The sequence below is a fragment of the Cupriavidus sp. 22TCCZM01-5 genome, from assembly GCF_057798915.1.
On sequence record NZ_JBYOJR010000003.1, the window covers coordinates 111,524 to 223,170 of the forward strand.

109 protein-coding genes (2 of these 109 running past the window's edge) are annotated in these 111,647 nt (G+C 66.1%); 39 read left to right on the forward strand and 70 right to left on the reverse strand.

Annotated elements, in window-relative coordinates:
• The 4 genes from AC3FNH_RS04130 to AC3FNH_RS04145 all read right to left on the reverse strand — a co-directional run.
• On the reverse strand, positions 1–1,434 hold the 5' portion of the coding sequence (locus AC3FNH_RS04130; RefSeq protein WP_488719159.1) for a DNA internalization-related competence protein ComEC/Rec2. Its footprint begins 978 nt before the window's first position; only the first 1,434 of its 2,412 coding nucleotides appear in the window; the start codon lies at positions 1,432–1,434; its stop codon lies off the left edge, out of view.
• Positions 1,435–1,504: 70 nt separating this feature from the next.
• On the reverse strand, positions 1,505–2,359 hold the full coding sequence (locus tag AC3FNH_RS04135; protein ID WP_488719160.1) for a TatD family hydrolase: 855 nt from the start codon (positions 2,357–2,359) through the stop codon (positions 1,505–1,507).
• Between the two features lie 14 nt (positions 2,360–2,373).
• Complete coding sequence (locus AC3FNH_RS04140; RefSeq protein WP_488719161.1) at positions 2,374–3,111, reverse strand: ABC transporter ATP-binding protein; 738 nt, start codon at positions 3,109–3,111, stop codon at positions 2,374–2,376.
• Complete coding sequence (locus AC3FNH_RS04145; protein ID WP_488719162.1) at positions 3,104–4,354, reverse strand: lipoprotein-releasing ABC transporter permease subunit; 1,251 nt, start codon at positions 4,352–4,354, stop codon at positions 3,104–3,106. The genes AC3FNH_RS04140 and AC3FNH_RS04145 overlap by 8 nt, the downstream gene beginning before the upstream one ends.
• Before the next feature lie 116 nt (positions 4,355–4,470).
• Between AC3FNH_RS04145 and AC3FNH_RS04150 the strand changes: the two genes are divergently transcribed.
• Entirely contained in the window at positions 4,471–5,571 is a 1,101-nt protein-coding gene (locus tag AC3FNH_RS04150; RefSeq protein ID WP_488719249.1) for a hypothetical protein, read from the forward strand.
• 34 nt (positions 5,572–5,605) lie between these two features.
• The gene (gene recJ, locus AC3FNH_RS04155) at positions 5,606–7,303 is read left to right on the forward strand and encodes a single-stranded-DNA-specific exonuclease RecJ (RefSeq protein WP_488719163.1); all 1,698 of its coding nucleotides are present in this window, start codon (positions 5,606–5,608) and stop codon (positions 7,301–7,303) included.
• A gap of 11 nt (positions 7,304–7,314) precedes the next feature.
• Here recJ and AC3FNH_RS04160 read toward each other — a convergent pair whose 3' ends face one another.
• Positions 7,315–8,052 (reverse strand): peptidoglycan DD-metalloendopeptidase family protein, encoded by a 738-nt coding sequence (locus AC3FNH_RS04160; RefSeq protein WP_488719164.1) that lies wholly within the window; start codon positions 8,050–8,052, stop codon positions 7,315–7,317.
• Between the two features lie 202 nt (positions 8,053–8,254).
• Between AC3FNH_RS04160 and prfB the strand changes: the two genes are divergently transcribed.
• The 4 genes from prfB to AC3FNH_RS04180 all read left to right on the forward strand — a co-directional run bounded on the left by prfB (position 8,255) and on the right by AC3FNH_RS04180 (position 13,003).
• A protein-coding gene (gene prfB, locus AC3FNH_RS04165) for a peptide chain release factor 2 (RefSeq protein WP_276097854.1) occupies positions 8,255–9,359 on the forward strand; the annotation gives its coding sequence in 2 pieces (ribosomal slippage) (positions 8,255–8,335 and positions 8,337–9,359; 1,104 coding nt in all).
• Positions 9,360–9,447: 88 nt separating this feature from the next.
• Complete coding sequence (locus AC3FNH_RS04170) at positions 9,448–10,206, forward strand: SDR family oxidoreductase (RefSeq protein ID WP_276097855.1); 759 nt, start codon at positions 9,448–9,450, stop codon at positions 10,204–10,206.
• A gap of 51 nt (positions 10,207–10,257) precedes the next feature.
• Positions 10,258–11,799 (forward strand): lysine--tRNA ligase, encoded by a 1,542-nt coding sequence (gene lysS, locus AC3FNH_RS04175; protein WP_488719165.1) that lies wholly within the window; start codon positions 10,258–10,260, stop codon positions 11,797–11,799.
• Positions 11,800–11,977: 178 nt separating this feature from the next.
• Positions 11,978–13,003 (forward strand): hypothetical protein, encoded by a 1,026-nt coding sequence (locus AC3FNH_RS04180; protein WP_488719166.1) that lies wholly within the window; start codon positions 11,978–11,980, stop codon positions 13,001–13,003.
• Positions 13,004–13,027: 24 nt separating this feature from the next.
• Here AC3FNH_RS04180 and iscX read toward each other — a convergent pair whose 3' ends face one another.
• The 14 genes from iscX to uvrB form a co-directional block, all read right to left on the reverse strand.
• On the reverse strand, positions 13,028–13,222 hold the full coding sequence (iscX, locus tag AC3FNH_RS04185) for a Fe-S cluster assembly protein IscX (protein WP_276097858.1): 195 nt from the start codon (positions 13,220–13,222) through the stop codon (positions 13,028–13,030).
• 15 nt (positions 13,223–13,237) lie between these two features.
• Positions 13,238–13,576, reverse strand: a complete 339-nt coding sequence (fdx, locus tag AC3FNH_RS04190; protein ID WP_276097859.1) for an ISC system 2Fe-2S type ferredoxin — start codon at positions 13,574–13,576, stop codon at positions 13,238–13,240.
• Between the two features lie 44 nt (positions 13,577–13,620).
• Positions 13,621–15,486, reverse strand: a complete 1,866-nt coding sequence (gene hscA, locus AC3FNH_RS04195; RefSeq protein ID WP_488719167.1) for a Fe-S protein assembly chaperone HscA — start codon at positions 15,484–15,486, stop codon at positions 13,621–13,623.
• A 97-nt stretch (positions 15,487–15,583) separates the two neighbouring features.
• The gene (hscB, locus tag AC3FNH_RS04200; RefSeq protein ID WP_276097861.1) at positions 15,584–16,102 is read right to left on the reverse strand and encodes a Fe-S protein assembly co-chaperone HscB; all 519 of its coding nucleotides are present in this window, start codon (positions 16,100–16,102) and stop codon (positions 15,584–15,586) included.
• 51 nt (positions 16,103–16,153) lie between these two features.
• The gene (locus AC3FNH_RS04205; protein WP_276097862.1) at positions 16,154–16,372 is read right to left on the reverse strand and encodes a DUF3565 domain-containing protein; all 219 of its coding nucleotides are present in this window, start codon (positions 16,370–16,372) and stop codon (positions 16,154–16,156) included.
• 22 nt (positions 16,373–16,394) lie between these two features.
• Positions 16,395–16,715: an iron-sulfur cluster assembly protein IscA gene (gene iscA, locus AC3FNH_RS04210; protein ID WP_276097863.1), complete on the reverse strand. Its 321-nt coding sequence runs from the start codon at positions 16,713–16,715 to the stop codon at positions 16,395–16,397.
• A 37-nt stretch (positions 16,716–16,752) separates the two neighbouring features.
• On the reverse strand, positions 16,753–17,154 hold the full coding sequence (gene iscU, locus AC3FNH_RS04215) for a Fe-S cluster assembly scaffold IscU (RefSeq protein WP_276097864.1): 402 nt from the start codon (positions 17,152–17,154) through the stop codon (positions 16,753–16,755).
• A 52-nt stretch (positions 17,155–17,206) separates the two neighbouring features.
• Positions 17,207–18,430, reverse strand: coding sequence for an IscS subfamily cysteine desulfurase (locus AC3FNH_RS04220; protein WP_488719250.1), 1,224 nt, complete (start codon positions 18,428–18,430; stop codon positions 17,207–17,209).
• A 62-nt stretch (positions 18,431–18,492) separates the two neighbouring features.
• On the reverse strand, positions 18,493–19,053 hold the full coding sequence (iscR, locus tag AC3FNH_RS04225; protein WP_488719168.1) for a Fe-S cluster assembly transcriptional regulator IscR: 561 nt from the start codon (positions 19,051–19,053) through the stop codon (positions 18,493–18,495).
• Positions 19,054–19,170: 117 nt separating this feature from the next.
• Complete coding sequence (locus AC3FNH_RS04230; protein ID WP_488719169.1) at positions 19,171–19,662, reverse strand: low molecular weight protein-tyrosine-phosphatase; 492 nt, start codon at positions 19,660–19,662, stop codon at positions 19,171–19,173.
• 156 nt (positions 19,663–19,818) lie between these two features.
• A complete protein-coding gene (locus tag AC3FNH_RS04235) occupies positions 19,819–20,058 on the reverse strand; it encodes a hypothetical protein (protein WP_276097867.1) in 240 nt (79 codons plus the stop codon).
• Positions 20,059–20,108: 50 nt separating this feature from the next.
• Positions 20,109–20,330 carry a hypothetical protein gene (locus tag AC3FNH_RS04240; protein ID WP_276097868.1) on the reverse strand — a complete coding sequence of 74 codons (222 nt, stop codon included), beginning with the start codon at positions 20,328–20,330 and terminating at the stop codon, positions 20,109–20,111.
• A gap of 17 nt (positions 20,331–20,347) precedes the next feature.
• Positions 20,348–20,647: a putative quinol monooxygenase gene (locus AC3FNH_RS04245; protein WP_488719170.1), complete on the reverse strand. Its 300-nt coding sequence runs from the start codon at positions 20,645–20,647 to the stop codon at positions 20,348–20,350.
• Positions 20,648–20,719: 72 nt separating this feature from the next.
• Complete coding sequence (gene uvrB / locus AC3FNH_RS04250; protein WP_488719171.1) at positions 20,720–22,807, reverse strand: excinuclease ABC subunit UvrB; 2,088 nt, start codon at positions 22,805–22,807, stop codon at positions 20,720–20,722.
• 175 nt (positions 22,808–22,982) lie between these two features.
• Here uvrB and AC3FNH_RS04255 point away from each other — a divergent pair, with 175 nt between their 5' ends.
• Entirely contained in the window at positions 22,983–24,179 is a 1,197-nt protein-coding gene (locus AC3FNH_RS04255; RefSeq protein WP_488719172.1) for an amino acid aminotransferase, read from the forward strand.
• A gap of 277 nt (positions 24,180–24,456) precedes the next feature.
• A complete protein-coding gene (locus AC3FNH_RS04260; protein ID WP_488719173.1) occupies positions 24,457–25,698 on the forward strand; it encodes a polyhydroxyalkanoate depolymerase in 1,242 nt (413 codons plus the stop codon).
• A gap of 77 nt (positions 25,699–25,775) precedes the next feature.
• Here the strand turns inward: AC3FNH_RS04260 and AC3FNH_RS04265 are convergent, their stop codons facing one another.
• Positions 25,776–26,408, reverse strand: coding sequence for a TetR/AcrR family transcriptional regulator (locus tag AC3FNH_RS04265; RefSeq protein ID WP_488719174.1), 633 nt, complete (start codon positions 26,406–26,408; stop codon positions 25,776–25,778).
• 207 nt (positions 26,409–26,615) lie between these two features.
• On the opposite strand from AC3FNH_RS04265, the gene rsxB reads away from it, so the two are divergent.
• Together rsxB and nth are read left to right on the forward strand one after the other, a co-directional pair.
• The gene (gene rsxB, locus AC3FNH_RS04270) at positions 26,616–27,362 is read left to right on the forward strand and encodes an electron transport complex subunit RsxB (RefSeq protein ID WP_488719175.1); all 747 of its coding nucleotides are present in this window, start codon (positions 26,616–26,618) and stop codon (positions 27,360–27,362) included.
• Positions 27,359–28,003, forward strand: a complete 645-nt coding sequence (nth, locus tag AC3FNH_RS04275; RefSeq protein ID WP_488719176.1) for an endonuclease III — start codon at positions 27,359–27,361, stop codon at positions 28,001–28,003. Before rsxB ends, nth begins: the two co-directional genes overlap by 4 nt.
• Positions 28,004–28,073: 70 nt before the next feature.
• Here the strand turns inward: nth and AC3FNH_RS04280 are convergent, their stop codons facing one another.
• Together AC3FNH_RS04280 and AC3FNH_RS04285 are read right to left on the reverse strand one after the other, a co-directional pair.
• Entirely contained in the window at positions 28,074–28,661 is a 588-nt protein-coding gene (locus AC3FNH_RS04280) for a malonic semialdehyde reductase (protein WP_488719177.1), read from the reverse strand.
• 87 nt (positions 28,662–28,748) lie between these two features.
• Positions 28,749–29,675, reverse strand: a complete 927-nt coding sequence (locus AC3FNH_RS04285; protein ID WP_488719178.1) for a DMT family transporter — start codon at positions 29,673–29,675, stop codon at positions 28,749–28,751.
• A gap of 101 nt (positions 29,676–29,776) precedes the next feature.
• On the opposite strand from AC3FNH_RS04285, the gene AC3FNH_RS04290 reads away from it, so the two are divergent.
• Together AC3FNH_RS04290 and AC3FNH_RS04295 are read left to right on the forward strand one after the other, a co-directional pair.
• A complete protein-coding gene (locus AC3FNH_RS04290) occupies positions 29,777–30,208 on the forward strand; it encodes a DUF1841 family protein (protein ID WP_276097878.1) in 432 nt (143 codons plus the stop codon).
• Positions 30,209–30,330: 122 nt separating this feature from the next.
• Positions 30,331–31,620, forward strand: a complete 1,290-nt coding sequence (locus AC3FNH_RS04295; protein WP_488719179.1) for a phospholipase A — start codon at positions 30,331–30,333, stop codon at positions 31,618–31,620.
• Here the strand turns inward: AC3FNH_RS04295 and AC3FNH_RS04300 are convergent.
• Together AC3FNH_RS04300 and grpE are read right to left on the reverse strand one after the other, a co-directional pair.
• Positions 31,617–32,042 (reverse strand): thioredoxin family protein, encoded by a 426-nt coding sequence (locus AC3FNH_RS04300; RefSeq protein WP_488719180.1) that lies wholly within the window; start codon positions 32,040–32,042, stop codon positions 31,617–31,619. The genes AC3FNH_RS04295 and AC3FNH_RS04300 overlap by 4 nt on opposite strands.
• A 104-nt stretch (positions 32,043–32,146) precedes the next feature.
• A complete protein-coding gene (grpE, locus tag AC3FNH_RS04305) occupies positions 32,147–32,701 on the reverse strand; it encodes a nucleotide exchange factor GrpE (RefSeq protein ID WP_488719181.1) in 555 nt (184 codons plus the stop codon).
• Between the two features lie 273 nt (positions 32,702–32,974).
• Here grpE and AC3FNH_RS04310 point away from each other — a divergent pair, with 273 nt between their 5' ends.
• Entirely contained in the window at positions 32,975–33,139 is a 165-nt protein-coding gene (locus AC3FNH_RS04310; protein WP_488719182.1) for a hypothetical protein, read from the forward strand.
• Between the two features lie 74 nt (positions 33,140–33,213).
• On the opposite strand, the gene AC3FNH_RS04315 is transcribed toward AC3FNH_RS04310, so the two are convergent.
• The 3 genes from AC3FNH_RS04315 to hrcA all read right to left on the reverse strand — a co-directional run bounded on the left by AC3FNH_RS04315 (position 33,214) and on the right by hrcA (position 35,855).
• Positions 33,214–33,609: an RNA-binding S4 domain-containing protein gene (locus tag AC3FNH_RS04315; protein ID WP_488719183.1), complete on the reverse strand. Its 396-nt coding sequence runs from the start codon at positions 33,607–33,609 to the stop codon at positions 33,214–33,216.
• On the reverse strand, positions 33,606–34,721 hold the full coding sequence (gene hemH, locus AC3FNH_RS04320; protein WP_488719184.1) for a ferrochelatase: 1,116 nt from the start codon (positions 34,719–34,721) through the stop codon (positions 33,606–33,608). Before hemH ends, AC3FNH_RS04315 begins: the two co-directional genes overlap by 4 nt.
• A gap of 96 nt (positions 34,722–34,817) precedes the next feature.
• Positions 34,818–35,855, reverse strand: coding sequence for a heat-inducible transcriptional repressor HrcA (hrcA, locus tag AC3FNH_RS04325; protein ID WP_276097884.1), 1,038 nt, complete (start codon positions 35,853–35,855; stop codon positions 34,818–34,820).
• Between the two features lie 112 nt (positions 35,856–35,967).
• On the opposite strand from hrcA, the gene AC3FNH_RS04330 reads away from it, so the two are divergent.
• The 4 genes from AC3FNH_RS04330 to mprA all read left to right on the forward strand — a co-directional run bounded on the left by AC3FNH_RS04330 (position 35,968) and on the right by mprA (position 40,935).
• Entirely contained in the window at positions 35,968–36,885 is a 918-nt protein-coding gene (locus AC3FNH_RS04330) for an NAD kinase (RefSeq protein ID WP_276097885.1), read from the forward strand.
• 40 nt (positions 36,886–36,925) lie between these two features.
• Complete coding sequence (recN, locus tag AC3FNH_RS04335; RefSeq protein WP_488719185.1) at positions 36,926–38,656, forward strand: DNA repair protein RecN; 1,731 nt, start codon at positions 36,926–36,928, stop codon at positions 38,654–38,656.
• Between the two features lie 69 nt (positions 38,657–38,725).
• Positions 38,726–39,160, forward strand: a complete 435-nt coding sequence (locus AC3FNH_RS04340; protein ID WP_276097887.1) for a hypothetical protein — start codon at positions 38,726–38,728, stop codon at positions 39,158–39,160.
• A 119-nt stretch (positions 39,161–39,279) separates the two neighbouring features.
• A complete protein-coding gene (gene mprA / locus AC3FNH_RS04345) occupies positions 39,280–40,935 on the forward strand; it encodes an MprA protease, GlyGly-CTERM protein-sorting domain-containing form (protein WP_488719186.1) in 1,656 nt (551 codons plus the stop codon).
• 12 nt (positions 40,936–40,947) lie between these two features.
• Here the strand turns inward: mprA and rrtA are convergent, their stop codons facing one another.
• Together rrtA and glnE are read right to left on the reverse strand one after the other, a co-directional pair.
• Positions 40,948–41,526, reverse strand: a complete 579-nt coding sequence (gene rrtA / locus AC3FNH_RS04350; RefSeq protein WP_276097889.1) for a rhombosortase — start codon at positions 41,524–41,526, stop codon at positions 40,948–40,950.
• 31 nt (positions 41,527–41,557) lie between these two features.
• Positions 41,558–44,410 carry a bifunctional [glutamate--ammonia ligase]-adenylyl-L-tyrosine phosphorylase/[glutamate--ammonia-ligase] adenylyltransferase gene (gene glnE / locus AC3FNH_RS04355; RefSeq protein WP_488719251.1) on the reverse strand — a complete coding sequence of 951 codons (2,853 nt, stop codon included), beginning with the start codon at positions 44,408–44,410 and terminating at the stop codon, positions 41,558–41,560.
• 229 nt (positions 44,411–44,639) lie between these two features.
• Here glnE and AC3FNH_RS04360 point away from each other — a divergent pair, with 229 nt between their 5' ends.
• The 4 genes from AC3FNH_RS04360 (at position 44,640) to aroG (ending at position 52,782) form a co-directional block, all read left to right on the forward strand.
• A complete protein-coding gene (locus AC3FNH_RS04360) occupies positions 44,640–48,896 on the forward strand; it encodes a YhdP family protein (protein ID WP_488719187.1) in 4,257 nt (1,418 codons plus the stop codon).
• 38 nt (positions 48,897–48,934) lie between these two features.
• The gene (locus AC3FNH_RS04365; protein ID WP_276097892.1) at positions 48,935–49,756 is read left to right on the forward strand and encodes a carbon-nitrogen hydrolase family protein; all 822 of its coding nucleotides are present in this window, start codon (positions 48,935–48,937) and stop codon (positions 49,754–49,756) included.
• A gap of 85 nt (positions 49,757–49,841) precedes the next feature.
• Positions 49,842–51,302, forward strand: coding sequence for a metalloprotease TldD (gene tldD, locus AC3FNH_RS04370; RefSeq protein ID WP_276097893.1), 1,461 nt, complete (start codon positions 49,842–49,844; stop codon positions 51,300–51,302).
• 400 nt (positions 51,303–51,702) lie between these two features.
• Positions 51,703–52,782: a 3-deoxy-7-phosphoheptulonate synthase AroG gene (aroG, locus tag AC3FNH_RS04375; RefSeq protein ID WP_488719188.1), complete on the forward strand. Its 1,080-nt coding sequence runs from the start codon at positions 51,703–51,705 to the stop codon at positions 52,780–52,782.
• Between the two features lie 94 nt (positions 52,783–52,876).
• On the opposite strand, the gene AC3FNH_RS04380 is transcribed toward aroG, so the two are convergent.
• Positions 52,877–53,275 carry a c-type cytochrome gene (locus AC3FNH_RS04380; protein WP_276097895.1) on the reverse strand — a complete coding sequence of 133 codons (399 nt, stop codon included), beginning with the start codon at positions 53,273–53,275 and terminating at the stop codon, positions 52,877–52,879.
• 14 nt (positions 53,276–53,289) lie between these two features.
• Complete coding sequence (locus tag AC3FNH_RS04385) at positions 53,290–53,637, reverse strand: c-type cytochrome (protein ID WP_276097896.1); 348 nt, start codon at positions 53,635–53,637, stop codon at positions 53,290–53,292.
• Between the two features lie 501 nt (positions 53,638–54,138).
• Between AC3FNH_RS04385 and AC3FNH_RS04390 the strand changes: the two genes are divergently transcribed.
• The 3 genes from AC3FNH_RS04390 to AC3FNH_RS04400 are packed head-to-tail and all read left to right on the forward strand — an operon-like array spanning position 54,139 to position 56,833.
• The gene (locus tag AC3FNH_RS04390; protein WP_488719189.1) at positions 54,139–55,029 is read left to right on the forward strand and encodes an AAA family ATPase; all 891 of its coding nucleotides are present in this window, start codon (positions 54,139–54,141) and stop codon (positions 55,027–55,029) included.
• Complete coding sequence (locus tag AC3FNH_RS04395; protein ID WP_488719190.1) at positions 55,029–55,622, forward strand: GNAT family N-acetyltransferase; 594 nt, start codon at positions 55,029–55,031, stop codon at positions 55,620–55,622. The genes AC3FNH_RS04390 and AC3FNH_RS04395 overlap by 1 nt, the downstream gene beginning before the upstream one ends.
• Before the next feature lie 35 nt (positions 55,623–55,657).
• On the forward strand, positions 55,658–56,833 hold the full coding sequence (locus AC3FNH_RS04400; protein ID WP_276097899.1) for a vWA domain-containing protein: 1,176 nt from the start codon (positions 55,658–55,660) through the stop codon (positions 56,831–56,833).
• A gap of 135 nt (positions 56,834–56,968) precedes the next feature.
• Here the strand turns inward: AC3FNH_RS04400 and AC3FNH_RS04405 are convergent, their stop codons facing one another.
• The 3 genes from AC3FNH_RS04405 to mdlC form a co-directional block, all read right to left on the reverse strand.
• Complete coding sequence (locus AC3FNH_RS04405) at positions 56,969–57,949, reverse strand: Bug family tripartite tricarboxylate transporter substrate binding protein (RefSeq protein WP_488719191.1); 981 nt, start codon at positions 57,947–57,949, stop codon at positions 56,969–56,971.
• Positions 57,950–58,020: 71 nt separating this feature from the next.
• Entirely contained in the window at positions 58,021–59,472 is a 1,452-nt protein-coding gene (locus AC3FNH_RS04410; RefSeq protein ID WP_488719192.1) for an aldehyde dehydrogenase, read from the reverse strand.
• A gap of 64 nt (positions 59,473–59,536) precedes the next feature.
• Positions 59,537–61,120, reverse strand: a complete 1,584-nt coding sequence (gene mdlC, locus AC3FNH_RS04415; protein ID WP_488719193.1) for a benzoylformate decarboxylase — start codon at positions 61,118–61,120, stop codon at positions 59,537–59,539.
• Positions 61,121–61,239: 119 nt separating this feature from the next.
• Between mdlC and AC3FNH_RS04420 the strand changes: the two genes are divergently transcribed.
• A complete protein-coding gene (locus tag AC3FNH_RS04420; protein WP_488719252.1) occupies positions 61,240–62,160 on the forward strand; it encodes a LysR family transcriptional regulator in 921 nt (306 codons plus the stop codon).
• Here the strand turns inward: AC3FNH_RS04420 and AC3FNH_RS04425 are convergent.
• Positions 62,153–62,290, reverse strand: coding sequence for a hypothetical protein (locus AC3FNH_RS04425; RefSeq protein WP_488719194.1), 138 nt, complete (start codon positions 62,288–62,290; stop codon positions 62,153–62,155). The genes AC3FNH_RS04420 and AC3FNH_RS04425 overlap by 8 nt on opposite strands.
• Before the next feature lie 56 nt (positions 62,291–62,346).
• On the opposite strand from AC3FNH_RS04425, the gene AC3FNH_RS04430 reads away from it, so the two are divergent.
• Positions 62,347–62,628, forward strand: coding sequence for a hypothetical protein (locus AC3FNH_RS04430; protein ID WP_488719195.1), 282 nt, complete (start codon positions 62,347–62,349; stop codon positions 62,626–62,628).
• 461 nt (positions 62,629–63,089) lie between these two features.
• Here the strand turns inward: AC3FNH_RS04430 and AC3FNH_RS04435 are convergent, their stop codons facing one another.
• On the reverse strand, positions 63,090–63,992 hold the full coding sequence (locus AC3FNH_RS04435) for a LysR substrate-binding domain-containing protein (protein ID WP_488719196.1): 903 nt from the start codon (positions 63,990–63,992) through the stop codon (positions 63,090–63,092).
• A 131-nt stretch (positions 63,993–64,123) separates the two neighbouring features.
• Here AC3FNH_RS04435 and AC3FNH_RS04440 point away from each other — a divergent pair, with 131 nt between their 5' ends.
• The 3 genes from AC3FNH_RS04440 (at position 64,124) to AC3FNH_RS04450 (ending at position 67,010) form a co-directional block, all read left to right on the forward strand.
• The gene (locus AC3FNH_RS04440) at positions 64,124–65,110 is read left to right on the forward strand and encodes a tripartite tricarboxylate transporter substrate binding protein BugE (protein WP_488719197.1); all 987 of its coding nucleotides are present in this window, start codon (positions 64,124–64,126) and stop codon (positions 65,108–65,110) included.
• Between the two features lie 13 nt (positions 65,111–65,123).
• The gene (locus tag AC3FNH_RS04445; RefSeq protein ID WP_276097904.1) at positions 65,124–66,014 is read left to right on the forward strand and encodes an N-formylglutamate amidohydrolase; all 891 of its coding nucleotides are present in this window, start codon (positions 65,124–65,126) and stop codon (positions 66,012–66,014) included.
• Positions 66,015–66,218: 204 nt separating this feature from the next.
• Positions 66,219–67,010, forward strand: a complete 792-nt coding sequence (locus tag AC3FNH_RS04450) for a BspC domain-containing protein (protein ID WP_488719198.1) — start codon at positions 66,219–66,221, stop codon at positions 67,008–67,010.
• 70 nt (positions 67,011–67,080) lie between these two features.
• On the opposite strand, the gene AC3FNH_RS04455 is transcribed toward AC3FNH_RS04450, so the two are convergent.
• Together AC3FNH_RS04455 and yaaA are read right to left on the reverse strand one after the other, a co-directional pair.
• Complete coding sequence (locus tag AC3FNH_RS04455; RefSeq protein ID WP_488719199.1) at positions 67,081–68,223, reverse strand: M14 family metallopeptidase; 1,143 nt, start codon at positions 68,221–68,223, stop codon at positions 67,081–67,083.
• A 23-nt stretch (positions 68,224–68,246) separates the two neighbouring features.
• Positions 68,247–69,032 carry a peroxide stress protein YaaA gene (yaaA, locus tag AC3FNH_RS04460; RefSeq protein ID WP_276097906.1) on the reverse strand — a complete coding sequence of 262 codons (786 nt, stop codon included), beginning with the start codon at positions 69,030–69,032 and terminating at the stop codon, positions 68,247–68,249.
• A gap of 39 nt (positions 69,033–69,071) precedes the next feature.
• On the opposite strand from yaaA, the gene AC3FNH_RS04465 reads away from it, so the two are divergent.
• Both AC3FNH_RS04465 and AC3FNH_RS04470 read left to right on the forward strand, forming a co-directional pair.
• Positions 69,072–69,596 carry a putative toxin-antitoxin system toxin component, PIN family gene (locus AC3FNH_RS04465; protein WP_276097907.1) on the forward strand — a complete coding sequence of 175 codons (525 nt, stop codon included), beginning with the start codon at positions 69,072–69,074 and terminating at the stop codon, positions 69,594–69,596.
• Between the two features lie 81 nt (positions 69,597–69,677).
• On the forward strand, positions 69,678–70,850 hold the full coding sequence (locus tag AC3FNH_RS04470; RefSeq protein ID WP_276097908.1) for a pyridoxal phosphate-dependent aminotransferase: 1,173 nt from the start codon (positions 69,678–69,680) through the stop codon (positions 70,848–70,850).
• A gap of 71 nt (positions 70,851–70,921) precedes the next feature.
• Here AC3FNH_RS04470 and AC3FNH_RS04475 read toward each other — a convergent pair whose 3' ends face one another.
• Positions 70,922–71,563 (reverse strand): glutathione S-transferase, encoded by a 642-nt coding sequence (locus AC3FNH_RS04475; protein ID WP_488719200.1) that lies wholly within the window; start codon positions 71,561–71,563, stop codon positions 70,922–70,924.
• A 184-nt stretch (positions 71,564–71,747) separates the two neighbouring features.
• Between AC3FNH_RS04475 and AC3FNH_RS04480 the strand changes: the two genes are divergently transcribed.
• The 5 genes from AC3FNH_RS04480 (at position 71,748) to AC3FNH_RS04500 (ending at position 77,266) form a co-directional block, all read left to right on the forward strand.
• Positions 71,748–73,271 carry a 3-hydroxyacyl-CoA dehydrogenase gene (locus tag AC3FNH_RS04480; RefSeq protein WP_488719201.1) on the forward strand — a complete coding sequence of 508 codons (1,524 nt, stop codon included), beginning with the start codon at positions 71,748–71,750 and terminating at the stop codon, positions 73,269–73,271.
• A gap of 42 nt (positions 73,272–73,313) precedes the next feature.
• Positions 73,314–74,093, forward strand: a complete 780-nt coding sequence (locus AC3FNH_RS04485) for an oxepin-CoA hydrolase, alternative type (RefSeq protein ID WP_276097911.1) — start codon at positions 73,314–73,316, stop codon at positions 74,091–74,093.
• A gap of 85 nt (positions 74,094–74,178) precedes the next feature.
• Positions 74,179–74,904: a histidine phosphatase family protein gene (locus AC3FNH_RS04490; RefSeq protein WP_488719202.1), complete on the forward strand. Its 726-nt coding sequence runs from the start codon at positions 74,179–74,181 to the stop codon at positions 74,902–74,904.
• 62 nt (positions 74,905–74,966) lie between these two features.
• Positions 74,967–76,043, forward strand: coding sequence for a phosphotransferase (locus AC3FNH_RS04495; RefSeq protein WP_276097913.1), 1,077 nt, complete (start codon positions 74,967–74,969; stop codon positions 76,041–76,043).
• 221 nt (positions 76,044–76,264) lie between these two features.
• Entirely contained in the window at positions 76,265–77,266 is a 1,002-nt protein-coding gene (locus AC3FNH_RS04500; protein ID WP_488719203.1) for a Bug family tripartite tricarboxylate transporter substrate binding protein, read from the forward strand.
• Positions 77,267–77,348: 82 nt separating this feature from the next.
• Here the strand turns inward: AC3FNH_RS04500 and AC3FNH_RS04505 are convergent, their stop codons facing one another.
• From AC3FNH_RS04505 to AC3FNH_RS04515, 3 genes are all read right to left on the reverse strand, one after another.
• Positions 77,349–79,232, reverse strand: a complete 1,884-nt coding sequence (locus AC3FNH_RS04505) for a gamma-glutamyltransferase family protein (protein WP_488719204.1) — start codon at positions 79,230–79,232, stop codon at positions 77,349–77,351.
• Positions 79,233–79,356: 124 nt separating this feature from the next.
• A complete protein-coding gene (locus tag AC3FNH_RS04510) occupies positions 79,357–80,517 on the reverse strand; it encodes a CAP domain-containing protein (RefSeq protein WP_488719205.1) in 1,161 nt (386 codons plus the stop codon).
• Positions 80,518–80,726: 209 nt separating this feature from the next.
• Positions 80,727–81,665: a LysR family transcriptional regulator gene (locus tag AC3FNH_RS04515; RefSeq protein ID WP_488719206.1), complete on the reverse strand. Its 939-nt coding sequence runs from the start codon at positions 81,663–81,665 to the stop codon at positions 80,727–80,729.
• Positions 81,666–81,851: 186 nt separating this feature from the next.
• Between AC3FNH_RS04515 and AC3FNH_RS04520 the strand changes: the two genes are divergently transcribed.
• Together AC3FNH_RS04520 and AC3FNH_RS04525 are read left to right on the forward strand one after the other, a co-directional pair.
• Positions 81,852–83,114, forward strand: a complete 1,263-nt coding sequence (locus AC3FNH_RS04520; protein WP_276097918.1) for an acyl-CoA dehydrogenase family protein — start codon at positions 81,852–81,854, stop codon at positions 83,112–83,114.
• 139 nt (positions 83,115–83,253) lie between these two features.
• Positions 83,254–83,946, forward strand: a complete 693-nt coding sequence (locus AC3FNH_RS04525) for a glutathione binding-like protein (RefSeq protein ID WP_488719207.1) — start codon at positions 83,254–83,256, stop codon at positions 83,944–83,946.
• Between the two features lie 49 nt (positions 83,947–83,995).
• Here the strand turns inward: AC3FNH_RS04525 and AC3FNH_RS04530 are convergent, their stop codons facing one another.
• Positions 83,996–84,835, reverse strand: coding sequence for a hypothetical protein (locus AC3FNH_RS04530; protein WP_276097920.1), 840 nt, complete (start codon positions 84,833–84,835; stop codon positions 83,996–83,998).
• 264 nt (positions 84,836–85,099) lie between these two features.
• Here AC3FNH_RS04530 and AC3FNH_RS04535 point away from each other — a divergent pair, with 264 nt between their 5' ends.
• On the forward strand, positions 85,100–85,489 hold the full coding sequence (locus AC3FNH_RS04535) for a helix-turn-helix domain-containing protein (protein WP_276097921.1): 390 nt from the start codon (positions 85,100–85,102) through the stop codon (positions 85,487–85,489).
• 6 nt (positions 85,490–85,495) lie between these two features.
• On the opposite strand, the gene ureG is transcribed toward AC3FNH_RS04535, so the two are convergent.
• From ureG to nuoL, 27 genes are all read right to left on the reverse strand, one after another.
• Entirely contained in the window at positions 85,496–86,125 is a 630-nt protein-coding gene (gene ureG, locus AC3FNH_RS04540; protein ID WP_276097922.1) for an urease accessory protein UreG, read from the reverse strand.
• Between the two features lie 14 nt (positions 86,126–86,139).
• Positions 86,140–86,832, reverse strand: a complete 693-nt coding sequence (locus tag AC3FNH_RS04545; RefSeq protein ID WP_488719208.1) for an urease accessory protein UreF — start codon at positions 86,830–86,832, stop codon at positions 86,140–86,142.
• 21 nt (positions 86,833–86,853) lie between these two features.
• Positions 86,854–87,507: an urease accessory protein UreE gene (ureE, locus tag AC3FNH_RS04550; protein ID WP_488719209.1), complete on the reverse strand. Its 654-nt coding sequence runs from the start codon at positions 87,505–87,507 to the stop codon at positions 86,854–86,856.
• A 19-nt stretch (positions 87,508–87,526) separates the two neighbouring features.
• The gene (ureC, locus tag AC3FNH_RS04555) at positions 87,527–89,245 is read right to left on the reverse strand and encodes an urease subunit alpha (protein WP_488719210.1); all 1,719 of its coding nucleotides are present in this window, start codon (positions 89,243–89,245) and stop codon (positions 87,527–87,529) included.
• Entirely contained in the window at positions 89,242–89,547 is a 306-nt protein-coding gene (locus AC3FNH_RS04560) for an urease subunit beta (protein WP_488719253.1), read from the reverse strand. The genes ureC and AC3FNH_RS04560 overlap by 4 nt, the downstream gene beginning before the upstream one ends.
• A 10-nt stretch (positions 89,548–89,557) precedes the next feature.
• Positions 89,558–90,169 (reverse strand): HupE/UreJ family protein, encoded by a 612-nt coding sequence (locus AC3FNH_RS04565; RefSeq protein ID WP_488719211.1) that lies wholly within the window; start codon positions 90,167–90,169, stop codon positions 89,558–89,560.
• Between the two features lie 50 nt (positions 90,170–90,219).
• Positions 90,220–90,522, reverse strand: a complete 303-nt coding sequence (locus AC3FNH_RS04570) for an urease subunit gamma (protein ID WP_011297175.1) — start codon at positions 90,520–90,522, stop codon at positions 90,220–90,222.
• 45 nt (positions 90,523–90,567) lie between these two features.
• Positions 90,568–91,437: an urease accessory protein UreD gene (locus AC3FNH_RS04575; RefSeq protein WP_488719212.1), complete on the reverse strand. Its 870-nt coding sequence runs from the start codon at positions 91,435–91,437 to the stop codon at positions 90,568–90,570.
• Between the two features lie 134 nt (positions 91,438–91,571).
• Positions 91,572–92,264, reverse strand: a complete 693-nt coding sequence (gene urtE / locus AC3FNH_RS04580; RefSeq protein ID WP_276097928.1) for an urea ABC transporter ATP-binding subunit UrtE — start codon at positions 92,262–92,264, stop codon at positions 91,572–91,574.
• A gap of 2 nt (positions 92,265–92,266) precedes the next feature.
• The gene (gene urtD, locus AC3FNH_RS04585) at positions 92,267–93,115 is read right to left on the reverse strand and encodes an urea ABC transporter ATP-binding protein UrtD (RefSeq protein WP_276097929.1); all 849 of its coding nucleotides are present in this window, start codon (positions 93,113–93,115) and stop codon (positions 92,267–92,269) included.
• Positions 93,112–94,326, reverse strand: coding sequence for an urea ABC transporter permease subunit UrtC (urtC, locus tag AC3FNH_RS04590; RefSeq protein ID WP_488719254.1), 1,215 nt, complete (start codon positions 94,324–94,326; stop codon positions 93,112–93,114). The genes urtD and urtC overlap by 4 nt, the downstream gene beginning before the upstream one ends.
• Complete coding sequence (gene urtB, locus AC3FNH_RS04595) at positions 94,326–95,987, reverse strand: urea ABC transporter permease subunit UrtB (protein ID WP_488719213.1); 1,662 nt, start codon at positions 95,985–95,987, stop codon at positions 94,326–94,328. The genes urtC and urtB overlap by 1 nt, the downstream gene beginning before the upstream one ends.
• A 130-nt stretch (positions 95,988–96,117) precedes the next feature.
• Positions 96,118–97,374 carry an urea ABC transporter substrate-binding protein gene (gene urtA / locus AC3FNH_RS04600; protein WP_276097931.1) on the reverse strand — a complete coding sequence of 419 codons (1,257 nt, stop codon included), beginning with the start codon at positions 97,372–97,374 and terminating at the stop codon, positions 96,118–96,120.
• Between the two features lie 354 nt (positions 97,375–97,728).
• Positions 97,729–98,079 carry a cytochrome o ubiquinol oxidase subunit IV gene (gene cyoD / locus AC3FNH_RS04605; protein ID WP_276097932.1) on the reverse strand — a complete coding sequence of 117 codons (351 nt, stop codon included), beginning with the start codon at positions 98,077–98,079 and terminating at the stop codon, positions 97,729–97,731.
• Positions 98,080–98,727 (reverse strand): cytochrome o ubiquinol oxidase subunit III, encoded by a 648-nt coding sequence (cyoC, locus tag AC3FNH_RS04610; RefSeq protein WP_488719255.1) that lies wholly within the window; start codon positions 98,725–98,727, stop codon positions 98,080–98,082.
• 5 nt (positions 98,728–98,732) lie between these two features.
• Positions 98,733–100,706 carry a cytochrome o ubiquinol oxidase subunit I gene (cyoB, locus tag AC3FNH_RS04615; RefSeq protein WP_276100767.1) on the reverse strand — a complete coding sequence of 658 codons (1,974 nt, stop codon included), beginning with the start codon at positions 100,704–100,706 and terminating at the stop codon, positions 98,733–98,735.
• An 8-nt stretch (positions 100,707–100,714) separates the two neighbouring features.
• Positions 100,715–101,686, reverse strand: a complete 972-nt coding sequence (gene cyoA, locus AC3FNH_RS04620; RefSeq protein WP_276097933.1) for a ubiquinol oxidase subunit II — start codon at positions 101,684–101,686, stop codon at positions 100,715–100,717.
• 569 nt (positions 101,687–102,255) lie between these two features.
• Entirely contained in the window at positions 102,256–102,732 is a 477-nt protein-coding gene (locus AC3FNH_RS04625; protein ID WP_140950133.1) for a MaoC family dehydratase, read from the reverse strand.
• 34 nt (positions 102,733–102,766) lie between these two features.
• Positions 102,767–103,210, reverse strand: coding sequence for a MaoC family dehydratase (locus tag AC3FNH_RS04630; protein ID WP_488719214.1), 444 nt, complete (start codon positions 103,208–103,210; stop codon positions 102,767–102,769).
• A 159-nt stretch (positions 103,211–103,369) separates the two neighbouring features.
• Positions 103,370–104,488, reverse strand: a complete 1,119-nt coding sequence (locus AC3FNH_RS04635) for an acyl-CoA dehydrogenase family protein (RefSeq protein ID WP_488719215.1) — start codon at positions 104,486–104,488, stop codon at positions 103,370–103,372.
• A gap of 13 nt (positions 104,489–104,501) precedes the next feature.
• The gene (locus AC3FNH_RS04640; protein WP_488719216.1) at positions 104,502–105,704 is read right to left on the reverse strand and encodes an acyl-CoA dehydrogenase family protein; all 1,203 of its coding nucleotides are present in this window, start codon (positions 105,702–105,704) and stop codon (positions 104,502–104,504) included.
• An 86-nt stretch (positions 105,705–105,790) separates the two neighbouring features.
• The gene (locus AC3FNH_RS04645; protein WP_276097937.1) at positions 105,791–106,249 is read right to left on the reverse strand and encodes a DUF1178 family protein; all 459 of its coding nucleotides are present in this window, start codon (positions 106,247–106,249) and stop codon (positions 105,791–105,793) included.
• A gap of 142 nt (positions 106,250–106,391) precedes the next feature.
• The gene (locus AC3FNH_RS04650) at positions 106,392–107,006 is read right to left on the reverse strand and encodes an NUDIX domain-containing protein (RefSeq protein ID WP_276097938.1); all 615 of its coding nucleotides are present in this window, start codon (positions 107,004–107,006) and stop codon (positions 106,392–106,394) included.
• Positions 107,007–107,051: 45 nt separating this feature from the next.
• Positions 107,052–107,360: a DUF2818 family protein gene (locus AC3FNH_RS04655; protein ID WP_276097939.1), complete on the reverse strand. Its 309-nt coding sequence runs from the start codon at positions 107,358–107,360 to the stop codon at positions 107,052–107,054.
• A 19-nt stretch (positions 107,361–107,379) separates the two neighbouring features.
• Entirely contained in the window at positions 107,380–108,855 is a 1,476-nt protein-coding gene (gene nuoN / locus AC3FNH_RS04660; RefSeq protein WP_276097940.1) for an NADH-quinone oxidoreductase subunit NuoN, read from the reverse strand.
• An 18-nt stretch (positions 108,856–108,873) separates the two neighbouring features.
• Positions 108,874–110,340 carry an NADH-quinone oxidoreductase subunit M gene (locus tag AC3FNH_RS04665; protein WP_488719217.1) on the reverse strand — a complete coding sequence of 489 codons (1,467 nt, stop codon included), beginning with the start codon at positions 110,338–110,340 and terminating at the stop codon, positions 108,874–108,876.
• Between the two features lie 27 nt (positions 110,341–110,367).
• Positions 110,368–111,647, reverse strand: partial view of an NADH-quinone oxidoreductase subunit L gene (gene nuoL / locus AC3FNH_RS04670; RefSeq protein WP_276097942.1) — the 3' portion only. The gene runs 808 nt beyond the window's last position; the window shows 1,280 of its 2,088 coding nt (coding positions 809–2,088); its start codon lies off the right edge, out of view; it ends in the stop codon at positions 110,368–110,370.

Consider the following 111,647-nt stretch of genomic DNA (forward strand, 5'->3'; position numbering starts at 1 on the left):
AGATGCCAGCCATTGCAGCAGCACCACCAGCCACGCCAGTGCCTGATGCGCAAGCGCCAGCAGCGGCCCGGCCAGGATCGCCGGCAACACCGCGCCCAGCAGTGCCAGCGGCGTGACCAGCATGCTGACGACGGGAATGGCCACGGCATTGGCAAGCGGGGAAATGACGGGAAACTGCCGGAAAAGCAGCAGCGTAAGCGGCACCAGCCCGACCGTGACCGCCCATTGCGTGCGTGCCGCGGCGGCCAGCGAGGCGCGCAAGCGCGGCCAGAAACCGCGCACAGGCGCTTCCGGTCGCGCCGCCGCCAGGAAGATCACGCCGACCGCGCCGAACGACAGCCAGAAGCCCGGCAGCATCACCGCCCACGGGTCCAGCAACAGCGCAGCCAATGCCGCCCACGCAAGCACCATCGACGCCGGCGGCGTGCGCGCGCCCCAGGCCGCGAGCGCGGCCATCGACAACATTGCGACAGTGCGCAGCGCAGGGATCTGCAGCCCGGCAATGAGCCCGTAGCCCAACCCTGCCAGCACAGCCGCCACCAGCGCCGCCTGCCGCGCCGGGCACCGCAACGGCAACGGCCGGCGCAAGCAGCGCCCCAGGCCGAAGGAGTGCCGCCACGCCCAGTGCGCCAGCCCCGCGGCCATGCCGGCGATCATGGTGATGTGCAGCCCTGAAATACTGACCAGGTGACCGACGCCGGTTCGGTTGAACAGCAGCCAGTCTTCGCTGTCGATACCGCGCTGGTCGCCGACCACCAGCGCAACCAGGACCGCGGCAAAACGCGAGTCAGGCGGCAGTGCGGCGCGAATGCGGTCGCGCAGCGCCGCGCGTTGCGCCTCGATGCGCCACGCCAGGCGTTCGCCAGCCGCATCCTTCGGTCCGTCGCGCACGCCGCGCACATAGCCCGTCGCGCCATAGCCTTGCGCCAGCAGCCAGTATGCATAGTCGAAGCCGTGGGGATTCGCCAGCCCGCGCGGACGACGCAAGCGCACCGTGAACGCATAGCGCTGGCCTGGCCGCAATTCGGGGGGCGCTTCGCGCCAGTTCAGGACAATACGGCCCGGCACGCGCTCGCCGCGTGGCGCAGCCTCGACCGTGAAGGCAAAGCGGGCGCCCGGCGCCAGTTCCGCGGGCAAGCCGGAGACCACGCCCCTCACCTCGATGTCGCGCGCCTCGAGCCGCGTCGCCAGCCAGTCATCCATGCGCAACTGTGCGCGCCACGCGGACCAGCAAAAGCCCACGGCAAGCCCAAGCAGCACGGCCACCAGGCGCGCTGGCCAGCTTGCGGGCCGGTGCGGGAGCCGCGCGACCGCCAGCGCGATCAGGGCAGCCAGCAAGAGCGCCACCATGCCCAGCAGGCCCGTTGCCGGCACGGTGCCCTGCCGCTGCAAGGCCCAGCAGCCAGCCACGAAACCCAGCAGGATCAGGCGCACGAGGCTTTCCCGGCAAGTCCAGAGGGCCTTCGTTGTACCCTCTCGCTATCGGGAAAAGCTTGTCAGCGCGTCAGGAGTTGTTTTCGGACGGGTTGCTGCCCGCTGGCGCCATCGTGTCCGCGAATGCGCCCAGGCGCGGCAGCGCCGCGACCGAATTGCGCCACATGGCCTGCGCCAGCGCGGGCGGCTCGAGCCCGCGCAATTCGCCCAGCACGCGGGCGACGCCGGCCACTTCGGCCGGCGTATTGCGGGCCTTGTGCTGCTCGCCGAACTGGTCATCGGACAGCCAGGCCGGGGCGATGTCCGGCGCATCGGTTTCCAGCACCAGCGCATCGAGCGGCAACTCGGTGGCCAGCCGGCGGATCTGCCGCGCACGGCTGAAGGTCAGGTTACCGCCAAAGCCAAGCCTGAGCCCCTGGTCGATAAAGCGGCGCGCCTGCTCGTGGCTGCCGTTGAAGGCGTGGGCAATGCCCTGCCGCACGCCCAGCTTGCGCAACTGCGCGCAGACCGGGTCCTGCGACTTGCGCACATGCAGCAGCACCGGCAGGTCAAACTCGCGCGCGATCTTCAACTGCTCGATATACAGCCAGGTCTGATGTTCGGCATCCAGGCCAGCGACGAAGAAATCAAGACCGATCTCGCCGATGCCGACGAAGCGCGGATCATCGATCGACGCCGCCACCTCCCGGCGCAAGGCATCCACATCAGGCTGCGCCGCGCCCGCCGAGCACAGCGGATGGATCCCGAGCGCATAGACGCAGCGTGAGTCCTGCCGCGCCAGCGCACGTACCGTGTCGAAGTTCCACACCGCCACGGCAGGCACCACGATACCGGTCACGCCGGCAGCCTCGGCTGCGTCGGCGACCATGCTACGGTCGCCGTCGAACTCGCTGGCGTCGAGATGGCAATGGGTGTCGATCCACATGGCTGCCGGAGGGTTCAGCCTTCCTGGTGCAGGTGCCCGTCGCGCAGCCGCAGCACGCGGTCGCAGCGGCTCGCCAGGTCCAGGTCGTGGGTAACGATGACAAAGCTCGTGCCCAGCGTGCGCGACAGTTCGAGCATCAGGTCGTACACGCCGCCCGCGGTATGGTCGTCGAGGTTGCCGGTCGGCTCGTCCGCCAGCACGCAGGCGGGCTGCCCGACCAGCGCGCGCGCAATCGCCACGCGCTGGCGCTCGCCGCCCGACAGCTCGCCGGGGCGGTGCTTGGCACGGCCGCCCAAGCCGACACGATCGAGCATCGCCTGCGCGGCGCCGCGCGCCGCGGACTGGTCCAGGCCGCGGATGCGCATCGGCATGGCCACGTTGTCCAGCGCGGTGAATTCCGGCAGCAGGTGGTGAAACTGGTAGACGAAGCCGAGCGAGCGGTTGCGCACGACATTGCGCTCGCGCTCGCGCAGCGCCGTGAACGGCTTGCCGTGCAGCGCCACGCGGCCGGCATCCGGATTGTCCAATCCGCCCAGCACATGCAACAGCGTGCTCTTGCCCGAGCCCGAGGCGCCGACGATGGCCACCTTTTCGCCGCCCTCCACGCGCACGTCCACGCCCTTGAGGACTTCGACGTCGAGTCCACCCTGCTTGAAACGCTTGAACAGGCCCTCGCCCACAAGCACCGGAGTGCCCGTGCGCGGCTGCCCGGTAACGGGCACGGTATCGGCTTGCAGCATGGCTTCACTCATAGCGCAGGGCCTCCGCCGGATTGACGCGGGCGGCGCGCCAGCTTGGGTAGAGGGTGGCCAGAGTGGCCAGCACGAAGGAAATGATGCCGATGGTGGCAATATCGTTCACACGCGGGTCCGAAGGCAGTTCGCTGATGAAATAGATGTCGCGCGGCAGGAACTGCACGTGCAGCAGCCGCTCGATAAAGGGCACGATCACGTCGATGTTGGTGGCGATCAGCGTGCCGCCGGCCACGCCCAGCACGGTGCCGATAAAGCCGATGGCCACGCCCTGCACGATGAAGATCTTCATGATCGATCCCGGCTGCGCGCCCATGGTACGCAGGATGGCGATGTCCGCCTGCTTGTCGGTGACGGTCATCACCAGCGTCGAGACCAGGTTGAACGCGGCCACGGCGATGATCAGCGTCAGGATGATGAACATCATGCGCTTCTCGGTCTGCACCGCGGCGAACCAGTTGCGGTTCTGCTTGGACCAGTCGCGCAGGTAAAGCTCGCCCGACATGGTGCCGGCCAGTTCATTCGCCACCTGCGGGGCCCGCTGCATGTCCGCCAGCTTCAGGCGCACCCCGGTCGGGCCGCTCATGCGAAACAGCGTCTCGGCATCGCGGATGTTCACCAGCGCCAGCGCGCTGTCGAACTCGAAATGCCCCGACGAGAACACGCCCACTACGGTGAACTGCTTCAGGCGCGGCAGCACGCCGGCCGGCGTGATGGTGCCCTGCGGCGCCAGCAGCGTGATCTTGTCGCCAACCTGCACGCCCATGGCGTTGGCCAGTTCATTGCCCAGCGCAATGCCGAACTCGCCCGGCTGCAGGCTTTCCATGTGGCCGGCCTTGAACTGCTTGCCGATGTCGGACACCTTCGGCTCCTCGGCCGGGTCCACGCCGCGCAGCAGCACGCCGCGCACAGCGTCCTCGCGCGTCACCATGGCCTGGGCCGCCACGTAGGGCGCCGCGCCGATCACTTCCTTGTTCTGCATGGCCTCGGCCGCGGTGCGCTGCCAGTCAGGCAGGGCCGACGGTCCGATCACCTCGATATGCGACAGCACGGACAGCATGCGGTCGCGCACTTCCTTCTGGAAGCCGTTCATCACCGACAGCACCACGATCAGCGCGGCGACGCCGAGCGCGATGCCCAGCATCGAGATCATCGAGATGAACGATATGAACGTATTGCGGCTGGCGCGCTTGCTTGCGCGGGTATATCGCCAGCCAATCTGCCACTCGTAGGGAAATTTCAAGAGGGTTCCTGTTGTTTCGGAAAGGCGCCTGTGCCCGGGTGGTCCGGCAGCGCCGGGTGCCCCGCGCCACACTCAAGGCTGGCGCCGGCCAGCCGGAAGTTTACAATCTCGCCACCATGATGACGCACCTGACCCTGATTGTGCCCTTTTCCGTCCCGCCCGGCGCCGGCGACGACGCCACGGACGATGTCGTGCCCGGCGCGCTGCTGCGGCAGTTGGAGTTGCCCGCGCTCGGAAAGTTGCTGACCCGGGCCACGCCCGGCCAGCGCGAGCGGCACGACGACCCCTGGCTGCGCAGCCTGCCGCACGAGCGCTGGCTGGCAGGCAAGGCCGGCCTGGACACCGTCAGGGTGCCGATGGCGCCCTATATGCGGCTGGCTGACAGCGGCGGCACCGCGCCGGCGGGCCGCGAAGCCTGGGCCTGCCTGCAACTGGTGCATATCCATGCCGCCCGCGATCACCTGGTGTTGTTCCATCCCGACCAACTGGGCGTGCGTGACGAGGAAGCCGCGTCGCTGCATGCCGCCATCGAGCCGCTGCTGCGGGAAGCGGACATCACGCTCGAGACGCCCTGCGCGGCGCGCTGGTATCTGCCGGAAGCGGTGTTCGGCCCGCTCGACGCCACTACGCCGGTGCGCGCCACCGGCCGCAACATCGACATCTGGCTGCAGGACGGCGCGCGCGCGCGCGACTGGCGCCGGCTGCAGAACGAGATCCAGATGACCTGGTTCGACCACCCGGTCAACCAGGCACGCGAGGCGGCCGGGGAGCTGTCCATCAATTCCGTCTGGCTGTATGGCGGCGGCGCGATGCAGCCGGTGCCCAGGCTGGCTGACACCATCCTGGCGGCCGACCCGTTCCTGGCCGGCCTGGGGCTCGCGGGCGGCAGCCGCATCGCTCCCGTGCCGGCCGGATTTGCCGGCGTGCAGGCTGAAGGCACGGTCATGGCGATGCTCGACAGCGCCACCGAGGCGCATATCGCCGAAGACTGGGGCCTGTGGATCGAGCGCATGCACGCGCTGGACGCCGACTGGTTCGCCCCCGCGCTGCAGGCGCTCGGCGACGGCGGCATCGAAGCCATCACGCTGGTGCTCGGCGGCGAGAACCACTTCGCCGAGTTCACCGTGCGCCGGGCCGACCTGCGCAAGTTCTGGCGCGGCATGGGCCAGCGCGGCGACTGGCGCGCGCTGCTGTCCGATCTCGCCTACGCCGCCTGAGCTCCATCTACAGAAACAAGAAGCAGACCGCCCCATGACCCGGATTGCCATCCGCCCCTTTTCCGCCGAGCACGCCAGTACCCTGGCGGCTGCCGGCCTGCACCCGACCCTGGCCCGCATCCTGTCCGCGCGCGGCGTGGCGCAGGCCTCCGAACTCTCCACCGAACTGCCGGAACTGTTGCCGCCCGCAGCCATGAAGGGCATCGGCCATGCGGCCGAGTACCTGGCCGACGCGATTGCGGCACGAAAGCGCCTGCTGATCGTGGCCGACTATGACTGCGACGGCGCAACCGCCTGCGCGGTCGGCGTGCGCGGGCTGCGCATGCTGGGCGCGCGCGTGGAATTCATCGTCCCCAATCGTTTTGAGTACGGCTACGGGCTGACGCCCGAGATCGTGGCGCTGGCCGCGAAGCAGCAGCCCGACGTGATCGTGACGGTCGACAACGGCATCGCCAGCGTCGACGGCGTGGCTGCCGCCAACGCGCTCGGCATCGACGTGGTGGTGACCGATCACCATCTCCCGGGCGCGGAGCTGCCCGAAGCCGCGGTGATCGTCAACCCGAACCAGCCGGGCTGTGAATTCCCCAGCAAGAACCTGGCGGGCGTCGGCGTGATGTTCTACGTGCTGCTGGCCCTGCGCGCCGAACTGCGCAAGCGCGGGGTCTACACCCAGCAGACCCAGCCGCCGCTGCAAACGCTGCTGGACCTGGTGGCACTGGGCACGGTCGCCGATGTGGTCAAGCTCGACGCCAACAACCGCATCCTGGTGGCACAGGGCCTGAAGCGGATGCGCGCTGGCCGCATGCAACCTGGCGTGGCGGCGCTGTTCCGTGCCGCGGGCCGTGAAGCCACGCGGGCCAACACCTTCGACCTTGGCTTTGGCGTCGGCCCGCGGCTGAACGCCGCCGGCCGCCTCGCCGACATGTCGCTCGGCATCGAATGCCTGCTGACCGACGATGCCAACCGCGCCTGGGAGATCGCCCAGGAGCTGGACAGCATGAACCGCGAGCGGCGCGACATCGAAGCCGGCATGCAGCAGGAAGCGTTGCAGATCCTCGAGCAGCCGCTGGCCGGCCTCGATCCGTCGGCCCGCTTTACCGTCAGCGTGTTCAACGACACCTGGCACCAGGGCGTGATCGGCATCGTCGCCTCGCGGCTGAAGGACAGGTTCCATCGCCCGACCATCACCTTCGCGCCCGGCGACGAAGCCACGGTCAAGGGCTCGGGCCGCTCGATCCCCGGCTTTCACCTGCGCGATGCGCTCGACCTGGTCTCCAAGCGCTGCCCGGGCCTGATGGTCAAGTTCGGCGGCCACGCCATGGCGGCCGGCCTGACCGTGCGTGCCGAGCGCTTCGCCGAGTTCCAGGACGCCTTCGAAGCGGTCGGCAAGGAATGGCTCACGGACGACCAGCTCGCGCGCGTGATCGAGACCGACGGCGATATCGAGGACCAGTGCTTCAGCCCGGAATTCGTCACGCTGCTGGAGCAGCAGGTCTGGGGCCAGGGCTTTCCGGCGCCAACCTTCTGCGGCGAGTTCGACGTGCTGCGCCAGAGCGTGCTCAAGGGCAAGCACCTCAAGCTGCAGCTCGGCCGCGGCCGGCAACGCTTCGACGCGATCTGGTTCAACCACGCCGACGAGCTCGGCGCCAGCGCGCAGGTGGCCTACCGGCTCGACAACAACACCTTCAACGGCGTCACGCGCGTGCAGCTCGTGATCGAGCACGCGCAGTAGACCGCGCCGCGCTAGCCGCGCGGCGGCAGGTAGTTGGCCGGATCGACCGGCTTGCCGTTGCCGCGCACCTCGAAGTGCAGCTCGCTGCCGCTGCCGCTGCCGCCCATGCTGCCGACGTCCTGGCCCGCGGCCACGCGCGCGCCTTCGCTGACCAGCGGCTTGTCGAGGTTGCCGTACACGGTCAGCCAGTCGTCGTTGTGCTTGACGATCACCAGCATGCCGTAGCCGCGCAGGTTGCCGACGTGGATGGCCCAGCCCGGCGCGGCGGCCTTCACGGTGCCGCCGGGCGGCACTGCAATGCTCAGGCCCTTGCTCGCGGGTGGCGAGAAGCGCGCCGTGACCTTGCCGTCGGATGGCCACTGCAGCCGGATGGCGCTGGCAGGCGGCTTCGACTGGCCGCTGCTGTCCGCGCGCGGCGTATCCGTCACAGTTTCCGATGGCGTGCCGGCTGACGCGGCCGTGGCCGTGCCGGACCCCGGTGGCCCCGGTGGCTTAACCCGGATCAGCTGGCCCACTTCAATGCGGTCCGCGCTGGGCAGGTTGTTCCAGCGCACCAGCTCGCGCACATTGCGGCGCTGCTTGCGCGCGATGGAATACAGCGTGTCGCCGCTCTCCACGCGGTAGAAGCCCTCGGGCGCGGGTTCCGAGGACATCGTGCCGCAACCGGCGGCCAGCGCGGCGGAAGCCGCAGCGATCATCCATCCCAGCATCCGGCGTCGGCCGGCGGTATCGTGTCTTGTTGGCGTCATTCGTCCCTGTTGAGATTGGTCTTCGGGGGGCGGCCAGCGGGCCTGGAGCGGCCTATTATCGCCGCCCGGCCCGCACGACCCGCCGGGTAGACCGTTGGCAGGCGCTTCCGTTCTCTGCGCAATGGGCTGCCAGCGCCGCCCACAGCGCCGAAATACGCCCCGAATCCGCTATAATTCAACGTTTTGGAAGCGCAGGATAATCATGGAAGCAGAACGCCTCAACGCCATCTCCGGTGCCATCTCCGATCTCCGTTCCCGGACGGAAGATCTACGGGGGTATCTTTGACTACGATGTCAAAGTAGGAAGGCTGGAAGAAGTCAACGGCCTGCTCGAGGACCCGGACGTCTGGAACAACCCCAAGCGTGCCCAGGACCTCGGCAAGGAAAAGAAAGCACTCGAGGGCGTGGTAGGCGTCCTCGGCAAGCTCACGGACGACCTCAACGGTGCCGATGAGCTGTTCGAGCTCGCCAAGGAAGAAGGCGACGACGACACGCTCGAATCGATCGAGACCGACGTCAAGGGCTTCGAGGAAATCGTCGCGGGCATGGAATTCCGCCGCATGTTCGCGGGCGAGATGGACCAGGCCAATGCCTTCATCGACATCCAGGCTGGCGCCGGCGGTACCGAGGCGTGCGACTGGGCCTCGATGCTGCTGCGCCAGTACCTGAAGTACTGCGAGCGCAAGGGCTTCAAGGCCGAGGTGCTCGAAGAGTCCGAAGGCGACGTGGCCGGCATCAAGAGCGCGACCATCAAGATCGAGGGCGAATACGCCTTTGGCTACCTGCGTACGGAAACGGGCGTGCACCGCCTGGTGCGCAAGTCGCCGTTCGATTCGTCGGGCGGTCGCCATACGTCGTTCTCGTCGGTGTTCGTGTATCCGGAAGTCGATGATTCGTTCGAGGTCGAGGTCAACCCGGCCGACCTGCGCGTCGATACCTACCGCGCGTCGGGCGCCGGCGGCCAGCACATCAACAAGACCGATTCGGCGGTGCGGATCACGCACATCCCGACCGGCATCGTGGTGCAGTGCCAGAACGACCGTTCGCAGCACCGCAACCGTGCCGAGGCCATGTCGATGCTGAAGTCGCGCCTGTACGAGAACGAGATGCGCAAGCGCCAGGCCGAGGCCGACAAGCTCGAAGCCGGCAAGACCGACGTGGGCTGGGGCCACCAGATCCGCTCCTACGTGCTGGACCAGAGCCGCATCAAGGACCTGCGCACCAACGTGGAAATGTCCAACACGCAGAAGGTGCTGGACGGCGACCTGGACCCATTCATCGAGGCCAGCCTCAAGCAGGGACTGTAAGGCCACCGCCATGCCCGCGGGCATGGCGGGCCGCGACCACTGTCAACCACGCCCCGCCCCGCGGGGCGGCTCCTCCAACCGGGGCATCATGAGCGAAGCAGACCACCTCTACATCATCACCGGCGCCTCGCGCGGGCTCGGCGCGGCACTGACCAATGCCCTGCTCGTGCCGGGCAACCGCCTGATCTGCGTGGCGCGCAGCCGCAATCCGGAACTGGAGCGCGTTGCCACCATGAGCGGCGTGCCGGTGGCGTGGCACCTGCAGGACCTGTCGCAGCCCGCGGCCGCGGCCGGCTGGCTGTCCAGCGTGCTGGAGAGCCAGGACCAGCCGCCCGCCAGCGCCACGCTGATCCTGAATGCCGGCGTGGTCGAGCCGATCGGCCCCGTGTCGCGCCTGCAGGAAGGCACCCTGCTGCCGCACCTGCTGACCAACCTGGCCACGCCGATGATCATGACCGGCGCGTTCCTGGAACGCACCGAGAAGTTTGACTGCCCGCGCAAGGTGCTCGCCATCTCTTCCGGGGCGGCGCGCCGCCCGGTCGAGGGCTGGAGCGCCTACTGCGCCGGCAAGGCCGGCCTCGACATGTTCATCCGCTCGGTCAACGCCGAGTACGCAGGCACCCCGGCGCCGCGCACGGTCCGTGCCGTGGCACTCGCGCCAGGCGTGGTCGACACCGGCATGCAGGACACCATCCGCCATGCCGACTTTGCCCAGGTGCAGCGCTTCCGCGACCTGAAGGCAAACCAGCAGCTTGCCTCCGCCGAAGACACCGCGGGCCGCATCCTTGCCTACCTGCATCGCCCGGACTTCGGCAGCACCGAGCTGGACGACCTGCGCAATTACTGAAGCCATACTGAACCCGCGCGCGGCATGCCGCGCGCGACCCGACAAGACACCATGACCGAACCCACCCGCGCCCAGGCCGCACCGGCCTCTGACACGCCCGCCGCAGACGAGAACAAGATCATCGCGGAGCGTCGCGAGAAACTGGCGGCCCTGCGCCAGCAAGGCGTGGCCTTCCCCAACGATTTCCGCCCGACCCACCAGGCCGCCGCGCTGCACGCGCAGTACGGCGAGACCGACCAGCCCGCGCTCGAAGCGACTCCGGTCGAAGTCGCCATCGCCGGCCGCATGATGCTCAAGCGCGTGATGGGCAAGGCCAGCTTCGCCACCGTGCAGGACGGCAGCGGCCAGATCCAGTTCTACATCACGCGCGACAAGGTCGGCGAAGAGGTCTACGCCGCCTTCAAGCACTGGGACCTCGGCGACATCATCAGCGCGCGCGGCGTGCTGTTCCGCACCAACAAGGGCGAGCTGTCGGTGCAGGTGCAGGAACTGCGCCTGCTGTCCAAGTCGCTGCGTCCGCTGCCGGACAAGTTCCACGGCCTGGCCGACCAGGAAATGAAGTACCGCCAGCGCTATGTCGACCTGATCGTCTCGCCGGAAACCCGCAATACCTTCCGCGCGCGCACCAAGGCGATGTCGTCGCTGCGCCGCCATATGGCCGACGCCGGCTTCATGGAAGTGGAAACGCCGATGCTGCACCCGATCCCGGGCGGCGCGGCGGCCAAGCCGTTCATCACGCACCACAACGCGCTGGACATGCAGATGTTCATGCGCATCGCGCCCGAGCTGTACCTGAAGCGCCTGATTGTCGGCGGCTTCGAGCGCGTGTTCGAAATCAACCGCAACTTCCGCAACGAGGGGGTGAGCCCGCGCCACAACCCCGAGTTCACCATGATGGAGTTCTACGCGGCCTACACGGATTACCGCTGGCTGATGGACTTCACCGAGAACCTGATCCGCCAGGCCGCCATCGACGCCAGCGGCACCGCCGTGCTGACCTACCAGGGCCGCGAGCTGGACCTGTCGAAGCCGTTCCATCGCCTGACCATCTGCCAGGCGATCCAGAAGTTCGCACCGCAGTACACGGACGCGCAACTGGCCGACGCCGAGTTCCTGCGCACAGAACTGAAGAAATTCGGCGTCAACACCAGCGCGCCGCAGTTCCTCAATGCCGGCATCGGCACGCTGCAGCTCGTGCTGTTCGAGGAAACCGCCGAAAGCCAGCTGTGGGAGCCGACCTTCATCGTCGACTACCCGGTGGAAGTCTCGCCGCTGGCGCGCGCCTCGGACACGGTGCCGGGCATCACCGAGCGTTTCGAGCTGTTCATCACCGGCCGCGAGATCGCCAACGGATTCTCGGAGCTCAACGACGCCGAAGACCAGGCCGAACGCTTCCGCAAGCAGGTCGAGCAGAAGGACGCTGGCGATGAGGAGGCGATGTACTACGACGCCGACTATATCCGCGCGCTCGAGTACGGCATGCCCCCGACGGGCGGCTGCGGCATCGGCATCGACCGCCTGGTGATGCTGCTGACCGACAGCCCGAACATCCGCGACGTCATCCTGTTCCCGCACCTGCGGCGTGAGGACTGAGCACGGATGCAGCGTTGACAGTAAGCCCCGCCTTCCGGCGGGGTTTTGCTTTGGTCGGCAAAGAGCGCTCACCAATATTCCGTAACAAACGGACCTCGTCCCGTCCCAGAAACCTTTCCTGCACTTTGCTGCACTTTGCTATGATTCCTGAGCGTCCCGGCTCATCGGAATCCACCAGATGCAATGCGCCAATCGCAGGACCCCCAGTCTCTGGCAACGCGTCATTCCTCTGGCCGGCGGTCTGCTGCTGGCCATGCTCCAGCATGCGGCGCATGGGCAGGAACTCCTGCTGATGGGCGGTGCGCACACCACCCCCCCGATCCACAACGACGACGACAGCAGCGCTGTCTATGCCTACAGCTACCAGCAGAACCTGACGGAAAACTGGTACGCCACGTACACCTACCTGAACGAAGGACACGCCGACGGCCATCACCGCGACGGCTATAGCGCGCAGCTATGGTGGCGCTGGCTGACGCCGGGCCGCCAGTTTGCGTTGTCGGTCGGCGCGGGCCCTTACCTGTATTTCGATACCGCCGATGACCAGCCCGACGGCAGCTACCGGAACCATCACGGCGCCGCGCTGCTGGCCAGCGTGGCGGCAACCTGGTATGTCAGCGGCGGGCCCTGGATGGTGCAGGCGCGGTATAACCGCGCGCAAGCCTGGTCGAGCTTCACCTCGAACACGATGCTGCTTGGCGTCGGCTATCAGCTCGATCACGGCCGGCGCGACGGGCCCTTCATTGCAGGCACCCGTACCAATGTCCTGACCGGCAACGAACTGACGGTCTTCCTTGGCGCCAGCATCGTGAACAGCTTTCATTCGGAAACGGGTTTCGCGGCGGCCGCGGAGTACCGGCACGGCTTCTGGCGGGGCGTGGAAGGAACCGTCAGCTACTTCTCGGAGAGCAACTCCGACCTGGTCCAGCGCCGCGGCGTGGCGGCGCAGGCCTGGCTGAGCGGCGGCTTCCTTGGCGACCGGCTGACCCTCGGCATCGGCGCCGGCCCGTACTACGCAACCACCCTGCATGTACGGGGCCCGGGTGCGGAGGGCTCGCCATCGCGCTGGTCCGCCCTGCTGTCGTTGTCGGCCAGCTACCGGCTCAGCAGCCGCTGGCTGGGTCGATTGTCGTGGAACCGTGTGATGACCGGCTACGACCGCGATGCCGACCTGTTCGTGGCGGGTGCCGGCTATCGCTTCTGATCATTCAGATGATGACCGGGGAGCTCAGTTCGCTTCCTCGATCCACGCAGACTGGATCGCTTCCAGGATCTTTTCACCCGAGCGCTCGGGCAGGTCGGTGAAGCCGTCCAGCTCCAGCACCCACTTGCGCAGGTCCGTGAAGCGGATCGTTACCGGATCCACGTCGGGAAACTTGTCATACAGCGCCGCGGCGATGTCGTAGGTGTCGGTCCACTTCATGGGGTTCTCCGGGCCTCAGTGGCCTTCTTTGGCGTGGTTGATGGTGTACTTCGGGATCTCGATGGTCAGGTCTTCGTCGGCGACGATGGCCTGGCATGACAGGCGCGAATTGGGCTCCAGGCCCCAGGCCTTGTCGAGCAGGTCCTCTTCCTTCTCCTCGGCTTCGTCGAGCGAGTCGAAGCCTTCGCGCACGATCACGTGGCAGGTCGTGCAGGCGCACGACTTCTCGCACGCGTGCTCGATGTCGATGTCGTTGGCCAGCAGCGCGTCGCAGACGCTGACGCCGGTCTTGGCTTCGATCACCGCCCCTTCCGGGCAGTATTCGGCGTGGGGCAAAACGATGATCTGTGGCATGTCGTGTCCTGGTATAGATGCTTGGCGATGCAAGGGCCCGGTGATCAGCCGAGCTCCTGCACCTTGCGCCCGGCCAGCGCGCTCTTGATCGAGCGGTCCATGCGCCGGGCGGCGAATTCGTCGGTGCCGCGCGACAGCGTCTCGACCGCGGCCTTGATGGCGTGATGATCCTCGCCGGTGGCGATCTCGCGCACCGAGGCGATCAGCGCCTCGACGGCGGCGCGCTCGTCGGCCGACAGCAGGTCGCCGTCAGTCTCCAGCGCGCGCCTGGTGGCTTCGATCAGGCGGTCGGCCTCGACGCGCTCTTCGGCCAGCGCGCGGCTCTTCATGTCGTGCTCGGCTTCGCGGAAGCCCTCCTGCAGCATGCGCGCGATATCGTCGTCGGCAAGGCCATAGGACGGCTTCACGGTCACCGACGACTCGACGCCCGAATGCGTTTCGCGCGCCGTAACCGACAGCAGCCCGTCAGCGTCGACCTGGTAGGTCACGCGGATGCGCGCCGCGCCCGCCACCATCGGCGGGATGCCGCGCAGCTCGAAGCGCGCCAGCGAACGGCAGTCGCTGGCCAGTTCGCGCTCTCCCTGCAGAACGTGGATAGCCATGGCGGTCTGGCCGTCCTTGAAGGTCGTGAACTCCTGCGCGCGCGCCAGCGGAATCGTGCTGTTGCGCGGAATGATCTTCTCCACGAGGCCGCCCATGGTTTCCACGCCGAGCGACAGCGGAATCACGTCCAGCAGCAGCCAGTCTTCGCCAGGCGCATGATTGCCCGCAAGCAGGTTGGCCTGCATGGCGGCGCCGAGTGCGACCACGCGGTCCGGATCGAGGTTGGTCAGCGGCGGCTGGCCAAAGAAGTCGCCCACCGCCTTGCGGATGGCCGGCATGCGCGTGGCGCCCCCAACCAGTACCACGCCCTGGACCTCGTCCGCCGCCACGCCCGCATCGCGCAGCGACTTGCGCACCGGCGCCAGCGTCTTCTGCACGAGATTCGCGGTGATGGTGTCGAAGATCTCGTCGGTCAGCACCAGGTGCACGATCTCGCCCGACTCGAGCACGGCGTCGATCACCGTGCTGTCGCCTTCGGACAGCGCTTCCTTGGCCGCGCGCGCGCGCACCATCAGCAGTCGCGTGTCCTGCGCCGACAGCGGCTGCAAGCCGGCTTGCTCGACGATCCAGCACAGCAGGCGCTGGTCGAAATCGTCGCCGCCAAGCGCGGAATCGCCGCCCGTCGACAGCACTTCGAACACGCCCTTGGTCAGCTTCAGGATCGAGATATCGAAGGTGCCGCCGCCCAGGTCATAGACCGCGTAGATGCCTTCGGCGGCGTTGTCGAGGCCGTAGGCAATCGCCGCCGCGGTCGGTTCGTTGAGCAGGCGCAGCACGTCCAGGCCGGCCAGGCGCGCGGCGTCCTTGGTGGCCTGGCGCTGGGCCTCATCGAAATAGGCCGGCACGGTGATGACGGCGCCGACCAGGTCATCGCCGAGCGAGTCCTCGGCGCGCTGGCGCAGCGTCGCCAGGATCTCGGCCGAGACTTCCACCGGGCTCTTCACGCCGGCCACGGTCTTGATCTGCACCATGCCGGGCGCATCGACGAAATCGTAGGGGCTGTGCTCGTTGTGAGCCACGTCCTTCAGGCCACGGCCCATGAAGCGCTTGACCGAGACGATGGTGTTCTTCGGGTCGCGCACCGCCTCGTCCTGGGCGCGGTAGCCGATATGCGTGGTGCGGTCAGGCAGGTAGCGCACCACCGAGGGCAGCAGAGCGCGGCCGCGATCGTCGGCCAGGACTTCGGGGATGCTGTGGCGCACCGCCGCCACCAGCGAGTTGGTGGTGCCGAGGTCGATGCCAACCGCCAGGCGGCGTTGATGGGGCGCCGGCGACATGCCGGGTTCGGAAATCTGGAGCAGTGCCATGATGTTTCTTCGCTTTCTCGTGCGCGATGATCTCCGCCGCACAGGCGGCTTTCGCGACGGGCGCCATTGTCACATGGCCCCGCCAAACGTGCCGGGACTACCCTTCCAGCCGGTCGATCGCCTCGCTGGTATCGTGTTCGATCTTCTCGATGAACATCAGCTGCCGTACCGCGGCGCCCGCGCCCTCGTTGTCGCCGGCGTCCAGCAGCGCGCCAAGCGCCGCGTGCCGTTCGCGCTTTTCCTGCCGCAAGCCGCGCAGCAGGCCATCCAGGCGGTCGACGTCGCGGGACTCGACGGCGTCTTGCAGGTCCTCGCGCCATTCCATCTGCTGCATCAGGAACGCAGGCGACATGGCGGTGTTGTTCTCCGCCTGTACGTCCACGCCGCGCAGCCCCAGAAGGTAGATCGCGCGCTTGAGCGGCTGGCGCAGCGTGCGGTAGGCCTCGTTGGCGTGCGCGGCCCACTGCATCGCCACGCGCCGTTCGGCCTCGCCCGCATTGGCGAAGCGGTCCGGATGCGCCTGCGACTGCACGGTCCGGTATGCGGCATCCAGCGCCGCCTCATCCACGCCGAACTGCACCGGCAAGCCGAACAGCGCAAAAAAATCGTCTTTCAACAGCTTCCCCAACAAAAAGGAGCGGTCGCGCCGCCCCCTTGTGCACTCACGTCAACCGCCTCGCGCCCAATCAGCCGGCGGCTCATTGCGATCGCATTTCAGGCAGTTCACCGTTGCGCCAAGCCGGGCCGCCCTGCCCTGCTCCGTGGCCGTCCACGGCCGCAGTTGCCAGGGCGGGTTGTGGCGCATGTGCTGCCCGTGCCCGCAATCGAGCTCGGCGACCCAGTCGCCTTCCTCGTCCCGGTGGAAGCCGACGATACAGCGTTCCATCCGGTCTCTTCCGCGCCGGCGCTCAGACCGTGAAGGACTCGCCGCAGCCGCACTCGTCCTTGACATTCGGGTTGTTGAAGCGGAAACCTTCGTTCAACCCTTCGCGTGCGTAGTCGAGTTCGGTGCCGTCGATATACGGCAGGCTCTTGGCGTCAACAATGACCTTGATGCCGTGCGATTCGAACACCTGGTCCTCGGGTTGCAGGTCGTCAACGTATTCGAGCTTGTACGCCAGGCCCGAGCAGCCCGTGGTCTTCACGCCAAGGCGCAGGCCCACGCCCTTGCCACGGCGTTCCAGGTAGCGGGCGACGTGCCTGGCGGCCTTCTCGGTCATCGTGATCATTGTTGCGTCTTCCTTCTGCGTTCGGAACTCAAGCAGCTCAGGCGGCCTTCTGGTCGGCGGCCGGGTGCTTCTTCTTGTAGTCGTCGACGGCGGCCTTGATGGCGTCCTCGGCGAGGATCGAGCAGTGGATCTTCACCGGCGGCAGCGCCAGTTCTTCGGCGATCTGGGTGTTCTTGATCTCCAGCGCCTGGTCGACGGTCTTGCCCTTCACCCACTCGGTCACGAGCGAGGACGAGGCAATGGCCGAGCCGCAGCCATAGGTCTTGAACTTGGCGTCTTCGATCACGCCCGCTTCATTGACCTTGATCTGGAGCTTCATTACGTCGCCGCAAGCCGGGGCACCGACCATGCCGGTACCCACCGTGTCGTCGCCCTTGTCGAAGGAACCGACGTTGCGGGGGTTTTCATAGTGGTCGAGAACCTTGGAGCTGTATGACATTTTGCTTACCTCGTGCGTAATCTTTTATGGGGGTCGTGCATGCGGGCGGCGCTCAGTGCGCGGCCCACTGGATCGAATTCAGGTCGACGCCGTCCTTGAACATCTCCCACAGCGGCGACAGGTCGCGCAGCTTGCCGATCTTGCTCTTGAGCAGTTCGACGGTGAAGTCGATTTCCTGCTCGGTGGTGAAGCGGCCCACCGTGAAGCGGATCGAGCTGTGCGCCAGTTCGTCGTTGCGGCCCAGCGCGCGCAGCACGTAAGACGGCTCCAGCGAGGCCGAGGTGCAGGCCGAGCCCGACGACACGGCCACGTCCTTGATCGCCATGATCAGCGACTCGCCTTCGACGAAGTTGAAGCTGACGTTCAGGTTGTGCGGCACGCGGCGTTCGAAGTCACCGTTCAGGTAGACCTCTTCCATGCTTTTCAGGCCATTCCACAGGCGGTCGCGCAGCATGCGGATGCGCTCGTTCTCGGTCGCCATTTCCTCGCGGGCAATGCGGAAGGCTTCGCCCATGCCGACGATCTGGTGCGTGGCCAGCGTGCCCGAGCGCATGCCGCGCTCATGGCCGCCGCCGTGCATCTGCGCCTCGATGCGCACGCGCGGCTTGCGGCGCACGTACAGCGCGCCGATGCCCTTGGGGCCATAGGTCTTGTGGGCCGAGAACGACATCAGGTCGCACTTCAGCGTGCTCAGGTCGATCTGCACCTTGCCGGTCGCCTGCGCGGCGTCGCAATGGAAGATGATGCCCTTTTCGCGGCAGATCGCGCCGATCTGCTCGACGTCCTGGATCACGCCGATCTCGTTGTTCACCAGCATCACCGACACCAGGATCGTGTCCGGGCGCAGCGCCTGCTTGAACACTTCCATGTCGATCAGGCCGTCTTCCTTCACGTCGAGGTAGGTCACCTCGAAGCCCTGGCGCTCCAGCTCGCGGGTAGTGTCCAGCACGGCCTTGTGCTCGGTCTTCACCGTGATGATGTGCTTGCCCTTGCCCGAATAAAAATTCGCGGCGCCCTTGATCGCCAGGTTGTCCGATTCCGTCGCCCCCGACGTCCACACGATTTCACGCGGATCGGCGCCGACCAGTGCGGCCACCTGCTCACGCGCCTCTTCCACCGCACGCTCCGCATCCCAGCCATAGGCATGGCTGCGCGACGCGGGATTGCCGAACTGCTCGCGCAGGTACGGAATCATCTTGTCCGCCACGCGCGGGTCCACCGGTGTGGTGGCCGAGTAATCCATATAGATCGGGTAATGTGGGGTGCTCATCGTTATGACTGCCTTTTGTTCAGGGGGAACCGCTGATCGCTTGTTTCGCTGCTTGCCTGCCGGGCGCTTCAGGACTGCGCCAGGCTGAAAACCGAATTCACCACCCGCGCACGGACCGGCTTCTCGGCGGCCTTGTCCGCCTTGCCGCGCGCCGCGGGTGCGGCCTGCTGCACGGCAGCGTCTTCGCGCATGTCGTGCAGGACGGCTGGCTGCTTGGCACGCTGCTGGTCCACGAGGTTCTTGAGGGAGACGGAATCGAGGTATTCGACCATCTTCTGGTTCAGCGTCGCCCACAGTTCGTGGGTCATGCAACGCCCGGAGCCGTCATCTCCGTTACAATTGCCCTTTCCACCGCACTGGGTGGCGTCGAGCGGTTCGTCCACGGCGATGATGATGTCCGCCACGGTAACGTCTTCCGCCTTGCGCGCGAGGCTGTAGCCACCGCCGGGGCCACGCACGCTTTCGACGATTTCATGCCGGCGCAACTTGCCGAACAACTGTTCCAGGTAGGACAGCGAAATCTTCTGCCGCTGGCTGATGCCGGCGAGCGTGACGGGTCCCTGATCCTGGCGCATGGCCAGGTCGATCATCGCAGTTACCGCAAAGCGGCCTTTGGTGGTCAGTCTCATGATGCAGGGCTTAATACTTGATCGTTTCCGTCAAGTATAAAGTTACCCGACTATTTCAGTCAACTACCCTGCGGCACTGCATCAAATCTCAAGGCTTCCCATAGCCCGGTGCCGACCTCAGACGGCATCGTTGCGCAGGCGGTGGCGCAGCATCTCGACGATGCCATCGCACGCATCCTCCACATAGTCGAGCACGCGCTCGAAGCCATCGCCTTCGCCGTAGTACGGATCCGGCACTTCGTCCGCCTCGTGGCGGGTGGCGAAGCTCATCAGCAGCCGCAGTTGCGCCGCATCGGCCTGCGGGCACAAGGCTGACAGCCGCTCAAGATTGTCCCGGTCCATCGCCAGCACAAGGTCGAAGCGCGAGAAATCGGGCAGGCCGACCTTGCGCGCCCGTAGCGCCGAAAGATCATAGCCGCGCCGCTGCGCGTGACGTTGCGTGCGCGCGTCTGGGGCCCGGCCGAGATGATACTCATGGGTACCCGCCGAATCGAGTTCCACCCGATCCGCGAGCCCTGCCGCTGCCAGCTTGGCGCGCAAGACGCCCTCGGCTGTCGGCGAGCGGCAGATATTGCCCATGCAGCACATCAGGATGGCGTATTTCTTCATTGCGTTCTGATCGTCTGGATGGATGAAGGCGCCGCAGCAGGGCGGCCTCGCGCCGGAGCAGAACGCCGGCAGTGGGTACGGGCCGCACCGGGCGTTGTACGCGCGCGCCTGCCGGCGAAGGGCACGATTCCAGCGCCAGTGACCGGCGCCAACCCGCTAGAGCTGCTTCGCGAGCCGTTCCCCGTGCGCAAAGCCGGCGATCTCCGCGGCCTCACAAGATTTGTAGTGGTCGGTAATCAGGGATCTTTCGATCAGCGTCGTGGTCGCGCGGATATTGCAGCCGGCACGGCAGACCCGGACCGTGTATTCCCACTCGTGCTGCGAGCGGGGCCGCACCTGGACCTGCACTTCGTGGGTTTCATAGACCTTCTTCTTCCATTCGCCGATTTCGGCCATAACCGTCTCCAGCAATGATGGGCGTGCCGACGCCTTGCACGGTTCAGTGCTTAGTTGACCTCGCCGGCATCGATGGTGCGCATGGCGGCGGCTTCCGCCATGGCGACTGCAGCTTCGGGCGTTGGCGCCCTGCCAGCCAGCGCCTCGAATGTCGGACCGGAAGGCTCGCCGAAGGCATCGCCAATCCGGACCTGCGCGGCAAAGCCGCCACCCGCGTCCGGGATTGCACTGGCGACCACCATATAGCCGCCGTATTCGAATTGCCGTTCCATGTCGGGCTCCAGCGCGTTCACGGCAGCTTGGCTGCCAGGACTTCTATCTTCCGGATCGGCGGCGCACCCACGAACAAATCCGGCGCCCTGGCCACCAGCGCCGCCGCTACCTTGCCCGCCAGATGCGCATCGCGCGAAGCTTCGTCAGCGAATGCATCGAAGATGCCGAACCGCGATGACCCCAGCCGCAGCGCAAACCAGGCCGTGGTGCCAGCCTCCTGCTCGACCAGCGGCAAGCCGTCGCGCAGGAACTGCTCCACCTCGGCTTCCTTGCCGGGCACGGCTTCAAGCGGCACCCACAGCCCTAGCTTGACCATGGCGCATCTCCCGATCTGGCGTGACGCTTTTCACTATAGGCCAGCGCGCGGCTGTGGCGCGCCGGGAAAGCCTTATGCCGGCGGCAGGGGCGCCTCTTCGCCGCTGGCGCCAAACAGTTGCGCCTTGAGCTTGGCGAGCTGGTCGCGCACCTGCGCCGCCTTTTCGAATTCCAGGTTCTTGGCGTGATCCATCATCAGCTTCTCGAGACGCTTGATTTCCTTGGATACCTGCTTCTCGCTCATGTCTTCGTAGCGCGCGCGCTCCTGCGCAGCGATCAGCTCGGCCTTGACCTCGCCCGCATCGTAGACGCCATCGATAATGTCCTTGATCCGCTTGACCACGCCACGCGGCGTAATGCCGTTGGCTTCGTTGAAGGCGATCTGCTTGGCGCGGCGCCGCTCGGTTTCATCGATGGCCCGGCGCATCGAATCGGTCATGCGGTCGGCGTACAGGATCGCCGTGCCGTTCACGTTGCGCGCCGCCCGGCCGATGGTCTGGATCAGAGAACGCTCGGCGCGCAGGAAACCTTCCTTGTCCGCGTCGAGGATGGCCACCAGCGACACTTCGGGGATATCCAGCCCCTCGCGCAGCAGGTTGATGCCCACCAGCACATCGAAGGTGCCCAGACGCAGGTCGCGGATGATTTCCACGCGTTCCACGGTGTCGATGTCGGAGTGCAGATAACGCACCTTGACGCCATTTTCCGACAGGAACTCGGTCAGCTGCTCGGCCATGCGCTTGGTCAGCGTGGTCACCAGCACGCGCTCGCCGGCCTCTACGCGCAGGTGGATCTCCGATAGCAGGTCATCCACCTGGGTGCCGGCCGGACGCACGATGATGCTGGGATCGACCAGCCCGGTCGGACGCACGACCTGTTCCACCACCTGCCCGGCATGCTCCTGCTCGAACTGGGCCGGCGTGGCGGAAACGAACATCACCTGGCGCATCTTGCGCTCGAACTCCCCGAACTTGAGCGGCCGGTTGTCCAGCGCGGAGGGCAGCCGGAAGCCGTACTCGACCAGCGTGGTCTTGCGCGCGCGGTCGCCGTTGTACATGCCGTTGAGCTGGCCGATCAGCACGTGGGATTCGTCGAGGAACATCAGCGCGTCCGGCGGCAGGTAGTCGACCAGCGTCGGCGGCGGATCGCCGGGCCTGGCGCCCGACAGGTGGCGCGAGTAATTCTCGATGCCCTTGCAGAAGCCCAGCTCGGACAGCATTTCCAGGTCGAAGCGCGTGCGCTGCTCCAGCCGCTGGGCCTCGACCAGCTTGCCTTCCTTGTGGAAGAACTCGAGCCGTTCGCGCAGCTCGGACTTGATGTCCTCGATCGCGCGCAGCACCGTTTCGCGCGGCGTCACATAGTGGCTGGAAGGGTAGACCGTAAAGCGCGGGATCTTCTGGCGCACGCGGCCGGTAAGCGGATCGAAGAACTGCAGGGACTCGACTTCATCGTCGAACATCTCGAGCCGCACCGCCATTTCGGCGTGCTCGGCCGGGAAGATGTCGATGGTGTCGCCGCGCACCCGAAACGTGCCCCGCTGGAAATCGGTCTCGTTGCGCGTGTATTGCATGGCGATCAGCCGCGCGATCACGTCGCGCTGGCTGACCTTGTCCCCTGCGCGCAGCGTCAGGATCATCTGGTGGTACTCGCTCGGGTTGCCGATACCGTAGATGGCCGACACCGTCGCCACGATCACCGTGTCGCGGCGTTCAAGCAGGCTCTTTGTGGCCGACAGGCGCATCTGCTCGATGTGCTCGTTGATCGAGGAATCCTTCTCGATGAACAGGTCGCGCTGCGGGACGTAGGCCTCGGGCTGGTAGTAATCGTAGTAGCTGACGAAATATTCGACCGCGTTTCGCGGGAAGAACTCGCGGAACTCGGAATACAGCTGCGCGGCGAGCGTCTTGTTGGGCGCGAAGACGATGGCCGGGCGCCCCATGCGGGCGATTACGTTAGCCATCGTGTAGGTTTTGCCCGAGCCGGTCACCCCCAGCAGCGTCTGGAACGAGAGGCCGTCGTCCACGCCCTCGACCAGTTGCCGGATCGCCTCGGGCTGGTCTCCGGCCGGCGGGAACGGCTGGTAGAGCTGGAACGGCGAGCCCGGAAAAGTGACGATTTTGTCTTCGTCCAGGGCCGGCGCGACTTCGGCGAGGTTTGACATAGGCGGCTAGGGGAAAAACCTGAGAAAAGGGGGCGGATACGCTAGAATCTTGGGGTTGCACAGCCCGCTTCAAGCCGTCAACGCCAGCAAGCAGGTCTGCCGCACGCCCCCCCAGCGCAGTCCGAAGCATTCTACGCCTTCCCGTTTTCTTACATTGCCGACCACGAGAGTCCAAATGAGTTTGTTTTCTGCCGTCGAGATGGCCCCGCGCGACCCGATCCTGGGCCTGAATGAAGCCTTCAATGCCGACACCCGCGCCACCAAGGTGAACCTGGGCGTTGGCGTGTACTTCACCGACGAAGGGAAAATTCCCCTGCTGCGTGCCGTGCAGGAAGCGGAAAAGGCTCGCCTGACCACCGCCACCCCACGCGGCTACCTGCCCATCGAGGGCATCGCCGCCTATGACCAGGCCGTGCAATCGCTGCTGTTCGGCAAGGAATCGCCGCTGATCACCGAAGGTCGTGTTGTGACGGCCCAGGCACTTGGTGGCACTGGCGCGCTGAAGATCGGCGCCGACTTCCTGAAGCGCCTGTACCCGGCCTCGAAGGTTGCCATCAGCGACCCGAGCTGGGAAAACCACCGCGCGCTGTTCGAATCGGCCGGCTTCGAAGTGGTGAACTACGCCTACTACGACGCCCCCAGCCACGGCCTGAACTTCGCCGGCATGCTGGAATCGTTGAAGTCGTATCCGGCCAACACCATCGTCGTGCTGCACGCTTGCTGCCACAACCCGACCGGCGTTGACCTGTCGGCCGACCAGTGGAAGGAAGTGGTCGGGCTGATCAAGGAGCGCAACCTGATCCCGTTCCTGGATATGGCCTACCAGGGCTTTGCCGACGGCATCGACCCGGACGGCGCGGCCGTGCGCCTGTTCGCCGATTCGGGCCTGCCCTTCTTCGTGTCGAGCTCGTTCTCGAAGAGCTTCTCGCTGTATGGCGAACGCGTCGGCGCCCTGTCGATCGTCACCACCAGCAAGGATGAAGCCCAGCGCGTGCTGTCGCAGGTCAAGCGCGTGATCCGCACCAACTACTCCAACCCGCCGACGCATGGCGGCACCGTGGTCGCCACGGTGCTGAACAGCCCGGAACTGCGCGCCATGTGGGAGCAGGAACTGGCCGAAATGCGCGACCGCATCAAGCTGATGCGCCACGCGCTGGTCGACAAGCTGGCCGCCAAGGGTGTGAAAACCGACTTCTCGTTCGTGAAGGCGCAGCGCGGCATGTTCTCGTACTCGGGTCTGAGCTCGGCTCAGGTGGACCGCCTGCGCAACGAGCACGGCATCTACGCCGTCGGCACGGGCCGCATCTGCGTGGCCGCGCTGAACAGCCGCAACATCGACGCCGTCGTCGACGCGATCGCGGCAGTGCTGTAAGCGCCGCAATTCCGGGAACTGTCGACACGCCGACAGCCCTGGCATGGTGCATGCAACAAAAAAAGGCAGCTACGGCTGCCTTTTTCTTTTTGTCATGCCATTTTGTCATGCGGAATTAAGGCCTTTGGGCTATTGTCTTTTCCCGTTGCCGCCGTACCTTAGGGTATATGCTGCAGGGCACGATCATGCGGTTGCGTGCATAATCGGCACGCAAGTCCACGATAGTGCCCCCTCCAGAAACACGTTCCAGAAACACGTATTACCAGGCCAGACCGCCATGCTCTACCAACTGCATGAGTTCCAGCGTTCGATGCTGCACCCGCTGACCGCGTGGGCACAGGCGACCGCCAAGACCTTCACCAATCCCCTCAGCCCGTTGTCCCTGGTTCCCGGCGCACCCCGCCTGGCGGCCGGGTACGAACTGCTGTACAGGCTCGGCAAGGAATACGAGAAACCCGCGTTCGACATCAAGTCGGTGCGCTCGAACGGCCGCGAAATCCCGATCGTCGAACAGACCATCCTGGAGAAGCCGTTTTGCCGGCTGGTTCGCTTCAAACGCTATGCCGATGACCCGGACACCATCAAGCTGCTGAAGGACGAGCCCGTGGTCCTGGTGGCCGCGCCCCTGTCCGGCCACCATGCCACGCTGCTGCGCGATACCGTACGTACCTTGCTGCAGGACCACAAGGTCTACGTGACCGACTGGATCGATGCCCGCATGGTGCCGGCCGATCATGGTCCGTTCCACCTGGCGGACTATATCCACTACATTCAGGAGTTCATCCGCCATATCGGCGCGGAAAAGCTGCACGTCATTTCGGTGTGCCAGCCGACCGTGCCAGTGCTGGCGGCGATTTCGCTGATGGCCTCGGCCGGAGAGAAGACGCCGCGCACCATGACCATGATGGGTGGCCCTATCGATGCCCGCAAGAGCCCGACGGCGGTGAATTCCCTGGCGACCAACAAGTCGTTCGAGTGGTTCGAGAACAACGTCATCTACACCGTGCCGGCCAACTACCCCGGACACGGCCGTCGCGTCTACCCCGGCTTCCTGCAGCATGCCGGCTTCGTGGCCATGAATCCGGACCGCCACCTGTCGTCGCACTATGACTACTACCTGAGCCTGATCCAGGGCGATGCCGACGACGCGGAAGCTCACGTGCGCTTCTACGACGAGTACAACGCCGTGCTCGACATGGCGGCCGAATACTATCTCGACACCATCCGCGAAGTCTTCCAGGAGTTCAGGCTGGCCAATGGCACCTGGGCCATCGACGGCAATCTGGTGCGCCCGCAGGACATCAAGGGTACCGCGCTGCTGACGGTCGAAGGCGAGCTGGACGACATCTCCGGCGCCGGCCAGACCGCGGCGGCGCACGATCTGTGCGCGGGCATCGCAGAGACCAACAAGCACCACCTGTCGGCAACGAAGTGTGGTCACTACGGGATCTTCTCGGGCCGCCGCTGGCGCGAAGAAATCTACCCGCAGTTGCGCGACTTCATCCGCAAGTACCGGTAAACGGCCTGCCCCGCCATGCAAGAACGCCCGCAATCGCGGGCGTTTTTTTGTTCCGCGCCGCAGCGCCGGCCGGCACCTCAGCGCCGCAGGTAGCTCAGCAGCATCTCCGTGTGCAGCTCGGCGAACCGCTCGTGCTCGTCCTGCGAAGCCACGTCCCTGCCGATCACCGCACTGATCGTGTAGCGGTTCGACAGCACGTAGTAGCCCAGCGCCGAAATGGTCAGGTAGAACTGCGGGACATCAACGTTGTCGCGGAACAGCCCCTGCTGCTGGCCCCGGCGGATAATGTCCGCCAGCACGTTGACGATCGGATTGACGAGCTGGTGCAGTTGCGCCGATTTCTTCAGATGGCGCGCCTCGTGCAGGTTCTCGCTGTTGACGAGCCGGATGAACTCCGGGTGCTGGTAGTACCAGTCCCAGACGAAGCGGGCCAGCGCGCGGACGCCGGCAACGGGATCGTCGTCAGTGATGTGCAGCCGTTCTTCGTCCGCGCGGAACTCGGCGTACTGCTTCTCCAGCACGGCAAGGAAGAGCCCTTCCTTGCTGCCGTAGTAGTAGTACAGCATGCGCTCATTGGTCTCCGCGCGGCGCGCGATCTGGTCGACGCGGGCGCCGGCCAGGCCGCCCTTGGCAAATTCCTCCGTGGCTGCCGCCAGGATGCGGCGGCGCGTGCCCTCTGGGTCCCGTTTGGTTCTGGTCTCGTTTGACATGGGTAAGGGTCGATGTTTGCGCGGATTATGGCACAGCCGCACAGGCTTCTGGCCAGCTGGCCGTCGCGCATGATGGCCGGTTCTGCGCAATCGCGAAATCGGGGATAATCCGTGCGGCACATGGCCCGCAGAGGCCGGCCCGCGGTTTTGCCGGCAGCCCGCCGTCCCCGCGAACGTTTCCCCTTGCCTGCCAATCTTGCTGTTGTCGTGAGTCCCGCCCACACCCTCGCAGACCGCCTTGAGGCGCTGCTGCCGCAAACCCAGTGCACCAAGTGCGGCTTCAACGGTTGCCGTCCATACGCCGAAGCCATGGCCAGCGGCGAAGCCGCCTGCAACCGCTGCCCGCCCGGCGGCGCGGAAGGAATCCGCCGCCTGTCGGCAGCGTTGGGTACCGAACCGCTGCCGCTGGATCCGGAACGCGGCGTCGAGCAGCCGCGCGCCGTCGCCCGCATCGACGAAAGCCTGTGCATCGGCTGCACGCTGTGCATCCAGGCTTGCCCGGTCGACGCCATCGCGGGCGCGGCCAAGCAGATGCACACCATCATTCCGGACCTTTGTACCGGCTGCGACCTTTGCGTGCCGCCCTGCCCGGTGGACTGCATCGACATGGTGCCGGTCACCGGCGCGCGCACCGGCTGGGACGCCTGGACGCAGGAACAGGCCGACGCCGCTCACGCACGCTATCTCGCACGCAGGCAGCGGCTGGTGCGCGAACGCGAGGAGAACGACGCACGGCTCGCGGCCAAGGCGGCCGCCAAGCTGCAGGCCTTGCAGGCCGAGGCGGCGGACTCCGACGCCGAGCGCGCGGCGCAGGAACGCAAGCGCGCCATCATCCAGGCTGCCATCGAACGCGCGCGCCAGAAGCAGCAGGCCGCGGGCAGCGGCACCTCCGCCAAGGACACCGGCAACGCCGAAGACGGCAACAACGACAAACCCACCCCGCCAGAACGATGAACGCTGCCAAGTGCCGTGCGCTGTTCGAGACCCTGCGCGACGACAACCCCGCGCCGACCACCGAACTGGAATACAGCTCCCCGTTTGAACTGCTGATTGCCGTGCTGCTGTCGGCGCAGGCCACGGACGTCGGCGTGAACAAGGCCACGCGCAGGCTGTTCCCGGTTGCGCATACTCCGCAGCAGATGCTCGAACTCGGCGAGGAGGGGCTCATCGGGTACATCAAGACCATCGGCCTCTACAAGACCAAGGCGAAGCACGTGATCGAGACCTGCCGGATCCTGGTCGAGCAGCACGGAGGCAAGGTACCGCCGGATCGCGCCGCACTGGAGGCACTGCCCGGCGTGGGCCGAAAGACCGCCAACGTGGTGCTCAACACCGCGTTCGGCGAGCCGACCATCGCCGTCGACACGCATATCTTCCGCGTGGCCAACCGTACCGGACTTGCCCCGGGCAAAAACGTGCAGATCGTCGAGGACAAGCTGCTCAAGGTGGTGCCCAGGGAGTTCCTGCACGACGCCCATCACTGGCTGATCCTGCATGGCCGCTACGTGTGCAAGGCGCGCAGGCCCGAATGCTGGCACTGCGTGATCGAACCCCTGTGCGAGTTCCGCGACAAGACCGAGGCCCCGCGCGGCTGAGCCGGCCCAAAGCAAAAACAAAAAGACCCGCCAAGGCGGGTCTTTTTCATGGCGCGCGGGACGTGGCGTCTCAGACCACGCGGCAGGCCTCTTCGAATGACAGGCGCGGCAGGCGCGGAAACAGCTTGTCGCCTTCGCCGTAGCCCAGGTTGCACAGGAAGTTGACTTCCCACTTGCCGTCGGGGAAGAACGCGGCGTTGATCTTGTCGGCATCGAAGCCGCCCATCGGGCCGCAGTCCAGGCCCATGGCGCGCGCGGCCAGGATGAAGTAGCCGCCTTGCAGCGAGCTGTTCATGAGCGCATCGCGGGCGATCTTGGCGTCGTTGCCGGCATACCACGAGCGGGCGTCGGCATGCGGGAACAGCTTCGGAAGCTGGTCATGGAAAGCCTTGTCGAAGGCGATGATGGCGGTAACCGGCGCGGAACGGGTCTTGTCCACGTTGCCGGCAGATACGCACTCGACCAGGCGGGCCTTTTCGGCAGCGCTCTTCACGAACACGATGCGCACCGGGCAGCTGTTGGCCGCGGTCGGGCCGAACTTCATGGCTTCATAGACCTGATGAAGCACGGCGTCATCCACGTGACGATCCTGCCACACGTTGTGCGTGCGGGCTTCGGTGAACAACTGGGCCAGGGCTGCCTGATCGATCTGGGACATGCGCTCGTTCCTGTACTTTGGGTTATAGGGAACGCGAATTGTACCGAAGGCCATCCAGCGCGAGTGCAGCCGCTTTGACCAGGAAATTCAATTCTCTTGCATCTTGGCCGGCGCACTCGCGCGACGGGTCAGCCACAGCACGCCTGCCAGGATCAGGCAGCCGCCAATGGCTTGCGCGCCGCTGATATGCTCCCCCAGCAGCACGGCGGCCAGCACCACCGTCACAACGGGCTCGAGCGTGGACAGCATGGACGCCTGTGCCGCGCCCAGCTTCTGCAAACCCGCAAAGAAAGTCAGGATCGCCAGCACCGTGGACAACAGCGCAATGCCGAGCATGGCGAGCCAGCCGCCGGCTGTCGCGGGAAACTGCGGCGGCACGCCGGCGCCAAGGCGCAGCACGCTGATCGTGCCGTAGACCAGCGCCGCGGCGGTACAGATCACCGTGGTGGTGGCAATCGCGTTGACGCCCGCGGTCACCCGCGCGCCGACGATGATGTAGACCGAATAGATCACGGCGGCGGCCAGCCCCAGCGCAATGCCGAGCGCACTGCCCTCCCCGCCGCCCACGGTCAGCCCGGCGCCCGCCGAGCACAGCACCAGGGCGATGACCGCGGCGGTCGTCAGGCGTTCCTTGAGGAAGATGGCCGCCAGGATGGTGACAAAGAGCGGATACAGGTAAAGCAGCAGGGCCACCAGGCTGGCCTGGGCATGGTTGAGCGCGCTGAAGAAGCAGAAGGACTGGCCGACGTAGCCGATGCCGCCCATGGCCGCCAGCGCCAGCACGCGCCGCCACGCAGGCAGCCGGATGCCGCGAGCACGCATCACGAACGCCAGCGCCACGGCCGCCAGTGCGAATCGCACGGTCAGCAGGCCATAGACATCGGCACCGGCCTGGTAGGCGAAGCGGGCGAAGATCGCCATGGCACCGAAGGCACTCGCCGACAAGGCGATCAGCAGCACGCCGGCGAACTTTTCGCGGGCGCGTTCGGAGACAGCGGGCGTGGAAACGGTCATGGAGAACGGTGGACGGCTGGCAAATTGGCCAATCCCGCATTCTAATGGCGCCGGCGCCACCAGCAGCAGGGCCCCGAGCGCTCGTTTACAATGGCGCCACCATGTTCAATCCGTCCCGTGAAGAAGTCCGCCGGTTCTTCTGCGATGCCTGGCAGAAGCAGCTTGCCGGCGGCGTCCTGACCCCGCTCGAAGCCATTGCCGTCGACTGGATCGGCGAGCATCCCGAATACCAGTCGTTGCTTGCCGATACCGAAGGTGCGCTGGCGCAGGACTTTGCGCCCGAAAAGGGCCAGACCAACCCGTTCCTGCACCTGTCGATGCACTTGTCGATTTCCGAGCAGGTGTCCATCGACCAGCCACCGGGCATCCGCCAGGCCTACGAAACGCTGGCACAGCGGCTGGATTCCCCGCACGAGGCGCAGCACCAGGTCATGGAATGCCTGGGCGAGATGCTGTGGCAGGCGCAACGCTCCGGGTTGCCACCCGATGGCACGCACTACGTGGACTGCGTGCGGCGCCGCGCGTCGCGCTGACACGCCGCAGGTCAAAACCGCCTGCGTACAATTCGTCACAATCGCTGTCGGGTGCCATGGTAGGCTTGCGCGCATTGCCATCCGCCTGCGCCGAAGTCCAGCCGGACACGGCGCATCCCGATATGCCCCAAACGTTACGGCCCATACCCCGCAAGGCCGCTCATGCCGCGGCCTCGAAATGGAAGCGGTTTTGCCTCTTGCTCGCCTGCGCCTGGCCGCTGTCAGGCCAGGCCGCGGTTTCGATGCTGCAGCCGCCCCGCATCATCGACGGCGCCCAGCCACTCACGCTGACCCTGCTGATCAGCGCGGACACCGGAACGCGCCGATACGAGGTGCCCGACACGCTTGAGGTCACCGCCTCCGGCGATCTCCAGGCGCCCGTGAAACTTATCTTGCGGCGCGCGGATCCGGGCCCCGCCATCCTTTCCCTGCGCCAGGGCGAAAACCGGACCATCCGCTATGCCGCCGACCTGCCGCCGGCACTGCGCGGCACGATCCGCCTGGACGCCACGGGTATCGACGCTGCGCCGGTACTTGTCACGTTGAACCAGCAGGCCACGCCGGGCCAGCCCGCCGCGGCCCCGCTGGCTGCCGCCCCTGCCGCGCCAGCGCATGAGGTCCAGCCTGCCGACGCAACGGCACCGGTGGTCCCGGTCGCCTCGGCCGCCCAGCCGGCTCCGGCGCCGGCCGACCTGCGCGACAGCGCGCGCCTGTCGTTCAATGACCCGATGTACTTCATCGTCGGCGCGCACGACGGGGGCAACGCCAAGTTCCAGTTCAGCTTCAAATTCCGGATCCTCGAAGGCAAGGATCCGTCGTCACGGCGCCTGATCGACAACCTCTACTTCGCCTACACGCAGTTCTCGCTATGGGACCTGTCGCAGGATTCCAAGCCGTTCCGCGATACCAACTACCGGCCGAGCTTCTATTACTACCTGTCCGACACGGGCGTTCACAACGCGGCCATCAGCCGCCTGTCGCTGGCGACCGGCCTCGAGCATGAATCCAACGGACGCAGCGGCGACGAATCGCGCAGCATCAACACCGTCTTCTTCAAGCCGACCTTCTATTTCGGCGACCAGAACAACTGGCACTGGCGCGTCGCGCCCAAGCTGTACGCCTACCTGGAAAAAAGCGACAACCCCGACATCGCGCACTACCGCGGCTACATGGACCTGGACCTGGCATATGGCAAGGCGGACTCCTGGGAGTTTGCTGCGACGGTGCGCAAAGGCACGCAAAGTTGGTACGGCAGCGTCGACGCCCGCGTGACCTATCCGCTTGCGCGACTGATTCCGGGCACCGCCGGATACCTGATGGCAGGTTATTTCGTCGGCTATGGGGAAAGCCTGCTGGACTACAACCATAAGCTTCCCTGGCAGTTCCGGCTGGGTTACGCGCTGTCGCGCTAGCCTGCCAGCGGCTTGCCTTCCGCCTTCAGGCGCGCGTTTGTCACCGCCGCGGCAAACTGGCCATGGCCGTGCCAGCCGGTGGCACGGCCGAGTTTCTTGCCGTTGTGGAAGAACATGAAGACCGGAATGCCGTGCAGGCCGAAGCGCTGCCCGAGTTCGGGGTGCGCATAGACATTGGCGTGCAACCAGTGCAGATCCAGCGCGAGGATCGGCTCGGGACCGGACAGCATGGCCTGCTTCGCCATTTCGCAGTTGAAACAGTCCACACCCCAGAAGAACACGCACACCAGCTTGTCGCCGGCCGCGGCAATGGCGACATCGATCGAGGCGCCGTCCACCGGCTGCATCCCGAGCATGTCAAAAGCGCGATGGTCAAGGTGCGCGTCGAATCGTGGCGGGATACCGGCTGCTGCATCGCTCATGGCTTGCCTCCGTGAATGGCAAGACGCCCCGGGCCAGACTGGCGCCGGGGCGTCGAGGGTCGTATCGGCGGGCACAGCCGTTCGGCCCCGCCCGCGATCACCGCTTACTTGGGTGCCGAAACCGTCACCAGCGCCGGGCGCAGCACGCGATCCGCGATCATATAGCCGCGCTGCAGCACCGTGACGACGGTATTGGCCTCCTGCTCGGACGGCACCATCGAGATGGCCTGGTGGCGGTGCGGGTCAAACTTGTCGCCGACCGGGTTCAGCTCCACGATCTTGCCGCGCTCGAACGCAGCGGCCAGCTGGCGCGCCGTCAGCTCGACGCCTTCGCGCAGCTTGGCAATATCGCCCGAACCATCCGCCAGGGCGGCCTGCAGGCTGTCCATCACGGGCAGCAGGTTGTCGGCGAAATTCTCGATGGCGAACTTGTGCGCCTTGGACACATCCTCCTGTGCGCGGCGGCGGATGTTCTCGCTTTCCGCGACGGAGCGCACGTACATGTCGTAGTGCTCGCGCGCCTTGGCTTCCAGCGCGGCAAGCTGCGCCGCCACGTCATCCACGGCGGCGCTCTCCGGCGCGGCGGTCGTGGCATTGGCAGCCGCTTCGGCGGCGGGCTCAGGCGTCGGGGTGGTTGGCGTCTGCTTCTGTTCTTCCATGTCGATCCGTATCAATGCATTGTCGCGGCCATCCGGTTCGGGCCGCGGTGGTTAAATCGGCGTGTGTCCCGCTGATCTGGTGGCAACCCGCCATTTTTCAAGAGTGGTTGCAAAGAGACCCCGAAACACACCGTTACAAACGCCCCCTTCATGCAATCGACCGCTTATTGATTTGTTGCAGTGCAATCACTAAGATTCTTATCAAGAAAAATGACAAAAATACCGAGGGGACTGGAGTTGGATCACATTTGTGCCTCTTCCGAAAGGTTGGCCATGCACAAGCTGCCCATCGTGACGCTCTGCCTGCTTGCCGCGCTGTCCGTGATGACAGTATTCATCTGCCTGTCCGGCGCCCTGACGCCGCGCGATACCGAGTATGGCAGCGGCAAGGCCATCTTCAAGCATTACCTCGTCCAATACGTCAACGTCAACCAGTAGGACCACGCTGGCTGACGTTTTGATCGTTCAACGCGGCCGTACCGGCGCTTGCCGGTACGGCCGCGTTGTCGCATTCAACTCCGAAAATCGTCAATGCGCCGCCGGTCCCGCTTGGTGGGCCGGCCCTGCAACTGCGATGCCGGCTCCGGCTGGTAGCGCCGCTGCTCCATTTCGGCATGACGGCGTGCCTGGCTGTCCTCGGTTTCCGCGTACAGCGTCTGTGCCACCGGCGCCGGGCCGCGCGCCTGGGCAATGCCTTTCACCACCAGTTCCCAGCGCTGCTGGTGGGCTTCCAGCACGACCCTGTCGCCGGGCCGGACCTCGCGCGAGTTCTTGCACGGCTGGCCGTTCACCGTTACCTTGCCACGCTCGACGGCCTCGGCCGCCAGTGAGCGCGTCTTGAAGAAACGCGCGCACCAGAGCCACTTGTCGATGCGCAGGCGCGCATCCGGCTCGAAACTGACATTCATGCTGCGGCTCCCCGGGTCTGCGCGCGACTGCGGCGCGCTTCGAGTTCATGCGGATGCGGCATGTTCAGCGGCCAGCCCTGCAAATGCTGCAGCGCGATTTCCGCCATTGCCGCGATCCAGGGCTGGGCATCGTTCATGCACGGGATGAAATGGAACTGCTTGCCGCCCGCCACCATGAATTCGGTCCGCCCTTCCATGGCAATTTCTTCCAGGGTCTCGATGCAGTCGGCGGGAAAGCCCGGACAGAACACGTCGACCCGGCCGGCGCCGACCTTGCCCAGTTCCGCCAGCGTGGGCGCCGTATAGGGCTGAAGCCATTCGGCTTTGCCGAAACGAGACTGGAACGTTACTTGATATTGACCCGGCTGCAGGCCCAGCGCATCACCGAGCAGGCGTCCTGTCTTGAGGCACTCGCAATGATAGGGATCGCCCAGTTCCAGCGTGCGGCGCGGCACGCCGTGGAAGGACAGGATCAGCTTGTCGCCGCGCGCAAAATCCGGCATACCGTGCTGGGCCCAGTACGCGCCGACCTGCTGGTGCAGCGCCGAAATATAGGCCGGATGGTCATGGAAATGCTTCACGAATCGAAGCTCGGGCTGGTTGCGCCACTGGCCAAGCACGCGGAACACCTCGTCGAACGCGGTGGCCGTGGTAGTGCCGGAGTATTGCGGATACATCGGCAGCACCAGCACCTGTTCCGTGCCCTGGCGGCGCAGCGCCTCCAGCACGGACTCGACCGAAGGATTGCCGTAGCGCATCGCGCAGGCGACCGTGACCTCGTAGCCCTGCTGGTTGAGCAGGCGCTGCAGCGCGTGCGCCTGGCGCTCGCTGTATACAAGGAGCGGCGATCCCGTCATATGCGCCTCCCGCAGCCAGATCGACTCGTACTTGAGGGCCGAGGCGCGCGAGCGCAGCGGCAGGATCACGCCATGCAGCAGCGGCAGCCAGGCCAGGCGCGGGATCTCGACCACGCGCGGGTCCGAGAGGAACGCCTTCAGGTAGCGCCCCACCGCCTTCGGGGTCGGCGCATCGGGCGTGCCCAGGTTGACCAGCAGGATGGCCGTGCGCGGCGCCTGGCCGTGCTGGTAGGCCGGTTCGGGAGAAAACGTCATGTCGCTTCCGATGTGGCCGGGCGGCCGGATGCCGCCGGGCGGTGGAAATGGGGACACAAAATGGGGACGCAGACTGTGTGACCCGTCGGACGGGCCCTAGTTCTGGCTCAGTGCGCTCGACAGCAGCCGTGCCGTGATATCGACGATCGGGATCACCCGCTCGTAGGCCATGCGGGTCGGTCCGATCACGCCCAGCGTGCCGACGATCTGGCCGTCCACCTCGTACGGCGCGGTGATCACGGCCATGTCTTCGAGCGGCACCAGCTGGCTTTCGCCGCCGATGAATATCTGCACCCCCTGCGCATGGCTGGACACGTCCAGCAGCTGGAGCAGGCTGGTCTTGTGCTCGAACATGTCGAACAGCCGCCGCAGCTTGTCCATGCTGGAAGCCAGGTCCTCGACTTCCAGCAGCTTGCGCTCGCCGCTGATGAAGACGTGGTCGTCCTCTTCCTCCATGGCGCTGCTGCCGGCCTCGACGGCCGCCTGCATCAATTGCGACATGTCGCGCCGCAGGTCCCTCAGCTCCACGCGCAAATGGTCGCGCACCGCATCGAAACTCATGCCGCCGTAGTGCGCGTTGAAGAAGTTCGCTGCTTCGATGAGCTGCGCGGGGGTGTATGGCAGCTCCGTCTGGATGATCCGGTTCTGCACATCGCCCTCGGGGCTGACGATGATCAGCAGGATGCGCTTGTCCGACAGCCGCATGAATTCGATCTGCCGGAACGACTGCGCGCGCCGCGGCGTCATCACCACGCCGGCGAAATGCGAGAGGTTGGACAAGGTCCGCGCGGCCGCCGTGATCATGCGCTGGGGGCCGAGCTGCTGGCCGCCGAGCTGGCCCTGGATCTGGCCGGCCAGCTCCGTCATTTCCACGCCGCCGCGCTCGATCGGCTGGACGGTCAGCATGGTGTCGACGAACAGGCGATACCCTCGCGGCGTGGGAATCCGTCCCGCCGACGTGTGCGGACTGGAGATGAAGCCCATCTCCTCCAGATCGGACATCACATTGCGGATGGTGGCCGGCGACAGGTCCAGCCCGGAATACCTGGACAAGGTCCGGGAGCCGACCGGCTGCCCTTCGGCAATGTAGCGCTCAATCAGGGTCTTGAGCAGCGTTTTCGAACGTTCATCCATGATGCCCCGATTTTACGCAAGTTTTACCGCTTCGGGCGCCTGGCAGGCCCGCCGCACATGGCGCGCGCGCCCCATGCTGACAACGGTCACGGCGGTATGGTCTAATCCCCGCATGTCTGCCCCCCCCAAAACCAGCGCCTTGCGCACCCCATTCAAGACCGTGGCCCTCGTGGGACGGTACTCGACTGCCGGCATCGAAGGCCCGCTGGAGGAGCTCGCTTCCTACATCCTGCGCAATGGCCAGGATGTCGTGTTCGAGCGCGAGACCGCCCAGGCCACCGGGCTGACCGGCTATCCCGCTCTGACCCCCGAGGAAATCGGCCGGGAAGCGGACGTGGCCGTGGTGCTGGGCGGGGACGGCACGCTGCTCGGCATTGCGCGCCAGCTCGCCGGCCACAACGTGCCGCTGATCGGCGTCAACCACGGCCGTCTCGGCTTTATGACGGATATCCCGCTCGAGGACGTGCAGTCGGTACTGCCCGACATGCTCGAAGGCCGCTACGAGGCCGAGACCCGGCTGCTGCTGGAGTCCAGCGTGGTGCGCGACGACAGCCGCATCTTCTCGGCGCTGGCCCTGAATGACGTAGTGGTCAACCGCTCGGGCATTTCCGGCATGGTCGAACTGGCGGTGTCGGTGGACGGCAATTTCATGTACAACCAGCGTTCGGACGGCCTGATCGTGTCGACCGCCACCGGTTCGACCGCCTATGCGCTCTCCGCCGGCGGCCCGATCCTCCACCCGACGCTGTCGGGCCTGGTGCTGGTGCCAATCGCGCCGCACTCGCTGTCCAACCGGCCCATCGTGCTGCCGCACGATGCCGAGGTGACGATCGAGGTGGCGACCGCGCGCGACGCCAGCGTCAATTTCGACATGCAGTCGCTCACCTCGCTGCTGCCGGGCGACCGCATCGTCGTGCGCCGCTCGAAGAAGACCATCCAGCTGCTGCACCCGGTGGGCTACAACTACTACGCCACGCTGCGCAAGAAGCTGCACTGGCACGAATACCCGACCGAGGACAACCGCCTCTGAGCGTCCTGTCCCGTCCCGACCGAACCCTTCCACCGCCACGATGCTGCGCAGCCTGTCCATCCGCGATTTCGTCATCGTCGACACGCTCGACCTCGATTTCCAGTCCGGCTTCACTGTCTTCACCGGCGAGACCGGTGCCGGCAAATCGATCCTGATCGACGCGCTTGCGCTGGTGCTGGGCGAGCGCGCCGATGCCGGCATCGTGCGCGAAGGCGCCACGCGCGCCAGCATCAGCGCCACCTTCTCGACCCACCCGGCGCTCGATGCGTGGCTCGACGAGCGCGAACTGGGCAGCGAGGAGGACGGGGACGCGCGTACCGTGCTGCTGCGGCGCACCGTGGACGCCGGCGGCCGCAGCAAGGCCTTCGTCAACGGCGCGGCCGCGACGCTGGCCCAGCTGCGCGAGATTGGCGATCAGCTCGTCGACATCCACGGCCAGCATGCCCACCAGCTGCTGCTGCGCCCCGACGCCCAGCGCCTGCTGTTCGATGCCCACGCCGGACTGACCCAGCAGGCCGGCGCCGTGGCCGAGTCCTGGCGCGCGTGGCGCGCCTGCGTGCGCCAGCGCGAGGCGGTCGAGCACCAGTCGCGCGAAATGCAGCTCGAACGCGAGCGGCTCGAATGGCAGGTCGGCGAGCTCGAGAAGCTCGCGCCACAGCCCGGCGAATGGGAAGAGATCCAGGCCGAATACAATCGCCTGTCCCATGCGGCTGGCCTGATCGACGGCAGCCGCGCCGCGCTCGATGCCTTGTCCGAAGCTGACGGCTCCGTGCTGTCCGCGCTCAATTCGATCGTGCACCGGGTGCAGCAGCTCGCCGACGTCGATCCGGCGCTGCGCGACGTGCTCGCCGCGCTGGAGCCCGCGCAGGTGCAGGCCGAGGAAGCCGCGCATTCGCTCATGCGCTACGTGGACCGGCTGGAACTCGACCCCGAACGGCTCGAAGCCGTCAACGAGCGCATGCAGGCACTGCATGCCACGGCGCGCAAGTACCGCCTGCCGCCCGAACAACTGGCCGACGAACTGCTCGCGCGCCGCCAGCAGCTCGACGACCTGCAGTCGGCGCAGGACATCAACAAGGTGCTGGCGCGCGAGGCTGCCGCCAAGGCCGCCTACCTGACGCTGGCCCAGCACCTGAGCCTGGCGCGCAAGGAAGCCGCCGAGGCACTGTCCAGGGCCGTCACCGAAGCCATGCAGGGCTTGTCGATGGCGGGCGGCAGCTTCGTCGCCGCGCTCAACGCGCTCGAGGAAGGCCAGAGCTTTGGCCTGGAACAGGTGGAATTCCTGGTCGCCGGCCACGCCGGCGTCAGTGCCCGGCCACTTGCCCGCGTGGCCTCCGGCGGCGAACTGGCCCGCATCAGCCTAGCGATCTCGGTCATCACCAGCGAAGCGTCGCCCACGCCGACGCTGATCTTCGACGAGGTGGACACCGGCATCGGCGGCGCAGTGGCCGAAGTGGTCGGCCGGCGCCTGCAGGAGCTCGGGCGCGCACGCCAGGTCCTGTGCGTGACGCACCTGCCGCAGGTGGCGGCGCAGGCCGGGCACCATCTGCTGGTCAGCAAGGAAACCACCGGCGACGGGTCTGGCTCGGTCACGCGCTCGCGCATCCGCGCACTCGACGCCGCCGGCCGCGTGGTGGAAACCGCGCGCATGCTGGGTGGCGCGACGGTGACCGCCACCACGCTCCAGCACGCCGAGGAAATGCTCGCGCAAGGCGCGCGTGCGGCCAGTGGCGGCAAGGAAGGCCGGCGCTCGCGACGCAGCGCAGGCTGAGCCGGCAAGCGCCCGAGGGCCGCTGGCAACCTTCGCCGCCTACTATTTACGCATTCACAGGAGCAAACCATGACCCGCCCACTGCCGTCCGCCGGGCGCGCTTTCGTGCCGGCACTCGCCGCCGCCGTGGCTGCCGCCGCGGCACTGCTGGCGCTGCCCGGCTGCCAGGCGCAGCCCAAGGCATCGCAGCCTCCGCGCGGGGCCATTTCGACTGACCGCGTGGTGGGCGACATCATGGTGCGCTTCACCGCGCCCGACGTGAACGTCTCCGAAGAAGCCGGCAAGCTGCTCGATGCCATCGAAGGGCCGATCCGCTACGTGGTCAAGCGGCCGCTGTCGGGCGGCGTGTGGCTGGTGACGGCCATCAGCGCGTCGCCGGATGCCACCATGGACCAGGCACTGGCGACCTTGCGCGCCGCGCCGCGCATCGGCACGGCCGAACCCGACCGGGTACTCAAGCCCAACCACACCATGCCGGTCGGCCGCGACATGCCGGCGAGCTGAGCGGTCATACCACCCTACTCGGCCGGGTTAAGCCTTCGGCACACTTGCGGAATCCGGCCGGATCGTATTCGCTTCATAGCACTCCACCAACCCTTTTGGCGCGCACCGGGAGAGTGTCCATGCTGCACTTGTCGCACCATATTTCAAGGCGCAGTTGCGCCGCTGCCCGTCGATGGTCGGCCACGGTGCTCGTGGGCCTGTGCTGGGCGATACATGCCCCCGCCACGCTGGCGGCTGGCACGGTTCAGGCCGCCCCCGCCTATACCGGCAATGTCATCGTACGTTGGCGTGACGCCAGCATCACGCCCAGTGCCTCGGCCGCGGACGGCGCGCCCGGCGCAATGGCCGGCGCCAAGCAGGGCACCGCGGCCGCGGAAGACCGCCTGCAGCAGTTGCGCAGCCACTCAGGCGTCAATCTCGCCGTGCGGCGGAGCATGGCCGGCAATATGGAACTGCTGGGCACAGCCGACGGCAGCACCCCTGATCCGGAGGCATTGGCGGCCAAACTGCGACGAGATCCAAGCGTCGCCGACGCCGTGCCTGACCGCTGGCTGCACCTGCACGACACGATTCCCAACGATCCCGAATTCGCCTCAGCCCAGCCCTACATGATGGGCACGGGCACCGCCATTGGCGGGGCAAACCTTCCCCACGCGTGGGACCGGTCGCGCGGCAGCACGAACATGGTGGTCGCGGTGCTCGACACGGGCTACCTGCCCCACCCTGACCTGGCCGGCAAATTCCTGGCCGGATACGACTTCATCAGCAGCGACACCATCTCCAACGACAACCAACCCGGCCGCGACAGCGATGCCACGGATGCGGGCGACAATGTACCGGTGGGCTTCCTCTGCCCCGGCAGTTCCACGGCGACCACGGTGGCCACGCCTAATTCCTGGCATGGCACGCGCGTGGCGAGCGTGCTCGGCGCCGTGACCAACAACGGACTCGGCATTGCCGGCGTCGACTGGAACACGCGCATCCTGCCGGTACGGGTCTCCGGACGCTGCGGCGCCCTGCTCTCCGATACCGTGGACGGCCTGCGCTGGGCCGCCGGCATCAGCGTGCCCAGTGTGCCGGACAACCCCAACCCTGCGCGCGTGGTCAACATCAGCCTTGGGGGCGGCACCTGCACCAGCATCGAACAGCAGGCCATCAACGACGTAGTCGGGCGCGGCGTGTCCGTGGTCGTGGCCGCCGGCAACAGCGCCGGGGCGCTCGAAGCGCCAGCCGATTGCAGCGGCGTGATTGCCGTGACCGCCCATGCCAACGATGGCGAGAACGCGAGCTTCGCCAATGTGGGGTCGAAGGTCACCATCAGCGCGCCCGGCGGTGGTTGCGGCAACTCCAAGGTGGTGAACGGCGCGTGCACGACGACCGTGTCGGTCATCCGTACGCTCACTAACGATGGCACCACATCGCTGGGCGCCTACACGATCCGCGATTCGCAGGGCACCAGTTTCGCTGCGCCGATGGTATCGGGCGTGGTGTCGCTAATGCTGGCCGTCAATCCGTCGCTGACGCCGGCACAGGTGACTGCCGCGCTAAAGAGTTCGGCGCGGCCGCATCCGTCCGGCACCTTTTGCACGACCAATCCGGGCGTATGCGGCGCGGGCCTGCTTGATGCCGACGGCGCGCTGAGCGCGGCGGCAGGCACCAGTACAGCCGCGCCGGCGCCGTCGGGCGGTGGCGGTGGCGGCGCCATCGACCCGTGGCTCGCCATGTTGCTGGGCGCAGCAGGATTCCTCGCTCTCGCACTGCGCCGCCGCGGCTGAGCGGCCGCAGCTTCAATGCGGGGCCGGCGCGCGCCGACCCCGCCACCACTCCTGCACCAGCCAGCAAGCGAGCCCGGCGACCGCGCCAGCCGCATGGGCGGCACGGACCACGCCAAAGCCCCAGGACCGATCGAACACCACGGGGGCCAACCACGATTGCTCAAGCCATACCTTGACGATGACGCCAAGGCTCAGCAGCACGCCGACCGCTCGCGGCAATCCCGGCACGCGCAACAAGTTCAGCGCAGCCCAGAGTGCCAGCCCGTGGAGAGCGCCGGACATTCCGCCATACCAGCCGATCGCGGGCATGCGCAGCAGCGCCAGCTGAACCGCGATGCCGCAGGCTACCAGTACCAGCAGCGCCTCCCGCACGCGCGCGGCACGTCCGGCCAGCAGCAGCAAACCCGTGGCAGCGCATGCATCGGCGAGCCAATGACGCCAGTCCAGGTGGACCCACATAGCCGTCACCAGCCGCCACCACTCGCCGCCGGCAAGCACGGCATCGCGCAGATAGAGGCCGTGCGCGTGCAGCCACGGCACGAAGCTCATCAGCGCCGACAGCCCCCACACCGGCGCAAGGCCGGCCAGCATGCCCGGCCACGCCGCGCCGGGCCGGGCCCGATCAGGCGGCACCGAACACGGCCTGCCAGAGCGCCAGGACGCGCGCGGTCTGTTCCGCCACCTGCGTGGCGGGCACGCGGGCCTGGTCCTGCCCGTCGAGCCGCAGCTGGTGCTGGCGGGCGCGGAACTGCCGGTAGGCATCGCCGACCTGCACCGCCAGCGCGGCATCGATCAGGCCGAGCTCTCCGGCTTCGCGCAGCAGCGCGATATTGCCGGCGTTGCGCGTGAGCTGCGGATGGATCCGGCTATGCAGCAGTACCAGGTACTGCACGGTGAACTCGATATCCACCATGCCGCCGCGGTCATGCTTGAGATCGAACAGCTGCGTCGGGTTCGGATGCCCCTCCGCCACCTTGCCGCGCATCTGCACGATCTCGTCGCGCAGCGCGGCCGCGTCGCGCGGCTGGCGCAGGATTTCGTCGCGCAGCGCCTCGAAGCGCGCGCCGATCGCCACATCGCCGGCGCAGAAGCGGGCCCGCGTGAGCGCCTGGTGCTCCCAGACCCAGGCGGTGTTGTCGCCCTCGCGCAGCTGGTAGCGGCGGAACGCATCGAAGCTGGTGACGAGCAGGCCGGCCGCGCCGTTCGGGCGCAGCCGCATGTCGACGTCGAACAGCGACCCGGCCGCAGTATGGCTGGTCAGCCAGGTGATCAGGCGCCGCGCATAGGCCGCGTACACATCGGGCGCGCGCTCGTGCTCGTCTTCATACAGGAAGATGATGTCCAGGTCCGAGGCATAGCCAAGTTCCTTGCCACCCAGGCGGCCATAGGCGATCACGGCAAAGCGCGGCACGTCGCGGTGGCGCGTCGCGAGCTGGCGCCAGACCGTTTCCAGCGTGGCCTCGAGCATGGCGTCGGCCAGGTCGGACAGCCGGTCCGCAATCTGCTCGACCGTGAGCAGCCCCTGCAGGTCCTGCAGCAGGATGCGGAAGGTCTCGGCGTGGTGCTCGCGGCGCAGGATGTCCATCTGCTGCTCGACCTGCCCGTCCGCGGCCACCAGGCGCTCGGACAGCCGGCGGCGGAACGCGGCCCAGTCGGGCGCGCCGGCCAGCGCATCGCTGTCGAGCAGTTCATCGAGCAGTTGCGGGTGGCGCGTCAGGTAGGCGGCTGCCCAGCGCGACGCGTGCAGCGTATGCGCGACGCGGTCCATTGCCTGCGGGTATTCCGACAGCAGCGAGAGATACGATGCGCGGCGGCTGATCGCCTCGAGGAAATCGATGAAGCGCGTGATGGTGCTGTCCGAGTCCTCCTGCCTGGCCGCGAGGTCCAGCGCGCGGTTGACGAGCTGGTCGAAGCGCACGCGGCTCGTTTCCGACAGCGCGCGGTAGCGCAGCGACGCGGCAATCGCCCTCAGCCGGTCCAGCAGGCCCGTGCAATCGGTGAAGCCCGCGTCCTGCAAGCGCTGGCACGGCGACACCTCGGTATCCGGGCCGCTCTGGTCGGGCCCCTCCTGCGTGCCGCGCGCCTGCTGGTCTTCCACGACGATGCCGGGCCACAGCGCCTCGCACGGGGAAGCGTCGGGATCGGAGAACGTGACCTCGAACTGCTGCGCCACCGGCTCCTGCAGCCTGGCCAGCTTGTCGAGCAATTCGGGCCAGTCGGCGCAGCCCATCATCTGCGCCACGGCAAGCTGCTCGTCCGGCGTGGTCGGCAGGTGGTGGGTCTGGGCGTCGTCGCGATACTGCAGGCGGTGTTCGAGCTGGCGCAGGAAACGGTAGGCATCGGCCAGCTGCGCGGCCTGGGCCGCAGGCAGCAGGCCGCGATCGACGGCAACCGCCAGCACTTCGAGCGTCGGCCGCACGCGCAGCGCCGGATCCTGTCCGCCGCGGATGAGCTGGAACACCTGCGCCATGAATTCGATCTCGCGGATGCCGCCGCGCCCAAGCTTGATATTGAACGAACGCTGGTTGACGCCATGCCCCGGCAGCCCGCCGCTGCGCTTGGCCGCCTCACTGCGGATCTGGGCATGCAGCGAGCGGATCGCCGCGATCACGCCGTAGTCCAGGTAGCGTCGGAACACGAAGGGCGTGGTCAGCCGCGCCAGCAGGTCCGCGGCACGCTGCGCGTGCGGCGTATCGAGCGTGGACACCACCCTGCCCTTGATCCACGCGTAGCGCTCCCACTCGCGGCCCTGCACCACCAGGTACTCCTCCAGCATGCCCAGGCTGCAAGCCAGCGGACCGGCATCGCCATTGGGCCGCAGGCGCATGTCCACGCGGAACACGTAGCCGTCGCCGGTCACGTCGGCCAGCAGGTTGATCAGGCGCCGGCCCAGCCGGATGAAGTACTCGTGGTTGGACAGGCTGCGCGTGCCGCCACGGGTCTCGCCGTCCTCGTCATACAGGAAGATCAGGTCGATGTCGGACGAGACATTGAGTTCGCGTCCGCCAAGCTTGCCCATGCCGACCACGACCAGTTCCTGCACCTCGCCGCTCTGCTCGCCGAACGGCCTGCCGAAGGTGACGGCAAGATCGTCGCCCAGCATGGCCAGGCCGTGCTGGATGCACAGTTCGGCGAGATCGGTCATGGCCCCGGTGACCTCGGCCAGCGTGGCCTGGCCGCGCAGGTCGCGCTCGACCGCCACGCACATGACCTCGGCGCGCAGGCGCCGCAGCGCGCGCTTGACGGACTCCTCCAGGTCGGCCGATGGCTCCTGCAATGCCTTCAGGCGCTCGCTCATCCAGGTCCGGGACAGCGGCTGCGCCGCGGCGGCCGCCACGATGCCCGGCAACTCCGGCCGGGCCAGCAAGACACGGCGTACGTAATGCGAATATGCAGCCGAGTACAATACGTGGCCCCCGAAACCGGCCGGTTCCGGCCCCGTGGCAGCGGTAGTGGCGAATGCGCCGCAAGCCATGTTGCCCAGCGGCTGGGCGGGCGTGGCGCCTGCGCCATCCTGGCCAGGCTGGATGTCGGCGGTATTGCCCACCGCGGAACTCGTCGGATCAGAGGCAGTCATTCCAGTAACTTGAAATGCGTGAAGAGGTGCGGCGCGCCCGCGGCATCCTTCGCGTGTCAGGTGTTTGCAACAAACAAAGGCCGGGCGCCAGATTGGAGAGCGGCTAGTATTGTCGGATAATCTGCGCATGTCCAGCCGCGCCCCTACCCCTGCCGACGGCTCCCCCCCCAACGCGGGCGCGGGCAGCCAGGAGGCCGTCGCCAGCCTGGCTTCTCCCCTTGCTTCCCCGTCAGCTGCGCCGGTTTCGCACGCTGCGCGCCTTCGCGCGTTTGCGCATGGGTGCGCCGGATTGCTGCGCGCGGCCGTGCGCCATCCAGTCTGGCGCGGCCTGGGCCGCACGCTGCTGCGGCTGGCGCTGGCGCTGCTGGCGCTGGCGCTGGTGGCGGGACTGCTCATCCGCTTCGTGCTCTGGCCGCAGGCATCGGCCGCGCGGCAGTGGCTGGAAGACCGCGGCTCGCTGGCGCTGTCGGCGAAGCTGACCATCGATTCGCTCGACACCTACTGGAATGGCTGGCATCCGGCCTTCCGCGCACACGGCGTGAAAGTAATCGACGCCCAGCAGCGCACGCTGATCTCGGCCGGCTCGCTTGACGGTCAGCTCGCCTGGCGCTCGCTGTTCAGCATGAACCTGCAGTTCGGGACGCTCAGCGCGGCCCAGGCCGATGTGCTGGTACGCCGCACGCCGGAGGGCAAGCTGCTGGTCGCCGGCATGGCGGTCGACACCGCCGGCGGCAACAGCGACGACAATCGCTTCCTGGACTGGCTGATGACCCAGGGCCAGATGGACCTGACCGACGGCAAGCTGCGCTGGCTGGACGAAAAAGGCCACCTGCCGCAACTGGACGTGGCCCAGATCCATTTCAGCGCGCGGCGTATGGGCCAGCATCACGAGATCAGCCTCGAAGCGCAGTCCGAGGCGCTGGCGCCGCGGCCGCTGGTGATGCGCGCGAACCTGCGCCACGACTACCTGCGCAGCGCCGGCAACTGGCGCCATTGGTCCGGGCAGGCAAGCTGGGATGTGACGCAACTGCAGCTGCCGGTCGTGCAGCGCTACCTGACCGTGTTCGAGCGCGTGACCGGTGGCAGCTTCAGCACCGACGGCTCAGTCGAGTTCAGCGGGGGCCGCATCGTGCGCAGCCAGGCGCGGCTGCGCGGCAGCGGCATCGACCTGCAGCTCGCGGGCGCCAGCGAAGCGCTGCAGCTCGCCAACGCCCAGGCCTTCCTGCTGCATCGCAGCGACCGCGATGGCAACAACCTGCTGACCATCGACACCCTGCTTTGGCAACCGCAGCCGGCGGCCGGTCCGCCGTCCGCCAACGACACTGCCTGGCGCGAAGGCATGCGCAAGGTCACGCTGGGCTGGAGCATGGACAACAAGGGCGAGCTGCGCAAGTTCTCGCTGAAAGCCCCGACGTTCGACCTGAACACGGTGCGCGCGCTGGCCACGTCGATGCCGGTCGATACCGCGGTGCTGCGCCAGCTGCGCGCGCTGCAGCCGGCCGGCCATATCGACAACCTGAACGTGAGCTGGAACCGCGATCGCCAGGGCATGCTCGAACGGCGTCCAGGCAAGGCGCACTATGCCGTGCAGGGCACGCTGCGCAACGTCTCGGTCAACGGCCAGCCCGCGGTGCCCGCGCTCGGGGCCAATGGCAAGCCGAACCTGGGCGTGCCGGGCTTTGCCAACCTGTCGGGCACGTTCAGTTTCGACGACCGGCAGGGCGCGGTGCACTTCGAGGGCGCCAATTCCGCGCTGGTGCTGCCCGGCATGTTCGACGAGCCTCGCCTGCCCTTTGACCAGATTGGCGGCGACTTGCGCTGGACCCGCCAGGACGGCCATATGACGGTGACGGTGGACAACATCCGCTTCGCCAATGCGGACACGGCCGGCAACGTGAGCGGCAGCTGGCGCACGGGCGGCGACAGCACAGCGGGCATTGCCGACCTGAGCGGCGAGCTGAGCCGGGCACAGGTGGCGCGGGTGCCACGCTATCTGCCGCTAGGCATCCCCGCCGGCACGCGCCACTACCTGGCCGGCGCGCTGGCCGGTGGCGAAGCCGCCGGTGTGCGTTTCGTGCTCAAGGGCGACCTGACGCATTTCCCCTTCCACGCCCCCTTCGAGAAGGCCGGCGACTTCCGCGTGGAAGTCCCGATCCGCCAGGTCAGGTACCAGATCGCGGCACACGAGACCGGCGCGGGCGGCGCCCCGCTGTGGCCCGCCTTTGCCGACATCGACGGCCAGGTGCTGTTCGAACGCGGCGGCATGTCGTTCCTGGCCCGCCGCGCTACCGTCCATGGCATTGCCGGCGTGACGCTGCAGGACGTGAACGGCCGCATCGACGATCTCAGCGACCATGGGCGCCTGGAGATCGACGGCGGCGCCAGCGGCGCCGTGCAAGGCTTCCTGCAGTACATGGCGGCGTCGCCGGTTCGCGAATGGACCGGGCACGTGGCGGACAACGCGCGCGCGCAAGGCAACGGCGAACTCCGGCTCAAGCTCGACATGCCGCTGACCAATGCCAATGCCACGCGTGTCGACGGCACCTTCCGCTTCCCCGGCAACGATGTCGTGCTCAATGCCCAGGTCCCGCAGCTGGGAGGTGCCAGCGGCATCATCGCCTTCAATGAGCACGGCTTCCAGCTCGCCAATATGCGCGCGCGTTTTCTCGGCGGCGAAGTCCGCATCGGCGGCGGCTCGCAGCCCGATGGCAGCGTGCGCGTGAGCGCGAACGGCAATGCCACGGCGGCAGGCCTGCGCGAAGCGGCGGCAGGCTCCGCGGCGGCGGCGCTGGCGGCCAGGCTGGAAGGCGGCACCGGCTATAGCGCGGTGTTCAGCGCGCGCGAGCGCCAGACGCAGGTGCAGGTCAGCTCCGATCTCAACGGCATGGCCATCGGCCTGCCCGCGCCGCTGGCCAAGCCGGCCGCGCAGGACATGCCCCTGCGTTTCGAACTGCGCCCCGCGCAGGGACGCGCCGGCCTGGACGAAATGCTGGTCCAGCTTGGCGGCGCGCTCAATGCCCGCTACCTGCTGCGCCACGACCGCAACGGCGGCGACACCGAGGTGGTGGCCGGCGCCATCGGCCTGCAGCAGGCCGCGCCGCTGCCCGCGAGCGGCGTCACCGCCGCGGCCACGCTCGACCAGTTCGATGTCGATGACTGGCGCTCCGCCCTCGCCAGCCTCGGCAGCCTGCAGGGTGACGGCAGCCGCCGCGCCAGCCCTCCGGCTTTCCTGCCCGAGCGCATCCACGCGCGCATGCGCACGCTCAAGGCCGCAGGCCGCACACTCGACGACGTTACGGTTGACGCCGCGCGCGAGGCCGGCGGCTGGGACGTCAACCTGGACTCGCGCCAGATCGCCGGCAATATGCAGTGGCGGGCCGAAGGCCCATCAGGCTCGGGCGCCATGCGCCTGCGCCTGAGCCGGCTGAACGTGCCCGACGCGAGCGATGAACACAATGTCGTCGACGCCATCGCCGATAGCATCGACACGCTGCCGTCCATCGACCTGGTAGCCGAGCAGTTCACGCTGCGCGGACACGATTTCGGCAAGCTGGAGGTCGTGGCACGCAGCAGCAAGAGCGGCAACGAGCCGGTCTGGACCCTCGAGCGGCTGCTGATCGAGCAGCCTGGCGCCACGCTGACCGGCAGCGGCACCTGGCGCGTGCCGCGCCGGCTGCGCGACGGCGACGCGGCCAACGCCCCGCGCCGCACGGCGCTGACGTTCGCCATCGAGATCCGCGATGCGGGCGCCACGCTGGAGCGCCTGGGTCTGCCGCATACGCTGCGCGACGGCAAGGGCAAGCTCGAAGGCCGCGTGGCATGGCGCGGCTCGCCGATGTCGATCGATTACCCGACCCTGGGCGGGCAGCTTTCGCTCGAACTGGAGAATGGCCAGATCCTGAGCGTCGAGCCCGGCGCCGCGCGCCTGCTCGGCGTGCTGAGCCTGCAGGGCCTGCTGCGCTTTGCCTCGCTCGATTTCCGTACGCTGTCCGGGCGCGGCCTGCTGTTCGACCGCATTTCCGGCTCCGGCACAATCGAGAACGGCGTCGGATCGATCCAGGACTTCGAACTGAAGAGCCCTCAGATCATCGCGAGCATGTCGGGTTCGGCCAACCTGCTGCGCGAGACCCAGGACCTGGATGTCCAGGTGATACCGCGCATCAGCGCCACCACCACGTCGGTGGCAGCCGCCTTCATCAACCCGGTGCTGGGCATCGGCACGCTCGCGGCGCAGTTGCTGTTCGCCGACGAGTTCTCCAGGGTGTTCACGCAGCACTACCGCATCACCGGCAGCTGGGCCAACCCGCAGATCGGCAAAGTGGGGGACAATAAGGCGCAACACCCGACGTACCAGAACCGCACCGAACCGGCCCTGTCGCCCTGACCGCCAGCGTCGCGGCGCGCTGCCCGAGGAAACGATCCATGCAAGCCCCCGCCCCGTTTCGTGTTGCCGCCATCCAGACCGTGACCGGCACGTCGCTAGACGCCAACCTGGCCCGTGCCGACGCGCTGATCGCCGAAGCCGCGCGCGGCGGCGCCGAGCTGGTGCTGCTGCCCGAGTACTTCTGCATGATGGGCCAGCGCGAAGCCGACAAGATCGCCATCCGCGAACAGGACGGCGACGGCCCGGTGCAGCGATTCCTGGCCGACGCCGCGCGGCGCCACCGCATCTGGCTGGTGGGCGGCACCTTGCCGATGTGGTGCGGCGACGATGCGCGCGTCTACAACACCTCGCTCGCGTTCGATCCGCGCGGCGAACGCGTGGCCCGCTACGACAAGATCCACCTGTTCGGCTTTACGCGCGGCACGGAGAGCTATGACGAATCGCGCACCATCCTGGCAGGCAGCGCGCCGGTCAGCTTCGAGGCGCCTTGCGGACGCGTCGCGATGTCGGTGTGCTACGACCTGCGCTTTCCGGAGCTCTACCGCGGACTTGCCGGCGATGACGGCGCCAGCTTGATTCTGATGCCGGCCGCCTTCACCTACACCACTGGGCAGGCCCATTGGGAAATCCTGCTGCGCGCACGGGCCATCGAAAACCAGTGCTATGTGCTTGCCGCCGCACAAGGTGGCAAGCATGAGAACGGCCGCCGCACCTGGGGCCATTCGATGCTGGTCGATCCGTGGGGTGAAGTGCAGGCTGTGCTGCCCGAGGGCGAAGGCGTGGTCAGCGGCGTGATCGACCCCGCGCGGCTGGCCGAAGTCCGGCAGAACCTGCCCGCGCTGAAGCACCGGGTGCTGTAGCATTGGGGAAAGCTTCCGCCACCAAACCAGATTCACGGCGCCGGCCACCTTGCCGGCGCCCCAGCAAGAAAGAAAGGGACTGTTCATGAACGCCGGCGATCTCGGAATCCGCAACCTTGCCACCGCGCAGCAACTGCTGCTGGCGCCGTATGGCCTGGACGAAGCCAAGCTGCAGCGCGTGCTGGCCGACATCTTCACGCACAAGGTCGACTATGCCGACCTGTATTTCCAGTACACGCGCAACGAGGCCTGGAGCCTCGAGGAAGGCATCGTCAAGTCGGGCAGCTTCAGTATCGACCAGGGCGTCGGCGTGCGCGCCGTCTCCGGCGACAAGACCGCCTTCGCCTACTCGGACGACATCAGCCTGCCGGCGCTGTCGCAGGCCGCAGCGGCCACGCGCACCATCGGCCGTGCCGGCGGCGGCCGCATCAAGGTGGCCAGCGAGCTGGCCTCGCAGACGGGCCGCAACCTGTACACGCCGAACGACCCGCTCGACTCGATGGCCGCCGCCGAGAAGGTGGCGCTGCTCGAACGTATCGAGCGCATGGCGCGCGCCAAGGACCCGCGCGTGGTGCAGGTCATGGCCGGATTGGCCGGCGAATATGACGTGGTGCTGGTGGCGCGCAGCGACGGCGTGATCGCCGCGGACGTGCGTCCGCTGGTGCGCGTGTCGGTCACGGTGATCGCCGAACAAGGCGGCCGGCGCGAGATGGGTTCGTCCGGCGGCGGCGGCCGCTACGCCTACGGCTACTTCACCGATGCACTGCTCCAGCAGTACGTGGACGAGGCCGTGTCCTCCGCGCTGGTCAACCTGGACGCGCGCCCCGCGCCTGCCGGCGCGATGACCGTGGTGCTCGGCCCGGGCTGGCCCGGCGTGCTGCTGCACGAGGCGGTCGGCCACGGCCTGGAAGGCGATTTCAACCGCAAGGGCTCGTCGGCATTTGCCGGCCGCATGGGCGAGCGCGTGGCCGCCAAGGGCGTGACCGTGGTCGATGACGGCACGCTGGCCAACCGCCGCGGCTCGCTCAACCTGGACGACGAAGGCAACCCGACCCAGTGCACCACGCTGATCGAGGACGGCATCCTGCGCGGCTACATCCAGGACACGCTCAACGCACGCCTGATGAAGATGCCCGTCACTGGCAACGCGCGCCGCGAAAGCTACGCCGCGCTGCCGATGCCGCGCATGACCAACACCTACATGCTCAACGGCGATCGCGATCCGCAGGAAATCATCGCCAGTGTGAAGAAGGGCCTGTATGCCGTGAACTTCGGCGGCGGCCAGGTCGATATCACCAACGGCAAGTTCGTGTTCTCGGCAAGCGAGGCCTACATGATCGAGGATGGCAAGATCACCTATCCGGTAAAGGGCGCCACACTGGTCGGCAACGGCCCGGAATCGCTCAAGGACGTCACCATGATCGGCAACGACATGCGGCTGGACTCGGGCGTGGGCGTGTGCGGCAAGGAAGGCCAGAGCGTGCCCGTGGGCGTCGGCCAGCCGACGCTGCGCATCGAGAACATGACGGTGGGTGGCACGGCCTGAGCGCGTGACGGCTGCGCCATGCGCATGGGAAGTCCGGCACGGCACTTGCCAACCCCTGCAAAAGGCGCTATAAAGATGCTTCGCGGTCGGAAAGGTGATTGTCGCAAACCGAATTTTTGACGGTGTCCGCGCAATTTCCTGCCCTTCTGTCACGCAGCGCAGCATAAATGCCGCGCTTCGAAATGAAATCGAATACAAGCTGACCTCAGCCAAACCCTTCTTCGCCATGTCCGCTAAGTTTTACTTTTACTTTTTTAGCGAACCCACACCGCTGGCGGATAGGGAGGGACGGCTGTAAGCGCCCCGAACCGAAAAGAAAAAGCCGCCAGCAAGACTGGCGGCTTTTTTTATACCTGCTTCACCAAGACAACATCCTCGACCTCACAAGACCGGACCCATCATGCTGAAGAACACCGACGACCTGCGCATCCGTGAACTCAAGGAACTGCTGCCGCCCGCGCACCTGATCCGCGAGTTCGCCTGCACCGAAAAGGCTTCGGACGTGATCTACGCCGCGCGCCAGTCCATGCACCGCATCCTGCACGGCATGGATGACCGCCTGATCGTCATCATCGGGCCCTGCTCGATCCACGACACGAAGGCCGCGCTCGAATACGCCAAGCTGCTCAAGGTGCAGCGCGACCGCTTCGCCAATGAGCTGGAGGTCGTGATGCGGGTCTATTTCGAGAAGCCGCGCACCACGGTCGGCTGGAAGGGCCTGATCAACGACCCGTACATGGACGGCAGCTTCAAGATCAACGACGGCCTGCGCACCGCGCGCGAGCTGCTGCTGAACATCAGCGAGATGGGCGTGCCGACCGGCACCGAGTACCTGGACATGATCAGCCCGCAGTACATCGCCGACCTGGTCAGCTGGGGCGCGATCGGCGCGCGCACGACGGAATCGCAAGTGCACCGCGAACTCGCGTCGGGACTGTCGTGCCCGGTCGGCTTCAAGAACGGCACCGACGGCAACGTCAAGATCGCCGTCGACGCGATCAAGGCCGCGTCGCAGCCGCACCATTTCCTGTCGGTGACCAAGGGCGGCCACTCGGCGATCGTGTCGACCTCGGGCAACGAGGACTGCCACATCATCCTGCGCGGCGGCAAGACGCCGAACTACGATGCGGCCAGCGTGCAGGAAGCGTGCGACGCCATCGCCAAGTCGGGCCTGGCCGCACGCCTGATGATCGATGCCTCGCACGCCAACAGCAGCAAGAAGCATGAGAATCAGATCCCGGTGTGCGAGGACATCGGCCGCCAGCTCGCCGCGGGCGACGATCGCATCGTGGGCGTGATGGTCGAGTCGCACCTGGTGGCGGGCCGCCAGGACCATGCCCAGGGCACGCCGGTGGAAAGCCTGACCTACGGCCAGTCCGTGACCGATGCCTGCATCGGCTGGGATGACTCGGTCAAGGTGCTCGAAACGCTGGCCGAGGCCGTCAAGGCCCGCCGCCTGGCAAGCGGCAGCGGCAACTGAGCACAGGACGCGGGGCCCCGCCCCGTGCGCCGGGCAATAAAAAACCGCTTCATATCGAAGCGGTTTTTTTATTGCCCAGTCTCCGGCGTGCTGCTTATTTCTTCAGCACCAGGTCGCCCGGCAGCGACTCGATGTAGGCGGCGATGTCCTTCAGTTCCTTGCGCGTGAACGGGCGCGGCTTGCCGGCCTTGTCCGTGACGGCCGGGTTGGCATTGACCTGGCCAGCCATGATCGCGTTGGAGCGGCCCACTTGCGGCACGCCCGAAACCTGGTACGACAGCAGCGCGTGGTAGAGGTAGTCGGCATGCTGGCCGGCCAGCTTGGGATAATCCGGCGAGATCGGAGCGTTGAGTCCCTGGCCGTGGCAGGCCACGCAATTGCCCTTCTCCACCAGCGCCTTGCCGGCGGCGAGGTCGGCTGCCGAGGCAGTGGCTGCGGAGGCACCCAGCACGAGTGCGCCAATCGCGAACGAAAGCGTCTGAAGCGTCTTCATGGTTGCGGTGTCTCTCACTTCAAGGTGTTGTTCTGCGAACCGGCCTTCTGCTGCGAGTAGTAGGCCGCCACGTCGGCGATGTCCTGGTCGGTCAGCGTGGCGGCAATGCCGCGCATGGTCGGGTGCTTGCGATCGCCCTTCTGGTAGCCCTTCAGTGCGTTCTCGATGTACTTGGCGCTCTGGCCGCCCAGCATCGGGACTTCGTAGACTTCGGGGAACGACGCACGGTAGCCCGGAATGCCGTGGCATCCGATGCACATTGCAACCTTGTCCTTGGCAGCGTCTCCATTGCCCTTGACGTCCTGTGCCAGCGCTGCCGTTGCAGCCGCGCCCAGCACCACCATCGTGAGGAGCTTTTTCATTGTCTTAGCGGATTGGAAGTTAAACCGTGCGTGACCTGCCCTGCCGGGCGGAGACGGTCTCAGAATGCTTCTCTGCGGGAAGCCTGGCAGCCGGGATGTGGAACACCATTCTGGAACCACCTCTCGCAATCACCGCGACCCGGACGGACCGCAGGGACTTCTGAACGCGGACTGCCGGATACTGGAGAACTGGACGTGGGGGCGCGTCAAACCGCCGCATTGTACAGCAGGCGGCACCTGGCAGTCCAGCCGCGGCCCCGGGAGCAACCCTAATGTCAGCCGGCGCCAACACGAACCGCAAAGGTCTTTTATACTGACCGATCCAGGAATTCCGAACGATCGTTCGCGGATCTGCCACAACGGTGCCCTGGCGCCGTGGCATCGCCAGGCGGATCCGGTTTCCATAATGAAAGCGCGCGTGACAGCGCGAAGAGACTGCGCTAAACACGCCGAACCGGCCTAATCCGGCCAGAATCCCGGCCGTCCACCTCAGGTTGCCACATGTCCAACACCGCCAACGCTTCCGCCCAAGCCTCCTCCGCCCAGCAGATCAAGTTCGAGGGCAGTGACCAGTATGTCGCCACCGACGACCTCAAGCTGGCCGTCAATGCCGCGCGCACGCTGCAACGTCCGCTGCTGATCAAGGGCGAGCCGGGCACCGGCAAGACCATGCTGGCCGAGGAAGTGGCCGCCGCGCTGGGCATGCCGCTGCTGCAATGGCACATCAAGTCGACCACCAAGGCGCAGCAGGGCCTGTACGAGTACGACGCCGTATCGCGCCTGCGCGACTCGCAGCTCGGCGACGACCGCGTGCACGACATCCGCAACTACATCGTCAAGGGCGTGCTGTGGCAGGCCTTCGAAGCCGGCCAACAGGTGGTGGTGCTGATCGACGAGATCGACAAGGCCGATATCGAATTCCCGAACGACCTGCTGCGCGAACTTGACCGCATGGAGTTCTACGTCTACGAGACGCGCGAACTGGTCAAGGCCAGGCATCGTCCGCTGGTGATCATCACCTCGAACAACGAGAAGGAGCTGCCGGACGCCTTCCTGCGCCGCTGCTTCTTCCACTACATCAAGTTCCCGGATGCCGAGACGATGCAGCAGATCGTCGACGTCCACTATCCCGGCATCAAGCGCGAGCTGGTGGCCGCGGCGCTGGAATCGTTCTACGAGATGCGCAACCTGCCTGGCCTGAAGAAGAAGCCGTCCACGTCGGAGCTGATCGACTGGCTCAAGCTGCTGATGGCCGAGGACATTCCGGCCGAGGCGCTGCGCAGCCCGGACAAGAAGGCCGCGATCCCGCCGCTGCATGGCGCGCTGCTCAAGAACGAGCAGGACGTGCACCTGTTCGAGCGCCTGGTGTTCATGAACCGCGCGAACCGCTGATGAGCGACTTCATCCAACCCGTCACGCTGTCAGGCCGGCACGCCACGCTCGAGCCGCTCAGGGCCGAGCACGCGCAAGGCCTGCGCGCTGCTGCCGCCGACGGCGACCTGTGGAAGCTGTGGTACACCAGCGTGCCCACGCCCGAGCGCATGGAAGCCGAGATCGCGCGTCGCCTTGGCCTGCAAGAGCAGGGCTCGATGCAGCCGTTCGCGGTGCGCGACGCCAATGGCGAACTCGCCGGCATGACGACGTACATGAACATCGACGCGGCCAACCGGCGCGTGGAGATCGGCTCCACGTGGTATGCGCAGCGCGTCCAGCGCACGCCGCTGAACACCGAGTGCAAGCTGATGCTGCTGCGCCATGCGTTCGAACAGCTCGAGTGCATCGCCGTGGAGTTCCGCACGCACTGGATGAACCACCAGAGCCGCACGGCCATCGCGCGCCTGGGCGCGAAACAGGACGGCGTGCTGCGCAACCACACGCGCATGCCGGACGGTTCGCTGCGCGACACCGTGGTGTTCTCGATCATCGCCAGCGAATGGCCGGCGGTGCGCAATCACCTGCAATTCCAGCTCGAGCGGCCGCGCTGAGGCGCGCCGCCTGCTGCCACTGATCGCGAGGCACCATGCTGATCGATTTCTTCTTCTCGCTGCGCCACGCCAAGCTGCCGGTCTCGGTCAAGGAGTACCTGACCATGCTCGAAGCGCTCAAGGCCCAGGTCATCACGCCATCGATCGACGAGTTCTACTACCTGGCGCGCATGACGCTGGTCAAGGACGAGAAGCACTTCGACAAGTTCGACCAGACCTTCGGCGCGTATTTCAAGGGCGTGGAAAGCCTGGTGGACTGGAAGTCCGACATTCCACTCGACTGGCTGCAGAAGACGCTCGAGCGCGAACTCTCTGCCGAGGAAAAGGCCAAGATCGAGGCCATGGGCGGACTCGACAAGCTCATGGAACGCCTGAAGCAACTGCTCGAAGAGCAGAAGGAAAAGCATGAGGGCGGCAACAAGTGGATCGGCACGGGCGGCACCTCGCCGTTCGGGCACGGCGGCTACAACCCCGAGGGCATCCGCATCGGCGGACCGTCCAAGGGCAACCGCACCGCGATCAAGGTGTGGGAAGCGCGCACCTACAAGGACTATGACGACCAGGTCGAACTCGGCACGCGCAACATCAAGGTAGCACTGCGCCGCCTGCGGCGTTTCGCACGCGACGGCGCCGACACCGAGCTGGACCTGGACGACACCATCCACTCCACCGCGGCCAATGCCGGCCTGCTCGACATCAAGCTGCGGCCCGAGCGCCACAACAAGGTCAAGGTGCTGATGCTGATGGATGTGGGCGGCTCGATGGACGATCACATCAAGCGCGTGGAGGAACTGTTCTCGGCCACCAAGACCGAGTTCAAGCACCTCGAGTACTACTACTTCCACAACTGCCTGTACGACCATGTGTGGAAGAACAACCGCCGCCGCCACGCTGAAAAGCTGAACACGTGGGACCTGCTGCACAAGTACACGCCCGACTACAAGATCATCTTCGTCGGCGACGCGACCATGAGCCCGTACGAGATCCTGCAGCCCGGTGGCTCGGTCGAGTACAACAATGCGGAAGCCGGCTCGGTGTGGCTGAACCGCGTGACCGAGCAGTTCCCGCACTTCGTCTGGCTCAACCCGGAGCCGGAGGGCCTGTGGCAGTACCGGCAGTCGATCACGGTTATCAACCAGCTGATGAAGGGACGCATGTATCCCGTCACGCTGGCGGGCCTGGAAGCGGCGATGAAGGTGTTGTCGAAGTGAGGCGGTGAATGGCCAGGCTTTACCGGCGTGGCCGCGGGTACGCCACCCGGCCCCGCTGATCGGCCTGGTCATGCCCCATGCCTTGCGTGCGAGCCAGTCCCGGCATCGCGGCGATCAGGGTCGCGCGGGTTGTGCTCAGTCCAAGGTGATTCCCGCCGCCCGGATGAACGCCCCATAGCGGTTCCGGTCGGCGTTCTGCCGGTCGGCAAATGCCTGGATGCTCAGGGGCTGCGCCGTCCCGCCAAGACGGTTGACGTTCTCCTGCAACTGCGCGCTGCCCAGGGCACGGTTGATTTCCCGGTTCATGCGCTCGACGATGGCCTGCGGCGTGCCAGCCGGCGCATAAACGCCGAAGGTGGTGTCGCCGTCCACGCCGCCCAATCCGGCTTCGGCCACGGTGGGCACTCCCGGGTACTGGGCCGCGCGCCTGGCGCTGGCCACCGCCAGCAAGCGCAGCTTGCCACTGGCAACATGCTGCAGGCCGGGGCCGGGGTCGAACATGAACTGCACCTGCCCCGCCAGCAGGTCATTCAGGGCCGGCGCCGCGCCCCTGTAGGGTACGTGCAGGACATCGAGCTTGCCGGCGCGCCTGAACATCTCCGCAGCGATATGGGGCGAACTGCCATTGCCGGGGGAACCGTAGCTGAGCTTGCCCGGATGCGCGCGCAGGTAGGCGATGAATTCGTTCAGGGTCGTGGCCGGGACTGACGGGTGCACCAGCAGGTAGACGCGCACCAGCGCCACCGATGCCACCGGCACCAGGTCCTTCTGCGGGTCGTAAGGCATCTTCTTGTACAGGAACGGATCGATGGTGACCGCGCCGCCCGATGTCAGCAGGAAGGTATAGCCGTCGGCCGGCGCCTTGGCCACGGCGTCGCCGCCGATCGTGCCGTTGGCACCGGGCCGGTTGTCGATCACGACCGGCTGCTTCAGCGCCTCGCCCAGCGCTGGCGCAACGCCGCGCGCGAGCGTGTCGGCCGCGCCGCCGGCCGGAAAATTGACCACGAGCCGGATCGGCTTGGCAGGCCAGGTCTGCGCGCTGGTAGCACTGGCCAGCGCCGCCAGCAGGCAGGCGCCGACGCTCAGGCGGCGCACGAAACGGTAGGGAAAGGGCATGACTTTGTCTCCGGGATGCCGGACGGTGATCCGCCCGTGCAGGTTCTGGTACATTCCGGCCGGCTGGCGGCTCAGAACGGATAGCGTCGCGGCGTAGTCTGCACGGTGATCCAGCGCAGTTCGGTAAATGCGTCAATGCCCGCCTTGCCGCCGAAACGGCCGTAGCCGCTCGCCTTGACGCCACCAAACGGCATTTGCGCCTCGTCATGGACGGTAGGTCCGTTGACATGGCAGATGCCAGAGTCGATGCGGCCCGCGACTTGCATGGCGCGAGCCGTGTCCCGGCCGAACACCGCAGCGGACAGCCCATACTCCGAATCGTTGGCACAGGCAATGGCCGCCTCCACCCCGCTCACCCGCACCACGGCCTTGACCGGGCCGAACGACTCCTCGCGGTATATGTCCATGGCCGGCGTCACATGATCGAGGATCGTCGCGGGCATCAGCGTGCTGGTGGCCTTGCTACCGCAGGCGAGCCGCGCACCCTTGGCCAGCGCGTCGTCGATCATCGCGTTGCAGCGCTGCACGGTGGTCATGTCGACCACCGACCCGAGCACCGCCGGACCCTCGCGCGGATCGGCCAGCGGCAGGGCGGCGGCGCGCGCCGCCAGCTTTTCCACAAAGGCGTCGGCAACCGCGTCATCGACGATCATGCGTTCCGTCGACATGCAGATCTGGCCTGAATTGGCGAAGGCGCCGAATATCGCGGCGTCTACGGCTGCATCGAGATCGGCATCGTCGAGCACCACCAGCGGCGCCTTGCCGCCCAACTCCAGCACGGCCGGCTTCAGGTACTGCGCGCAGGTCTGCGCGATCAGCCTGCCGACGCGCGTGGAGCCGGTGAAGTTGACACGCCGCACCGCCGGGTGGGCAATGATCGCTTCGACCACCGTTGCCGCGTCGGCCGGGGCATTGGTGATGAAATTGACGACGCCCGCCGGGAAGCCCGCCTCCGCCAGCGCATCGATGATCAGGCCATGCGTGGCCGGGCAGATTTCCGAGCCCTTCAGGATGACGGTATTGCCGCACGCCAGCGCCGTTGCCACGGCACGCACGCCCAGGATCACCGGCGCGTTCCACGGCGCGATGCCCAGCACCACGCCCGCGCCCTGCCGCACCGCCATCGCCAGGCTGCCGGGCACATCCGATGGAATCACCTCGCCGTTGATCCGCGTCGTCAGCGCGGCCGCTTCCTGGAGCATGCCGACCGCAAGGTGCACATTGAAGCCGGCCCAAATCGCCGAGGCACCGGTCTCCACCGCCATGGCGGCCGTAATCGCCTCGGCCTTGGCTTCGAGCGAATGCGCGGCGCGCATCAGCAACCCGCGCCGCTCGCCAGGACCGGTGTCTCGCCATGCGGGAAAGGCTCGCCCAGCGGCTTCGGCTGCCGCCAGCGCGTCGGCTGCCGTGGCCGCCGGCGCGCGCGTGGCCACGCTGTGGTCAAGCGGATTGCACCGCTCGAAGGTGGCGCCGCTGGCGGCCTGCGCGCGCTCGCCGTTGATCAGCATCGTGATGCTTTGCATGCTGTAGTCTCCTGGAAATGATGTCTTGTCCTTCTTCTCGCGAGGCGTCCGACGCTGACGCGGCTTATGCCACGTCAACCTCCACCACGATGGGCACGGTCATCCGCAATGCAGCCGCCAGCGTCTCGCGCAATTCTTCTGCATCGCTCACCCGTGCCGCCTTGCAGCCGTGCCCGAGTGCAATCGACACGAAATCCAGGTCGGGCAGCGCCGTCCCGACCAGCGGATCGGCGCTGCCGAAGCCGAAGGTCGGCGCGAACTCCTGCAGGGCGGCATAGCGACGGTTGTTGAGCACGATGAACGTGATCGGCAATCCCAGTTGCGCGGCACTCCACAGCGCCTGGATCGAATACATGCTCGAGCCGTCGCCGACCACGCCGATCACCTTGCGGCCAGGCTTGCCAAGCGCAACGCCCACCGCGGCAGGCAGGCCGTAGCCGAGGCCGCCGCTGCACATCGTATAGAAGGTCTCGCTGCGCAGGATCGGAAGATGGCGATGCATCACCGGGCGCGCACTGGGCGCTTCCTCCACCACGATGGAGTCGGGATCGCGCAGTTCCGCCAGCGTCTGCAGCACGTAGGCAACGCTCATCGGCGCGCCGGGCTCGGCGCGCGGCGCCGGCACGCGCGGACGCGGCGCTTCACGCCGCGGCGGCGCCGGGCGCGCCAGCAGGTCGACCACGCCCTGGCGGATACTGCCGACCGCGGCCGTGCCCACCGGCGCCCATGCGGCGATATTCGGATCGTCGATCAGCTGCACCACCTGGGCTCCTGGCGGCGCATGGGGGCCCGAGCCTTCCACGTGATAGGTGAACACTGCCGCCCCCACGGCGAACACCAGGTCATGCCCCGCCAGCAGGTCGACGATCTTCTCGCGCATTGCCGGCAGAAAGCCGGCGAACAGCGGATGGTCTTCCGGAAAGCCGCAGCGCCCGGACATCGGCGCGACCCACACCGCCGCCTGGTGCCGTTCCGCCAGCCGGACCACATCGTCCCAGGCACCGTCGCGATCCACGGCCGCACCCACTACGAACGCCGGCCGGCGGCTGGCATCGAGGGCCTCGCCGATCTGTGCAAGCAGGTCCGGCTGCACGCGGCTCTCGGTACTGACCGTGCGCGGCAGCACCGGCTCGCACGGCCGGGCCCAGTCATCGGCCGGCACGGAGATCAGCACCGGCCCGCGCGGCGGCTGCATGGCGATGTAGTAGCCACGTGCAATCGCCTGCGGCACGTCTTCGGCGCGCGCGGGCTCGCAGCTCCACTTGACGTAGGGCTTGGGCAGCTCGGTGGCCTGGGCCGAGAACAGGAACGGCTCGTAGGGAAGGATCGAGCGCGCCTGCTGGCCGGCGGTGATCACCATCGGGGTGCGGTTCTTGTAGGCCGTGAAGATGCTGCCCATGGCGTGGCCGACGCCTGCCGCCGAGTGCAGGTTGACGAACGCCGCATTGCGGGTCGCCTGCGCGTAGCCGTCGGCCATGCCTACCACCACGGATTCCTGCAGGCCAAGCACATAGCGGAAGTCGGACGGGAAATCCAGGAATAGCGGCAATTCAGTCGAGCCGGGATTGCCGAACACCGAGGTCATGCCAAAGGCGCGAAGCAGGTCAAGCACCGCGGTGCGGACGGTGGCAGGGGGATGGGAAGACATGGGCCAGTGCTCCTCACTGCGAATTCGATGCAGACAGTATGGCCACCGCTCCCTTGCCTGGAAAATGCCGTTTGAGTGTAAAGTCATGCCTGTTCTGCATGCCCATGGAGATCCGTGCCGTGACGCTTGACCTGCGCCAGCTGGGCGCCTTCCTGGCCGTCTGCGAGCACGGCAGCCTGGGGCGCGCCTCCGCGCACCTGAACATCACGCAGCCGGCGTTGAGCCGGACCATCCAGCGACTGGAAGCCCAGTTGGGCGCGCCGCTGTTCGAGCGATACGCCACCGGCATGGTGCTGACCGCCTACGGCGAGGCGCTGCTGCCGCACGCGACCCTGCTGAGCCGCGAGGCCGAGCATGCCGCCGAGGCAATCCAGGCGCTGCGCGGCCTGGCGCGCGGCACGATCCGGGTGGGCGCGGTGGCCAGCGTGGCAAGCATGGTGTTGCCGCAAGCCATCGAGCGGGTGCTGGCGCGCTGGCCCAACCTGCGCGTGCGCATCGTGGAAGGCGTGGGCGACTTCCTGGCCGATGCCCTGGTCCGGCATGACATCGACCTGGCCATTGGCATCGCCTTGCCCGAGAACGAAGAAATCTGCGTGGTCAGCGATGTGGGCTGGCGCGACCGCAGCTACGTGGTTGCCGCCGCGAGTCATCCGCTGATGCGCTCCGGCCCGCTGTCGCTGGCCGACACTGCCGGCCACAAATGGGTGATGCCGCCGCGCGGAACGGCACCGTTCGAAGAATTGCAGCGGCTGTTCGCCAGCGCCGGCCTGGCCACGCCCGACATCGTGGCCGAAACGCGCTCGATCATCGCGCTGAAGAGCCTGGTCATGCACGCCGGCTTCCTGTGCTGGATGGCAGAGCCAATGTATGACGCGGAGCAACGGGCAGGGCTGATGCGGCCACTGCCGATACCGGGCGCCAATGCGCCGCGACGGCTGTCGGTGTACAAGCGCCGGCAGGGCATCCTGCCAGGACCGGCACTCAAGTTGCTGGAACTGCTGCGTGAAGTGACCGCCGGCGACTATTCTCCTTTCAACTGATGATCCGGCCGCCGTTGCCGATCATCGCGACTTCCACGTAGTCGGGAGCGCGGTGCCGGTTGCGGTCGTGGTGCACGCGCAGGCCGCCAAAATTGCGCTTGCCGAACGCCTCCAGCTTGCTGATGAACACCAGGACAACACCATGGGCAAGGCAGCGGACCGTGCCCGGACTGGTGAGCGATCAGGATGTCCGCCACCGTCTTCGGTGCGGAGAACAGCAGCGTGGTCTGCGCCCTGGAGGCCTGCAGCCTGGCCACCATTGCGGGAATGTCCCCCCCCTCGGCACTGTGCGGCACCGATCAGCGGCAGCGCCGCGAGCGTATTGGCGGTGCCTGCCATGCCGACCAGGCCAAAGACGTCGTCGTGCAGAAAGGCCTGCACATTGGCAACCGCTTTCTCCGCCACATAGGTCCAGCATGCGACCACGATCGGGCTGAAGCAGGTCGCCGTGGTGTTCCATGCGCGTGACTTCGTCGACATAGCTGGCACGGGTGTGGAACAACGGCGCTGAATCCCGGCGCACATTGGGCGCGCCGGTGAATGCGCCCACAACCGGGAGCCTGTGCTGCTCGAGTTGTCCTCCCGCCGTTTCACCACCAGCCTGCGGCCATTGACGCCGCCCTTCGCGTTGACGTGGTCGAAGTACGCGAGCAAGCCGTCGGTATAGCTGCGGGACGCGGCGCCCCACACGCTGTCAAGGCTGATGCTCTGGCCGAATACGATCCGACCCGCGTAGACACCCGGCGTCCCGGCCATGGCGCTGCGTGCCATGAATGTCGCACCACCGAGCGCGGCCGATGCGCGCACAAACTGCCTGCGATCCACGATTGCCCCCATTCTGTCCCGTTGTGCCCGGGGAGTGTCAGCGACCGGTCCGGTACGCGAGTATGGCGGCAAACCCTGTCTGTTGCGGCCGCGCGGCAACAAAGTCAGGCGCGCGTATCGGTGCCCTCCATCAGCCATGCGCGAAAGGTCTGCAGCGCTGGCAGATGCTGCTTGTGCTCGGGATAGCACAGGTAATAGCCCTTGTTGCTGAGCACGCGCGCCGGATGCGCAACCACGAGCCCGCCGTTGGCCAGCTCTTCCTCGATCAGGCAGCGTGGAATCAGCGCAATGCCAAGCCCCGACAATGCCGCCTGCGTGAGCAGCGAGAACTGGTCGAAGCGCGCTCCGGCCCATGCCTCGCGCGTGGGCACGCCAAGTTCCGCAAACCAGTCCGGCCAGGCCTCCGGCACCGTCGTGTGGTGCAACAGCGGAAACCGCAGCAATTCCTCTGGCGATCCCAGCGGGCCGTGCGCAGGTCCGCCAAGCAAGCCGGGCCGGCACACAGGCACGATTTCGCGGCCAATCATGTAGTCCGCCACGCTGCCCGGCCACACGCCTACGCCGAAGCGGATGGCCGCGTCCAGCTCGGGCTCGGCAAATACGTAGCCCTGTGCGTGCGGGATGAACTCCAGCTTCACCTGCGGGTGACGTGCAAAGAATTGGGGCAGCCGCGGGATCAGCCACTTGGCGCCGAGCGTGGGCATGCTCGCGATATGGAGGACTCCAGCCTGCTGCTCGCGGCCCGCGGCCTCCACCGTGGCGGCTTCGATTTCATCCAGCGTCGGCCGGATGCGTTCCAGGTAGCGCGCCCCCGCCGGGGTCAGCTCCAGCCGCTGACGCACCCGCTCAAACAATTCCACGCCGAGCAGCGATTCCAGGCTGCGCACCTGCTTGCTGACCGCCCCCTGCGTCACGTGCAGGTCCCGGGCGGCAGCCGTAAAACTGTTGTGACGGGCAGCCGCCTCAAACGCCTGCAATTCGGTCATCGACGGCATCATACGCCGCATACATCACCTCGACTTCACGACCAAATGGAATGACCGTGCGATTTTATTTCGTTTGCCGCCACATTGCTGGCGCGAGCAGAATCGGGGAAACCGCTTTTCTCCCTCCGCTTAATTCCTGTCTCGCACAAACCATGCAACGTCGACAAGTCTTCCGCGTTCTCGTCGCGGCCTCGGCCGCCTTTGCCGCCGGCGCCACGCTGCCCGCCGCAGCCCAGACCAACTACCCGACCAAGCCGATCACGCTGGTAGTGCCATTCCCGGCGGGCGGTACGACCGATATCGTGGCGCGCATCGTCGCCGACAAGCTGGGCCAGCAGCTCGGCCAGGCCGTGGTGGTGGACAACCGAGGCGGTGCGGGCGGCAGCATCGGCACCGCCTACCTGGCCAAGGCCGCGCCGGACGGCTACACGCTTGGCATCGCCACGGCCTCGACGCATGGCATCAATCCGGCCGTGTACCCGCGCCTGTCCTATGACGCGACCAAGGATTTCACGACCATCACGAATCTGGCATCCGTGCCTAACGTGATGAGCATCCACCCGTCCGTGAAAGCCACCGACATGAAGTCGTTCATCGCACTGGCGCACGCGCAACCCAACAAGCTGGCCTATGGCTCGGCCGGCAATGGCAGCGTATCGCACATGATGGGCGAGCTGTTCAAGATGAGCAGCAAGACCGAACTGCTGCACGTGCCGTACAAGGGCGTCGGCCCGGCGCTGAACGACGCGCTGGCCGGCCAGGTCCAGGTGCTGTTCGACAACCTGCCGTCGTCGCTGCCGTTCATCGAAAGCGGCAAGCTGCGCGCGCTGGCCGTGGCCGCGCCCAAGCGCGTCGCTGCGCTGCCCAATGTGCCGACCTTCGCCGAGCTGGGCCTGCCCGAGGTCAACGACGCCGCATGGTTCGGCCTGATCGCCCCGGCGAACCTGCCGGCCGAGCTGCAGAGCAAGCTGAACGCGGCCGCCATCAAGGTGCTGGCATTGCCCGAGGTGAAGGCTAAACTGGAAAAGCTGGGCGCCACGCCGGTGGGCAACTCGCCTGCGCAGTTTGCCGCGCAGATCAAGAGCGAAGTGGCCAAGAACAAGCGCGTGGCCGCCGCGGCCAAGATCTCCCTCGACTGATTGCCGCAGCACCATGACCGAAGCAGACCGAAAGAGCGCGGACAGTCCGTACCAGCTGTACCAGCCGGAAGGCCCGGTGAGCGCGCTGTTCCTTGACTCGCCGCACAGCGCCACCGTCTACCCCACGGACTTCCGCCCGGATGCCAGCCTGCCCCTGCCGCTGCTGCGGCAGGCCGAAGACACCTTCGTCGACGAGCTCTACGCGGGCGCCCCGGCACGCGGCATTCCGCTGCTGTGCGCGGGCTTCCCGCGCAGCTACCTCGACGCCAACCGCGCGCTCGAGGAGATCGACGAAGCCCTGCTCGACGCACCGTGGCCCGGCGCCAGGCAGGAAACGGCCAAGACCCGTCTCGGCAAGGGCCTGGTCTGGCGCGTGCTCGACACCGGCGAAGCGATCTATGACCGCAAGCTGAGCGTGGAAGAAGTGCAGTCGCGCATCAACCGCTACTACCTGCCGTACTACGCGCAACTGCAGAAGCTGGCCGATCATGCCGTTTCCGAACATGGTGCAGCCTGGCACATCAACTGCCATTCGATGCCCAGCCAGGCAGCGCAATACGCCACCGAGTTCCCGGGGCTTCAACACCCCGATTTCGTCGTCGGCGACCGCGACGGGACCACTTGCGACAAGCGCTTCACCGACCGTGTCGAAGGCGTGCTCAAGGACATGGGCTATGACGTCTGGCGTAACCACCCGTACAAGGGCGTGGAAATCGTGCGCGTGGTGGGACAGCCGCAGACCGGCCGCCACAGCCTGCAGCTCGAGATCAACCGCAAGCTCTATATGGACGAAACAGGCCTGACCCACACGGCCGGCTTTGCCAAGCTGCGGCACAACCTGAACGCCATGCTCGACGACCTGCTGAAGTTCACGCGGTCCATGCCCGCTCGCGCGCTGCGCTGAGCCGCGGCGCAAGATTCCCGGATGCAGCACGCTGCATCCGGGTTCATCTCGGTTGCACAACACACTGGCTTTCTGATAAAGCGACACGATTATTGGTGCGCAACAAGAATGGGTAACAAAGTTTAGGAACTTTGCAAGATAGGTTTCCTCTATCATGGCAATCCTTTGCGAACCCACGCTTGCCGGAATGGCAAGACAGACACCGTGATCCGACGAATTTCCAAACTGATCGGCAGCCGCCTCAGCATGCTGGCTGCCGCAGTCACCGGTGCGTTGATGCTGGCGGGCTGCGCCAACATGCCGGCTGAGGGCACCGATGCCTCCGGCCAGTCCGCGGCCGCTGCCGCCGCACCCGCCCGCCCTGCTGCCGCGCCCGTTGCCCCGGCAGCGCCCGCCACCGAACCGACCAAGACCATCACCCTGCCCGACCGCGGCCGCGTCAGCCTTGCCGAATACCGCGCGAAGATGCGCGAGGAGCTGATGAAGACCGAGAGCGCCACCAGCGACGTCGCCGACTGCGCTGCCCACGCCAGCTGGGTCGTGCCGCGCTCGGCCGCCTACGATGCGCTCAAGATCCCCACTGGCGCGCTCGCCAGCGGCCAGGCCACGGTGGAACCGTGGAGCGGCCGCTTCTCGCAGGGCAAGCAGGCCGTGCCGGTCAACTCCGTGGTGACATTCTCCGCGCTGGCCCACAAGCGCCGCGGCGAAGAACCATGGCAGCAGGTCAGGGTCCGTTGCGGCTACGACGACGGCATGATGCTGGCCTATGAACTGCTGGACAGCAGCGGCGCCACCCTCTCGGAACCCGCGGCTGCGCCGGCGGTGCCGACTTCCAGCCATGCTTCGTCCGGCAAGAGCCGCAAGGGCGCAAAGGGCAGCAAGTCCAAGGGCTCGTCAACGGCGTCGGCAAAGAGCACTTCGTCGGGCAAGTCTTCGGCGAAGGCGACCTCTTCGTCCAAGTCGTCCACCAAGAGCACAAGCAAGAAAAAGCAGTAACCGACTGCGGCAAGCCCATGCAAAAGGCCCGCCATGCCGGCGGGCCTTTGTCGCTCACTGCGGCACGGTCTCAGCTCAGAAAATCGAGGATCGCCTCCAGCATCGCAGTGCCCAGCAGCGCGCTGCGCGCGCCGTTCCAGCCCACCATGGCATCAGGCAGGTCGGCATTGTCCTTGAACGGCATTTCCAGCGTCAGCGACAGGCAGCCGAAGGTGTGGCCGATGTACTTCGACGCGAGCTTGAGCGCGTCTGCGTTGTACTTGCTGGCCGCATAGCCGTGCACGTCCTGGAAGTCGGGCGTGACGCGCTTGAAGGCCTCGATGAAACGCGCCTGCTCGTCGCGCTGCTTCTCGGTGAAGCTCGGCAGCATCTCGCTGCCGGCGACGAAGTTGTAGGGCAGGCCCTCGTCGCCGTGGATGTCGAAGAACAGGTCGCAGCCGGTGGCCTCGATCGCACGGCGCACATGCCAGACCTCGGGGCTCGTGTCCGGGCTCGGCGTCATCCATTCGCGGTTCAGGTTGGCGCCCGCGGCATTGGTGCGCAGGTTGCCGCGCGCCGAGCCGTCCGGGTTCATGTTCGGCACGAGATGAAACACGGCTTGATCGAGCAAGCGACGCGCAATCGGATCGTGCGCCCACATTCCGGTGCCCGTCAGGCGCTGCAGCACGCCTTCGCAGAACCATTCGGCCATGCTTTCGCCCGGATGCTGGCGCGCGATCATCCAGATGGTCTTCTTGCCGGGACCCGGCTGGCCCACGGTGACGCGGGTCAGATCGCGGCCATCGACCGTGCTGCCAAGGTGCGACAGCTTCGCCAGCGGCGAGCGCTGGCACGTTGCCAGCAGCGACAGGTGGCGCTCTTCCGGATAGGGCTCGAAGTACGCCAGCCATACGCTGTCGTGCTCGGGCGTGAATTCGACGGTCAGCACCTGGCCGTCGTAGCGCGTCGGCACGCGGAACCAGTTGGCGCGGTCGTAGGATGCCACCGCGCGGTAATCACGCCAGCCGTCCGGATAGGTACAGTCGCCGGCGTTGAGGAACTGCAGCCGGCACGCCTGCCCCGCTGCGCCCTGCAGGCGGAAGTGGAACCACTGCCGGAAGTCCGCGTGCGAATCGGCGCGGATGCGCAGGCGGATGTCGTCGGCATGGTCGAGCGCTTCGACTTCGATCGCGCCGGAATCAAAGTGGGTCGAGATGTGCAGGCCTGAGGTCATGGCGGGCAGTTCCATAGAGGGATTCAGTCTTCGAGGCGGCGGCGGAAAATCCAGCGGCCGTCGTCCGACGCGGCGGCATCGAACGCATAGCCGTCCTCGGCAAAGCGCTTGAGCGCGGCCGGTTCCGTGACGCGATGCGTGACCGCATAGCGGGCCATGGTGCCGCGTGCGCGCTTGGCGTGGAAGGAAATGATCTTGTAGCGGCCGCCCTTCCAGTCCTCGAACACCGGCGTGATGATGCGCGCATTCAGCACCTTGGGGCGCACCACCTTGAAATACTCTTCCGATGCCAGGTTGACCAGCGTGGGCGCGCCCTCGTGCTTGAGCCCGGCCATGTCGCCGTTGAGCATCTGCGTGACATCGTCGCCCCAGAACGCGTAGAGGTCCTTGCCCGCGGCCGTATCGAGGCGCGTGCCCATCTCGAGGCGGTAGGGCTGCATCCAGTCCAGCGGGCGCAGCACGCCGTACAGGCCCGACAGGATGCGCACATGCTTCTGCGCGAAGCCCAGGTCATCGGCCGACAGGCTCTTCGCATCGAAGCCGTCGTAGACGTCGCCGTTGAAGGCCAGCACCGCCTGCTTGCTGTTGGCGGCGGAAAATGTCTCCGACCAGTCCGCGTAACGCGTGACATTGAGCACCGCAAGCTTGTCGGAAATGTCCATCAGCGCGCCGACATCCTGCGGCGCGAGCTTGCGCAGGCGCTCGATCAGCATGGCCGAGCGGTCGATGAAACGCGGCAGCGTATGGGTCTTGATGCGCGCGGGCGTCTCGTAGTCCAGGGACTTGGCGGGAGACAGGACGATCAGCATGGCAAAATTGCGGGAAACACAAAGCCAAGATTGTAGCGAATGACCAACCCGACTTCCGGCGACACTTCCGCATCCTGCCCCGCCGACATCACATCCGCCGCCGGTACTGCGCCGCGCGTGGTACTGGACTCCAATATCTGGGTCGACCTGCTGGTCTTCGACGACCCGCACGCCTCGCCGATCCGCGCCGCACTCGAGGCCGGCACGATTGCCCCGGTGATCCGCGCCGACTGCCGCGAAGAACTGCGCCGCGTGCTGGCCTACCCGCAATTCGCGCGCTTTGCCGTCGATATCGACGCGGCGCTGGCGATCGTGGACCGCTTCAGCACGCTCGAGCCGCTGCCCGCACGGGATGACGCCGACGCCATCCGGCTGCCGCGCTGCAAGGACACCGACGACCAGAAATTCATCGAACTCGCGCACTTCTCGCAGGCCGCCTGCCTGGTGTCGAAGGACAAGGCCGTGCTCAAGCTCAGGAGCCGCCTGCGCCGCTCCAGCGGCGTGGAAGTGATGACGCCGCCGGTGTTCGGCCAATGGCTGGCAGCGCTGCCCAGCGCAGCCTGAGCGCACCGAATCGCTTTAGAATTGCTGCTGCCGCCGCTCCGGCAAGCCTTTTTCCGCCATCCCACTCCAACGTCGCAGCCAATGTCCGCAGACTCCACCCTCGCCCCGCTGACTCCGCCCCTGTCGCGCCTGCCCTCGGTCGGCACCACGATCTTCACCGTGATGTCGGCGCTGGCGGCCGAGAAGAACGCCGTCAACCTCGGACAGGGTTTCCCGGATTTCGATTGCGACCCGCGCATCGTCGACGCCGTGACCCACGCCATGCGCGCCGGCCACAACCAGTACCCGCCGATGGCCGGCGTACCGCGCCTGCGCCAGGCGATCGCCGACAAGATCGCCACGCTGTACGGCCACCGCTATAGCTGGGAAAGCGAGATCACCGTCACGGCCGGCGCCACGCAAGGCATCCTCACCGCGATCCTGTGCGCGGTGCATCCCGGCGACGAGGTCATCGTGCTGGAGCCGTGCTATGACAGCTACCTGCCAGCGATCGAACTGGCCGGCGCGACCGCCGTGCCGGTCACGCTGGAAGCACCAGAGTTCCGCGTGCCTTTCGACCGCCTGGCCGCGGCCATCACGCCGCGCACGCGGATGATCCTCATCAACACGCCGCACAACCCGACCGGAACGATCTGGCGCGCCGCCGACATGGACAAGCTCGCGCAGCTGCTGGCCGGCACCGATATCCTGCTGCTGTCGGACGAGGTCTACGAACACATGGTCTACGACGGCCAGCCGCACGCCTCGGTCTCGCGCCATCCGGAACTGGCGCGGCGCAGCTTTGTGATTTCGAGCTTCGGCAAGACGTACCACGTGACCGGCTGGAAGGTTGGCTACGTGGCCGCGCCGGCGGCGCTGTCAGCGGAATTCCGCAAGGTGCACCAGTTCAATGTGTTCACCGTGAATACGCCGGTGCAGCATGGCCTTGCCGACTATATGGCTGATCCCGCACCGTACGTGGAGCTGCCGGCCTTCTACCAGGCCAAGCGCGACTACTTCCGCGCCGGGCTGGCCAACACGCGCTTCAAGCTGCTGCCGTCCGAAGGCACGTATTTCCAGTGCGTGGACTATTCCGCGATCTCCGACCTGAGCGAAGCGGACTTTTCCATGTGGCTGACGCGCGAGATCGGCGTGGCGGCGATCCCGGTTTCGGCCTTCTATTCGCAGCCACGCGAATCCGGCGTGGTGCGCTTCTGCTTCGCCAAGAAGGAAGAGACGCTGGCGCTCGCACTGGAGCGGCTGGCGAAGCTCTAGGATCGAGATCGCAGACACGGAAACGCCCGCGGCATGCCGCGGGCGTTTCGCTTGGCGCGAAGGGCCCGCGCTTACTTGTTCCGGCTCAGCATCAGCTCGGTGTTCGCCTTGCGGTCGGCATTGACCTTCTGCACCGAGGGGCGCTCCGACAGCGTCTTCAGGTAGTCCTTGACCGGCAGGTCAGCCAGCAGGTCCTTGCCGTAGATGATCTTGGTGCACGAGGACACCAGCGGCAGGTGGACCGCGGCGGCGCAATCGGCCAGCGTGAAGGTATCGCCCGCGATATAGGGCGAAAACTTCGCCAGCTTGGCAAACGCCGGGATGTAGCGCGTCAGCAGCTTCATCTGGCGCTCCTTCACGTTATCGCTGACCTTGCCGCCAAAGAACGCTTCCGGATACAGCTCGCGCACGGTCAGTTCCAGGTACAGCTCCAGGAAAGTGATGATCTCGCGCACCTTGCCGGCCTGCAGCGGATCGCGCGGCAGCAGCGGCGTCTGCGGATAGGCGGCTTCCAGATATTCGTTGATCACCTCCGACTCGCACAGCGAGCCCGATTCGGTGATCAGGTAGGGCACCTTGCCCGCTGGCGTCGCTGCCGGGTCAGTCTCGCCGATCCACGCCAGTACCTCCTCGAACGGCACATTCTTTTCCAGCAGTGCCAGCTTGACCTTGTTGTAGTAGTTGCTGGCGGCAAATCCGCACAGTTTCAGCATGTCGTCTCTCTCCTGTTGGAATCCACGCTTGCGGGCGCAAGCCCGCAGCGATTGTGGACCATCCCGGTCTTCTGGTGCCGCCGGACTGGCCGATCAGCGCACGCCGCCTGCCTTCCGGCCATTTCCGGAAAGATGCATAAAACGTACGATCGTGCTAATTTAACCACAACTTCAGGGACGCAATATGAGCACTTTCACCATCGAGACGCTTGGCATCGTGGGGACCGGCGCCATGGGCCGCGGCATCGCCCAGATCGCCGCGCAGGCTGGCCTGACCGTCAACCTGTACGACGCCAGCCCGCAAGCCGTGGAAGCGGCGCGCAAGTACCTGCAGGATACGCTCGGCAAGCTGGCCGAAAAAGGCAAGATCACGGCGGCTGCCGCCGAGGCCACGCTGGCCCGCGTGAAGCCATGCGGCGCCCTTGAGGAGCTGGCCGCCTGCGATATGGTGGTGGAAGCCATCGTCGAGAAGCTCGAGGTGAAGCGTGATCTCGTGGCCAGGCTGGAAGCCGTGCTGCGTCCTGACGCGATCATCGCCTCGAACACCTCGTCGCTGTCGATCACCGCGATCGCCGTCGGCGCGAAGGAGCCGGGCCGCATCGTTGGCTACCACTTCTTCAACCCGGTGCCGCTGATGAAGGTGGTCGAGGTGATCGACGGCCTGTCCGGCAACCCGGCCGTGGGCGATGCGCTGATGGCGCTGTCGCGCCGCATGGGCCACACGCCGGTGCGCTGCAAGGACATGCCCGGCTTCATCGTCAACCATGCCGGCCGCGGCATGAACATCGAAGGCATCAAGGTCGCGCAGGAAGGCGTGGCGGAGTTCGCCGACATCGACAACGTCATGCGCGAGCAGGCCGGCTTCCGCATGGGGCCGTTCGAGCTGATGGACCTGACCGGGCTCGATGTATCGCATCCGGTGATGGAGTCGATCTACAACCAGTTCTACCAGGAGCCACGCTACCGCCCGTCGCCGATCACGGCGATCCGCTCGGTCGGCGGCCTGGTCGGCCGCAAGGCCGGCGCCGGCTTCTACCGCTATGTCGATGGCCAGAAGCAGGTCCCGGCCATCGCCGCGGTCCCGCCGGCACGTCCGGCCAGCGTGTGGGTCAGCCGCGCCAGCGAACGCGGCCACGCCATGGTGACGAAGCTGCTCGGCGCGCTCGGCGTTACGCCCGAAAGCGGCGACCAGCCGTCGGCCGAGGCGCTGATCGTCGTCACGCCGCTGGGCCTGGACGCCACCACCACCGCGCTCCAGCAAGGTCTGGACGCCTCGCGCACGGTGGCCATCGACACCCTGCTGCCGTTCGAGGCCACCAAGCGCCGCACGCTGATGACCACGCCCGCCACCGGCGCCGCCGCGCGTGACGCCGCGCACGGCCTGTTCGCGAGCGACGGCGTGCCAGTCACAGTGATCCGCGACTCGGCCGGCTTCGTGGCCCAGCGCGTGCTCTGCTGCATCATCAACATCGCCAGCGATATCGCGCAGCAGCGCATTGCCTCGCCCGCGGACATCGACCTGGCCGTGAACCTGGGCCTCGGCTATCCGAAAGGCCCGCTGGCGCTGGGCGACGCTGTCGGTCCGCAACTGGTGCTGGAGACGCTGCGCAATATGGAAGCCCTGACTGGCGACATGCGCTACCGCCCGAGCCCGTGGCTATGGCGCCGCGCCGGCCTGCGCCTGTCGCTGCTGACCGAAGAGAACTGAGGAGCCTCGGCTCCCCTGCCCCCGCAACGCCCGAGGCCGCTCATGACCGCACAATTGCTTTCGTCCCGCGTCGATTCGACGCTGGTGCTGACCATCTCGAACCCGGAAGCGCGCAACGCGCTGCATCCGGACATCTACGCCGCCTCGTTCGAGGCGCTGAACGCGGCCGCCAACGATGATTCCCTGCGCGCCGTCATCATCACCGGCGCCGACGGCATCTTCTGCGCCGGCGGCAACCTGAACCGGTTGCTCGGCAACCGTTCGAAGCCGCCCGCGGTGCAGGCGGAAAGCATCGAGACGCTGAACCACTGGATCGAGACGCTGCACGCGTTTCCGAAGCCGGTCATTGCGGCGGTCGAAGGCGCGGCGGCCGGCGCGGGCTTCTCGGTGGTGCTGGCCTGCGACTTCGTCGTGGCCGCAAGCGACGCCAAATTCGTCATGGCCTACGTCAAGGTGGGCCTGACGCCCGACGGCGGCGGCTCGTACGAACTGGCGCGCGCGCTGCCGCGTGCGCTGGCCAGCGAACTGATGATGGAGGGCAAGCCGGTCGATGCCGCCAGGCTCTCGCAGTTCGGCCTGGTCAACCGCGTGGTGCCGCCGGGCCAGGCGCTGACCGAAGCGCTGCGCCTGGCCGAGGGCCTGGCCGAGCAGTCGCCGCACGCGGTCGGCCGCATCAAGGGCCTGATCAACCATGCGGCCACGGCCTCGCTGACCGAACACCTGGCGGCCGAGCGCGATAATTTCGTGGCCGCCCTGCACCACCCGGACGGCGGCGAAGGCATCAGCGCCTTCCTGGAAAAGCGCAAGCCGCGCTACCGCTGAACGCAGCCCTGAAAACCGCGGCGCTTCGCGGCGCCGCTGCAGCCAGCCCGCGCAAGACGGGCCTGCCCGACATTGGGAGACATGCATGGAATTGCCGCTTTCCTCGCGCCGCCGCATCTACCTGATGCGCCATGGCGCCGTCTCATACTTCGATGAAGGCGGCCGCCCGGCGCTGCCCGAGATGGTGCCGCTCAACGAGACCGGCCGCATGCAGGCCACCGCCGCCGGGCGCGCCTTCGCGGCCGAGAATATCCGCTTCGACCGTGTCATCGTCAGCGGCCTGCCGCGCACCGTGGAAACTGCGCAGCGCGTGCTGGCCGAACTGCCGGCGATGCAGGGCGTAGTGCCCGAGATCTGGCCGGAACTCCGCGAAATCCGCGGCGGCGACCTCTCGGCCATTGCGACCGAGGATCTGCGCGACGCCTTCGTCGGCGCCTTCGAAGGGGAAGTGCCCGAGCACAAGCGCTTCCTGAACGGGGAGACCGTAGGCGAGTTCCTGGACCGAGTCCTGCCGGCCCTGCAACGCCTGCGCGATCGGCCGGACTGGGATACGGTGCTGCTGGTCCTGCATGGCGCGACCAATCGCGCCATCCTGTCTCAGGCCATCACCTGCGGCCGGCGCGTATTCTTCGGCTCGCTGCTGCAGACCGCGGGTTGCATCAATGTGCTGGACATGGGCGACGATCCGCTCGACTGGGTCGTGCGCATGACCAACTACTCGCCGCCCACGCCGGTGCACAGCGGCACGCGCCACACCACGATGGAAGTCCTGCTGCACCAGTACCTGCGCGGACGGCAGCCCTCTTCCTGAACCGCCCCGGCTCGCACACCGATCTTCACACCCGATACCGTCAGAAAATCACCGGAGACAGCATGAGCAGCAACGTATCGCATTTCGAAGGCACGCGCCCCGTGGCGGACCAGCAGCGTTTCGATATCGCCGCGCTGGAAGCCTGGATGCGCCAGCATGTGGAAGGCTTTGCCGGCCCGCTGAGCGTGGAACAGTTCAAGGGCGGCCAGTCCAACCCGACCTTCAAGCTGGTCACCCCGGGCCAGACCTACGTGATGCGCGCCAAGCCCGGCCCCAAGAGCAAGCTGCTGCCGTCGGCCCACGCGATCGAGCGCGAATACCGCGTGATGGCCGCGCTGGCCGGCACCGACGTGCCGGTGGCGAAGATGTATGCGCTGTGCGAGGACGAATCGGTGATCGGCCGCGCCTTCTACATCATGGAATTCGTCAGCGGCCGCGTGCTGTGGGACCAGTCGCTGCCAGACATGACCCCGGCCGAACGCGCCGCCATCTACGACGAGATGAACCGCGTCATCGCCGCCATGCACAGCGTCGACTACCAGGCCATCGGCCTGGGCGACTACGGCAAGCCCGGCAACTACTTCCAGCGCCAGATCGAACGCTGGAGCAAGCAGTACAAGCTGTCTGAGACCGAATCCATCCCGGCCATGGATGCGCTGATGGACTGGCTGCCGCAGCATATCCCGCAGGAAGACGCCGACCTCACCTGCATCGTCCACGGCGACTACCGTCTCGACAACCTGATGTTCCACCCGACCGAGCCGCGCGTGCTGGCCGTGCTCGACTGGGAGCTGTCGACGCTGGGCCACCCGATGGCCGACTTCGGCTACCACTGCATGAGCTGGCATATCGCGCCGGGCCAGTTCCGCGGCATCGCGGGCCTGGACCATGCCGCGCTGGGCATCCCCGACGAGGCGACCTATCGCCGCCTGTACGAGCAGCGCACCGGCCGCCCCATTACCGGCGACTGGAACTTCTACCTCGCCTTCAGCATGTTCCGCATCGCCGGTATCCTGCAGGGCATCATGAAGCGCGTGGTCGACGGCACCGCGTCCTCGGCCCAGGCACTCGACGCCGGCAAGCGTGCGCGCCCGATGGCGGAGATGGGCTGGGAATACGCGAAGAAGGCGAAGCAGTAAGCTCCTTACCGGCGGACGCCCAGGGAATCCGCCACCCGCATCAGGTCATCAGACAACGGCGCGCCACGGCGCGCTGTTGTGTTTCCGGCTTGTACCCCGCCAGGCCATAGGGTTATGCAGGTGCCTCGGTATTTTCCCGGTGTCGAAATCGCGCAAAGCCGTCTACTATGCAACCCATGTTGTATGACGACTGATAATTAGGCGGTTCCCGGAGACATTGTATGACCTCTCGTCGCATTTTCCTGCAGCAGGCATCCAGCCTGGCCGCGCTGGGCGCCTTGGGAGGTGCATCCGTGGCGTTGCCGCGCCTCGCCCGCGCAGCCGATGCGTGGCCCAACCGCCCGGTCCGGCTGATCGTGCCCTATCCCGCCGGCGGCTCGTCGGACATCATCGCGCGCATGATCAGCAAGCAGCTCGGCGAGGCCCTCGGCCAGCCCATCGTGGTCGACAACCGCCCCGGCGCGAACGGCAATATCGGCGCGGCCATGGCCGCGCAGGCCGGCCCGGACAACCACACGCTGCTGCTGTGCGACGTGGGCGCGCTGGCCATCAGCCCGTCCGTCTATACGAAGCTCACCTTCAATCCGGCCAAGGACCTGAAGGGCGTGGCGATGCTCGCCTACTCGCCGCACCTGTTGGTCGTGCATCCGTCAGTCAAGGTGTCCAGCCTGAAGGAGCTGGTCGAGCTGTCCCAAAAGACGCAACTGAACTTCGCCGTCACGGCCATCGGCAGCGCACCGCACCTGGCCGGCGTGGCGGTGGCCCAGGCAACCGGCGCGAAGTGGCAGTACGTGCCCTACAAGGGCGGTTCGCAGGCGATTGCCGATACCGTCGGCGGCACGGCACAGGTACTGATGAATGGCATGCTGGCCACGCTGCCGCAGGTGCAAGCCGGCAAGCTCAAGCTGATCGCGGTGTCCAAGCGCACGCGCATGCCGCTGGTGGGCCAGACGCCGACCATCGCCGAACAGGGCGTGCCTGGCTTCGAATCGGGCACCTGGCAAGGCGTGATGGCGCCGGCCGGCATGCCCGACGCCATCGTGGCGCGCGTCAATGCCGAGCTGGTCCGCATCATCCGCTCGCCCGATATCCGCGCGCAGCTCGCCGGACAGGGTGCGGAAGTGGTGACCATGACGCCAGCGGAAACCAGCCGCTTCTACCAGACCGAGGAAGCGCGCTGGGCCAAGGTGGTCAAGGTTGCGGGCGTGAAGCTGGACGCCTGAGGGCGCCAGCGCGTTGAAGAAAGCCTGATAGAAATCAAGAAAGGCGGGACCATGGATCCCGCCTTCTTTATGCCTCGGGCGCTCAGTCCCCGAGCGCCACCCCTTCGCGCCTCGGATCGGCACCGCCCGCCCAGACCTGTCGGCCGTCTGCACGCTGCCGGCGCATGATGGCCTGCGTGCCGCTGGTCATCTCGATTTCCGCCACCTGGTGGCCACGCTGCTTCAGGGCGTCGGCCAGCGCTGGCGTGACCAGTCCCTTCTCCAGCTCGGTTGGCCCGTTGCGGCTGCCGAAGTTGGCCATGCCGATGGCCGCCTGCACGTCCATGTTCCAGTCCAGCAGGCCCACCAGCGTCTTGGAGACGTACTCGATGATCTGCGAGCCGCCGGGCGAGCCCACCGTGCCCAGGAACTTGCCGCTTGCCCGGTCGAACACCAGTGTCGGCGCCATGGACGAGCGCGGGCGCTTGCCCGGTTCCACGCGGTTGGCCACGGCCTTGCCGTTCTCGCTCGGCACGAACGAGAAATCGGTGAGCTGGTTGTTCAGCACGAAGCCACGCACCATCAGGTGCGACCCGAAATAGGATTCGACCGAGGTGGTCATGGAAATGGCACCGCCCGCGCTATCCACCGCGACGATCTGGGATGTCGAGATGCGCGGCGGCGAGCGGTCCGGCGCGAACGCCACCGCGGTGCCGGGCGGCACACCAGGCTGGGCCTTGCCCATGCTCTTGTCGCCGATCAGCGACGCACGCTGCTCCAGGTAGGCCGGGTTGACCAGGCCAGCAATGTCGACCTGCACGAAGTCCGGGTCCGCCACGTAGAGGCCACGGTCGGCATAGGCCAGCCGGTCGGCCTCGGCAATCGCATGAACCGCGTCAGGATTGGCCTCCATCACGGCCGGCGTGCTGACCGCAGCCGGCTTGAGCGTTGCCAGCGCGTATGCCGGGTTGCGGGTCTCAAGCGCCTGCAGCGTGCCCAGGATCTGCGCCAGCGCAATCCCGCCCGACGATGGCGGCGGCATGCCGCAGATTTTCCAGCGCTTGTAGTCGGTGCAGACCGGCACACGCAGCTTGGCACGGTAGCTCGCCAGATCACGCGTGGACAGGCTACCCCGGTTGGAACTGCCGTTGACCTTCGCGGCGATGTCGCGCGCGATCGGGCCGGTGTACAGCGCGTTGGCGCCGCCCGAGGCAATGGTGCGGAGCGTCTGCGCAAGCTGCGGGTTCTTCAGGATCGTGCCGGCCGGCTTGGGCTTGCCCTGCGCATCGAGGAAATACGCAGCCATTTCCGGAGAGTTCGCCAGGAACTTGTCGGTGGCCACCTGTGCGTAGAGGCGCGGAGAGATTGGGAAGCCCTTTTCCGACAGCGAGATCGCGCGCTGGAACAACTGGGCCCACTTGAGCTTGCCGTGCTCACGGTGTGCCAATTCCAAGGCACGCAGTATGCCCGGCGCGCCCACCGAGCGCCCGCCGATCTGCGCCTCGCTGAACTCCATCGGCTTGCCGTCAGGCCGCTGGAACAGGTTCCCGGTAGCGCCTGCAGGCGCGGTCTCGCGGCCGTCGAAGGCCTGCACTCGCTTGCCGTCCCAGTACAGGATGAAGCCACCGCCGCCGATCCCCGAGGCCTGCGGCTCCACCAGCGTCAGCACCGCCTGCATGGCGATGGCGGCGTCGATGGCCGAGCCGCCCTGGCGCAGCACATCGCGTCCGGCTTCGGTGGCGAGCGGGTTGGCCGCCGCGGCCATGTATCGCTGAGCGTAGACCGTCGACATGTCGGTGCGGTAGCCCGACGCAATCTCCGGTGCGGGTGGCAGCGTTGCCGTGGCGGGAGGAGGTGCCGCGGGCGCGACCGTGGCAGCGGGCTCCGCAGGGGCGCCGCCCTGCGTACCGCAGGCAGCCATAAGCGCCGAAAGCGCCACAACCATCGAACCGCGCCACGCCGATCTCGATGCAAGCAGGTGAGCCATGGATATCTCCGCCAGGAACGATGTGCCGATTGTAGTGGCCGCGGGCGCACGGCGGTGTCGGACAAAACCCGACAAGCTTCCACCGGCTTAAGCCGGCGGAGCATGGCGAAGTGGCTAAGGCGACTCAGCGCGTCGTGAACGACCAGTCAAGATTAACCGTCTGCCCGCCCAGCTTGCCGCTCACGGCAACCTTGTAGCGCTGGCCGCTCACCAGCGGCGCGAGCGGCGTGCAGATCGCCAGTCCGCGCGCGGCGCCGGACAGGCCGGATGAACGGCTGTCCACCTTCAGGCAGTCGACATTGCGGCCCTGCGCGTCAGTGATGGTGAAGCTGTCGGCATCGAACTGCAGCGAGGTGTTGATCGCCTGCAGCGATACTGGATAGCCCATGGTCTTGCCGTCGTAGCCGGGCGCGGGATTGGGGCTTTCCGAGTTGACCCAGCTGGCCGGCACATCGGCCTGCCCGTCAAACGGATACGAGACCATCTGGTTGTCGGTGCCGCCTTTCGATGCATCGGCGAGATCGACCGTCTGGTAGTAGTAGGCGGCGGTGCCGCTGCCATTGGGGCCCACGCTCTCGGCATAGCCACTGCCCGCGGACCCGTAGCTGCCCAGCAGCGCGGCGCGGTGGAATGGCGCGTTGATGAGGTCCGACACGAGCGCATCCTTAGGCGACAGGGAAAGCTGCGCGTTGGCCACCGACATCCACTTGTTTGCCCCCGCCACCACTTCCGCGTCGGCATTGGTCGGGTACGCGGCCTGGATCCGGGCATCAGGCGTGGCGCCGGTGTAGCCGGGCTTGCCCGCTACTTCGTCGTGGGTCAGCGTCTGGTTCGCCAGCATGTAGGCCGTGTGGTTCTGCGCGACGTTGTTGAGCGCATCGCGAGCCGCCAGCGGCGGCAGGCCCACCTGCTCGCGCCGGTAGTTGGCGTAGCACAGGCCCGCACTGCGCGCGTCGTCGAGCACGCGATAGTTGCTGACAGCACTGCCCAGCGCGGGCAGCAGCGTCACGCCGCCACCGGCCGGGGCAGCGGGCCTCGTGCCGCTGACCGTGTAGCACCCGCCAGCGGTCACCGGCGTCGACCCCGCCTGGGTCGCGCTGCTCTGCCCCGATGGCTGCGTGCTGCCCCCTGCCGGCGTGCCATTGCCGCCGCCATCACCTCCACCACCACAAGCAGCGAGTGCCGACAACAGCACCATCCCACCGAGCGTTCTCAGGCGCACGGTGACGGCGCGGGCAACAGGAAAAATGGATGTGTTTTCAGCAGGCAAGCGTTTCCCGTTCATCGATCTGGAGGGTCGTGGTTCTGAGGGAGAAACTGCCCGTGGCAGCCCGGCATGGCGGGCGCAGCAGGCATCACCGGAACGCAGGCGCGGGCTTGCGCGGTGACGCCGGGGGCAGGCGTGAACCGACGATGGTAGGCAGGGGGTATGCGAGCGTCCAGCCTGCTAACAATGGCTTACGTGTGACCCGCGCGCGCTGCACCAGCGCGGTGTCAGGCCGCTGGCGCGGGTTCCGGCGTGCCGCCGCTGAGCGAGGACATCACGGCCATGAGCTGCTCGCGCAGCCACCGGTTGGCGCCGTCGTTCTCACCGCCGGCATGCCAGTAGAGATGCAGCTCGAGCGACGGCACCTTGAACGGCAGCGACAGGATGCGGTTGGCATAGGGTTCGTTGGCAATGCGCGCGTAGCGCAGCGGCAGCGTGGCCAGCAGGTCCGTGCAGCTGACCACGCGGCACGCTGCCGCGTAGTGCTGGCAGCGCAGCCGTACCCGGCGCGTGAGCCCCATGCGGTGCAGCGCCTGGTCTTCGAGCCCGGCGCCACGCCGCCGCGAGGACACATGCACGTGCTCGGCAGCCAGGTAGCGCTCCAGCGTCAACTCCTTCTTCACCAGCGGATGGTCGCGGCGCGCCAGTACGACCATCGGGTCCGCCATGAACGGGGCGTGATGGATCGCCGGCGAGACCGGCAGCAGGATGTCGATGGCGGTGTCGATGGTCCCGGCCAGCAGCTCCGATTCCATCTCGCGCCGGTCAAAGCGGATTGCGGCGATCTCGACGTGCGGTGCCGCCGCGGTCACGCGCGCCATCAACGGCGGCAGCAGCGTGGATTCGAGCGCGTCGCGCATGCCGATGGTGAAGCGGCGCACCGTGTTGGTCGGATCGAAATGCGGCGTGTCCTGCAGCGTGCGCGCAAAGGACTGCAGCGCCGCGCGGACCTCCGAGGCCAGCGAACGCGCCAGCGGCGTCGGCGCCATGCCCTGCCCGCGCCGCTCGAACAGCGGGTCGTCGAACAGGCCGCGCAAACGCCCCAGCGCATGGCTCACGGCCGGCTGCGTCAGGTTGAGCTGGCGCGCCGCCGCGGTGATGCTGCCTTCGCTGTAGATGGCGTCGAACACCACGAAGAGATTGAGGTCGATGCGGGATAGCTGCATGGTTTGCATTCTGGCACGGAATGCAGGACATTGATACTGGCAAATCCAGAAAATTCATTTTTGTTATTACCAAGTTTCGGATACAGTGCATTCCATCGGCCTATGCCACCGTACGCCGCTGACTGACCGTACCAAAACCGAGTCGCCGGATCCCCGGCGCGCCACAACTGGTTACGAGGAGACCCCATGCAATTCGAGTACACGCCGAAGGTCAAGGAAATGCAGGCCAAGCTGCTGGCCTTCTTCGACCAGTACATCTACCCGAACGAAAAGCGCTTCTACGAGGAGATCAACGCCAATCGCCAGGCCGGCAACGCCTGGGTGCCAAGCAAGCTGATCGAGGAACTGAAGCCCAAGGCACGCGAAGCCGGCCTGTGGAACCTGTTCCTGCCGCGCTCGCCGCGCGCGCCGCAAGGCCTGTCGAATCTCGAATACGCGACCCTGTGCGAGATCATGGGCCGGGTGCCCTGGTCGGCCGAGGTCTTCAACTGCGCCGCGCCGGACACCGGCAATATGGAAACCCTCGAGCGCTACGCATCCGAGGAACTGAAGGATCAGTGGCTGGAGCCGCTGCTCGCCGGCGAGATCCGCTCCGCCTTCCTGATGACCGAGCCGGCAGTCGCTTCGTCCGACGCGACCAACATCGAATGCCGCATCGAGCGCGACGGCGACCACTACGTGATCAACGGCACCAAGTGGTGGTCGTCGGGTGCCGGCGATCCGCGCTGCAAGGTCTACATCGTGATGGGCAAGACCGATCCGAACGCGGGCCGCCATGAGCAGCAATCGATGGTCGTGGTGCCGGCCGACACGCCGGGCATCACCATCAAGCGCTTCCTGCCGGTGTTCGGCTATGACGACGCGCCGCACGGCCACATGGAGATCGAGCTCAAGAACGTGCGTGTGCCGGTTTCGAACATCCTGCTCGGCGAAGGCCGCGGCTTCGAGATCGCGCAGGGCCGCCTCGGCCCGGGCCGTATCCACCACTGCATGCGCAGCATCGGCGTGGCCGAGCGCGCGCTCGAGCTGATGTGCAAGCGCAGCCTCGAACGCGTGGCCTTCGGCAAGCAGATCGCCCGCCAGGGCGTCACGCAGGAGCGCATCGCCGAAGCCCGCTGCGAAATCGAGATGGCTCGCCTGCTGACGCTCAAGGCCGCCTACATGATGGACACCGTGGGCAACAAGGTGGCCAAGGCCGAGATCGCGATGATCAAGGTGGTGGCCCCGAACGTGGCGCTGAAGGTGATCGACTGGGCCATCCAGGTGCATGGCGCGGCTGGCGTGTCGAGCGATTTTCCGCTGGCCAACTGGTGGGCACACCAGCGCACGCTGCGCCTCGCGGATGGTCCGGACGAGGTGCACCGCAACGCCATCGCCAAGCTGGAACTGGCCAAGCACATGGGCCTGGACCCGAAGGAAGTCAAGATGCCGGTGGCACGCGGCTTCTGAACCCGCTCCCGGAACACCTGCGGGGCACCCCTGCCGGCAGTATGGAAACGCGCAGCCTCGCTGCGCGTTTTTTTCTTCTGTGCTTAAATCGCCCGGCCTCCCCTCAGAACCCATTTCGCAGCCAGGAGTCTTCATTGCGATGATCGACGTCTATAGCTGGGCGACGCCCAATGGCCACAAAGTCCATATCATGCTCGAGGAGTGCGGCCTCGAGTACAAGGTCCACCCGGTCAACATCGGCGCGGGCGACCAGTTCGCCGAGGACTTCCTGAAAATCAGCCCGAACAACAAGATCCCCGCCATCGTCGATTCCGACGGCCCGGACGGCCAGCCGATCTCGCTGTTCGAGTCCGGCGCCATCCTGCTCTACCTGGCCGGCAAGACCGGCAAGTTCCTCCCGGAAGACGTGCGCGGCAAGTACGATGCGCTGCAATGGCTGATGTTCCAGATGGGCGGCGTCGGCCCGATGCTCGGCCAGGCGCACCATTTCCGCATTTACGCGCCCGAGAAGATCGAGTACGCCGTCAACCGCTACACCAACGAAGCAAAGCGCCTGTACGGCGTGATCGACACCCGGCTCTCGCGCCACGAATGGCTGGCCGGCGACCAGTACACGATTGCCGATATCGCCACCTTCCCGTGGCTGCGCAGCTGGCAGAACCAGGGTGTGGAACTCGACGATTATCCGAACCTCAAGCGCTGGTTCAACATCATCGCCGAACGACCGGCCGTCAAGCGCGGCGTGGAAGTCCTGGCCAATGCGCGCAAGCCGCTGCAGGACGACAAGGCGCGCGAAATCCTGTTCGGCGCGACGCAGTACAAGCGTCACTGACACCGGACGTCCCCGGGCAGCTTGCTTGCCGCCCAGGGACAGCCGCCGCTCAGGCGGGCAAGCACTCCGACCAGCTTCCATAGGGCGCGCGCCGCATCTCCACGACACCGGGCCGCGCGCCAGGCAACAGGCGTGCGGCACCGCAGGTATCCGGTACCGCGGCCTGCACCGGGCCACTGCAAAACAGCAACCCGGTAGCAGGCAGCAATGCTTCCAGGCTGTACGACTCATGCGGATCGGGCACGAACAAGGTCCCGGGCTGTGCGAAATTCAGATAAGTCTCCCCTCCCGTCCACGAACGTACGCCAAGCGCGCCACGGTGGCATAGCGCCCAGCGCAGGCCGCGGATCTGCAGACACTCCCCTTCCGGCAATTGCGCAAATCCGGCACGCATGCCAGGCGCGGGCTTCATGCCGCTGCCGGCGAACTCCTGCTCGCCGCTGACGACGTCGCGCAGCGTTGCCACGCATCCCAAGGCATTACGCGACAGCTCACCCTGCAACAAGGTGTCTTCGAACGACATAGCGCCGTCGTAGGCGGAACTATCATCGGGCACGACGCGGACCAGGATGCTGTCGAGCGCCGACTGGACTTGCATCGGCATACCCGGCATCGGCGCAAGCATGTCGGCGCAGCCAATCGTCACGGCGTCGCGACCCGGCGCGGCGATGCGAATGCCCCCGCGCAGGCAAGCCCACCATTCGCCGCGCCTGGCCATGAAATCGCGCTGCGACTGGCCAGCCTGCAGGAAGACGTAGTCGCACGTGCTGCCCGGCCCCGCACAGGCCGGCAGCAAGCGGAAATGAAATCCGATATGAAGGTCCGCTGAAGCGGCGCGGCCGCGGCGGAAGGAACGCATTGGCGCGTCGAACAGCGAGTAGATCTGCATGGCAATCCCCTGACAGAGCGAAGGAGACACGATGGTCCCCACAGACGCAACGACCCCCGCGTATTCGACGCGAGCCTGCCCTTGCGTGTTGCCCCGTTTGGCACGGCCGCCAGGCCGCCCGGTTCATGCCACGGGTGCAGCGCCTTTTTTCTTGCGCATCCCTTGAACTGCGGATCAGGCACCAATGGTGAGTGCGAATATAAGTTGTCGTGGCCGCAGCGTCAAACTCCTAGTGTCCTGTTCCGCAGATATGTCCCATCGATCATGACTGACCAGACTCTCAGACAATTCGGATTGCATCTTGCCAGGCTGCGCAAGCAGCGTGGCTGGTCGCAGGAAACGCTCTCGCTGGAAAGCGGACTGGCCCGTTCCTACCTGAGCGGAATCGAACGCGGCAAGCGCAACCTGGCGCTGCTCAACATCTGCATGCTGGCGGACACGCTCGGCGTGCCGCCTTCGGCGATGCTCGATTTCCCGAAGCAAGGCAGCAACATGGTCCAGGTGGAAGAGCCGCGCTCCGTATTCGGCAATGCGCAGAACGCGGCTATGGAAGCCACGCTCCGGCACATGGCTGAACTCAACGAAGCCGAGGTGGACCTGGTAGCGGCAGTGGCCCGTGCGCTGGCGCGCAAGGGCAGCTACAGGCAGGGGTGAGCGGGTTCAGACACCCAGCATGCCCTGGCGCTCGATGAAACGGACCACCTCGTCCAGCCCCTGCCCCGACTTGACACTGCCCATCACGAACGGGCGCTCGCCGCGCATCTTGCGCGCGTCGCTTTCCATCACGTCGAGCGATGCGCCGACATACGGTGCAAGGTCAGTCTTGTTGATGACGAGCAGGTCGGACTTGGTGATACCAGGGCCTCCCTTGCGCGGAATTTTCTCGCCACCAGCCACGTCGATCACGTAGATGGTCAGGTCGGACAATTCCGGGCTGAAGGTGGCCGCCAGGTTGTCGCCGCCGGACTCGATGAAGACCACGTCGGCATCCGGGAACTTCGCCAGCATGCGGTCGACGGCTTCGAGATTGATCGACGCATCTTCGCGGATGGCCGTATGCGGGCAGCCACCGGTTTCCACGCCCATGATGCGTTCGGCAGGCAGCGCACCGGAGATCGTCAGCAGGCGCTGGTCTTCCTTGGTGTAGATGTCGTTGGTGATGGCGACCAGGTCATAGCGGTCGCGCATCGCCTTGCACAGCATCTCCAGCAGCGTGGTCTTGCCGGAACCGACGGGACCGCCGACGCCGACGCGCAGCGGAGGGTGTTTCTTGGTACGAGCCTGGGTCATGATGGCTTCGGGATTCAGGAACGGAACAGCCGGGAATACTGCGTTTCGTGGCGTGACGAAAGCAAGCCCAGCATCGGGGAAAAGGTGGAAAGCTGCGGCGGCGATGCCGCGGCGCGCTGAACGGCCTCGTCGACCGCGGCCAGCACCGCATCGTGCAGGCGCCGCAGCATGTGCTGCGCGGCCACCTGGCCAAGCGGCACCGCCTTGATGGCGGCGGCGACCTGGTTCTCCGCCCAGTTGAAGCAGTAGGCGGCCAGGCCTTCGCGCTCGTCCACCTGCAGTGCCACGCAGGCCGCGGTGAATGCAGTGGGCAGGCAGGTCGGCGACAGGCTGGCCAGATGTTCGCGCAAGGCGTCGCCGCCCCACTCCATCTGCCCCACCAGCTTCGCGAGCGACCAGCCCATCTGCTCGGTCTCGAGCCGCAGTTCGGAGGTCTCGCGCGTGGCGTGAAACCAGTCGTTGCACTCGCGTACCGCCTCGACATCCATGGCGCTCCAGCGGCGATGCAGCAACAGCCACACCGGGGCTTCGCAGTGCGCCTGCACATGCAGCAGGTTGTCGCGAATCCAACGCTCGGCGGATTCGGCGTCGCGCACATAGCCGCTGTCGATCGCGGCTTCGAGGCCTTGCGAATAGCTGAAACCGCCGATGGGTAGCGCCGGGGAGGCCAGGTGCAACAGGGAGATGAGTTGGCGCAGCGGTGTCATGGTCGGCGTGAAGTCACGCGTTCAGTGCTTGTGTCCGCAGTCGGGGCCATGGACGTGCCCATCTTCGTCATGATCATGGGCATTACCGTGATGGTGCGAGTGCGAGTGCGAGTGCGAGTGCGAGTGCGAGTGCGAGTGCGGGTGCCCATGATCGTGTCCATGGTGCTCATGGAACACGGCCTGCGCCGCCGCATAGTCCTCCGCGAAGGTCGCATCGTGGCCATGCTTGTGTCCCCCGCCATAGGCACCCGCTTCGGGCTCGAATGCCGCGTCGGCCTGCACGGCCTGTACGCCAAGGCGCGCCAGCATGTCGGCCAGAACGGGATCGAACTCCAGCCGCAAATAGTCGCGCCCCACCTCGACCGGCGTGTGCCGGTTGCCGAGGTGATACGCCGCGCGCATCAGGGCGTGCGGATCGGCCGACCGGACTTCCAGCACGCGTTCCGCAGCGGCCTGCACTTCGACAAAGCTGCCATCCTCGGCCACCAGCAAGTCGCCGCCGCGCAGTACTGTGCCGCGCGGCAGGAACAGCGCGGCTTCTTCGCCGTTGTCGAGCACTGCGCGCAGACGGCTCTTGCTGCGTTCGCCAAATGGCAGGACCAGCTTCGGGGCACGGCGCACCAGCACGGCAGCAATGCCGTGCGGGGCGCTCAGGACTTTGTCGATCGTCAGCATGTGGGAATGCGCCGGAATGTCAGAACAGGAAATAGCGCTGCGCCATGGGCAGCTCGGTTGCGGGCTCGCACATCAGCAACTGGCCATCGGCCACGACCTGATAAGTCTCCGGATCCACAGTGATATGCGGCTGCCAGTCATTGTGCACCATGTCGCGCTTGCTCACCGTGCGTGCACCGCGAACCGCTGACAGCGTCTTGGCCAGACCATAGCGTTCGCCGACATTCGCCGCGAGTGCCGCCTGCGAGACAAAGGTCAGCGACGACTTGTGCAGCGCCCCGCCCGCCGATGCGAACATGGGGCGGTAGTGCACCGGCTGCGGCGTGGGGATCGAGGCGTTGGGGTCGCCCATCGCCGCGGCGGCGATCATGCCGCCCTTCAGGATCAGGCTTGGCTTTACGCCAAAGAACGCCGGACGCCACAACACCAGGTCCGCCCACTTGCCCACTTCGATCGAACCCACTTCATGCGCAATGCCATGTGTCAACGCCGGGTTGATCGTGTACTTGGCGATATAGCGCTTGACGCGGAAATTGTCGTGCCCGCCGCGCGCATCATGCGGGTCGCCGGGCAGCTTGCCGCGCTGCGCGGCCATCTTGTGCGCGGTCTGCCAGGTGCGGATGATGACCTCGCCCACGCGGCCCATGGCCTGCGAATCGCTCGAGATCATCGAGAACGCGCCAAGGTCGTGCAGGATGTCTTCGGCCGCAATCGTCTCGCGCCGGATGCGGCTCTCGGCAAAGGCGATATCCTCGGCAATGGCCGGGTCCAGGTGGTGGCACACCATCAGCATGTCGAGATGCTCGTCCAGCGTGTTCACCGTATAGGGCCGCGTCGGATTGGTCGACGACGGCAGCACGTTGGCCTCGCCGCACACCTTGATGATGTCCGGCGCATGGCCGCCGCCGGCGCCTTCGGTGTGATACGTGTGAATGGTGCGGCCCTTGAACGCGGCAATGGTCGCCTCGACAAACCCCGCCTCGTTGAGCGTGTCGGTGTGGATCGCAACCTGCGTATCGGTCGCATCGGCCACCGACAGGCAAGTGTCGATCGCCGCGGGCGTGGTGCCCCAGTCTTCGTGCAGCTTGAGGCCGATGGCACCCGCCTCCACTTGCTCAAGGATCGGCGCCTGCTGGCTGGCGTTGCCCTTGCCCAGCAACCCAATGTTCATCGGGTACGCCTCGATGGCCTGTAGCATGCGCTCCATGTACCACGGCCCCGGTGTGACGGTGGTCGCGAACGTGCCCGTGGCCGGGCCCGTGCCGCCGCCGATCATGGTGGTCACGCCGCTCATCAGCGCCTCTTCGATCTGCTGCGGGCAAATAAAGTGGATGTGCGTATCGATGCCGCCAGCGGTGACGATCATGCCCTCGCCTGCAATCACTTCGGTGCCGGGACCGACCACGATAGTCACGCCCGGCTGGATATCCGGATTGCCAGCCTTGCCGATCCCCGCGATGCGCCCGCCCTTCAAGCCGATATCGGCCTTGACGATGCCCCAGTGGTCCACGATCAGCGCATTGGTGATGACGGTGTCGACGCAGTCCTTCGCCATGCGCTGGCTCTGCCCCATGCCGTCGCGGATCACCTTGCCGCCACCGAACTTCACTTCCTCGCCGTAGATGGTGAAGTCCTTCTCGACTTCGATCACGAGCCCGGTGTCTGCCAGCCGCACGCGGTCGCCGGTGGTCGGGCCGAACATTTCGGCATAGGCCTGCCTGGAGATCTTCACCATCACAGCGCTCCCATGATCTTGCCGTTGAAGCCGTAGACGATCCTGTCGCCATCGAGCGCCACCAGCTCGACGGTGCGCGTCTGGCCCGGCTCGAACCGCACCGCGGTACCGGCCGCGATATTCAGCCGGAAGCCGCGCGCGGCCTCCCGATCGAACGCCAGCGCGGCGTTGGTTTCGTAGAAATGAAAATGCGATCCGACCTGGATCGGCCGGTCGCCAGTATTGGCAACCGTCACGCTCGCCGTGGGCCGGCCAGCGTTGAGTTCGATCTCGCCATCGGCGGGCATCAGTTCACCGGGGATCATCATCGTCTCCTCAGGCAACCAGCAGGCCGGCACCGTACAGCGCCACACCCGCACCGGCCACGCGCGCGAGCCAGCCAGCGCGGTGGCGCAAGTACGTGCCGCCGACAATACCAAGCAGATGCAGCGCCATGGTCGCCACCGCGAATCCGCCGACATAGGCCAGCACAGCCGGCATTGCAGCGGCCGTAGCCGGCAGCTCTGCACCGTGCGCATAGCCGTGGAACACCGCGAAGCCGCCGACGATCGCCATACCGGCCCATGCCGGCAGTTTCGCGCGGCTCGCCACCAGCACGCCCACCACCAGCAGCGACGCGGCGATCATCGGCTCCACCGCGGGCAGCGCGAGCCCGGCCAGTCCGAGCGCGGCGCCGACCAGCATCAACGTCACGAAGGCGAGCGGCAGGCGCAGCGTATCCGCGGCCGAGCGCGCACCCAGTGCGCTCCAGACACCCACCGCGGCCATCGCCAGCAGGTGATCGGCGCCGGTGAACGGATGCTGCAGGCCCGCCCACAGGCTGGCGCCGACGGTGGCGGCATCATGGCCCGGATGGGCAAACGCAGACATCGCGGCGAGGGACAGCGTGGCGCCCAGAGACAGGCGCAAGCAGGCGGAACGGTTCATGGAGGCTCTCGGTGAATGTTGTTGGCGTTGTCGGTGGGTCCGGTACGTCGTCAGACGATGGGATGATGAACGGTGACGAGCTTGGTGCCGTCCGGGAAAGTGGCTTCGACCTGGATCTCGGGGATCATCTCGGCCACGCCGTCCATCACGTCGTCGCGGCTCAGCACGGTGGTGCCTTCGTGCATCAGTTCGGCCACGGTGCGGCCGTCACGCGCGCCTTCCATGATCGCGGCCGTGATGAGCGCCACCGCTTCCGGATAGTTGAGCTTGAGCCCACGCGCGCGCCGACGTTCGGCCAGCAGTGCGGCGGTGAAGATCAGCAGCTTGTCTTTCTCTCTCGGTGTCAGTTCCATCGTCGGTGTCCTGGTTGTTCTCGTATGCCTTGTTGCTGTTGTCTCTCACGTGGCCCACAGGCGCAGCGGCCGTGCCGGCACGCCGTGGATCGGCTCGCGCAGCGCGCTCCACGCGTCAACCATGAGCTGCCGGACCGGCTCCATCTGCCGGCCCAGCACGCGCAGCAGCAACATCGACTGCGCCGGTGATGACAGGCACGTCACGCCAGCGCGCAGGTCAGCCGTGAACGGCAGGCGCTCCGCCAGCGTCTCGGCAAGTTCCTGCGTGGCTGCGCTGCCCACGGCCCAGAGCGTGCCCAGCACGCACATGCCGTCCAGCCCGGGTACCGCGCCGCGCAATGCCGATGCGGCGTCCAGCTGCGATTGCTCGATCCATAGCGCGCTCCCGTCGCAGCGCACCTGCGTGTCCAGCCAAACGGAGCCCCGCGCCCAATGCTCGCCGGACGCCTGCCGCCCGAGCACCACGGCGTCCCAGCCGATCGCGCTGCCGCCCGGCGCAACGGCCAGTTCGGTGGCGATGCGCGCGCGCGCATCATCGAAGACGATGTTCTCCTGCGGCAGCCAATCCAGCCGGGCGCCATCGTCGACCGTCAGGCGCACATGCTGCGACGCGTCACGGCCGAGCGACTTGTACCATTTGGTTGCACCTGGCGTCGCGATGACCGCGTGGGTGCCGGCTTCCGCATGCAGGGTGATATCGAGAGTGTCGCCGCCCGCCACGCCAGCCGGCGGATGCAGGATGACGGCGTGGCAGATGCCGCCTTCCGGATAGAGCGGCTTCTGCACCATCAGCGGGCCCCGGTGCTGCCGTCCGGCCAGCACGGTGCGCCCGCCACGCGCGGCAAAGCGCAGGCACAGGCTGGCCTGCCATGGCGCAGGCACGGCGGTAGTGGGAGGAAAATCAGGATGACGCATGGCTCGATGAATGGCCCGGCAATGCAAGCAGGGGCGAGCCGCGGCATGCGCCGCAGCGGATGCCGGAAATCATAGCGCGCCGTCCGCCGTCACGAAAGCGCAGCGCGCGGCACTCACCGACTCGCCCTGCACCATTACACGGCAATCAGCTCCCGCACACCGTCGTTCTCCATATTCACGCCCTCGCCCTTCGCCACGACTTCGCCCCGGCTCATCACCACGTAGTGATCGGCAATATGGCGCGCGAACTCGTAGTACTGCTCGACCAGCAGCACTGTCATGCCGAATTCGTCGACCAGCAGGCGCAGCGCGCGCCCGATGTCCTGGATGATCGACGGCTGGATACCTTCGGTCGGCTCGTCCAGGATCAGCAGGCCGGGCTCGCTCATCAGCGCGCGGCCGATCGCAAGCTGTTGCTGCTGGCCGCCCGACAGGTCGCCGCCGCGGCGCTGCCGCATGGTGCGCAGCACGGGGAACAGCTGGTAGATGCGGTCCGGCACGCCCGCGGGCCGCGCCCGGCTGGCCGCGCCGATCAGCAGGTTCTCTTCCACCGTCAGCCGTGGAAAGATCTCGCGCCCCTGCGGCACGTAGGCAAGGCCAGCCGACACCCTCTCATAGGGCGGCTTCTTCTCCAGTGCGTGGCCGTCCCACTGGATGCTGCCGCTGCGCGTGGGCACCACGCCCATCAGGCACTTGAGCAAGGTGCTCTTGCCTACGCCGTTGCGGCCCAGCAGCGTGGTGAGCTTGCCGCGCGGCACCTCGAAGCTGACGTTGCGCAGGATATGGCTGCCGCCGTAGAACTGGTTCAGTGCATTGACCTGCAGCATGGCTATCTTCCCAGGTAGGATTCGATCACGCGGTCATCGCGCTTGACGCTGTCGAGCGTGCCTTCGGCCAGCACGCTGCCTTCCGCAAGTACCGTGACTTTGCCTTCGCCGCCGGCCAGCGCCGCGACGAACTCCATGTCGTGCTCGACCACCATCATCGAACAGCTGCCGCGCAGGCTGTTCAGCAGCGCGGCGAGCTGCATGGTTTCCTCATCGGTCATGCCGGCCACGGGCTCATCCAGCAACAGCAACTGGGGTTGCTGCATCAGCAGCATGCCGATCTCCAGGCGCTGCTTCTGGCCGTGCGACAGCAGACCCGCCGGGCGGTAGGCCTCGTCTTCAAGGCCCGTCAGCGCCAGTGTTTCCTCGATGCGGCGATGCCCTTCCCCGGTCAGCCGCGCGCGCAGCGACGACCACCAGCGCTTGTCGGCCTTCATCGCGAGCTCCAGGTTCTCCCAGACGGCATGCTGCTCAAATACCGTGGGCTTCTGGAACTTGCGGCCGATGCCGACCTGCGCGATGCGCGGCTCGGTCATGCGCATCAGGTCGATGGTCTGGCCCAGGAACACGCGGCCGCTGACGTTGGCATTGCGCGGACCGGTCTTGCCGGTGATGACATCCATCATCGTGGTCTTGCCCGCGCCATTGGGGCCGATCACGCAGCGCAATTCGCCGTGGTCGATCGACAGGCTCAGCTTGTTGAGCGCGCGAAAGCCGTCGAACTGCACCGTGAGGTCTTCCAGGTAAAGGATCGGTCCGTGCGAGACATCGATCGTGCCCGGTTCCATCACGCGGCCGAGACCGGTCGCGTTGCCGCTTTCCGCCTGGCCGTATTCAAGCGCGGCATTCATGCTTCACCTCCGGTACGCCCCGCCACGGCGGGACTGGATACGGCTTCCTGTGCGACCGGGCTCGCCGGCGTTGCGCGGCTGCCGCGTTCGCGCAGGCGCTTCCACAGCCCGATCACGCCATCGGGCAGGTATAGCGTGACCAGTACGAACATCGCGCCGAGCAGGAACAGCCAGTACTCGGCAAAGTAGGCCGTGAACATGGTCTTGGCACCGTTGACCAGGAATGCGCCGATCACCGGCCCGATCAGCGTACCGCGGCCACCCACGGCCACCCATACGGCCATCTCGATGGAATTGCCCGGCGACATCTCGCCCGGGTTGATGATGCCCACCTGCGGCACGTACAGCGCGCCGGCAATGCCGCACAGCACGGCCGAGAACGTCCATACGAACAGCTTGTAGCCGAGCGGGTTGTAGCCCGAGAACATCACGCGCATCTCGGCATCGCGTATGGCGGTCACGACGCGGCCCAGCTTGGACGTGACGATATAGCGGCAAGCCACGAACCCTGCGACCAGCGCAAGGAAGGTCAGCACGAACAGCGCCGCGCGCGTCTGCGGCGCGGCAATGGCATAGCCGGCGATACGCTTGAAGTCGGTGAACCCGTTGTTGCCGCCAAAGCCCGTTTCGTTGCGGAAGAACAGCAGCATCGCCGCGTACGTCATGGCCTGCGTGATGATCGACAGGTACACGCCCTTGATGCGCGAGCGGAACGCAAAGAAGCCGAACAGCCACGCCAGAACGCCGGGGACCAGCACCACCAGCAGCAGCGCATAGCCGAGGTGCTCGGTGCCGTGCCAGAACCACGGCAGCTCCTTCCAGTCGAGAAACACCATGAAGTCCGGCAGATCGCTCTTGTACACGCCTTCGCGACCGATGGACCGCATCAGGTACATACCCATCGCATAGCCGCCGAGCGCGAAGAACAGCCCGTGACCCAGGCTCAGGATGCCGCAATAGCCCCACACCAGGTCCAGCGCAATCGCGGCGAGCGCAAAGCACATGATCTTGCCGACCAGCGTCAGCGCGTAGGCCGACAGGTGCAGCGGATGGCCTGCGGGCACCAGCAGCGCGCACACCGGCACGCCGATCGCCACCACGAGTGTCAATACTGCCAGCATCGTCCAGGCCCGGCGGCTGAACAGCGGCTGGCGCTCGGGCACCGCAAGCCGGAAAGGCGCGCCTGGAGAGTTGGAATGAAAGCTCTGCATCATGCCTCCGCGCTGCGCCCCTTGAGCGCGAAAAGTCCCTGCGGCCGCTTCTGGATAAAGAGCACGATCAGCACCAGGACGAAGATCTTGGCCAGCACCGCACCGTAGAACGGCTCGATGAATTTGTTGATGATGCCCAGCCCGAATGCGCCGACGATGGTGCCGGCCAGCTGCCCTACCCCGCCCAGCACCACGACCATGAAGGAATCGATGATGTACGCCTGGCCCAGATCCGGACCGACATTGCCGATCTGCGACAGCGCGCAGCCGCCCATGCCGGCAATGCCCGCACCGAAGGCAAAGGCATAGCTGTCCACCTTCCATGTGCGCACGCCCACGCAGGCGGCCATGGTGCGGTTCTGCGTGGTCGCGCGAACAAACAGGCCAAGGCGCGTGCGGTTGAGCACCGCCCATGCGACCGCCACCACGGCCAGCGCGAACAGGATGATGACGATGCGGTTGTACGGGATCACCAGACCCGGCATCCACTCCATGCCACCGCTCATCCAGGCCGGATTGGCGACTTCCACGTTCTGCGCGCCGAACAGTGTGCGCACCGCCTGCATCAGCAGCAGGCTCACGCCGAACGTGGCCAGCAGCGTCTCCAGGGGCCGCCCGTAGAGATGGCGCAGCACCAGCCGCTCGAGCACGAAACCGACGATGCCCGCCGCCAGGAACGAGGCCGGCAGCGCCGCCGGCAGGTACCAGTCGAACGCGCCGGGCGCATAGGTGCGGAACAGCGTCTGCACCACGTAGGTCGCATACGCGCCGATCATCAGGAACTCGCCGTGCGCCATGTTAATGACGCCGATCAGGCCATAGGTGATGGCCAGGCCCAGCGCGGCCAGCAGCAGCACGCTGCCCAGGCTCAGGCCGGCAAACAGGTTGCCGATCAGCTCGGCACGGCGCTGGTCGCTGCGCAATGCATCGAGTGCCTGCTGGGCGGCAACGCGCACTTCGACATCGGCTTCACGGTACTTGCCGTCACTGCCGCGCTCGACCAGCGGAGCCAGTTTCTGGCGGCTTTGCGGATTGCTGTCGCGGCCCAGGACACGAATGGCTTCGAGTCGCGCTTCGCGCTGCGCCGAATCTCCCGGCTGGGTCTCCTCCGCCAGCACGGAAGTGGCCCAGATCACGTCCAACCGGGCGCGCAGACCGGGATCGGCCTCCATCTTGCGCGCGGCTTCGACGCTGGCACGCGAGGCACTCTCGGGCTGGTCGTACAGCGTATTGATGGCCTGCGTGCGCACCGCGATATCGGGCGACTGCAGCTGCAGGCTGCTTGCCGCGCTGTCGACGATCGCGCGCAGGCTGTTATTCAGGGTCAGTGATTCCAGCTCGTCGGCCTTGACCTTGACCGGCTGGCCGGTGATGGCATCGACGGTCTTGTCGCCTTCCTGGCGCACCATGCCTACCGACGGCGCGTATTGCAGCGCATCGTCCTGCAACGCTTTCAGGATGGGACCGGCCTGTTCCGGTGGAGCTTTGGCCAGCGCCGACAGGGCCGCGGTCTTGGCATCGAAATCGTCCTCGGCCAGTGGCTTGAGGTCGGCCTGCGACAATGCGCCCGCGGCAGCGGCCCATAGCGGCGCGGCAAGCAGCAGCGCAGCCAGCATGGCGCGCAGCCACGGCATGGCGCTCTTCGGTAACGATTGGGACATAGGTGCTGGACGAATGGGCGGCGCGTGGCCGCGCCTGCTTTTTTTCTGGGGAACCGGGCTGACGCGGCACGCACTGCCGGCTACGGAGAACCGGCGGTGCGTGCCTGTCAGGCTGCAACGGCAGGCAGCCTTACATCACCTTGTCCGGCTTGCCTTCGTTGCCGGCGATGAACGGGCTCCACGGCTGCGCGCGTATGGCCTTGGGCGTCTTCCACACGACGGTGAACTGTCCGTCGCCCTTGACCTCGCCGATCATCACCGGCTTGTAGAGGTGGTGGTTCTCGCCCATGGTCAGGGTGAAGCCGTCGGGCGCCTTGAAGGTCTGGCCGTACATGGCGGCACGCACCTTGTCGGTGTCCGTGGTACCGGCTTTCTTCACGGCCTGCGCCCACATGTGGATGCCCACGTAGGTGGCTTCCATCGGATCGTTGGTCACGCGCTTGTCGCCGCCCGGCAGGTTGTTCGCCTTGACCCAGGCAGCCCACTGTTTCTTGAACGCATCGTTCTCGGGGTTCTTGACGGACATGAAGTAGTTCCATGCCGCCAGGTGGCCGACCAGCGGCTTGGTGTCGATGCCGCGCAACTCTTCCTCGCCCACGGAGAAGGCGACCACCGGGACGTCCTTGGCCTTCAGGCCGGCGTTGCCGAGTTCCTTGTAGAACGGCACGTTGGAGTCGCCGTTGATGGTGGAGATCACGGCGGTCTTGCCGCCCTGCGAGAACTTCTTGATGTTGGCGACGATGGTCTGGTAGTCGCTGTGGCCGAACGGCGTGTAGACCTCTTCGATGTCCTTGTCGGCGACGCCCTTGCTCTTCAGGAAGGCGCGCAGGATCTTGTTGGTGGTGCGCGGATAGACGTAGTCGGTACCCAGCAGGAAGAAGCGCTTGGCGCCGCCGCCTTCCTTGCTCATCAGGTACTCGACCGCCGGAATGGCCTGCTGGTTGGGCGCCGCGCCCGTGTAGAAGACGTTCTTCGACATCTCCTCGCCCTCATACTGCACGGGGTAGAACAGCAGCGAATTCAGCTCTTCGTAGACCGGCAGCACCGACTTTCGCGACACCGAAGTCCAGCAGCCGAACGTGACGGCGACCTTGTCCTTGGTGATCAGCTGACGCGCCTTCTCGGCAAACAGCGGCCAGTTCGACGCGGGATCCACGACCACGGGTTCGAGCTTGCGGCCGAGCACGCCGCCGCTCTTGTTGATCTCGTCGATGGTCATCAGCGCCACGTCCTTGAGCGACGTCTCGGAAATCGCCATGGTGCCGGACAGCGAATGCAGGATGCCGACCTTGATCGGCTCTTTGGACTGCGCCATCGCCAGCGGGCTGGCGCCGATCATTGCCGCGGCGGCTACCGCCGACAGCTTCAGCATGTCACGTCGTTTCATTGCTGCTCCCTTTATCGTTTGGTTACGGGACTCAACGCACCCCGGGTGATGCATCTGCAACTAGCGTGCCAGGGAACGCACGGCTCCCGCCTGCGGTCTGGCACCGCCGGGCGCCCGGCAAGAGACAATTCGTTTGGAGGTTTCGCGCGGAAGCACCATGCTGGTGCTGGGCCCCGGTCGGCGACTACGCACCGCCATCGTGCACGGCGCAATCAGGTGCAAGGGAGAACCGGCCGCGGGCTTCGGGGCAGAGGAGGCAGACTGTCGTGAGTTGTGCGGCGCCGCGTCGCATGGTGCACCGCCGCAAACAAAAACGGGGCCCGAAGGCCCCGTTCTTCTATCGTCCGAAGACGATTACTTCATCATCCACGGCATCATGTTCGCGTTCATGTTGTGCATGATCCAGAGCGAGCCGGCCAGCACGATGAACAGGATCAGCAGCGTGAACAGGAACGACATCACGTTCCAGCGCTGCTGCTTCGAGCCATCCATATGGAGGAAGTACTTCAGGTGCACGACCACCTGCACCGCGGCCATGCCGAGGATGATCAGGAGGGTCGTGCCGCGGTCCATGGTGCCGTCCATCACGATCTTGAACGGGATGACGGTCAGGACCACCGCCAGCACGAAGCCGATCACATAGGACTTGAAGCTGCTGTGGCCGTGCGACTCGGCGTGCGCGGACGCTGCGTGTTGCTGTGCCATTTACATTGCCCCCATCAGGTAGACCACGGTGAAGACGCCGATCCAGACGACGTCCAGGAAGTGCCAGAACAGGCTGAGGCAGTTCAGGCGCTTGGACATGGTCGGGGTCAGGCCCTTCTTGCTGACTTGCCACATCAGGACCAGCATCCACACCATGCCGCTTGCGACGTGCAGGCCGTGGGTGCCGACCAGCGTGAAGAACGACGACAGGAACGCGCTGCGGCTCGGGCCGGCGCCTTCGGCGATCAGGTGATGGAATTCATTGATTTCCATGTACATGAACGCGGCGCCCAGCAGGAAGGTAATGCCCAGCCAGACCAGCACCCGTACCTTCGAACGGTTCTGCAGCGAGATCATCGCGAAACCGTACGTGATCGACGAGAACAGCAGGATGAAGGTCTCGACGAGCACGTAGTTGAGCTCGAACAGCTCCTTGCCCGACGGACCGCCCGCCACTTCGCCGCGCAGGACGGCGAACGCGGCGAACAGGCACGCGAACAGGATGCAGTCGCTCATCAGGTACAGCCAGAAACCAAAGATGGTGTTCTCGCTGGTGTCGTGGTGCGCGTGGTCGTGCGTCTCGTCGTGCGAGTGCGCATGAGCCGGGGCTTGCGCCGCCCCGAAGCGATCAAGGACTTCTGTCGACATGGTCATCAGGCCTGCGAAGCAATGCGCTGCAGTTGGCGCGTTTCAATCTGCTCGACCTCGGCGGCCGGCACGTAGTAGTCGATGTGGTCATCGTTGGCGCGGCGGATGAACGACACCACCATGCCGATCAGGCCAACGGCGGCAAGCCACCAGATGTGCCAGACCAGGGCAAAGCCAAGGACCAGGCTGTACAGGCCCATCCAGAAGCCCGCGCCGGTGTTCTTCGGCATGTGGATCTGCTCGTAGCCGCTGGTCGGCAGCTTCTCGCCACGGGCCTTCATGTCGGCGAACGCGTCTAGGTCACGCACCACCGGGGTGTGCGCGAAGTTGTAGAACGGCGGCGGCGACGAAGTGGCCCATTCCAGCGTGCGGCCACCCCACGGGTCGCCGGTCACATCGGCCAGCTTCTTGCGGTCGCGGATCGACACGACGATCTGCAGCACCTGGAAGAAGATGCCCAGCGCGACGAACACCACGCCGACCACGGCCAGGTACAGCCACGGCGTCCAGGCCGGGTTGTCGGTGTGGTTCAGGCGACGGGTCATGCCCATCAGGCCCAGCACATACAGCGGCATGAAGGCGAAGTAGAAGCCAACCAGCCAGCACCAGAACGCGCACTTGCCCAGACGCTCGTTCAGCTTGAAGCCGAACGCCTTCGGCCACCAGTAGGTGATGCCGGCCAGGTAGCCGAACAGCACGCCGCCGATGATCACGTTGTGGAAGTGGGCGATCAGGAACAGGCTGTTGTGCAGCACGAAGTCGGCTGCCGGCACGGCCATCAGCACGCCGGTCATGCCGCCGATCACGAAGGTGATCATGAAGCCCAGCGTCCACAGCACCGGCGAGGTCATCTGCACGCGGCCGCGGTACATCGTGAAGAGCCAGTTGAAGATCTTCACCCCGGTCGGGATGGAGATGATCATGGTCGTGATGCCAAAGAACGCGTTGACGTTCGCGCCCGAGCCCATCGTGAAGAAGTGGTGCAGCCACACGATGAACGACAGCACCATGATGGCCGAGGTCGCGTACACCATGCCCTTGTAGCCGAACAGCTTCTTGCCCGAGAACGTGGCGATGACTTCAGAGAAGATACCGAACGCCGGCAGGATCAGGATGTACACCTCGGGGTGGCCCCAGATCCAGATCAGGTTCACGTACATCATGGCATTGCCGCCGCCATCGTTCGTGAAGAAGTGCATGTCGAAGTAGCGGTCCAGGCCCAGCAGTGCCAGCGACACGGTCAGCACCGGGAAGGCAGCCACGATCAGCACGTTGGTGCACAGGACCGTCCAGGTGAACACCGGCATGCGCATCAGGGTCATGCCCGGGGCGCGCATCTTCAGGATGGTCACCAGGAAGTTCACGCCGGTCAGCAGCGTGCCCAACCCCGAGATCTGCAAGGACCAGAGGTAGTAGTCCACCCCTACGCCCGGGCTGAAATCCAGGCCGGACAGCGGCGGGTAAGCGAGCCAGCCGGTCTTGGCGAATTCGCCAACGCCCAGCGAGATGTTCACCAGCATGGCGCCCGACACGAACAGCCAGAACGACAGCGTGTTCAGGAACGGGAAGGCCACGTCGCGCGCGCCGATCTGCAGCGGCACCACGAGGTTCATCAGGCCCGTCATCAGCGGCATGGCCACGAAGAAGATCATGATCACGCCGTGGGCGGTGAAGATCTGGTCGTAGTGTTCCGGCGGCAGGACGCCGTGGGCACCGTTCGTGGCGAGCGCCAGTTGCGCGCGCATCATGACCGCGTCGGAAAAGCCGCGCAGCAGCATGACCAGCGCGACCAGGCAGTACATCACACCGATCTTCTTGTGATCGACCGAAGTGAACCACTCATTCCAGAGGTAGCCCCACTTCTTGAAATACGTGATCGCGCCTAGCAGCGCAGCGCCGCCGATGGCGACGCCGGCCAGTACGACCATGATGATCGGCTCATGAAACGGAATCGCCGACAAACTCAATTTGCCAAACATCATTGCTCCTAGGATTGCGCGCCCAGCGCCGGCTTGGCCGGCGTGGCCATGGACACCCGCTCTTCGCCGAGCGTGTTACGCGACGTGCAGATCGGGCCGCCATCAAAGCCTTCGCGGGCCATGGCGTGGCCGTCGTTGCCCATGTACTGGTGCAGGATGCCGGTGAACAGGCCGTCTTCGACCTTGCCGTAGTAGGCCACCGGCTCCGCTTCGCTCGGCTTGGCCAGGACCTTGTAGTCCGCGCTGGCGAGCTGGCGTTCGGATGCGCGCACCTTGGCGACCCACGCGTCGAACTCGAAGTTCGACATGGCCGTCGCCTTGAACTTCATGCCCGAGAAGCCGCCGCCGCTGTAGTTGGCGGACATGCCGTCATACGTGCCGGCCTCGTTGGCAATCAGGTGCAGCTTGGTCTCCATCCCGGCCATGGCGTAAACCTGGCTGCCCAGTTGCGGGATGAAGAACGAATTCATGATCGAATCGGACGTGATCTTGAAGTTCACCGGCGTGCCCACCGGGAACGCGATCTGGTTGACCGTCGCGATCTTCAGTTCCGGATAGATGAACAGCCACTTCCAGTTCATCGCCACCGCCTCGACGGTGATCGGCTTCTGCTTGGATTCCAGCGGCTTGTACGGATCCAGGTCGTGCGAGGACTTCCACGTGATGATGCCCAGCGCGATGATGATCAGGCAGGGAATCAGCCACACCACGACTTCGATCGCGGTCGAGTGCGACCAGTCGGGTTCATAGCGTGCCGAGGTATTGCTGGCGCGGTACTTCCAGGCGAACACCAGCGTCAGGACGATCACCGGCAACACCACCAGCAGCATGAGCCAGGTGGCGATCAGGATGATGCCTTTGATGTCGACGCCTACCTGCCCCTTCGGGTCGAGCAGCGTCATGTTGCAGCCGGCGAGCAGCAAGAGCAGGCCGAGGCTTGGCAGGGACCGCGTCCACCGCGGCAGTATGGGTTTCTTCATGTCACGACTGGTTTGGTTAGGCCGCGCTTGGGCAAAGCGTGGCTTCACCGCCTGATGCCGGAAGCAAGAGGCGTTGGGCTGAGGGAAAACCGGAAGGACGTGTCCTTAGCTGGCGTTGAGGTCTGGCGGATCTAACGCCGGATGACCATGCGGCCTGACAACGCCATGAACACGGAAGGACAGCTGACGACTGCGCGAGCGGCCCGCCTGAGGCGGTAGCACTGCGGCACCTGATGGCCGAAACCGCGAACGGTCCCGGCTCAGGACTGCAGCCGGGTAGCGTTGAACCACGAAGTTTTTGCACTTCCCGACAAGCCTGCCTTGTGGGCAAGCGCGGTTTCCGGCCGGAATGTGCAACACGTAAAACATCGTGGGCGCGACTGTACCGCAATGCAGCATTACGGGTAAACCCAACAGCACAGAACACAGTGTTCAGAAAAACGGACAATTCTCAAAAGAGATGTTGGATTTACTTCAAATGTGTTGCAGTGTCCGCATTATCGTCAAAAATTGAAAAAAGCCGCCTGTCGACGGCTTTTTTCTTCCTGTATCAACAAAACAACAACGGCTCATCCGTATCGGCGACTGATGGACTCGGCGACGCACACCGGACGGTCGCTGCCCTCGCGCTCAATCGTCACTTCCCAGGTCGACTGGGCGCCTACGAGCTCGGGCGACTTCGGCAATGGGTCGAGCCGCTCGACCTTCTGCAGCTTGATGCGCGCGCGCAGCTTGCTGCCCACCGGCACCGGCGCGGTGAAGCGCACGCGGTTCAGGCCATAGTTCACGCCGATCTTGGACGGCATGTGCAGCGCGTTGTGCATGAACTTCGGCACCAGCGACAGCGTCAGGAAGCCGTGCGCGATCGGGCCGCCGTACGGCGACTCCTTCTTTGCGCGCTCCACGTCGACGTGGATCCACTGGTGATCGCCGGTCGCTTCGGCAAACAGGTTCACCTGCTCCTGGGTGATCTCCATCCAGTCGCTGACGGCGACTTCCTGCCCTTGCAGGCTTTCCAGTTCTTCGAGCGATGCGATGGTACGCATGTCGGTTATCTCCTCGTTGTTTAGGTTAGGGGACTCAGGCGGGGCGGCGGCCGTACATGCCCATGCCCTTGACCGTGCAGACCAGTTCGCCGCGCTGGTTGGTAGCTTCCCATTGGGTATGGACCACGCCGCGGTCCGGCTTGGATTGCGACGGCCGGGAATCGAGCACGATGAACACCACGGACAGCGTGTCGCCGGCATAGACCGGCTTCAGCCAACGGATCTCGTCGACGCCCGGCGAACCCATGCTCGCCGACTTGCCGACGGTGCTCAGCACCAGCAGGCGCATCATGATCGAGCAGGTCATCCAGCCGCTGGAGATCAGTCCGCCATAGATGCTCTTGGCGGCGGCCTCCTTGTCGATATGGAAGGGCTGCGGGTCATACTGGCGGGCAAAGCCGAGGATCTCTTCCTCGGTGACGAGGTAGGAGCCGAGCTCGCGGCGGCTGCCGACTGCAAAGTCCTCGAAATACAGCATTGGTGGGGTCTCCGTTGTCGCTGACTTTTGACTTGTCATCGCGATAATCGCATGGCGGGTAATGGCGTGCGTCCGTATTTGCCGAACCCGCCCCTAACTGCGCGCAAAGAAAAAAGCCGCGCCTGGACTACGGCGCGGCTTCGATTGGCATCGCTTGGATCAGGCAGCTTGCTGGAAGCTTGCCTGGCCGGCAAAACGGGCCAGGTGATGGTCGACGTCACCGAACGTGGTGTTGATGAGCGTCAGGCGCTTGAACATGTGCGCGGCCGGCAATTCGTTGGTCACGCCCATGCCGCCGTGGATCTGTACCGCCTCCTGGCCGACGTAGCGCGCTGCCTGGCCGACGCGGGCCTTGGCAGCCGAGACGTAGCGGCGACGCTCTTCCGGTGTCGCCTCTTCAAAGCGGGCCGCGGCCAGCAGCGTGATCGAGCGCGACTGCTCGGCCTGGATGAACATCTCGACCATGCGGTGCTGCAGCGCCTGGAAGCGCGCAATCGGCTGGCCAAACTGCTGGCGCGTCTTGGCATATTCCAGCGTGGCGGCGTTGAGCGTATCCATCACGCCCACGGCCTCGGCGCACAGCAGCACCGCCGCGTAATCGGCGACCTGCTCGACCTGGTCGAAGGCCTTGCCGGCCTCGCCGAGCAATTGAGCCGGCGCGTCCTGGAACGTGATATCGGCGGCGCGCAGGTTGTCGATGGTGCGGTAGTCCTTGACACTGACGCCGGCGCCCTTGGCATCGACCAGGAACAGCGAGATGCCGTCGCGGTCGGCGTCCGCGCCGCTGGTGCGCGCCGAGACGATCAGCTTGTCGGCCTGGCCGCCATGGATCACTACAGCCTTGCGGCCGTAAAGCTTGCCGTCGCGCGCGGTCACGCGCACGTTGTTCAGCTCGTAGCGCGCCTGCGGCTCGTTGAAGGCCACGGCGAGCTTGAGTTCGCCGCCGGCCACTTGCTCCAGCAGCGCCTCCTGGCCACCGGCCAGGCTCAGGGCATACGCGCCCACGACGGTCGCCAGGTACGGCTCGACGACCAGGCCGCGGGCGAGCTCCTGCTGCACCACCATCATGTCCAGCGCCTTGCCCGCGAAGCCGCCCTGCTCTTCGGCCACCGGCAGCGCGGTCAGGCCGAGCTCGACCAGCGAGCCCCAGGCGGACTCGCCATAGCCGGCCTCGCTCTCGTAGCGCTTCTTGCGCGACTCGAAGTCGTAGTCCTTGTCGATGAAACGGCGTACGGCGTCAGCCAGCTGCTTCTGTTCGTCGCTGAGATTGAAGTTCATGTTCCGTGTCTCCTCACAGCCCCAGGATCATCTGGCTGATGATGTTGCGCTGGATTTCGTTGGACCCGCCGTAGATGGAGGTCTTGCGATAGTTGAAGTAGTAGGCGGCCAGCGGGGCGGCGTCGTCGTAGCCGGTCACCGCGTGCTCGTGCTCGCACTCCAGGTAGGCCGGGTCGAACGGCTGGGCATAGGGGCCGACGGCTTCGACCATCAGCTCGGTCAGCAGCTGCTGGATCTCGGTGCCCTTGATCTTCAGCATCGAAGCTTCCGGGCCGGGGCCCTTGCCCGCGGCTTCGCTCGACACCACGCGCAGCACGGTGATCTCCAGCGCCATCAGTTCGATTTCCAGCGCGGCAACCTTGGCGCCGAAGACCGGATCTTCCAGCAGCGGCTTGCCGTTCTTCTGCTGCTGGCGCGCCACGCGCTTGAGGAAGCCCAGCTCGCGCTTGGAATTGCCGACACGGGCAATGCCGGTGCGCTCGTGGCCGAGCAGGTACTTGGCGTAGGTCCAGCCCTTGTTCTCCTCGCCAACGCGGTTTTCCACCGGCACCTTGACGTTGTCGAAGAAGACTTCGTTCACTTCATGGTCTTCGTCGAGCATGATGATCGGACGCACGGTGATGCCCGGCGTCTTCATGTCGATCAGCAGGAACGAGATGCCTTCCTGCTTCTTCGCTTCCGGATCGGTGCGGACCAGGCAGAAGATCATGTCGGCGTGCTGGCCGAGCGTGGTCCAGGTCTTCTGGCCGTTGACGATGTAGTGCTTGCCGTCCGGGGTCAGCTCGGCGCGGGTCTTGAGCGAGGCCAGGTCCGAACCCGAACCCGGCTCGGAATAGCCCTGGCACCACCAGTCGGTGCAGTCCAGGATACGCGGCAGGTAGTAAGACTTCTGCTGCTCGTTGCCGTACTTCATGATCACGGGCGCGACCATGGCCACGCCGAACGGCAGCACGCCGGGCGCGCCGGCGCGGGCGTTTTCCTCGTCCCAGATATGGCGCTGCGTGGCGTTCCAGCCGGTGCCGCCATATTGCACGGGCCAGTGCGGCGTCGACCAGCCCTTGCCCGCCAGGATCTTGTGCCAGCGCACCAGGTCGTCGCGGCTGGGCCGGCGATGGTTGAGCACCTTGCTGCGGATATCCGCCGGCAGATTGGCTTCCAGCCAGCTACGCACTTCCTCGCGGAAGGCGTTGTCGGACGCCGAGTAATTGAGATCCATGCCCGTCTCCTGTGATGCCGGCACGGCGCCGGCAAGTAGTTCTGCCTGCGCGTCTTGCGCCGCGAACCACGGGCACAGGACGCAATTCAGTGAGCCGTCTGCTTCAAAGCATCCGGCACCACGAGCGGGATTGTTTCGATGCCCTCTTCCGCCAGCGCCTGCACCTCCTCCGGGGAAGCCGAACCGCGGATACCGCGCTCCGGTGCCTCGTCGTAATGCATGCGCCTTGCCTCCTCGGCAAAGCGGTCGCCCACGTCCTCGGTCTGTGCCATCACCTGCCGCACGGCCTTCAGATAGGCCGCCTGCAAGACTTCCAGGGCAGCCGGCACTTGCGCCGCCTGCCCCGCCTCTGCCTGGCCGCGCTGCACCTGCGTCGCGCCCGAGAGGTTCAGGCGCGGCGCGCTTGGCAGCCGGCTCACGGCGTGGTCACCGCAGACCGGGCACTGGACGAGGTCACTTGCGAGTTGCGTCTGCGCATCGTCCTCCGAGGCGAACCAGCCCTCGAAACGATGGTCTTGCGCGCAACGCAGGTCGAGCACCTTCATGATCTTTCCAGCCCGTCAAAAGCAATAGTATCCGTGAAACCCAATTTTGTGAACGGTCGTGCTAATTTTTTTCGGAAGGGATTTCCCGCACCAGATGGCGCGAAAAGCATACCGTTCTGCACTGCGGGCCGCCGTGGCGGCTTCAGCGCGGCACCGGCTGTTCGCCGGGTTGCCACACCCCCGAGATTACCTTCTCCAGCCAGAATGCGCCGATGATGGTCTTCACGTCGGTAATGCGGCCCTGGCGCACCCAGTCCAGCACCTGGCCGGCCGGGACGATGAAGGTTTCGAGGAATTCGCCGTCATCGAGCTTCGCCTGCCCTGCGGTCAGGTCGCGCGCGAGGAACACGTCGATGAACTCGGTCGAGTACGAAATGACGGGGTGAATGCGGGTCAGGTAATCCCAGCGCGCCGCGCTGTAGCCAGTTTCCTCTTCCAGCTCGCGCTCGCCGCAGCGCAGCGCGCCTTCTTGCGGATCGAGCTTGCCGGCTGGGAATTCGAGCATGACTTCACCGATCGGGTAGCGGAACTGCCGCTCCATCAGCACGGTGCCGTCGTCGAACAGCGGAATCATCATGACCGCGCCCGGATGAACGATGTACTCGCGGCCAGTCTGCTTGCCATCAGGCAGGCGGACGATGTCTTGCTTCAGCGTGAGGAATTTTCCGCGATGGACGGTTGCCGAAGCAACGCAGACTTCCTTGAGCCCTTCATCGCCTGACGGCGGGGCGAGGTTGTCCTGGGTCTTTTCCGTCATAAGCGCTCCGGGTGATTCGCACGCCCGGCGGCTTCATGACCGGCTTCAGGCCGTGCGGTGTTTGACGAGGTACTGCCAGGTAAAGCCTGGGAAGGCGAACACCAGCATCATGCACGCCGTGATGGCATAGAACTGCCAGCCTTGCGGAAAGGCATTGCCAAGGCTCGCCTCCACCGCAAAGCCGGCCAGGCCGGCTGCCACATACCAGCAGATCAGTTCCAGCAGCCGCAGCCACAGCGGCTTGCGGCTCCAGCGCAGTGGAATCACTGCAAACAGGCGCTGGTTGACGAACGGCAGGTTGGCACAAACCAGTGCCAACAAGATGACAAACCAGCCGCCCGTCGGGGAACTCATGTCTTGCCGCCTCGTACGGTTACGAGGCCAGCGTTGCGCGGATGGCCTGATAGCACAGGTTCATCAGCGCAGCCGGGAAGATGCCCAGCACGATCACTGCCGCGCCGTTCAGGCTCAGCACCGAACGCAGGCCAGTGGTGGCCTCCAGCGGCTCTTCGCCGACCGGTGCGTCGAAGTACATCAGCTTGACCACACGCAGGTAGTAGAAGGCACCGATCAGCGAGAACAGCACCGCCACCACGGCCAGCCAGGTCATGCCCGACTTCACCACGGCTTCGAGCACCGACAGCTTGGCGTAGAAGCCCACGGTCGGCGGGATGCCGGCCAGCGAGAACATCATCACCAGCATCAGGAACGCAAACCACGGGTTGCGGCGCGACATGCCCTTCAGGTCTTCCAGCGTTTCAGCCTCGAAACCCTTGGTGGTGCGCAGCAGGATCAGGCCGAAGGTACCCAGCGTGGTCAGCAGGTACGTCACCGAGTAGAACATCGACGCGCCGTAAGCATTCGCCGCGCCATCCGCCTTGTTGGCCACCACGCCGGACAGCATGCCCAGCAGGACGAAGCCCATGTGCGAAATGGTCGAATAAGCCAGCATCCGCTTCAGGTTGGTCTGGACGATGGCGGTCAGGTTGCCGATCGCCAGCGACACGATGGCCAGCACCACCAGCATGCTCTGCCAGTCTGCGGCCAGCGGCAGCAGGCCTTCCACCAGCACGCGCACGATCAGCGCGAATGCCGCCACCTTCGGGCCACCGGCGATCAGCAGCGTCACCGCGGTCGGCGAACCCTCGTAGATATCCGGGATCCACATGTGGAACGGCGCGGCACCGATCTTGAACGACAGGCCGGCGACGATGAAGACCACGCCGAAGGCCAGCATGGTGGTGTTGACGCGGCCAGACTCCACCACGCGGAACACCTCGCCCAGGTTCAGCGAACCGGTCGCACCATACATCATCGAGATGCCGTACAGCAGGAAGCCCGAAGCCAGCGCGCCCAGCACGAAGTACTTCATGGCCGATTCCGACGTCACGCGCGACTCGCGGCGCAGCGCCACCAGCGCGTAGGACGACAGCGACAGCAGTTCCAGGCCCAGGTACAGGGTCAGGAAGTTGTTGCCGGTGATCATGACGATCTGGCCGCCCAGGGTGAACAGCGCGAGCTGGTAGAACTCGCCCGCGTACATGGAGCGGTCGGCCAGGTAGCGGCGCGTGTAGACCAGCGTGATGAACAGGCCGGCCGAGCAGAACGCCGACAGCACATTGGCCATCGGGTCGATCACCACCAGGTTGGCGAACGCGTAGTGCGTCTCGCCGGCCGCGGCATTGATGCCGAACCAGACGGTCAGCACCAGCGTGAACAGCAGCGACAGCGGATAGGCGACGCTTTGCTTGCCCTTGCCGCGGGCAAGGTCGATCCAGTTGACCGCGGCGATCGCGATCGCCAGGAAAATAATCGGCGCCACAGGGGCTAGAGTCGAGGACGGTTGCATAGTGTTATCTCTCCCCGCTTACAGCTTCGACTGCGCCACGTGGGACAGCAGGTTGACCACCGAAGCGTGCATCACGTCGGTGAAGGGCTTCGGGTGCAGGCCCATGTACAGCGTCATGATGGCGAGCAGGCCCAGCATCACGAACTCGCGCTTATTCAGGTCCGCCAGTTCGCGGACATGCTGGTGCACGACGTCGCCGAAAATCACGCGCTTGACCATCCACAGCGAGTAGGCGGCGCCGAAGATCAGCGCGGTGGCGGCGAGCACGCCGATCCAGAAGTCATACTTGACCGAGCCCAGGATCACCATGAACTCGCCAACGAAACCGGAGGTCGCCGGCAGGCCGCAGTTGGCCATCGCGAAGAACACCGACAGCGCGGCGAACTTCGGCATGGTGTTCACCACGCCGCCGTAGTCGGCGATCTGGCGCGAGTGCACGCGGTCATACAGCACGCCGATGCAAAGGAACATGGCGCCCGAGATGAAGCCGTGCGAGATCATCTGCACGATGCCGCCTTCGATGCCGATTTCATTGAAGATGAAGAAACCGAGCGTCACGAAGCCCATGTGCGCAATCGACGAATATGCCACCAGCTTCTTCATGTCGGCCTGCACCAGCGCGACCAGGCCGATGTAGATCACGGCGATCAGCGAGATCGTGATGACGAAACCAGCCAGCGAATGGCTCGCGTCGGGCGCGATTGGCAGCGAGAACCGCAGGAAGCCGTAGGCACCGAGCTTCAGCATGATCGCGGCCAGCACCACGGAGCCGCCGGTCGGCGCTTCCACGTGGGCGTCCGGCAGCCAGGTGTGCACCGGCCACATCGGCACCTTGACCGCAAAAGCCATGAAGAAGGCAATGAACAGCGCGATCTGCTCGTTCATCGACAGCTTGGCCTGGTGCCACTGCAGGATCTCGAAGCTACCGGTCTTGTTGTACAGGTACAGCAGCGCGACCAGCGTCAGCAGCGAGCCCAGCAGCGTGTAGAGGAAGAACTTGAAGGCCGCGTACACACGGTTCGGGCCGCCCCACACGCCGATGATGATGTACATCGGGATCAGGGTGGCTTCGAAGAACACGTAGAACAGCAGGCCGTCGAGCGCGCAGAAGACGCCGACCATCAGGCCCGACAGGATCAGGAACGAGGCCATGTACTCGGCCACGCGCTCGGTGATCACTTCCCAGGCCGAGATCACGACGATCACGGTGATGAAGGCCGTCAGCACGACGAACCACATCGAGATGCCGTCAACGCCCAGGTGGTACTGGATGTTGAAGCGCTCGATCCAGTTCGATTTCTCCACGAACTGCATCGCAGCGGTGGACTTGTCGAAGTGGAACACCAGCGGCAGCGTGACGATGAAGCTGGCGATCGAGCCGAACAGCGACATCCACCTCACGTAGCCGGCGCTGCGGTCCGAGCCGGAGCCCAGTACCAGCAAGCCGAAGAAGATAGGCAGCCAGATTGCGAAAGACAGAACCATTTCTATGTTTTCCTTACTCGGTGCCTATCACTTGGTGCCAATCACGCCCGTGACGGTGAGCGTCAGCAGCACCAGCATGCCGACGATCATCGCGAATGCGTAGTGGTAGATGTAACCCGATTGCAGGTAGCGGCTGGCGGCGGCGAACGACGCCACCACGCGGGCCGAACCATTGACGAACAGGCCGTCGATGAAACTCTGGTCGCCACCCTTCCACAGGCCGGTACCCAGCACGCGGGCACCGCGCGCGAACACGGCCTGGTTGATGGCGTCCATGTAGTACTTGTTGTCGAGCAGCTTGTACAGGCCCGAGAAGCGGTTCTTGATCGCCTCGGGAATGTCCGGGCGCTTCATGTAGAAGAACCACGACAGCACCACGCCGGCGATGGCCAGCCACAGGACCGGGGTGGTCACCGAATGGATCGCCATCGGCACCCAGCCGTGGAAGGCTTCCTCAAGTTCCTTCATGGCGTGGTGGTTCTCGCCGACGAAGATCACGTCCTTGAACGCCACGCCGTGCTTGAAGAACTCGCCGAACAGCATCGGCTCGATGGCGATCGCACCGATGATGACCGACGGGATGGCCAGCAGCACCAGCGGCAGCGTCACGACCCACGGCGACTCGTGCGGCTTCTCGCCGGCGGCCAGGCCATGGTGGTGGTCGTGCGAGACTTCCTCGTCCTCATGGTCGCCTTCGTGGCCATGGTGGGCATGGTTCTGGCCCCAGCGCTCCTTGCCATGGAAGACCAGGAAGTACATGCGGAACGAGTAGAACGCGGTCACGAACACACCGGCCAGGACCGCATAGTAAGCAAAGCTCGAACCAGCAATGTGCGACTCGGCCACGGCCTCGATGATCGAGTCCTTCGAGTAGAAACCCGCGAAGAACGGCGTGCCGATCAGCGCGAGCGAGCCCACCAGCGAGGTGATCCAGGTAATCGGCATGTACTTGCGCAGGCCGCCCATGTTGCGGATGTCCTGGTCGTGGTGCATGCCGATGATGACCGAACCCGCGCCGAGGAACAGCAGCGCCTTGAAGAACGCGTGGGTCATCAGGTGGAACACCGCCACCGAGTAGGCCGAAGCGCCCAGCGCGACGGTCATGTAGCCGAGCTGCGACAGCGTCGAGTACGCGACCACGCGCTTGATGTCGTTCTGGATGATGCCCAGGAAGCCCATGAACAGCGCGGTAATGGCGCCGATCACCAGCACGAACGACAGCGCGGTGTCCGACAGCTCGAACAGCGGCGACATGCGGGCCACCATGAAGATGCCGGCCGTCACCATGGTTGCGGCGTGGATCAGCG

What these genes read in the sequence shown, in the direction of transcription:
- urtC (WP_488719254.1), bottom strand. Translation starts at nt 94,326, where the DNA reads ATGCAGAGCTTTCATTCCAACTCTCCAGGCGCGCCTTTCCGGCTTGCG.
- AC3FNH_RS04365 (WP_276097892.1), top strand. Translation starts at nt 48,935, where the DNA reads ATGCAAGCCCCCGCCCCGTTTCGTGTTGCCGCCATCCAGACCGTGACC.
- AC3FNH_RS04170 (WP_276097855.1), top strand. Translation starts at nt 9,448, where the DNA reads ATGAGCGAAGCAGACCACCTCTACATCATCACCGGCGCCTCGCGCGGG.
- AC3FNH_RS04135 (WP_488719160.1), bottom strand. Translation starts at nt 2,359, where the DNA reads ATGTGGATCGACACCCATTGCCATCTCGACGCCAGCGAGTTCGACGGC.
- AC3FNH_RS04330 (WP_276097885.1), top strand. Translation starts at nt 35,968, where the DNA reads ATGTCTGCCCCCCCCAAAACCAGCGCCTTGCGCACCCCATTCAAGACC.
- AC3FNH_RS04475 (WP_488719200.1), bottom strand. Translation starts at nt 71,563, where the DNA reads ATGCTGAAACTGTGCGGATTTGCCGCCAGCAACTACTACAACAAGGTC.
- AC3FNH_RS04295 (WP_488719179.1), top strand. Translation starts at nt 30,331, where the DNA reads ATGCCCCAAACGTTACGGCCCATACCCCGCAAGGCCGCTCATGCCGCG.
- cyoC (WP_488719255.1), bottom strand. Translation starts at nt 98,727, where the DNA reads ATGTCGACAGAAGTCCTTGATCGCTTCGGGGCGGCGCAAGCCCCGGCT.
- AC3FNH_RS04455 (WP_488719199.1), bottom strand. Translation starts at nt 68,223, where the DNA reads ATGACCTCAGGCCTGCACATCTCGACCCACTTTGATTCCGGCGCGATC.
- nth (WP_488719176.1), top strand. Translation starts at nt 27,359, where the DNA reads ATGAACGCTGCCAAGTGCCGTGCGCTGTTCGAGACCCTGCGCGACGAC.
- AC3FNH_RS04405 (WP_488719191.1), bottom strand. Translation starts at nt 57,949, where the DNA reads ATGCCCTTTCCCTACCGTTTCGTGCGCCGCCTGAGCGTCGGCGCCTGC.
- AC3FNH_RS04575 (WP_488719212.1), bottom strand. Translation starts at nt 91,437, where the DNA reads ATGCGTCATCCTGATTTTCCTCCCACTACCGCCGTGCCTGCGCCATGG.
- aroG (WP_488719188.1), top strand. Translation starts at nt 51,703, where the DNA reads ATGCTGAAGAACACCGACGACCTGCGCATCCGTGAACTCAAGGAACTG.
- recN (WP_488719185.1), top strand. Translation starts at nt 36,926, where the DNA reads ATGCTGCGCAGCCTGTCCATCCGCGATTTCGTCATCGTCGACACGCTC.
- AC3FNH_RS04385 (WP_276097896.1), bottom strand. Translation starts at nt 53,637, where the DNA reads ATGAAAAAGCTCCTCACGATGGTGGTGCTGGGCGCGGCTGCAACGGCA.
- iscU (WP_276097864.1), bottom strand. Translation starts at nt 17,154, where the DNA reads ATGTCATACAGCTCCAAGGTTCTCGACCACTATGAAAACCCCCGCAAC.
- AC3FNH_RS04655 (WP_276097939.1), bottom strand. Translation starts at nt 107,360, where the DNA reads ATGAGTTCCCCGACGGGCGGCTGGTTTGTCATCTTGTTGGCACTGGTT.
- AC3FNH_RS04230 (WP_488719169.1), bottom strand. Translation starts at nt 19,662, where the DNA reads ATGAAGAAATACGCCATCCTGATGTGCTGCATGGGCAATATCTGCCGC.
- AC3FNH_RS04245 (WP_488719170.1), bottom strand. Translation starts at nt 20,647, where the DNA reads ATGGTCAAGCTAGGGCTGTGGGTGCCGCTTGAAGCCGTGCCCGGCAAG.
- AC3FNH_RS04235 (WP_276097867.1), bottom strand. Translation starts at nt 20,058, where the DNA reads ATGGCCGAAATCGGCGAATGGAAGAAGAAGGTCTATGAAACCCACGAA.
- cyoB (WP_276100767.1), bottom strand. Translation starts at nt 100,706, where the DNA reads ATGTTTGGCAAATTGAGTTTGTCGGCGATTCCGTTTCATGAGCCGATC.
- AC3FNH_RS04565 (WP_488719211.1), bottom strand. Translation starts at nt 90,169, where the DNA reads ATGAACCGTTCCGCCTGCTTGCGCCTGTCTCTGGGCGCCACGCTGTCC.
- AC3FNH_RS04255 (WP_488719172.1), top strand. Translation starts at nt 22,983, where the DNA reads ATGAGTTTGTTTTCTGCCGTCGAGATGGCCCCGCGCGACCCGATCCTG.
- AC3FNH_RS04310 (WP_488719182.1), top strand. Translation starts at nt 32,975, where the DNA reads ATGCACAAGCTGCCCATCGTGACGCTCTGCCTGCTTGCCGCGCTGTCC.
- AC3FNH_RS04545 (WP_488719208.1), bottom strand. Translation starts at nt 86,832, where the DNA reads ATGACACCGCTGCGCCAACTCATCTCCCTGTTGCACCTGGCCTCCCCG.
- AC3FNH_RS04520 (WP_276097918.1), top strand. Translation starts at nt 81,852, where the DNA reads ATGCAATTCGAGTACACGCCGAAGGTCAAGGAAATGCAGGCCAAGCTG.
- AC3FNH_RS04505 (WP_488719204.1), bottom strand. Translation starts at nt 79,232, where the DNA reads ATGGCTCACCTGCTTGCATCGAGATCGGCGTGGCGCGGTTCGATGGTT.
- AC3FNH_RS04490 (WP_488719202.1), top strand. Translation starts at nt 74,179, where the DNA reads ATGGAATTGCCGCTTTCCTCGCGCCGCCGCATCTACCTGATGCGCCAT.
- AC3FNH_RS04645 (WP_276097937.1), bottom strand. Translation starts at nt 106,249, where the DNA reads ATGAAGGTGCTCGACCTGCGTTGCGCGCAAGACCATCGTTTCGAGGGC.
- hscA (WP_488719167.1), bottom strand. Translation starts at nt 15,486, where the DNA reads ATGGCACTGCTCCAGATTTCCGAACCCGGCATGTCGCCGGCGCCCCAT.
- hrcA (WP_276097884.1), bottom strand. Translation starts at nt 35,855, where the DNA reads ATGGATGAACGTTCGAAAACGCTGCTCAAGACCCTGATTGAGCGCTAC.
- grpE (WP_488719181.1), bottom strand. Translation starts at nt 32,701, where the DNA reads ATGGAAGAACAGAAGCAGACGCCAACCACCCCGACGCCTGAGCCCGCC.
- AC3FNH_RS04635 (WP_488719215.1), bottom strand. Translation starts at nt 104,488, where the DNA reads ATGAACTTCAATCTCAGCGACGAACAGAAGCAGCTGGCTGACGCCGTA.
- AC3FNH_RS04630 (WP_488719214.1), bottom strand. Translation starts at nt 103,210, where the DNA reads ATGCTGTATTTCGAGGACTTTGCAGTCGGCAGCCGCCGCGAGCTCGGC.
- AC3FNH_RS04410 (WP_488719192.1), bottom strand. Translation starts at nt 59,472, where the DNA reads ATGCAAAGCATCACGATGCTGATCAACGGCGAGCGCGCGCAGGCCGCC.
- AC3FNH_RS04570 (WP_011297175.1), bottom strand. Translation starts at nt 90,522, where the DNA reads ATGGAACTGACACCGAGAGAGAAAGACAAGCTGCTGATCTTCACCGCC.
- AC3FNH_RS04240 (WP_276097868.1), bottom strand. Translation starts at nt 20,330, where the DNA reads ATGGAACGGCAATTCGAATACGGCGGCTATATGGTGGTCGCCAGTGCA.
- cyoD (WP_276097932.1), bottom strand. Translation starts at nt 98,079, where the DNA reads ATGGCACAGCAACACGCAGCGTCCGCGCACGCCGAGTCGCACGGCCAC.
- AC3FNH_RS04150 (WP_488719249.1), top strand. Translation starts at nt 4,471, where the DNA reads ATGATGACGCACCTGACCCTGATTGTGCCCTTTTCCGTCCCGCCCGGC.
- AC3FNH_RS04485 (WP_276097911.1), top strand. Translation starts at nt 73,314, where the DNA reads ATGACCGCACAATTGCTTTCGTCCCGCGTCGATTCGACGCTGGTGCTG.
- AC3FNH_RS04535 (WP_276097921.1), top strand. Translation starts at nt 85,100, where the DNA reads ATGACTGACCAGACTCTCAGACAATTCGGATTGCATCTTGCCAGGCTG.
- mprA (WP_488719186.1), top strand. Translation starts at nt 39,280, where the DNA reads ATGCTGCACTTGTCGCACCATATTTCAAGGCGCAGTTGCGCCGCTGCC.
- AC3FNH_RS04380 (WP_276097895.1), bottom strand. Translation starts at nt 53,275, where the DNA reads ATGAAGACGCTTCAGACGCTTTCGTTCGCGATTGGCGCACTCGTGCTG.
- AC3FNH_RS04390 (WP_488719189.1), top strand. Translation starts at nt 54,139, where the DNA reads ATGTCCAACACCGCCAACGCTTCCGCCCAAGCCTCCTCCGCCCAGCAG.
- AC3FNH_RS04260 (WP_488719173.1), top strand. Translation starts at nt 24,457, where the DNA reads ATGCTCTACCAACTGCATGAGTTCCAGCGTTCGATGCTGCACCCGCTG.
- AC3FNH_RS04625 (WP_140950133.1), bottom strand. Translation starts at nt 102,732, where the DNA reads ATGCGTACCATCGCATCGCTCGAAGAACTGGAAAGCCTGCAAGGGCAG.
- AC3FNH_RS04300 (WP_488719180.1), bottom strand. Translation starts at nt 32,042, where the DNA reads ATGAGCGATGCAGCAGCCGGTATCCCGCCACGATTCGACGCGCACCTT.
- AC3FNH_RS04470 (WP_276097908.1), top strand. Translation starts at nt 69,678, where the DNA reads ATGTCCGCAGACTCCACCCTCGCCCCGCTGACTCCGCCCCTGTCGCGC.
- AC3FNH_RS04400 (WP_276097899.1), top strand. Translation starts at nt 55,658, where the DNA reads ATGCTGATCGATTTCTTCTTCTCGCTGCGCCACGCCAAGCTGCCGGTC.
- AC3FNH_RS04340 (WP_276097887.1), top strand. Translation starts at nt 38,726, where the DNA reads ATGACCCGCCCACTGCCGTCCGCCGGGCGCGCTTTCGTGCCGGCACTC.
- AC3FNH_RS04205 (WP_276097862.1), bottom strand. Translation starts at nt 16,372, where the DNA reads ATGGAACGCTGTATCGTCGGCTTCCACCGGGACGAGGAAGGCGACTGG.
- AC3FNH_RS04510 (WP_488719205.1), bottom strand. Translation starts at nt 80,517, where the DNA reads ATGAACGGGAAACGCTTGCCTGCTGAAAACACATCCATTTTTCCTGTT.
- AC3FNH_RS04440 (WP_488719197.1), top strand. Translation starts at nt 64,124, where the DNA reads ATGCAACGTCGACAAGTCTTCCGCGTTCTCGTCGCGGCCTCGGCCGCC.
- AC3FNH_RS04360 (WP_488719187.1), top strand. Translation starts at nt 44,640, where the DNA reads ATGTCCAGCCGCGCCCCTACCCCTGCCGACGGCTCCCCCCCCAACGCG.
- lysS (WP_488719165.1), top strand. Translation starts at nt 10,258, where the DNA reads ATGACCGAACCCACCCGCGCCCAGGCCGCACCGGCCTCTGACACGCCC.
- AC3FNH_RS04465 (WP_276097907.1), top strand. Translation starts at nt 69,072, where the DNA reads ATGACCAACCCGACTTCCGGCGACACTTCCGCATCCTGCCCCGCCGAC.
- fdx (WP_276097859.1), bottom strand. Translation starts at nt 13,576, where the DNA reads ATGCCACAGATCATCGTTTTGCCCCACGCCGAATACTGCCCGGAAGGG.
- urtA (WP_276097931.1), bottom strand. Translation starts at nt 97,374, where the DNA reads ATGAAACGACGTGACATGCTGAAGCTGTCGGCGGTAGCCGCCGCGGCA.
- AC3FNH_RS04160 (WP_488719164.1), bottom strand. Translation starts at nt 8,052, where the DNA reads ATGACGCCAACAAGACACGATACCGCCGGCCGACGCCGGATGCTGGGA.
- AC3FNH_RS04495 (WP_276097913.1), top strand. Translation starts at nt 74,967, where the DNA reads ATGAGCAGCAACGTATCGCATTTCGAAGGCACGCGCCCCGTGGCGGAC.
- nuoN (WP_276097940.1), bottom strand. Translation starts at nt 108,855, where the DNA reads ATGCAACCGTCCTCGACTCTAGCCCCTGTGGCGCCGATTATTTTCCTG.
- AC3FNH_RS04500 (WP_488719203.1), top strand. Translation starts at nt 76,265, where the DNA reads ATGACCTCTCGTCGCATTTTCCTGCAGCAGGCATCCAGCCTGGCCGCG.
- AC3FNH_RS04445 (WP_276097904.1), top strand. Translation starts at nt 65,124, where the DNA reads ATGACCGAAGCAGACCGAAAGAGCGCGGACAGTCCGTACCAGCTGTAC.
- tldD (WP_276097893.1), top strand. Translation starts at nt 49,842, where the DNA reads ATGAACGCCGGCGATCTCGGAATCCGCAACCTTGCCACCGCGCAGCAA.
- AC3FNH_RS04525 (WP_488719207.1), top strand. Translation starts at nt 83,254, where the DNA reads ATGATCGACGTCTATAGCTGGGCGACGCCCAATGGCCACAAAGTCCAT.
- AC3FNH_RS04290 (WP_276097878.1), top strand. Translation starts at nt 29,777, where the DNA reads ATGTTCAATCCGTCCCGTGAAGAAGTCCGCCGGTTCTTCTGCGATGCC.
- AC3FNH_RS04650 (WP_276097938.1), bottom strand. Translation starts at nt 107,006, where the DNA reads ATGACGGAAAAGACCCAGGACAACCTCGCCCCGCCGTCAGGCGATGAA.
- glnE (WP_488719251.1), bottom strand. Translation starts at nt 44,410, where the DNA reads ATGGCTTGCGGCGCATTCGCCACTACCGCTGCCACGGGGCCGGAACCG.
- AC3FNH_RS04480 (WP_488719201.1), top strand. Translation starts at nt 71,748, where the DNA reads ATGAGCACTTTCACCATCGAGACGCTTGGCATCGTGGGGACCGGCGCC.
- urtE (WP_276097928.1), bottom strand. Translation starts at nt 92,264, where the DNA reads ATGCTGCAGGTCAATGCACTGAACCAGTTCTACGGCGGCAGCCATATC.
- AC3FNH_RS04265 (WP_488719174.1), bottom strand. Translation starts at nt 26,408, where the DNA reads ATGTCAAACGAGACCAGAACCAAACGGGACCCAGAGGGCACGCGCCGC.
- AC3FNH_RS04530 (WP_276097920.1), bottom strand. Translation starts at nt 84,835, where the DNA reads ATGCAGATCTACTCGCTGTTCGACGCGCCAATGCGTTCCTTCCGCCGC.
- rrtA (WP_276097889.1), bottom strand. Translation starts at nt 41,526, where the DNA reads ATGCTGGCCGGCCTTGCGCCGGTGTGGGGGCTGTCGGCGCTGATGAGC.
- AC3FNH_RS04560 (WP_488719253.1), bottom strand. Translation starts at nt 89,547, where the DNA reads ATGATCCCCGGTGAACTGATGCCCGCCGATGGCGAGATCGAACTCAAC.
- urtD (WP_276097929.1), bottom strand. Translation starts at nt 93,115, where the DNA reads ATGAATGCCGCGCTTGAATACGGCCAGGCGGAAAGCGGCAACGCGACC.
- iscA (WP_276097863.1), bottom strand. Translation starts at nt 16,715, where the DNA reads ATGATCACGATGACCGAGAAGGCCGCCAGGCACGTCGCCCGCTACCTG.
- cyoA (WP_276097933.1), bottom strand. Translation starts at nt 101,686, where the DNA reads ATGAAGAAACCCATACTGCCGCGGTGGACGCGGTCCCTGCCAAGCCTC.
- hemH (WP_488719184.1), bottom strand. Translation starts at nt 34,721, where the DNA reads ATGACGTTTTCTCCCGAACCGGCCTACCAGCACGGCCAGGCGCCGCGC.
- AC3FNH_RS04515 (WP_488719206.1), bottom strand. Translation starts at nt 81,665, where the DNA reads ATGCAGCTATCCCGCATCGACCTCAATCTCTTCGTGGTGTTCGACGCC.
- mdlC (WP_488719193.1), bottom strand. Translation starts at nt 61,120, where the DNA reads ATGTCTTCCCATCCCCCTGCCACCGTCCGCACCGCGGTGCTTGACCTG.
- AC3FNH_RS04435 (WP_488719196.1), bottom strand. Translation starts at nt 63,992, where the DNA reads ATGCGGCGTATGATGCCGTCGATGACCGAATTGCAGGCGTTTGAGGCG.
- AC3FNH_RS04285 (WP_488719178.1), bottom strand. Translation starts at nt 29,675, where the DNA reads ATGACCGTTTCCACGCCCGCTGTCTCCGAACGCGCCCGCGAAAAGTTC.
- AC3FNH_RS04395 (WP_488719190.1), top strand. Translation starts at nt 55,029, where the DNA reads ATGAGCGACTTCATCCAACCCGTCACGCTGTCAGGCCGGCACGCCACG.
- iscR (WP_488719168.1), bottom strand. Translation starts at nt 19,053, where the DNA reads ATGAGACTGACCACCAAAGGCCGCTTTGCGGTAACTGCGATGATCGAC.
- urtB (WP_488719213.1), bottom strand. Translation starts at nt 95,987, where the DNA reads ATGTCCCAATCGTTACCGAAGAGCGCCATGCCGTGGCTGCGCGCCATG.
- AC3FNH_RS04665 (WP_488719217.1), bottom strand. Translation starts at nt 110,340, where the DNA reads ATGGTTCTGTCTTTCGCAATCTGGCTGCCTATCTTCTTCGGCTTGCTG.
- yaaA (WP_276097906.1), bottom strand. Translation starts at nt 69,032, where the DNA reads ATGCTGATCGTCCTGTCTCCCGCCAAGTCCCTGGACTACGAGACGCCC.
- uvrB (WP_488719171.1), bottom strand. Translation starts at nt 22,807, where the DNA reads ATGTCAAACCTCGCCGAAGTCGCGCCGGCCCTGGACGAAGACAAAATC.
- AC3FNH_RS04430 (WP_488719195.1), top strand. Translation starts at nt 62,347, where the DNA reads ATGTCCGCCACCGTCTTCGGTGCGGAGAACAGCAGCGTGGTCTGCGCC.
- AC3FNH_RS04280 (WP_488719177.1), bottom strand. Translation starts at nt 28,661, where the DNA reads ATGTCCCAGATCGATCAGGCAGCCCTGGCCCAGTTGTTCACCGAAGCC.
- AC3FNH_RS04640 (WP_488719216.1), bottom strand. Translation starts at nt 105,704, where the DNA reads ATGGATCTCAATTACTCGGCGTCCGACAACGCCTTCCGCGAGGAAGTG.
- ureE (WP_488719209.1), bottom strand. Translation starts at nt 87,507, where the DNA reads ATGCTGACGATCGACAAAGTCCTGAGCGCCCCGCACGGCATTGCTGCC.
- iscX (WP_276097858.1), bottom strand. Translation starts at nt 13,222, where the DNA reads ATGAAGTGGACCGACACCTACGACATCGCCGCGGCGCTGTATGACAAG.
- AC3FNH_RS04315 (WP_488719183.1), bottom strand. Translation starts at nt 33,609, where the DNA reads ATGAATGTCAGTTTCGAGCCGGATGCGCGCCTGCGCATCGACAAGTGG.
- recJ (WP_488719163.1), top strand. Translation starts at nt 5,606, where the DNA reads ATGACCCGGATTGCCATCCGCCCCTTTTCCGCCGAGCACGCCAGTACC.
- ureG (WP_276097922.1), bottom strand. Translation starts at nt 86,125, where the DNA reads ATGACCCAGGCTCGTACCAAGAAACACCCTCCGCTGCGCGTCGGCGTC.
- AC3FNH_RS04140 (WP_488719161.1), bottom strand. Translation starts at nt 3,111, where the DNA reads ATGAGTGAAGCCATGCTGCAAGCCGATACCGTGCCCGTTACCGGGCAG.
- AC3FNH_RS04180 (WP_488719166.1), top strand. Translation starts at nt 11,978, where the DNA reads ATGCAATGCGCCAATCGCAGGACCCCCAGTCTCTGGCAACGCGTCATT.